Annotated in this window: 109 protein-coding genes and 5 tRNA genes (2 of these 114 only partly in view); 7 read left to right on the top strand and 107 right to left on the bottom strand. The window is 40.1% G+C overall.

Annotated elements, in window-relative coordinates; all coding sequences use genetic code 11:
- Positions 1-232, top strand: the final stretch of a protein-coding gene (locus tag EO125_RS00355) for a sodium/glutamate symporter (protein WP_127147137.1). It extends 1,013 nt beyond the left edge of the window; 232 of the gene's 1,245 nt are visible here — the last part of the coding sequence; its start codon lies off the left edge, out of view; the stop codon is at positions 230-232.
- Between the two features lie 261 nt (positions 233-493).
- Here the strand turns inward: EO125_RS00355 and rsmA are convergent, their stop codons facing one another.
- From rsmA to EO125_RS00495, 27 genes are all read right to left on the bottom strand, one after another.
- Complete coding sequence (gene rsmA / locus EO125_RS00360) at positions 494-1,357, bottom strand: 16S rRNA (adenine(1518)-N(6)/adenine(1519)-N(6))-dimethyltransferase RsmA (RefSeq protein WP_127147138.1); 864 nt, start codon at positions 1,355-1,357, stop codon at positions 494-496.
- An 8-nt stretch (positions 1,358-1,365) separates the two neighbouring features.
- The gene (gene rnmV / locus EO125_RS00365; protein WP_127147139.1) at positions 1,366-1,905 is read right to left on the bottom strand and encodes a ribonuclease M5; all 540 of its coding nucleotides are present in this window, start codon (positions 1,903-1,905) and stop codon (positions 1,366-1,368) included.
- Positions 1,906-2,316: 411 nt separating this feature from the next.
- A complete protein-coding gene (locus EO125_RS00370) occupies positions 2,317-2,967 on the bottom strand; it encodes a G5 and 3D domain-containing protein (protein ID WP_127147140.1) in 651 nt (216 codons plus the stop codon).
- Between the two features lie 624 nt (positions 2,968-3,591).
- Positions 3,592-5,712, bottom strand: a complete 2,121-nt coding sequence (gene ppk1 / locus EO125_RS00375; protein ID WP_127147141.1) for a polyphosphate kinase 1 — start codon at positions 5,710-5,712, stop codon at positions 3,592-3,594.
- 10 nt (positions 5,713-5,722) lie between these two features.
- Positions 5,723-7,285: a Ppx/GppA phosphatase family protein gene (locus EO125_RS00380; RefSeq protein WP_127147142.1), complete on the bottom strand. Its 1,563-nt coding sequence runs from the start codon at positions 7,283-7,285 to the stop codon at positions 5,723-5,725.
- A 69-nt stretch (positions 7,286-7,354) separates the two neighbouring features.
- Positions 7,355-8,122: a TatD family hydrolase gene (locus EO125_RS00385; RefSeq protein ID WP_127147143.1), complete on the bottom strand. Its 768-nt coding sequence runs from the start codon at positions 8,120-8,122 to the stop codon at positions 7,355-7,357.
- Positions 8,122-10,071, bottom strand: coding sequence for a methionine--tRNA ligase (metG, locus tag EO125_RS00390; RefSeq protein WP_127147144.1), 1,950 nt, complete (start codon positions 10,069-10,071; stop codon positions 8,122-8,124). The genes EO125_RS00385 and metG overlap by 1 nt, the downstream gene beginning before the upstream one ends.
- Positions 10,064-10,930, bottom strand: a complete 867-nt coding sequence (gene rsmI, locus EO125_RS00395) for a 16S rRNA (cytidine(1402)-2'-O)-methyltransferase (RefSeq protein WP_127147145.1) — start codon at positions 10,928-10,930, stop codon at positions 10,064-10,066. Before rsmI ends, metG begins: the two co-directional genes overlap by 8 nt.
- Complete coding sequence (locus EO125_RS00400; RefSeq protein WP_127147146.1) at positions 10,923-11,642, bottom strand: tRNA1(Val) (adenine(37)-N6)-methyltransferase; 720 nt, start codon at positions 11,640-11,642, stop codon at positions 10,923-10,925. Before EO125_RS00400 ends, rsmI begins: the two co-directional genes overlap by 8 nt.
- Entirely contained in the window at positions 11,632-12,477 is an 846-nt protein-coding gene (locus tag EO125_RS00405; RefSeq protein ID WP_127147147.1) for a stage 0 sporulation family protein, read from the bottom strand. The genes EO125_RS00400 and EO125_RS00405 overlap by 11 nt, the downstream gene beginning before the upstream one ends.
- Entirely contained in the window at positions 12,477-13,520 is a 1,044-nt protein-coding gene (locus EO125_RS00410) for a hypothetical protein (RefSeq protein ID WP_127147148.1), read from the bottom strand. Before EO125_RS00410 ends, EO125_RS00405 begins: the two co-directional genes overlap by 1 nt.
- A gap of 217 nt (positions 13,521-13,737) precedes the next feature.
- Positions 13,738-14,418 (bottom strand): thymidylate kinase, encoded by a 681-nt coding sequence (locus EO125_RS00415; RefSeq protein WP_127147149.1) that lies wholly within the window; start codon positions 14,416-14,418, stop codon positions 13,738-13,740.
- A 61-nt stretch (positions 14,419-14,479) separates the two neighbouring features.
- On the bottom strand, positions 14,480-16,105 hold the full coding sequence (locus EO125_RS00425; RefSeq protein ID WP_240630401.1) for an aminotransferase class I/II-fold pyridoxal phosphate-dependent enzyme: 1,626 nt from the start codon (positions 16,103-16,105) through the stop codon (positions 14,480-14,482).
- 250 nt (positions 16,106-16,355) lie between these two features.
- The gene (locus EO125_RS00430; RefSeq protein WP_127147150.1) at positions 16,356-16,553 is read right to left on the bottom strand and encodes a hypothetical protein; all 198 of its coding nucleotides are present in this window, start codon (positions 16,551-16,553) and stop codon (positions 16,356-16,358) included.
- A gap of 312 nt (positions 16,554-16,865) precedes the next feature.
- Positions 16,866-17,054 (bottom strand): hypothetical protein, encoded by a 189-nt coding sequence (locus EO125_RS00435; protein WP_126939527.1) that lies wholly within the window; start codon positions 17,052-17,054, stop codon positions 16,866-16,868.
- A 256-nt stretch (positions 17,055-17,310) separates the two neighbouring features.
- Positions 17,311-17,889, bottom strand: coding sequence for an aminoacyl-tRNA hydrolase (gene pth / locus EO125_RS00440; RefSeq protein ID WP_127147151.1), 579 nt, complete (start codon positions 17,887-17,889; stop codon positions 17,311-17,313).
- Between the two features lies 1 nt (position 17,890).
- Complete coding sequence (locus EO125_RS00445; protein WP_127147152.1) at positions 17,891-18,844, bottom strand: ribose-phosphate pyrophosphokinase; 954 nt, start codon at positions 18,842-18,844, stop codon at positions 17,891-17,893.
- A gap of 114 nt (positions 18,845-18,958) precedes the next feature.
- Positions 18,959-20,332: a bifunctional UDP-N-acetylglucosamine diphosphorylase/glucosamine-1-phosphate N-acetyltransferase GlmU gene (gene glmU / locus EO125_RS00450; RefSeq protein WP_127147153.1), complete on the bottom strand. Its 1,374-nt coding sequence runs from the start codon at positions 20,330-20,332 to the stop codon at positions 18,959-18,961.
- Between the two features lie 172 nt (positions 20,333-20,504).
- On the bottom strand, positions 20,505-21,722 hold the full coding sequence (locus tag EO125_RS00455; RefSeq protein ID WP_127147154.1) for an ATP-binding protein: 1,218 nt from the start codon (positions 21,720-21,722) through the stop codon (positions 20,505-20,507).
- Between the two features lie 377 nt (positions 21,723-22,099).
- Positions 22,100-23,422 carry an MFS transporter gene (locus EO125_RS00460; protein ID WP_127147155.1) on the bottom strand — a complete coding sequence of 441 codons (1,323 nt, stop codon included), beginning with the start codon at positions 23,420-23,422 and terminating at the stop codon, positions 22,100-22,102.
- A 224-nt stretch (positions 23,423-23,646) separates the two neighbouring features.
- Positions 23,647-24,363 (bottom strand): energy transducer TonB, encoded by a 717-nt coding sequence (locus EO125_RS00465; protein WP_127147156.1) that lies wholly within the window; start codon positions 24,361-24,363, stop codon positions 23,647-23,649.
- Between the two features lie 9 nt (positions 24,364-24,372).
- The gene (locus EO125_RS00470) at positions 24,373-24,777 is read right to left on the bottom strand and encodes a biopolymer transporter ExbD (protein ID WP_062403271.1); all 405 of its coding nucleotides are present in this window, start codon (positions 24,775-24,777) and stop codon (positions 24,373-24,375) included.
- A complete protein-coding gene (locus EO125_RS00475; protein ID WP_127147157.1) occupies positions 24,767-25,381 on the bottom strand; it encodes a MotA/TolQ/ExbB proton channel family protein in 615 nt (204 codons plus the stop codon). The genes EO125_RS00470 and EO125_RS00475 overlap by 11 nt, the downstream gene beginning before the upstream one ends.
- Positions 25,382-25,477: 96 nt before the next feature.
- Complete coding sequence (locus EO125_RS00480) at positions 25,478-26,248, bottom strand: ABC transporter ATP-binding protein (protein WP_127147158.1); 771 nt, start codon at positions 26,246-26,248, stop codon at positions 25,478-25,480.
- Positions 26,248-27,303 carry an iron ABC transporter permease gene (locus tag EO125_RS00485; protein ID WP_127147159.1) on the bottom strand — a complete coding sequence of 352 codons (1,056 nt, stop codon included), beginning with the start codon at positions 27,301-27,303 and terminating at the stop codon, positions 26,248-26,250. The genes EO125_RS00480 and EO125_RS00485 overlap by 1 nt, the downstream gene beginning before the upstream one ends.
- A complete protein-coding gene (locus EO125_RS00490) occupies positions 27,296-28,327 on the bottom strand; it encodes an ABC transporter substrate-binding protein (RefSeq protein ID WP_127147160.1) in 1,032 nt (343 codons plus the stop codon). Before EO125_RS00490 ends, EO125_RS00485 begins: the two co-directional genes overlap by 8 nt.
- A 51-nt stretch (positions 28,328-28,378) precedes the next feature.
- Positions 28,379-30,829: a TonB-dependent siderophore receptor gene (locus EO125_RS00495; protein ID WP_127147161.1), complete on the bottom strand. Its 2,451-nt coding sequence runs from the start codon at positions 30,827-30,829 to the stop codon at positions 28,379-28,381.
- A 306-nt stretch (positions 30,830-31,135) separates the two neighbouring features.
- Here EO125_RS00495 and rarD point away from each other — a divergent pair, with 306 nt between their 5' ends.
- The 3 genes from rarD to EO125_RS00510 all read left to right on the top strand — a co-directional run bounded on the left by rarD (position 31,136) and on the right by EO125_RS00510 (position 35,435).
- Positions 31,136-32,011: an EamA family transporter RarD gene (gene rarD, locus EO125_RS00500; RefSeq protein ID WP_127147162.1), complete on the top strand. Its 876-nt coding sequence runs from the start codon at positions 31,136-31,138 to the stop codon at positions 32,009-32,011.
- Between the two features lie 323 nt (positions 32,012-32,334).
- Positions 32,335-34,056, top strand: coding sequence for a DUF438 domain-containing protein (locus EO125_RS00505; protein WP_127147163.1), 1,722 nt, complete (start codon positions 32,335-32,337; stop codon positions 34,054-34,056).
- A gap of 212 nt (positions 34,057-34,268) precedes the next feature.
- Positions 34,269-35,435 carry a protein kinase gene (locus EO125_RS00510; protein ID WP_127147164.1) on the top strand — a complete coding sequence of 389 codons (1,167 nt, stop codon included), beginning with the start codon at positions 34,269-34,271 and terminating at the stop codon, positions 35,433-35,435.
- Between the two features lie 125 nt (positions 35,436-35,560).
- On the opposite strand, the gene EO125_RS00515 is transcribed toward EO125_RS00510, so the two are convergent.
- Positions 35,561-36,772 (bottom strand): pyridoxal phosphate-dependent aminotransferase, encoded by a 1,212-nt coding sequence (locus EO125_RS00515; protein WP_240630402.1) that lies wholly within the window; start codon positions 36,770-36,772, stop codon positions 35,561-35,563.
- Positions 36,741-37,250 carry an Lrp/AsnC family transcriptional regulator gene (locus EO125_RS00520; protein WP_127147165.1) on the bottom strand — a complete coding sequence of 170 codons (510 nt, stop codon included), beginning with the start codon at positions 37,248-37,250 and terminating at the stop codon, positions 36,741-36,743. Before EO125_RS00520 ends, EO125_RS00515 begins: the two co-directional genes overlap by 32 nt.
- Before the next feature lie 481 nt (positions 37,251-37,731).
- Here EO125_RS00520 and EO125_RS00525 point away from each other — a divergent pair, with 481 nt between their 5' ends.
- Positions 37,732-38,958 carry an MFS transporter gene (locus EO125_RS00525; protein WP_127147166.1) on the top strand — a complete coding sequence of 409 codons (1,227 nt, stop codon included), beginning with the start codon at positions 37,732-37,734 and terminating at the stop codon, positions 38,956-38,958.
- 76 nt (positions 38,959-39,034) lie between these two features.
- Here EO125_RS00525 and EO125_RS00530 read toward each other — a convergent pair whose 3' ends face one another.
- The 62 genes from EO125_RS00530 to EO125_RS00830 form a co-directional block, all read right to left on the bottom strand.
- Positions 39,035-39,379, bottom strand: coding sequence for a hypothetical protein (locus EO125_RS00530; RefSeq protein ID WP_127147167.1), 345 nt, complete (start codon positions 39,377-39,379; stop codon positions 39,035-39,037).
- Positions 39,380-39,467: 88 nt separating this feature from the next.
- Positions 39,468-39,556: transfer RNA gene (locus EO125_RS00535), tRNA-Leu, on the bottom strand.
- A 15-nt stretch (positions 39,557-39,571) separates the two neighbouring features.
- A tRNA-Cys gene (locus tag EO125_RS00540) sits at positions 39,572-39,646 on the bottom strand.
- A gap of 7 nt (positions 39,647-39,653) precedes the next feature.
- Positions 39,654-39,728 (bottom strand) — tRNA-Gly (locus tag EO125_RS00545).
- A 3-nt stretch (positions 39,729-39,731) separates the two neighbouring features.
- Positions 39,732-39,807 (bottom strand) — tRNA-Phe (locus EO125_RS00550).
- Positions 39,808-39,813: 6 nt separating this feature from the next.
- A tRNA-Asp gene (locus tag EO125_RS00555) sits at positions 39,814-39,889 on the bottom strand.
- A 153-nt stretch (positions 39,890-40,042) separates the two neighbouring features.
- A complete protein-coding gene (locus EO125_RS00560; protein WP_127147168.1) occupies positions 40,043-40,642 on the bottom strand; it encodes an MBL fold metallo-hydrolase in 600 nt (199 codons plus the stop codon).
- Complete coding sequence (locus tag EO125_RS00565; RefSeq protein WP_127147169.1) at positions 40,608-42,122, bottom strand: TrkH family potassium uptake protein; 1,515 nt, start codon at positions 42,120-42,122, stop codon at positions 40,608-40,610. The genes EO125_RS00560 and EO125_RS00565 overlap by 35 nt, the downstream gene beginning before the upstream one ends.
- Before the next feature lie 29 nt (positions 42,123-42,151).
- Positions 42,152-43,492, bottom strand: coding sequence for a Trk system potassium transporter TrkA (gene trkA, locus EO125_RS00570; RefSeq protein ID WP_127147170.1), 1,341 nt, complete (start codon positions 43,490-43,492; stop codon positions 42,152-42,154).
- An 11-nt stretch (positions 43,493-43,503) separates the two neighbouring features.
- Positions 43,504-44,421: a S1 RNA-binding domain-containing protein gene (locus EO125_RS00575; RefSeq protein WP_127147171.1), complete on the bottom strand. Its 918-nt coding sequence runs from the start codon at positions 44,419-44,421 to the stop codon at positions 43,504-43,506.
- Between the two features lies 1 nt (position 44,422).
- Positions 44,423-44,782, bottom strand: coding sequence for a ribosome silencing factor (gene rsfS / locus EO125_RS00580; RefSeq protein WP_127147172.1), 360 nt, complete (start codon positions 44,780-44,782; stop codon positions 44,423-44,425).
- Positions 44,783-44,791: 9 nt separating this feature from the next.
- Positions 44,792-45,883 carry an LCP family protein gene (locus tag EO125_RS00585; protein WP_127147173.1) on the bottom strand — a complete coding sequence of 364 codons (1,092 nt, stop codon included), beginning with the start codon at positions 45,881-45,883 and terminating at the stop codon, positions 44,792-44,794.
- Entirely contained in the window at positions 45,884-46,456 is a 573-nt protein-coding gene (gene yqeK, locus EO125_RS00590; RefSeq protein ID WP_127147174.1) for a bis(5'-nucleosyl)-tetraphosphatase (symmetrical) YqeK, read from the bottom strand. It lies immediately after the preceding gene.
- Positions 46,457-46,526: 70 nt separating this feature from the next.
- A complete protein-coding gene (nadD, locus tag EO125_RS00595) occupies positions 46,527-47,138 on the bottom strand; it encodes a nicotinate-nucleotide adenylyltransferase (protein ID WP_127147175.1) in 612 nt (203 codons plus the stop codon).
- Between the two features lie 129 nt (positions 47,139-47,267).
- The gene (locus EO125_RS00600) at positions 47,268-48,524 is read right to left on the bottom strand and encodes a glutamate-5-semialdehyde dehydrogenase (protein WP_127147176.1); all 1,257 of its coding nucleotides are present in this window, start codon (positions 48,522-48,524) and stop codon (positions 47,268-47,270) included.
- A 3-nt stretch (positions 48,525-48,527) separates the two neighbouring features.
- Complete coding sequence (gene proB / locus EO125_RS00605; RefSeq protein WP_127147177.1) at positions 48,528-49,655, bottom strand: glutamate 5-kinase; 1,128 nt, start codon at positions 49,653-49,655, stop codon at positions 48,528-48,530.
- 22 nt (positions 49,656-49,677) lie between these two features.
- Positions 49,678-49,965, bottom strand: coding sequence for a ribosome assembly RNA-binding protein YhbY (gene yhbY / locus EO125_RS00610; RefSeq protein WP_126938173.1), 288 nt, complete (start codon positions 49,963-49,965; stop codon positions 49,678-49,680).
- Between the two features lie 8 nt (positions 49,966-49,973).
- Positions 49,974-51,245, bottom strand: coding sequence for a GTPase ObgE (obgE, locus tag EO125_RS00615; protein ID WP_127068689.1), 1,272 nt, complete (start codon positions 51,243-51,245; stop codon positions 49,974-49,976).
- Between the two features lie 46 nt (positions 51,246-51,291).
- The gene (locus tag EO125_RS00620) at positions 51,292-52,557 is read right to left on the bottom strand and encodes a S41 family peptidase (protein WP_127147178.1); all 1,266 of its coding nucleotides are present in this window, start codon (positions 52,555-52,557) and stop codon (positions 51,292-51,294) included.
- An 8-nt stretch (positions 52,558-52,565) separates the two neighbouring features.
- Entirely contained in the window at positions 52,566-53,744 is a 1,179-nt protein-coding gene (locus EO125_RS00625) for a murein hydrolase activator EnvC (protein WP_127147293.1), read from the bottom strand.
- 5 nt (positions 53,745-53,749) lie between these two features.
- Positions 53,750-54,637, bottom strand: coding sequence for a permease-like cell division protein FtsX (gene ftsX / locus EO125_RS00630; protein WP_127147179.1), 888 nt, complete (start codon positions 54,635-54,637; stop codon positions 53,750-53,752).
- Positions 54,627-55,313 carry a cell division ATP-binding protein FtsE gene (gene ftsE / locus EO125_RS00635; protein WP_127147180.1) on the bottom strand — a complete coding sequence of 229 codons (687 nt, stop codon included), beginning with the start codon at positions 55,311-55,313 and terminating at the stop codon, positions 54,627-54,629. Before ftsE ends, ftsX begins: the two co-directional genes overlap by 11 nt.
- A gap of 15 nt (positions 55,314-55,328) precedes the next feature.
- Positions 55,329-56,261 (bottom strand): transketolase family protein, encoded by a 933-nt coding sequence (locus EO125_RS00640; protein ID WP_127147181.1) that lies wholly within the window; start codon positions 56,259-56,261, stop codon positions 55,329-55,331.
- A gap of 2 nt (positions 56,262-56,263) precedes the next feature.
- Positions 56,264-57,091: a transketolase gene (locus EO125_RS00645; protein WP_127147182.1), complete on the bottom strand. Its 828-nt coding sequence runs from the start codon at positions 57,089-57,091 to the stop codon at positions 56,264-56,266.
- 38 nt (positions 57,092-57,129) lie between these two features.
- Positions 57,130-58,221, bottom strand: a complete 1,092-nt coding sequence (csaB, locus tag EO125_RS00650) for a polysaccharide pyruvyl transferase CsaB (protein ID WP_127147183.1) — start codon at positions 58,219-58,221, stop codon at positions 57,130-57,132.
- The gene (locus tag EO125_RS00655; protein ID WP_127147184.1) at positions 58,214-60,238 is read right to left on the bottom strand and encodes a DUF5693 family protein; all 2,025 of its coding nucleotides are present in this window, start codon (positions 60,236-60,238) and stop codon (positions 58,214-58,216) included. The genes csaB and EO125_RS00655 overlap by 8 nt, the downstream gene beginning before the upstream one ends.
- An 8-nt stretch (positions 60,239-60,246) precedes the next feature.
- Complete coding sequence (locus EO125_RS00660; RefSeq protein WP_164726402.1) at positions 60,247-60,966, bottom strand: DUF2993 domain-containing protein; 720 nt, start codon at positions 60,964-60,966, stop codon at positions 60,247-60,249.
- A gap of 10 nt (positions 60,967-60,976) precedes the next feature.
- Positions 60,977-62,084 (bottom strand): peptide chain release factor 2 gene (gene prfB / locus EO125_RS00665; RefSeq protein ID WP_240630403.1). Its coding sequence is split into 2 segments (ribosomal slippage): positions 60,977-62,026 and positions 62,028-62,084, totalling 1,107 coding nucleotides; the frame shifts between segments, so codons are not numbered across the junction.
- A gap of 80 nt (positions 62,085-62,164) precedes the next feature.
- On the bottom strand, positions 62,165-64,603 hold the full coding sequence (gene secA / locus EO125_RS00670) for a preprotein translocase subunit SecA (RefSeq protein ID WP_127147186.1): 2,439 nt from the start codon (positions 64,601-64,603) through the stop codon (positions 62,165-62,167).
- A 339-nt stretch (positions 64,604-64,942) separates the two neighbouring features.
- On the bottom strand, positions 64,943-65,638 hold the full coding sequence (locus tag EO125_RS00675; RefSeq protein ID WP_127147187.1) for a TVP38/TMEM64 family protein: 696 nt from the start codon (positions 65,636-65,638) through the stop codon (positions 64,943-64,945).
- Positions 65,639-65,665: 27 nt separating this feature from the next.
- A complete protein-coding gene (locus tag EO125_RS00680; protein WP_127147188.1) occupies positions 65,666-66,895 on the bottom strand; it encodes an aspartate kinase in 1,230 nt (409 codons plus the stop codon).
- A gap of 268 nt (positions 66,896-67,163) precedes the next feature.
- The gene (locus tag EO125_RS00685) at positions 67,164-67,559 is read right to left on the bottom strand and encodes a class II SORL domain-containing protein (protein WP_009353050.1); all 396 of its coding nucleotides are present in this window, start codon (positions 67,557-67,559) and stop codon (positions 67,164-67,166) included.
- Between the two features lie 198 nt (positions 67,560-67,757).
- Positions 67,758-68,330, bottom strand: a complete 573-nt coding sequence (gene cobO / locus EO125_RS00690; protein WP_255416551.1) for a cob(I)yrinic acid a,c-diamide adenosyltransferase — start codon at positions 68,328-68,330, stop codon at positions 67,758-67,760.
- A gap of 38 nt (positions 68,331-68,368) precedes the next feature.
- A complete protein-coding gene (lepB, locus tag EO125_RS00695; RefSeq protein ID WP_127147190.1) occupies positions 68,369-68,971 on the bottom strand; it encodes a signal peptidase I in 603 nt (200 codons plus the stop codon).
- Between the two features lie 51 nt (positions 68,972-69,022).
- Positions 69,023-69,892 carry a YitT family protein gene (locus EO125_RS00700; protein ID WP_127147191.1) on the bottom strand — a complete coding sequence of 290 codons (870 nt, stop codon included), beginning with the start codon at positions 69,890-69,892 and terminating at the stop codon, positions 69,023-69,025.
- 11 nt (positions 69,893-69,903) lie between these two features.
- On the bottom strand, positions 69,904-70,326 hold the full coding sequence (locus EO125_RS00705; RefSeq protein ID WP_127147192.1) for a hypothetical protein: 423 nt from the start codon (positions 70,324-70,326) through the stop codon (positions 69,904-69,906).
- A gap of 10 nt (positions 70,327-70,336) precedes the next feature.
- Positions 70,337-71,518 (bottom strand): DUF3084 domain-containing protein, encoded by a 1,182-nt coding sequence (locus EO125_RS00710; RefSeq protein WP_127147193.1) that lies wholly within the window; start codon positions 71,516-71,518, stop codon positions 70,337-70,339.
- A gap of 174 nt (positions 71,519-71,692) precedes the next feature.
- Positions 71,693-72,784 carry an LptF/LptG family permease gene (locus EO125_RS00715; protein ID WP_127147194.1) on the bottom strand — a complete coding sequence of 364 codons (1,092 nt, stop codon included), beginning with the start codon at positions 72,782-72,784 and terminating at the stop codon, positions 71,693-71,695.
- 8 nt (positions 72,785-72,792) lie between these two features.
- Complete coding sequence (lptB, locus tag EO125_RS00720) at positions 72,793-73,512, bottom strand: LPS export ABC transporter ATP-binding protein (RefSeq protein ID WP_127147195.1); 720 nt, start codon at positions 73,510-73,512, stop codon at positions 72,793-72,795.
- A 9-nt stretch (positions 73,513-73,521) separates the two neighbouring features.
- Positions 73,522-74,256: an LptA/OstA family protein gene (locus tag EO125_RS00725; protein WP_127147196.1), complete on the bottom strand. Its 735-nt coding sequence runs from the start codon at positions 74,254-74,256 to the stop codon at positions 73,522-73,524.
- An 11-nt stretch (positions 74,257-74,267) separates the two neighbouring features.
- The gene (lptC, locus tag EO125_RS00730; RefSeq protein ID WP_127147197.1) at positions 74,268-74,798 is read right to left on the bottom strand and encodes an LPS export ABC transporter periplasmic protein LptC; all 531 of its coding nucleotides are present in this window, start codon (positions 74,796-74,798) and stop codon (positions 74,268-74,270) included.
- Positions 74,785-75,714, bottom strand: a complete 930-nt coding sequence (locus EO125_RS00735) for a lysophospholipid acyltransferase family protein (protein WP_127147198.1) — start codon at positions 75,712-75,714, stop codon at positions 74,785-74,787. Before EO125_RS00735 ends, lptC begins: the two co-directional genes overlap by 14 nt.
- Before the next feature lie 13 nt (positions 75,715-75,727).
- Entirely contained in the window at positions 75,728-76,249 is a 522-nt protein-coding gene (locus EO125_RS00740) for an HAD family hydrolase (protein WP_127147199.1), read from the bottom strand.
- Positions 76,249-77,220 (bottom strand): SIS domain-containing protein, encoded by a 972-nt coding sequence (locus EO125_RS00745; RefSeq protein ID WP_127147200.1) that lies wholly within the window; start codon positions 77,218-77,220, stop codon positions 76,249-76,251. Before EO125_RS00745 ends, EO125_RS00740 begins: the two co-directional genes overlap by 1 nt.
- A gap of 27 nt (positions 77,221-77,247) precedes the next feature.
- A complete protein-coding gene (gene kdsA / locus EO125_RS00750) occupies positions 77,248-78,066 on the bottom strand; it encodes a 3-deoxy-8-phosphooctulonate synthase (protein ID WP_127147201.1) in 819 nt (272 codons plus the stop codon).
- Positions 78,067-78,092: 26 nt separating this feature from the next.
- On the bottom strand, positions 78,093-78,824 hold the full coding sequence (gene kdsB, locus EO125_RS00755) for a 3-deoxy-manno-octulosonate cytidylyltransferase (RefSeq protein ID WP_127147202.1): 732 nt from the start codon (positions 78,822-78,824) through the stop codon (positions 78,093-78,095).
- A 1-nt stretch (position 78,825) separates the two neighbouring features.
- Positions 78,826-79,953 (bottom strand): tetraacyldisaccharide 4'-kinase, encoded by a 1,128-nt coding sequence (gene lpxK / locus EO125_RS00760; protein WP_127147203.1) that lies wholly within the window; start codon positions 79,951-79,953, stop codon positions 78,826-78,828.
- Positions 79,954-80,014: 61 nt separating this feature from the next.
- Positions 80,015-81,319 carry a 3-deoxy-D-manno-octulosonic acid transferase gene (locus tag EO125_RS00765; protein ID WP_127147204.1) on the bottom strand — a complete coding sequence of 435 codons (1,305 nt, stop codon included), beginning with the start codon at positions 81,317-81,319 and terminating at the stop codon, positions 80,015-80,017.
- 3 nt (positions 81,320-81,322) lie between these two features.
- Positions 81,323-83,050 carry an ABC transporter ATP-binding protein gene (locus EO125_RS09940; RefSeq protein ID WP_206168339.1) on the bottom strand — a complete coding sequence of 576 codons (1,728 nt, stop codon included), beginning with the start codon at positions 83,048-83,050 and terminating at the stop codon, positions 81,323-81,325.
- Positions 83,051-84,187 carry a lipid-A-disaccharide synthase gene (gene lpxB / locus EO125_RS09945; RefSeq protein ID WP_206168340.1) on the bottom strand — a complete coding sequence of 379 codons (1,137 nt, stop codon included), beginning with the start codon at positions 84,185-84,187 and terminating at the stop codon, positions 83,051-83,053. It abuts the gene before it with no gap.
- Between the two features lie 2 nt (positions 84,188-84,189).
- A complete protein-coding gene (locus EO125_RS00775) occupies positions 84,190-85,014 on the bottom strand; it encodes an LpxI family protein (RefSeq protein ID WP_127147205.1) in 825 nt (274 codons plus the stop codon).
- 143 nt (positions 85,015-85,157) lie between these two features.
- Complete coding sequence (gene lpxA, locus EO125_RS00780; protein WP_127147206.1) at positions 85,158-85,970, bottom strand: acyl-ACP--UDP-N-acetylglucosamine O-acyltransferase; 813 nt, start codon at positions 85,968-85,970, stop codon at positions 85,158-85,160.
- A gap of 26 nt (positions 85,971-85,996) precedes the next feature.
- Positions 85,997-86,431 (bottom strand): 3-hydroxyacyl-ACP dehydratase FabZ, encoded by a 435-nt coding sequence (gene fabZ / locus EO125_RS00785; RefSeq protein WP_127147207.1) that lies wholly within the window; start codon positions 86,429-86,431, stop codon positions 85,997-85,999.
- A 1-nt stretch (position 86,432) separates the two neighbouring features.
- Positions 86,433-87,263 (bottom strand): UDP-3-O-acyl-N-acetylglucosamine deacetylase, encoded by an 831-nt coding sequence (gene lpxC, locus EO125_RS00790; protein ID WP_127147208.1) that lies wholly within the window; start codon positions 87,261-87,263, stop codon positions 86,433-86,435.
- A 13-nt stretch (positions 87,264-87,276) separates the two neighbouring features.
- Complete coding sequence (locus EO125_RS00795) at positions 87,277-88,191, bottom strand: lysophospholipid acyltransferase family protein (RefSeq protein WP_240630404.1); 915 nt, start codon at positions 88,189-88,191, stop codon at positions 87,277-87,279.
- 8 nt (positions 88,192-88,199) lie between these two features.
- Entirely contained in the window at positions 88,200-89,231 is a 1,032-nt protein-coding gene (gene lpxD / locus EO125_RS00800) for a UDP-3-O-(3-hydroxymyristoyl)glucosamine N-acyltransferase (RefSeq protein WP_127147209.1), read from the bottom strand.
- Between the two features lie 29 nt (positions 89,232-89,260).
- Positions 89,261-89,710, bottom strand: coding sequence for an OmpH family outer membrane protein (locus EO125_RS00805; RefSeq protein WP_127147210.1), 450 nt, complete (start codon positions 89,708-89,710; stop codon positions 89,261-89,263).
- A gap of 12 nt (positions 89,711-89,722) precedes the next feature.
- The gene (locus EO125_RS00810; protein WP_127147211.1) at positions 89,723-90,703 is read right to left on the bottom strand and encodes a hypothetical protein; all 981 of its coding nucleotides are present in this window, start codon (positions 90,701-90,703) and stop codon (positions 89,723-89,725) included.
- Between the two features lie 12 nt (positions 90,704-90,715).
- Positions 90,716-91,195 carry an OmpH family outer membrane protein gene (locus EO125_RS00815; RefSeq protein WP_127147212.1) on the bottom strand — a complete coding sequence of 160 codons (480 nt, stop codon included), beginning with the start codon at positions 91,193-91,195 and terminating at the stop codon, positions 90,716-90,718.
- Positions 91,196-91,215: 20 nt separating this feature from the next.
- Complete coding sequence (locus EO125_RS00820) at positions 91,216-92,448, bottom strand: hypothetical protein (RefSeq protein WP_127147213.1); 1,233 nt, start codon at positions 92,446-92,448, stop codon at positions 91,216-91,218.
- Positions 92,449-92,487: 39 nt separating this feature from the next.
- On the bottom strand, positions 92,488-94,620 hold the full coding sequence (locus EO125_RS00825) for an outer membrane protein assembly factor (protein ID WP_127147214.1): 2,133 nt from the start codon (positions 94,618-94,620) through the stop codon (positions 92,488-92,490).
- A 29-nt stretch (positions 94,621-94,649) separates the two neighbouring features.
- Positions 94,650-95,150, bottom strand: a complete 501-nt coding sequence (locus tag EO125_RS00830) for a hypothetical protein (protein WP_127147215.1) — start codon at positions 95,148-95,150, stop codon at positions 94,650-94,652.
- A gap of 248 nt (positions 95,151-95,398) precedes the next feature.
- Here EO125_RS00830 and EO125_RS00835 point away from each other — a divergent pair, with 248 nt between their 5' ends.
- Entirely contained in the window at positions 95,399-95,911 is a 513-nt protein-coding gene (locus tag EO125_RS00835; RefSeq protein WP_127147216.1) for a DUF805 domain-containing protein, read from the top strand.
- A 5-nt stretch (positions 95,912-95,916) separates the two neighbouring features.
- Positions 95,917-96,486, top strand: a complete 570-nt coding sequence (locus EO125_RS00840) for an SHOCT domain-containing protein (protein ID WP_127147217.1) — start codon at positions 95,917-95,919, stop codon at positions 96,484-96,486.
- A 178-nt stretch (positions 96,487-96,664) separates the two neighbouring features.
- On the opposite strand, the gene EO125_RS00845 is transcribed toward EO125_RS00840, so the two are convergent.
- The 16 genes from EO125_RS00845 to rapZ all read right to left on the bottom strand — a co-directional run.
- Entirely contained in the window at positions 96,665-97,591 is a 927-nt protein-coding gene (locus EO125_RS00845) for a dihydroorotate dehydrogenase (RefSeq protein ID WP_127147218.1), read from the bottom strand.
- On the bottom strand, positions 97,591-98,358 hold the full coding sequence (locus EO125_RS00850; protein ID WP_127147219.1) for a dihydroorotate dehydrogenase electron transfer subunit: 768 nt from the start codon (positions 98,356-98,358) through the stop codon (positions 97,591-97,593). The genes EO125_RS00845 and EO125_RS00850 overlap by 1 nt, the downstream gene beginning before the upstream one ends.
- 6 nt (positions 98,359-98,364) lie before the next feature.
- A complete protein-coding gene (carB, locus tag EO125_RS00855; protein ID WP_370447279.1) occupies positions 98,365-101,562 on the bottom strand; it encodes a carbamoyl-phosphate synthase large subunit in 3,198 nt (1,065 codons plus the stop codon).
- A 2-nt stretch (positions 101,563-101,564) separates the two neighbouring features.
- Entirely contained in the window at positions 101,565-102,632 is a 1,068-nt protein-coding gene (carA, locus tag EO125_RS00860; RefSeq protein WP_127147221.1) for a glutamine-hydrolyzing carbamoyl-phosphate synthase small subunit, read from the bottom strand.
- On the bottom strand, positions 102,629-103,918 hold the full coding sequence (locus tag EO125_RS00865; RefSeq protein ID WP_127147222.1) for a dihydroorotase: 1,290 nt from the start codon (positions 103,916-103,918) through the stop codon (positions 102,629-102,631). The genes carA and EO125_RS00865 overlap by 4 nt, the downstream gene beginning before the upstream one ends.
- On the bottom strand, positions 103,902-104,852 hold the full coding sequence (locus EO125_RS00870) for an aspartate carbamoyltransferase catalytic subunit (RefSeq protein ID WP_127147223.1): 951 nt from the start codon (positions 104,850-104,852) through the stop codon (positions 103,902-103,904). Before EO125_RS00870 ends, EO125_RS00865 begins: the two co-directional genes overlap by 17 nt.
- 364 nt (positions 104,853-105,216) lie before the next feature.
- On the bottom strand, positions 105,217-105,729 hold the full coding sequence (locus EO125_RS00875) for a flavodoxin family protein (RefSeq protein ID WP_127147224.1): 513 nt from the start codon (positions 105,727-105,729) through the stop codon (positions 105,217-105,219).
- A 317-nt stretch (positions 105,730-106,046) separates the two neighbouring features.
- On the bottom strand, positions 106,047-107,804 hold the full coding sequence (hutW, locus tag EO125_RS00880; RefSeq protein ID WP_127147225.1) for a heme anaerobic degradation radical SAM methyltransferase ChuW/HutW: 1,758 nt from the start codon (positions 107,802-107,804) through the stop codon (positions 106,047-106,049).
- 33 nt (positions 107,805-107,837) lie between these two features.
- Positions 107,838-108,614 (bottom strand): energy transducer TonB, encoded by a 777-nt coding sequence (locus EO125_RS00885; RefSeq protein ID WP_127147226.1) that lies wholly within the window; start codon positions 108,612-108,614, stop codon positions 107,838-107,840.
- A gap of 12 nt (positions 108,615-108,626) precedes the next feature.
- Positions 108,627-109,022, bottom strand: coding sequence for a biopolymer transporter ExbD (locus tag EO125_RS00890; RefSeq protein WP_127147227.1), 396 nt, complete (start codon positions 109,020-109,022; stop codon positions 108,627-108,629).
- On the bottom strand, positions 109,009-109,644 hold the full coding sequence (locus EO125_RS00895; RefSeq protein ID WP_127147228.1) for a MotA/TolQ/ExbB proton channel family protein: 636 nt from the start codon (positions 109,642-109,644) through the stop codon (positions 109,009-109,011). The genes EO125_RS00890 and EO125_RS00895 overlap by 14 nt, the downstream gene beginning before the upstream one ends.
- An 89-nt stretch (positions 109,645-109,733) precedes the next feature.
- The gene (locus EO125_RS00900; RefSeq protein WP_164726403.1) at positions 109,734-110,735 is read right to left on the bottom strand and encodes an AraC family transcriptional regulator; all 1,002 of its coding nucleotides are present in this window, start codon (positions 110,733-110,735) and stop codon (positions 109,734-109,736) included.
- 288 nt (positions 110,736-111,023) lie between these two features.
- A complete protein-coding gene (locus tag EO125_RS00905; RefSeq protein WP_127147230.1) occupies positions 111,024-112,361 on the bottom strand; it encodes a hypothetical protein in 1,338 nt (445 codons plus the stop codon).
- Positions 112,362-112,368: 7 nt separating this feature from the next.
- The gene (gene whiA, locus EO125_RS00910; protein ID WP_127147231.1) at positions 112,369-113,322 is read right to left on the bottom strand and encodes a DNA-binding protein WhiA; all 954 of its coding nucleotides are present in this window, start codon (positions 113,320-113,322) and stop codon (positions 112,369-112,371) included.
- Positions 113,323-113,381: 59 nt separating this feature from the next.
- The gene (yvcK, locus tag EO125_RS00915; RefSeq protein ID WP_164726404.1) at positions 113,382-114,731 is read right to left on the bottom strand and encodes a gluconeogenesis factor YvcK family protein; all 1,350 of its coding nucleotides are present in this window, start codon (positions 114,729-114,731) and stop codon (positions 113,382-113,384) included.
- A gap of 38 nt (positions 114,732-114,769) precedes the next feature.
- A protein-coding gene (rapZ, locus tag EO125_RS00920) for an RNase adapter RapZ (RefSeq protein ID WP_127147232.1) crosses the window boundary here: on the bottom strand, positions 114,770-115,343 show its 3' portion. Its footprint extends 341 nt past the window's final position; 574 of the gene's 915 nt are visible here — the last part of the coding sequence; its start codon lies off the right edge, out of view; the stop codon is at positions 114,770-114,772.

The raw sequence follows: 115,343 nt of genomic DNA on the forward strand, positions 1-115,343 counted from the left end.
TGCATACTTAATCTTCTGGCTTTTCAGTCGGAACTACGATGCAGTTATGCTAGGTTCTGGTGCTATTGGTTTCGGATTAGGTGCTACACCAAACGCCTTGGTAAACATGTTGTCCTTGGCTTCTAAATACGGCCCATCTCCAAAAGCATGGTTAGTCGTATCCTTAGTAGGTGCCTTCCTCATCGACTTTACTAATGCATTCTTAATTACATTTATGGCAAAATTGATTTAAGCATATGATATAACTTAGTTCCGTCTTTGTATATACGTACAGGATAGAATAAAAGGGAATTATCCCCACTATAAAAAAGGGCTGTAACAATATGTACATGTTTACATTTTTGTTACAGCCCCTTTTACATGCAGAAACTACCAAGATCTCTTGAGATAGTCCTATCACAAGATATCTTGGTAGTTTTAAGTTATAGGCAAAATACGTTTGTTTTAATGAGGATGAAGCATTTTATGACGACTCCCTTAGGCTCTCCATTTATCATTGGTTGTCTTTGTCTAGCTCATACCAAGCATTGCCGATACAGGCAAATTCATCTAATGTAAATGTCTCTCCACGACGTGATCCATCAATGTTCGCTTTTACCAAAATAGCTTCAATGGTTTCTTTACTTAATCCAGTGGTTTTCATCGTATTACTAAATGTTTTACGACGTTGTGCAAAGCCTGCTTTCACAGCACGGAAGAAATATGCTTCACTATGGACTTTCACAGGTGGTTCACTGCGCAATGGACAACAAATCACCGCACTAGTCACCTCAGGAGCTGGTAAAAACGCCTTAGGTGGCACATCCATGACAATATATGGGTCTGTATAATATTGTACCGCCACCGATAAAGCGCCATACATTTTTGTGCCTGGTTTAGCAATCATGCGCTCTGCCACTTCTTTTTGCACCATTACCACTAATCGTTCGATAGGTAACTTAGATTCTAGCAAAGACATAATAATTGGTGTCGTAATATAGTATGGTAAGTTCGCTACTACTTTGAACGGTTTATGATCCATTAATTCTGGGATATTGACTTTTAATACGTCCCCATGAATGATGCGCACATTATCGTATGCCTCTAGGGTCGTGTCTAAGACCTCTAACAAACGTCTATCGAGCTCTACAGAGGTAACGTTAGCCCCACTTTGTGCCAACCCTTGTGTTAAGGTACCAATCCCAGGACCTACCTCTAACACTGCATCGCCTACTTCTAATTCCGCAGCCTGTACAATCTTATCCACCACAGTGCGCTTAATCAAAAAATTTTGCCCTAATTTTTTACTCATTTGAATGCCAAACCGTTTACATATATAATGTACAACCTCTGGACTTGCAATGACTGATTCTATCATGTATTCTCCTACTGTATTTCTTCTTCTGAAAGTGCTTTGAAAAATGCGTCCCGACTAATTCCATAATGGTTCAAACGGTACAAAAACTGTTTCCCATTCCCATAGCCTATACCCAGCTTAGCACCAATACGAGCCCTCATAGCAGCACTGCTAGACCCTCCACTCAAATCATGTTGTACTAAATCTTGCATCGTAAACAACTCTGATGATTCCATAGATTCTATGTGTAGCACCTCTAAAGCCTTACGGATGGATTCAGGACTTGCCTGCTCAATCCCAATATCATCATTGGCATAGGCTTCCTCTCGTGGCACAAAGGCATGCTGTGCCAACGGAAATCTTTTCGTTAAAAATCGACGAATCCGTTCACCTGCATAATCTGGATCCGTCAGAATAATGATCCCCCTCTTTTCATAAGCATCCTTAATCCGACTGAGCACAGGCTTACGCAAATTAAACCCTTCCGTAGCAATACACTCCACCTCTAAGGCTTGTTGCACCCGTTGAATATCTGATTTTCCCTCAACCACCAAGACCTGTTTTAACATAAAATCAAGCTCCTTCACAATATCGTATTTTATTATTATACCATACATCGAAACCTATGGCATGCGCTACAAAAAACTTGCAACGTGCCCATTAACATCCTCCTGAGGAACACAGTTATGAGTAGAGCATCTTGTGGCACTTTATCGTCATACATGCACATACAAAAGACCGCAATATACCTCTGAAGAAACTACCCAACCACACATAGTCAAAATTGCCAAATAACGCCGCCCTCTCCGAGACGAACGCAATTAGGCGTAGTAGTCTATGGCGTTTTACTTTTAAATTCTAAACATGCAGAAGAGCACGGCATGTTCCTGAACAAACATTACGTAGTACCGTTTGTGAAGGAATGTGCCGTGCTCTTCTATCAATATAAAGTTAAAAACAAAACGCCATAGATACATAGACTAAGAAGTGAGGATATATACGTCTACTGTTCTTCGTCCAAATTGCATGGCAGAACCATAATCTTCCAATACCACATCAATACGATTTCCCACGATGTCTCCACCTGTATCAGCTGCAATTGCCTCACCATATCCAGGTATAAATACTCGTGTTCCCAAAGGAATTACATCGGGATCCACAGCGACTACACCATGACGTGCACGCATGCCCGTTGCTGTAATGCCATCACCACCGCCATCTGTTGGCAAATAGGCCGTTGCCTCCATGGTAATGACGCTTTTCACTTGATTATAAAGCTGTGATACGCCTATATCACGTGTACCTGCTCGAATAATTTTAGGTTTCATCGGTGTAATCGTTGTACGCTGTAGCTCTTTCGTATCCACTACTTCACCATGATGATAGTGGACTTCTTCCTGCACCTCATCAAGTCCTGGTGTGCCTTCCTGTAACACTTCTTCCATTCCTTTGGGTAAGGTATCCACTCGTTCGTATTGTACCTCTACTGGTACTTCTACTTGATGTGTTTCTAATTGTTTAGTTTGGAATCCATGATTCCACATAAAGCCTGAGACTGTAACAAAGACTATTAGTAACAGTGTGAGCATAAGCACTGCTTTTTGCTTTTGCTGTAGTAATCGGTTTGTCATCTAGTACCTCCATGAGTGGTATTCTACCACAGATGGATAGATAAGGTCAAACATACGCTCTTAATCCGCATTATTAAGCTATTTGTCGGCATCCTATTTTTCTAATTCCTTGTCTACAACAATCTCACAGTCCACTATATAGAGACATAGTTACTTGAATAGTTAAATTAATTATTATGTTCAAGCATTCTCATTATAATACTTTTTTAATTATCCATAGTTTGCATGTATAACATCATATAAACTTATACACAGCTCAAAGCATGTGTATAACTATATCCACAGGGTTCATCCAGTGTGCAATGTATCTCCAAAGAAGTATACTATATTTTCAAAATCCTACTTTCTTATTGATAATGCAAAATTGATATGATACGCATTTTAGTAATACCTCATTCTTAAAACTCATAACTTGTCCACATACTTTTAAAAAAATTAGTTGCAAATTACACGAATTGTGTGATTTGCAACTAATTATATCTATTATTTTTACAGAATCATAGATATTTCTTAAATACGCTATTCATCAAATCAATGAATTCCTACTCCTTTTTTTAATTTCCAATCTTTATAGGTACATATATTAAATACCTGCTAGCAAACCTACACTATACTACAAGCTATTTACCTAGTATCATCAGTAGTTTCAGGTTCTAAAATAGGGTCCCACAGTCCTAATTCATCTATATTTTCAGCAGTATCTATATCATTAGAGTTCATAAACGAAAGTTGAGCACACACCTTATCTTCTTTAGCAATGACCTTACGATAAGACCCATCTGCACGCATGACATGGGCTTTTTGATTATCCGCTAAGTACACTTCTAAAATGTGTTGTAATTCTTTCTGTAAAGCTATATCTTCTACAGGAACCATTAACTCCACTCGATCATTTAAATTCCGTGGCATCCAATCCGCACTAGAAATATAGTAAGGGCTTTCACTGTGATTTTTAAAGTATAAAATCCGATGATGTTCTAAGAATCGCCCCACAATGGATCGCACAGTAATATTGTCACTAACGCCCTCAATACCTGGTCTTAGTGTACAAATACCACGAACGATGAGGTCAATTTTGACCCCCTTGCAGGATGCCTCATATAGCTTAGCAATGATTTCCTTATCAAGTAAAGAGTTCATCTTTGCCACAATATGCCCTTCTTTACCATGTTCTACAGCACGTATTTCGCCATCTATGAGCTCTATCAAGGAGGATCTCAATGTCAAGGGTGCCACAATAAGATGTTGCCACTGCTGTGATTCAGCATAGCCTGAGATAGTATTAAAGAATAAAGAACTATCATCCGCATAGGACTCTCGACAAGTCAATAAGCCACAGTCTGTATAATATTTAGCAGTCTTCCCATTATAATTCCCTGTAGCAAAATGCATATATCTTCGTAGTACATCCCCTTCTTTACGGACCACCATAGTAATTTTGGAATGCGTCTTAAGCCCTCTTAAGCCATAAATAACATGACAGCCCGCTTTTTCCAAACGGCGTGCCATGATAATATTATTTTCTTCATCAAAGCGGGCTTTCACTTCCATCAACACTGTCACTTGTTTGCCCAGTTCTGCTGCTTTCACCAACGCTGCTACAATAGGAGAATCCCCACTGACACGATACAAGGTTTGCTTGATAGCCAGTACATCAGGGTCTACAGCTGCTCTAGCTATAAACTCTTCCACCACAGAAAAAGAATCAAATGGATGGTGCAAGAGTCTATCTTTTTCTCGGATATAATCAAAGATAGCTGAAGTCCCCCGCTCTGTGACACAAGGTAGTTCTCGTCTTGTAAAAGCAGGATATCGCAAATGGTCGTAGCCAGGTAAATTGCAAAACTCGCCAAAAGAGGCTATGTCTAAGATTCCTTCTGCTATATAAACGGCCTCTTTTTTTGCCTGCAATCCTTGCAAAACAAATTCCAATAACTGTGGATCATAATGTTCACATACTTCCACACGTACCACTTCACCACGACGACGCCGTCGAAGAGATTTTTCAATCTCCCGCAGTAAATCTGTTGCTTCTTCTTCGATGTCTAAATCCGCATCACGTGTGACACGGAAGGTAGTAAAGGAATCAATGTGATGTCCTACGAAGAAGTCTTCACAATAATAGTTGATGACATCTTCTAACATAACAAAGTGACGATGCACATCATTCGGTACTTCAATAATCCGATTCAATACAGAGGGAATCGGTAATATAGCCATCTTTTCTTGTTCTTTATCATGAATAGGGTGAATCTTCACCACCGAGTTTAATGTTTTATTCACCAAGAATGGAAAGGGATGACTCGCATCCACAGCTAGTGGCGTAACGACTGGAAAGATATGCGTACGAAAATATTGGTATAACCAACGTAATTCACTTTCTTTTAGGTCTTTTACTTTGACAAAGTGTAGCCCTTCTTTTTGTAATCGTTTCAAAATATCATGGAAATAAGTATATTGTAAAGATACTAATTTTTTCGTAGCTTCACTGATGGCTTTTAATTGAGCCTTTGCATCCATATGGGCGGCATCGTATTTAATGATGCCACTCTGCTCTTGATGACGCAGTCCAGATACGCGAATCATAAAAAATTCATCCAAGTTAGAACTGCCAATGGTCAAAAATCGTAATTTTTCCATGAGTGGGTTACTTCTGTCAATAGATTCTTGCAAGACTCGTTGGTTGAACTTCAGCCAAGACAATTCACGGTTAAAATAATACTTTGGATTATCAAAGTCTTTCATAGTATCACTCCTAACGAACTTTCCAATGTATCACTAATTCACGTTTAAATTCTTTCTTACACTGCTTTTTTAATTTTTCGATAGCCATCTCCATCATAGAAATATGGCTTAATTCTTTCACCTCAACATGCATATCTATTTGTTTATCTGTAATATACGTTTGAAAGGAACGTATGGTACGTTCATGACTTTCTTCAAAAGCTTCTGCTAAGGCTAAGGGAAAGGACAATTTTTGTATCATCTCTCGATCCCCTTCTTTTAGTACGGAGAGATACGGAGACTGCTTAATAAATTTACTGTTGGCTCCATGAGAATAGGATGCAATAAAAGCACTGAGTAATTGTTCTCGATGAGATAATCCATAGAGGTTACTATTAATAATCATATATGCACTATGTCTTGCATGGCTGTAATAGTTAATTTGTTTTCCTAAATCATGGAGCAAAGAGGCCACTTTCAAGATTAATTTCAAGCGATCTCCCTCAGGCATTAGTTCTTTCCATTGTTTATAAATCTGTTTTGCCAATTTCGCAATATATAAGGAATGATCCACATCGTGAGGTGTGAAAGAACGCAGCACATTCAAAGTAGAGTGGGTCACAATATCATCTACAATGCCATTTTTTTGAAGACATGGTAGCCCATACTTCTCTGCTGAATAGTTGGCTCCATAATACTGAAAGAATAGCCCTTCCCGCAAGCCACAACCGCTGACAATCATAGACGATGCCCTTGTATACTCCATCAATTCTATAATAATGGCCATACCTGCTACGATGATATCAGCCCGTTCTGCAGATAACCCAGAAATCTTTTTCCGTTCCTCCCACGGTGTTTCTTTCACCCGATGAAACAAAGCCTCCATACCCGCTTTTTTTACCTTGTAATTGTGCAATTTAGGGATGGGATAATTTTTCTCCCGTTGGTCCATTTTGGCAATATTTCGGGCTGTCCCTCCAATTCCAATAAGAGGTAATTTGGCATGTTTCAACCAACTTTCACGATGCAATACCTCTTGGATATAACGCACCATAGCTTCGTATTCGGCACTTGTAAACTCATGACCCGATTTAAATTGTCCTGTCATCACAAGAGCCCCCATAGGAAGGCTAACAGATTTTTTTAATTGTCGATTTTCAATTAAGCTAATTTCTATACTAGCTCCACCAAGGTCAAACACAATAAAATCATCTAATCCTATGGTATTGACAACACCTAAAAATCCTAAGTATGCCTCTTCCTCTCCACTAATGGCACGCAAGGGAATCCCCGTCTCCGCATATACACGACGAATAAAGCTATTACCATTGGTAGCCAATCGCACAGCCGCTGTCGCAATACCTTGAATCTCTGTAACTCCCATAGCCTTTGCCATATGCGACAAGGCTTTCAAAGTTTTAATAGCCCGTTCCATGGCAGGTTTTGTCAACATTTGATGGGTCCACATGCCCTCACTGAGGCGAATGGATTCCTTCTGTTGATATACTAAACGATAACTGCCCGATTCTGTAATTTCTGAAATAACAAACCGTACTGAGTTTGATCCTAAATCTATTAATGCTACTCGTTTCATAGGTCTCCTATGTACACAGAAAGACACTTTCCGTATATGCTACTGTGAAAGTGCCTTTCTCATTCTATATTACTCAATACCAAAACAACGCTTGCCATTCTCTAAGGCAATAGCAGCTAGTTCTTCTACATCCATACCACGCAATTGAGCAATTTCTTGAGCCACAAATTGTGTTTTAGATGGATCATTGCGACGACCTCTAAATGGAGGCGGTGTCAAATAAGGGGAATCTGTTTCAATGAGCAAACGATCCAACGGAATATGTTTCGCTACCTCTTTTAGATTCGTAGATTTTGGAAATACTACCGGTCCAGCAAAGGAGATGTAATATCCCATTTTTATAAATTCTTTTGCCATCTCCAAGCTCGTGGAGAAACAATGGAAGACCCCATAATTGCCTTTTCCATGTTCTACCAACATATCTCGAATGGCACCGTGCGCATCACGATCGTGGATAATAATCGGTAAATCCACTTCTCTTGCGATGGCTAATTGACGTTTAAAAGATTCCGCCTGTACATCTCGATCGGAAAAATCATAGTAATAATCTAAACCGATTTCACCAATGGCTTTTACCTTTGGATGAGATGCCATTTGCTTGAACCATTCATAGTCTTCTTCGGTAGCATCTTTAGATTCATGTGGATGCACGCCTACCGCTGCATAGACACGGTCATACTGTTCCGCCAAAGCAATGGCAGACTCTGCCGTTTTACGGTCTACTGCTGGACACATAATATACTCTACGCCTTGGTCAAAACAGTCTTGAATCATCTGTTCCCGATCATTATCAAATCGTTCATCATTGATATGCGCATGTGTATCAAACAATCGCATTATCTCACCACGCTTCCCGGAGTTAAAGATTCAATATTTGTTACCTCTAATTGATCATCCTCATTAGAGGCTGATAAAATCATACCTTCTGACATATGACCCATAATTTTTTTAGGCGCTAAGTTTGCCAAATAAATTACTTTTTTACCAATTAAGTCTTCTGGTTTGTAAAATTGAGAGATACCACTGACTACGGTACGTGTTTCAATTCCTAAATCTAAGGTGAATAACAATAATTTTTTAGATTTTTTCACCGCTTCGCAAGTTAACACTTTTGCTACCCGTAAATCTAATTTTGCAAAATCATCGTATTCAATGGCCTCTTTAATCGGTGGAATATTGCTAGTATCTACCGCTTCCTCAGTGGATTCTTCTACAGTTTCTGGAGCCACTTCTACCATTTCAGGAATTTCAAAGCGTGGGTAGATTGGATCTCCTTTCACTACTTTTGTACCTGTTGGAAGTGCTCCAAATGTGCGCACATCATCTAGCATAGCTTGTGCAAATCCTTGTAAACCAAGTTGTTCCCAAATTTTAGGAGCTCCTGTTGGAATCACTGGATCCACTAAGACAGCGATGATACGCAAGGATTCTGCCAAATGATACATGACAGCTTCTAAGCGCTCTGCATCTCCTTCGTTAGCACCTTTTGCCAATACCCAAGGCATTGTTTCATCAATGTATTTATTCGTACGGCCAATAAACGCCCACACCGCTTTAAAGGCTTTGTTGTACTGCATATCTTCCATCAATTGTTCGTAGTCTTTTACTGTTTGCTCAGCTAGAGCAATTAAATCCTTGTCAACATCTTCTGTTGGCGCATGTTTTGTGATGATACCACCATGATATTTTTCAATCATTGCTACGGTACGATTCAACAAGTTACCTAGGTCATTGGATAAGTCTGCATTAATTTTTGTAATGAAATTAGGCAAGCTGAAATTACCATCATTGCCTAAATGTACTTCATTCACCAAGAAATAGCGCAATGCATCAGAACCGTAAGTGTCAATCAATGGAATTGGGTCGATCACATTGCCCAAAGATTTACTCATTTTTGTACCATCGACTACAAGCCAGCCGTGACCATATACTTTTTTCGACAATGGCAAGCCAAGGCTCATGAGCATAATAGGCCAAATGATGGTATGGAAACGCACAATTTCTTTACCCACTAAATGCAAATCTGCAGGCCAGTACGTTTCAAATAAATCACTATTTTCATCCAATGGGTTTAAAGCAGAAATATAGTTAATCAACGCATCAAACCATACATACATAACATGTTTTTCATCAAATGGCACTGGAATACCCCAGTTAAAGCTAGTACGAGATACTGCCAAATCTTCTAGGCCTTGTTTCACGAATTGAATCATCTCATTACGACGTGATTCTGGTTGAATAAAATCAGGATTTTCTTCAATAAATTTGAACCATTGGTCAGCGTATTTATTCATGCGGAAGAAATAACTTTCTTCTTGTACCACTTCTAATGGACGACCGCAATCAGGACATGTTTTTTCTGGACCTAATTTAGATTCCGGCCAGAATGTTTCGCATGGTACGCAGTATAAACCTTCGTAGGAAGATTTGTAAATATCTCCATTGTCGAATGCTTTTTGAAATAAATGTTGGCAATATTTGATGTGTCTTTCATCGGTAGTTCTAATGAAATCATCATGGGAGATGTTCAATTTTTCCCATAAATGTTTAAATCCGTCTACGATTTGTGTCGTATATTCTAACGGAGTAATCCCCATCGATTCTGCCATACGTTGGATTTTTTGTCCATGTTCATCAGAGCCTGTTAAGAATCGCACATCATAGCCAGCTCTGCGTTTAAAACGAGCGATTGTATCAGCAATGGACGTACAGTATGTATGCCCAATATGTAATTTCGCACTTGGATAATAAATTGGTGTCGTAATATAATACGGTTTCTTAGTCATCTGTTCTCTCCTTACTATACCATTCAATTTCATTATATACATCGCGCCGTGAAAGGCCACGTTCTTTTGCAATTTGACGAGCGGCCTCTTTTTTTGGCACCCCTTCTTCGATTAAGGCTAAGGCTGCTTCTAGTGTTGAAAGCAGTACTTCCTCCACCTTCGTTTCATCTGCCACAGTCTCCTTGCCACCCACCAAGAGGACAAATTCCCCTTTTTCTACGATTTGACTGAAATCATTTCGTAACTCTAGCAAGGTGGTTCGTGTGAAAGTCTCAAACTTTTTCGTCAGTTCACGACCTACTGTAATAGGACGATTCCCCAGCCCTTCATACAAGCTTTGGATAGTCTCTTCTATACGATGAGGTGCTTCATAGAAAATAAGAGTTCCTTCATAGGTAGCAATCCGTGATAACACCTCTTTTACATTCTGCTTTCGTTTCGGCAGAAAACCTATGAAGTGAAATTCCTTAGTGTTTTGACCCGATGCGATAAGCGCCGTTAAGCCTGCGTTCGCACCTGGTAAAGGAACAATCTGTATACCCGCATCGACGGCTTCTTTCACCAAATCTTCACCGGGATCAGAAATAGCAGGCATTCCCGCATCACTGACTAAACCGATGGATTGACCATCCAATAAACGCTGGATGAGGTCAGCCCCCTTCTCCGCTTTATTGTGTTCATGATAGGAAATCATAGGCTTCGCAATATTAAAATGTTGTAATAATACCCCTGTATGACGCGTATCTTCCGCTGCCACCACATCCACCTCTTGCAATGTGCGCACAGCGCGATAGGTCATATCCTCTAAGTTCCCAATAGGTGTGGGAATTAAAAATAATGTCCCTGTATGACTACTCATAATATGCTTGTACCTCATCTGAATAGGAACCATCTACTTCGTAAATATATAAAGGTGGTTCCACCATCATGCCTAGTTTTCCACCATATTTTAATTCTAGTAAGACCAATTTGCTCACTTTATCTTGATTACCATGAATAAAGCGCATTCGTTTTACCCTAAATTGAGTCTGTTCTATGGCACTCAGTAAGGATTCTAACCGTGGGGTTGTATAAATCATCCACAGTGTACCGCCAAATTTTAAATATCGTTGGGCTTGTACCAATCTATCTTTCATAGAATATTGTTGTTCATGTAAGGCTAATGCTACATTTTCTACCGTTGAAAGTAAGCCACTATTGGTTTCAAAATAAGGTGGATTCATGTAGATACCATCAAACTGACCATAATACAGTTTGCCAGCATCGGTCATGTAATCTAACTCCACCATGGATACTGCCTCAGCAATACCATTATGAAGAACGCTTCTCTGCGCTAGTTCGATGACACGTGGATTGCAGTCTACCCCTACTACATGATGGGCTCCACGATGGTATAGCACATGGGGAATCACGCCTGTGCCTGTACCTAATTCTAAATAGTGCTTATTGGATTTTGCCTCACCAAAATGAGCGAGTAAAATAGCATCAATGGAAAACTTAAACTCTTTTTCATCTTGAAAGAGCTGAAAGCCACTGAGTAACAAGTCCGTTGTAGTGATATTATTCTTCATCAGGTAATGCCACTTCCGACCAATGTAAGTCGATTGTACGACCTGCCTCCAATTGGACTTTCACCGTCTTTTTCATGTTATTGATTTTTAAGACTTTACCTAAACCTTCGTCGGTTACTACTTCTTTACCAATTCCTGGTGGTTCTACTGCAACAGGCGCTTGTTTTGCTTTTTGTGAATACAAGTCTCCCCCTTTTAGGTAGGAGTCATTTTCATAATTCAAACAACACATCAAGCGACCACAAATGCCAGAAATTTTCGTAGGATTTAAGCTCAAATTTTGATCTTTCGCCATACGAATCGATACAGATGCAAAATCACCTAAAAAGGTAGCGCAACATAATGGACGTCCACAAGCGCCAATTCCATTTAATATTTTTGCTTCATCACGGACCCCTACTTGTCGCAATTCAATGCGCGTACGGAATACATTGGCCAAATCTTTTACGAGCTCACGGAAGTCAATTCGACCTTCTGCAGTAAAGAAAAAGACAATTTTATTCATATCAAATGTGTATTCCACATTGATTAATTTCATTGGTAACCCACGATAAGCGATTTTTTCTAAACCAATTTCAAAAGCTTTTTCTTCTCGCTCTCTATTTTTTTCTACTTGTTTCAGATCTTTTGCCGTTGCTTTACGCGTCACTTCTTTCAGCGGTTGCACCACGCTATCTTTCGATACTTTCCGTGGTCCAATTACGACTTCCCCATATTCCAAACCACGAGAGGTTTCTACTATGACACCATCTCCCGTCGTAAGGGTTACAAACCCTGGGCCAAAGTAGTAGATTTTGCCAGCTTTTTTAAAGCGTACTCCTACTATAGTAACCACTATATATCCTCCTTCACAGCCTCACGTAAGGCTAATATAACTCCATCTATAACAAGGCCTAAGCGCACATTAAGGCGCAGTGCCTGTTCTGCTTCTAATGTAATGGGCACAATTCGTTGCAAAGATTTTGATGACCATCGTAGTAAAATCATTTGCATGCGGAATCGATACTCACTTAGTATCATCTTTTCACTCTCTGTACCATATCGCAAGGCTAGCATATCTCTTGCTAACACACGTAACCAGCTCAATATATCGAGTACCACGTCTTTTGAAAGCCCCTCAAAGGATAAAGCTAAGGTAGTAAAGAAATGACTTCTTTCTACTACGCATTCTAGTACTTCCATAGCCTTTTCTAAACTTTCAATACCACCAGCCTGCGCCCACTGACGAGCTAATGTTGGATTTCCACGGGCACTTCGCACAGCACGTCGAACATCTCCTGTATACCCCTCTTTAGTTAGGGCTTGCACCAATTCCTCTTCTGGCACTGGTTGCATACCAATAAGCATACATCGTGACACGATGGTGGGTAGTACATTGTCGATATTGGTAGTGACAATGATAAAATACATATTTCGTGGTGGTTCTTCAATCGTTTTTAGCATCGCATTCGCTAAGACAGTATTGGCTGTCTGAAAGCCTTCTACGATAACCACCCTCGGTGTATCACTAGATACATTGATATACTTTTCTAATAAGGTATACCATTGTTCCACGCTGAGCTGTGTTTTCATAGGGCGAATCCAAAAGGCTTGACCTTGATCAATATAGATTGGCAATCCTTTATCTTTGACTGCACTCTCACTTTCACCAGACTCAATGCGTTGTTGCTCTATAGTGGATAAAAAAGTTCGTCCTTCATCAGGAGAAAAAATCTGACGTCCCACTAATAGGGACCCAATGGCGATGGCCATGGATGTCGACTCTAAACCTGTTTCTCCGTAGAGCAGTAAGCTATGGGGCAAAGCAGAATCTCGGATTAATGTAGTAATTTGTTCTTTCACTTGGTGTTGACCAAGTACAGTTTCAAAAAAAGACATACACCCTCCTTTACCTCATAAGACTACCCTTTATTATAGCATGTTATGGCAATAAATACACGAATAAAAGAAGAAACACCTCATGGTTTCAGCAAAATATTTGCACTCCATGTGGTGTTTCTATTATATCTTTTTTGAACGTGTATCGTACCATAACAGACTATCCATGATACTATTCACCTAGTGAATAGGTACGACACATTTTATTAGCTAGAGTCTAGCCTTTACATATATATTGTTTTGCAATACCATACACTTCCTCATGAATGTCATCAATAGTGCGTAACTGATTGCTTTCATTCTCGCAGTGCACACGGTGCCAATCGTAGGTATTCACTAACATATCATAGGCATCATGAACCGCCGTCAAGTGAGAGGCATCCTTTTCATGTATATCCCCCGTATTGCCTCCTGTTTTACCTGTCCGTTCTGCTAACAGGGATTTTGACAAGGACAAAGGCATATCCAATAAGATGACTGCATCCGGTCTTGGCAAGCCATATAAATCGTATTCTAATTGATCCAGCCATTGTAAAAAGGTGTTTCGTTCTTTTTTATCAGTGTACTTTATCATTTGATGCACCATATTCGATGTCGTATACCGATCAGCAATGATAATGCCACCTTCTTCGTAAAAGCGTTGCCAATCTTGGCGATAGGACGCAAATCGGTCTATCGCATAGAGGGTGCTAGCCACATAGGCATTCACGGAGTTCGCCTCTTTTCCAAAGTCTCCTCGCAAATACATTTTAATTGGTTCTGCTGCTGGACTATCGTAATTAGGAAAACTAACAGACCGAACTGGATAACCTTCTGCTTGTAGTCGTTCCAATAATTTTGCCGTCTGCGTGGCCTTACCACTGCCGTCGCCACCTTCAATAATAATTAATTGTCCCATATGTATCTCCTTATGATATCGCAATTATTTTTTGTATACTCCATCAATCCACACCATGCCTCTACCTCGCTCTATCTTTACACACCAGGATGGTCTGCAGCTGGCGGTCCCAAGCCCCATTCGGCACATACCCATCACGTTGTTTCTGTTTCATATATGCTAATACTTCTTCCGTTATAGTCTCACCTACACCTAAACAAGGGATTCCCGGTGGGTAATAGGTTATGGTTTCCCCACTAATTCGCCCTAGAGCTTCTTCCAAGGGGATTGTTTCCATCTCTGCATAAAATGCTTGCCGTGGTGAAAGTGCCACTACGGGTGTCGGTAGTATTTCCATTATACTTGTATCTACATCGTTACAATCCGTGCCATATGCATCATCTAACCTATCTGTGATACTATTCTTTGTCGTATTCTTAGTACTATGTATTGCATCAAAAGACGCGTGATTACCTTGGTTAAGTAAACCTGTATTGTGTTGCTGCGCATGCTCTCTGCACCCCTGTGTGGTATCTGCCAATGTATGTCTATACACATCTGAGATACTCTGCACCGCCTCTAGTACCTGTTGTATCGATGTGTCTGTATCACCTATGGTAATCAATAATAAGACATGGTAGGCTTTCATGAGTTCCACTTCAATATGACGTGCTCGCAGCTCTCGTTCTAACTCTTGTGCCGTAAGTCCAAGGTCCTTTGCATCAATAATAATCTTAGTTTCATCCAAACTGAAAGCACCATCTATATCCTCAAGTCCAGGACAAGCAATGCCAGGAATCTCATTCAGAGCCCTTCGCAAAGTACGGGCTAACTCCAATGTGTCTTTCATGAGAGACTGTCCCTCTGTAGCCCATTGATGGCGTGCCATGTCCAAAGATGCTAAGAAGATATAATTCGGACTCGTGCTCATCAAGATTTGTTGTAATTGTTGAATACGGTCTACATCAATACGAGGCCCTTGTCCATGGAGCATTGAGGTCTGTGTTAAAGACCCTAATAATTTATGCGTGCTCTGCGCTACTAAATCAGCTCCACTAGCCAAAGCAGGTATAGGCATCCCCAAGGATGGTACTAAATGCGGTCCATGAGCTTCATCCACTAGCACTAGCATATGCCGTTCATGGGCTGCCTCTGCAATTCGTTTTACATCCACACCTATGCCATAATAATTAGGATGTACTAGCAATATAGCTTTCGCCTCTGGATGCGCATCCATCGTAGCAATAGCCTCCTCCGCTGTGACCCCTACAGGGATACCCCAGCGTGGATGAAATCGCCCTTTCATATAGATGGGTTTAGCCCCACTTAATACCAAGCTATTATGAACAGAACAGTGAGCCTCTCTAGGAATGATGATAGAGTCCCCTTCTTTCACTGCACTCATAATCATCATTTGAATCGCACCAGATGTGCCGTTAATAGAAAACCACGTGTGGTCGGCACCAAAGGCCTGTGCTGCCAGTTGTTGTGCTTCCAGCAATTCACGCTCTGGCTCATGATAATCATCAATGGCATACATTACGCCTAAATCATAGGGTAAAGCCTTTCCCATCCACTCTGTGAGTAACGCAGGCGCTCCCTGACCAATCTTGTGACCAGGCGTATGAAAAGGTACCATATGTTGTTCTTTATATTTTTCTAAAGACTCCACAAAAGGAAGTCTGTGTTGATTTATATTTTGTTTCATATATTTATTATTGATTCTTTCACAATATCATTAAGATCATAGTTCTAAATACTCTATCTAGTATTCTACCCTACTCTGTACATCCATTCAAGCAATTCTATCACGACTAACATATATCCCTATATTCTGTTCATACTGTGTATCGTTGTAAATATACCTTCTACCTTTCATTGGCATACTGCATCATAGTTCAAAATAATAAAAAAACTGCTACAATTTGTAATTTCTTACAAACTGTAACAGTTTCTGCTTATTTACTATATTCCGCAACGTATTGGGAACCCGCTTTTACGTAGTGTTCCATTGTATTTGCCACATGGTGTAAATCTTGACCAGTCAACGCACTGATGTCTTGACCGCCCGTTGCACTATTGATAATTTGTGAAATTTCGTAACCACTATATCCTAGCACAGACAAGCGGTTGGATAAACTTTTAATTAAGCTCATTGCTAACCTCCATTTGTGTAGTAATTATTTGAATTCATTTCCAAAATTGGATCCTTCTGTGGTCGGGTTGAACCACCATAGCTACTAGACTGTCATAAGAGCGTATACAGTAAGCATCTATTCCCGCACAAGTCTTACGTAGCATCAGCCTATATTGCTATGTTATGTAATATTGTAACGATAATTTTCGATATTGTCAAGTGCATTCTATAGAATCAAAAAAAATCGACCCCACAAGGAGTCGATTTTCCATACTAACTTGTAATCAAAAGCGCTTAGCTAATTAAACTCAGTAGTATTAAGAACGTACAACTATTTTTTATTTTTAGTTGCTAATGTAGCTAACATAGCTTCCTCAGTACGACGTCGTACTGCATCCACTAATGGTTTGACTTCTAAGAATTCAGCATCAGTCAAACGGAAAGTACGTCCTTTACGTTCAAATAAGGATTTTTTGCGACCTGCACCAGCCCGCTTGCCGCCCCAATTATTACCTTTCATGATAATGCCTCCCTCACAATAAGTAAAAATAAAGACGATTCACATTAAATACTAATTATACTGCTCTAAACCTAGTATATACTTTTATTTTCATAATTTCAAGATGAAAAGACATATATAGTGAATTTATTTGATTGAATTCGCATAACAATCCAAAAGTAATTCACTAGTTGATCAAAACTACCCTTATATACACGATATATGCATAATAAAAACCAAAATAGAACAAGTGCTCTATTTTGGTTTTCTCGCTCTGTTAACGAGGACGTCCTTTTTTAGGATTATATAGATTCATACCTTTATCGATACCTACTTCTACACAACCTAATACGGCTTTCACCATAGCCTTAATTCCCTTTTGCACAGTGTCCTGTTGGTCTTCTGGGAATCGCGACAATACATGGTCCACCACGGTCCACTCTGGCAAAGGACGACCTATGCCAAACCGAAAATGGGGAAACCCATCTGTTCCTAAATGGCTAATCATAGATTTTATACCATTATGTCCACCAGCACTACCATTTGGTCGAATCCGCAATTTACCGACCGGCAAATCCATGTCGTCATAAATAACATATACATCCTCAGGTGTGAGCTTATAATATCGCATCAAGGGACCTACAGACTCACCGCTGAGGTTCATAAAGGTTTGTGGCTTCACCAACAACACTTTTTCACCCTCTATGGTACAGGAGCAAATTTCTGCTTTATAATCTTCTCTCCATGGTGTATGGCTCACGCCATCCGCAATAGCATCTACCACCATGAATCCGATATTATGGCGAGTTCCCTCGTAGTCTCTGCCTGGATTTCCTAGTCCGACGATTAATTTCATCTTATTTATCGAACAAAGAGCTTACAGACTCTTCTTGAAAGATACGTAAAATCGCTTCTCCCAATAATGGAGCTACGGACAAGACTGTAATATTTGGTAAGCGACGTTCTTCAGGAATATCGATTGTATTTGTGACAATTAACTCTTTAATATTGGAGTTTGCAATACGTTCACAAGCTGGATCTGTTAACACTGCATGTGTTACACAAGCCGTTACAGATTTTGCGCCAAATTCTTGTAATGCTTTCGCGCCTTCCACAAGAGATCCCGCAGTATCTACAATATCATCGATGATGATACAATTTTTACCTTGTACATCACCAATTAAGTTCATTACTTTCGCAACGCCTGGTTGTGGGCGTTTTTTCTCAATAATCGCAATTGGTGCACCAATGCGGTCCGCTAAATCACGGGCACGTGTTACTCCACCAAGGTCTGGAGAGACAACGATGACATCTTCCATTTTCTTTTCATTAATATAATTTGCAATGATAGACGCACCCATTAAATGGTCTACTGGCACATCAAAGAAACCTTGAATCTGACCTGCATGAAGGTCTACTGTTACAAGGCGAGTAACACCAGCAGTTTGTAATAAGTCTGCCATTAATTTTGCTGTAATTGGTTCTCTACCACGAGTTTTTCTATCTTGGCGAGCATATCCATAATATGGTACAACGGCTGTGATATGACGAGCGGATGCACGTTTTAATGCATCTGCCATGATGAACAATTCAACTACATTATCATTCACTGGATAGCTAGTAGGTTGCACGATAAATACGTCTTTACCACGTACACTTTCATCAATCATGACTTGTACTTCCCCATTGTTGAAGCGTCCCACAAATGCTTCGCCTAATGGGAGGTCCAAATAATCACAGATTTCTTTGGCTAATGCTGGATTTGCATTACCTGTAAAAACTTTGAGTCGTTTACCATCTTCTAATGCCATGTCATTACTCCTCTAAAACAATTGACTTACAATTTGATGCACAAAGGCTCTCTATATATTGTACTTCATTTTCTCAATTTTGTGTAAACAATTTTATGAAATTTCCGTACATTTTTATTTTTTGAAAGTATCCTCTGTTACCCAGTTCTCTTTTACCACTTGGCGAGCCCGTCCAAATGCCAATCCACGGCTTGGTACATCCTTCGTTATGGTAGAGCCAGCTGCTACGTAACTTTCACTACCGATTGTCACAGGCGCTACTAAGTTGGAATTACAACCTACAAACACGCCATCTTCAATTGTGGTACGATGTTTCTTTTTACCATCGTAGTTGACAGTAATAGTACCACAACCGATATTCACCTTGGCCCCTACATCGCTGTCGCCAATATAGGACAAGTGCGGAAGTTTTGTACCTGTACCAACCACGCTATTTTTCACTTCTACGAAGTTACCAATTTTTACTTTATCAGAAAGCACTGTATCTGGGCGCAAATGAACAAATGGTCCAATCACTGTATCATTCTTGATTTCGCAATCATGTGCGTAAGAATCATGGATATGATTATTATCGCCTACTGTTACATTGGACAAACGTATATTAGGCCCCAAAATATTATTCGTACCCACCACGGTGTTGCCTTCTAATGTCGTATTAGGATAGATAATCGTATCTGGTCCTACTACCACTTCTGGGGCAATGTATGTGCTATGTGGGTCCACCAAGGTAACACCAGCTTCCATCAATGCTAAATTCGTGCGGTTACGCAAAATCAATTCTGCTTGTGCTAATTGTAAACGGCTATTTACCCCTAGGGATTCATCGCTGTCCATGGTCATATAAGCGCTCACCGTTTTGCCTGCTTTTACAAGGATGCTCACTACGTCTGTAATGTATAGCTCACCTTGTGCATTATCATCTGAAAGTTGCTCTAAACAAGGCCATAATTCTTTAGAGTCGAAAATGTACATGCCTGTGTTCACTTCATGCACTTTTAATTCATCGAGTTTGCCATCTTTTTCTTCTACAATGCGTTCTACGGACTTGGATTCATTACGAATGATACGGCCGTACCCATATGGATTGTCCATGTAGGCTGTTAACACTGTGGCTGCCGCCCCTGTTTCTTTGTGGTGCGCCAACAATTGTTCCAATGTTTCTTGCGTTACTAATGGAGTATCGCCGCACAACAACAAGATGAGACCTTCATGGTTGCCCAATACGGATTCTGCTTGTTGTACCGCATGACCTGTGCCTTTTTGCTCTAATTGTGTCACGTATTCCGCACGGTCACCTAAATAGGCTTTCACATCGTCACCACCAAAGCCAACGATAACTACATTGCGCTGTGCCCCCACAGATTGAGCCGCTTCTAAGACACGTTCCACCATAGCTTTACCAGCTACCTTGTGCAATACTTTCGGAAGTTTAGATTTCATGCGTGTCCCTTTACCGGCCGCTAAAATCAAACCTACTAATTCATTCATATGCATCCACCTTTATTGTTATTGAATAATAATTATATATAAATTAGCATACCATATTGTGGGAGATTTTTCGACTGTTAATTATAGTATGTATCTCCTAACATGCGATTATGATACACGCTAGGATGGTATACATTGTTCTCTCCCTATACGATTATCTACCCTTGTCATCTTACAATGGAGTGTCTAATAACCATTCTAATACATTTCTCTGTTGAATCCCATTATAACTAGCATTCTTATTAATCACATCGAAGGTTAATAGATATTTAGGATAATGGTCTTGCATTTTTTCTAGCGGCTCTAGCTCTCGCCTTAATGTGCTTGGATCTAATACACTTTGGCTTACTTGGTAATATTCGATGGTACCATGTTTTTGGGAAATAAAATCGATCTCACCTTTTTGTAAATGACCTACATAGACCTTGTACCCTCTACGTATAAGTTCTAAAAATACGATATTTTCTAGTATATGTCCTGTATCTTCGCCACGATTGGGTAGTAAGAATTGTTTTAACGCTACATCTGCTGCATAGTACTTTGCATTTAATTGCAATACTTCTTTTCCACGGACATCATATCGATTGACTTGATACATTAACAACGTATCTAGTAACAATGATATATATCGCTCAATGGTCCGACCATCTACTTTTCGACCTGCACTAATCAGCGAATTTTTAATCTTAGTAGGATTGATAAGACTCCCAATATTAGCAAACAAATATCTTACTACACTTTCCAATAATTGAGGATCTCCAATTTTACTGCGAGCAATGATATCTTTCAATACAATGGTGTTAAATATGCCTTGTAAATAATCTAAGATCATCGGCAGATTATCCCCTAATGTTAACGTGCCGGGGAAAGAACTATATTGAATATATTTTTGATACAATTCCTCTAATAATGGATGCTTATCGTTTCCATGGACTTCACAAAATTCTTTAAATGAAAGAGGTAACATATCTAGCTGCACATAACGTCCCGACAATAACGTAACCATTTCAGAAGACATAAAGTACGCATTAGATCCAGTAATGTACACCTTCACCTTATCTTTGATGTACAAACTGTCCACCACTTTTTCAAAATTAGGCACATGCTGTATTTCATCAAGAAATATATACATCTCCTGATTCGGTATAAGTCGTTCTAAAATATATTGATATAAAGTACGATACTCTTGCAAATGCTCATATTCTAAATCTTCAAAATTAATACTTATAATCTGCTCTGGCTGAACTCCTTGAGCTAACAGCTCTTCCTTATACAATTGAAAGAGCGTTGACTTACCACAACGACGGATACCAGAAACAACAATAATCGCATCCGTGTACCGATGATTACGCAGGAAATCTAAATACTGTTTTCGTTCAATTAACTTCATATGTTCCCTCCTTTGTATTATGGATTTTGCTACAAATTAACTTCAATTTTTATGTTTTATAGATTTTATAACATATTTTTGTAGTTTTTTTATTATTTTACGGAACTAGATGTAACTTTTTACTTATTTTATCATTTTTATGGAGTTTATGACAATTTTTATATAAATCAATATTATTTTATGTAATAGAATGCAGTATTTTATCACATTTTATCACTTTTATGGTTTCTATGACAAATTTAATTAAATAAATTCTATCTTTTTTATTGAATATCGTTTTATACGAAAAAGGAAAGCCCATACTTAGGCTTTCCTTCGTAACTTTCACTAGCACATTCTACTAATATCTATTCTTTTATTAGCATTGAAATATCTGTTTATGCTTTATCAGCAGCTGCATAGATTTTTTGTACCCCTCTGTTGGATAAGTAGCAAGAGAACATACAAAGAACTACACCCACTAGCAATGTGTAGAAACCCATGTCCCAGCCCCAATGGTCTACAACGAAACCAAAGAGTGTTGTTCCTAATGAACTACCCACAAGGTAACTCATAAAACCACGCAAGCCTACAGCAGATCCTAAGGCAAAGGTTGGAATAACTTCCATTGCTTGTACTGGAATCATAGATTGTGGAATGTAAATCAAACAGCCAGTAATACAAGCAAATACAGTGGCCCATAAAATACTATCAGAGTTCATATACCCAATCACACAAGCAAAGATGACCACTAAGCAATAGATTGGTAATTGCATAATGCGACCTTTGAAGTATTTATCTACTAAGTAGCCTGCCAAGATAGTAGATGGAATAGCAGCCCATTCAAACAACATGTACGCTACACTCATCTCTGTTTTCGTAAAACCTTTTACTTTCAGTAAGTATAAAGGAATCCAGGTAATCATGCCAAAGCGTACCATGTATACGAATACGTCAATTAATACCAAATACCAAGAGTTTGGATTTTTAAATACAAAGTTGTAAAACACTTGGAATGCATTCATATTCTCTGGTTTGTCCGCTGCCATTTTAGCAGATTTTTGTCCTGCCGCTTCCTCTTGGAATACTTCCTCTACAGTTGGCAATCCTTCTTCGGTTGGGCGCTTACGAACAAAATACAAGACTAATAAGACACAAATAGCGGCCAAGATAGCTGGTACTGCAAATGTACCGATTCTCCAGTGCTCTGTTCCTAAATAGCCAATCGCTACACCTACGATAGGTGCCACAATGCCACCACCTAAATTGTGGGACATATTCCAAATCGTACTAGCACGCCCCCTCTGAGATCTTGGAAACCAATAGCCTACTGTAATGATTGACGGTCCTACACCCATTCCTTGGAATAAACCTAATAAAATAACGAGTCCGATGAATAAGGAATAATGTGTGGTGAATCCCATCAATACATTTAAGATGACGCATAAAGTCAAACCGATAGCCATAAAATACTTCGGATTTGCTTTATCTGCCAACACAGACATGAACCCTTTGCTAAGTCCGTATGTAATCAGTAAACAGCTAGACAATAACCCTAATTGCGTTTTACTTAAATCTAGTTCACCAGATAAATAAGGCAATGCTAAATTAAAGTTACTGCGCACTAAGTAGTAAGCTGCATATCCAATCCATACACCAATCAGAGAATTCATTTGCAAGCGTAAAAAACGACTTTTTACCTCTTGACTAACTTGTTCCATTCTAATGCCTCCTTTACAATGTACACTATGGCATAGTATATACCTTTTTTTTATGATAGGCTAGTAGTTTATTTCTGAAAGAGCCTCATCTTTTCTTAGATATGCCTATATATCTTTCTAGTAGGAACACACAAAAGCGCCATATGGTTCTAACTACACGTATTCAGAACCATATGGCGCTATGTACTGCATCTAAGCTAATGCATAGATACATCTATTTATTTTTATAATGCAAAGCGATAGGTTCTCGTTGCATAGGCTCGAACTGGTCGTCCGTTTCTAGTGGCTGGCACAAAGGTCCATTGATACGCCACGCGCATCACGGCTTGCTCAAATTCAGGTTGTCCGCTACCTCCAATAATATCTACGGAGCTAACTGAACCATCTTTTTCTACTACCAATTGAACAACTACAGTGCCTGTTTTACCTTGGCGGAGCATTTTAGGAGGGTACGGTGCTTCTACATCACTAACTAGAGATAAACTACCAGCATCGACAATCACTCCATCATCGTTGCCGTCTACCCCGTTACCATCTCCAGTGCCTTTGCCGTCGCCATCTCCGTTACCATTTCCATTTCCATCACTAGGTTCCGTACCTTCTCCACCGCCTCCAGGATTTCCTGGAAGTGCTGATGGTGGTGCGACAATAGCTACATTTTTAGGTACTTCCGCTTTCACTTGTTCTAAAATTGCTTCTGCATCGGCTAAATTCGTAATCGGTGGTGGAATTTCACGTTTTTCAGTATGAGGCGCTGTAATAGCAGGTCCTGCACTCGGTTGTCCTGCGCTACCTTTATCCTCATGAACCAACTGCACCTCTACAATTTCATCCGATTCTGGTGTCGGAGTTTGGATATGCCCCAATACGCCTAGAAGTACTACAAGACCTATATTCGTCAGTCCGGATATCACTGCGGGTATACGCCATCGTCTATCCATAGTACCTCCTTATTTACTATCTGTCGCAATGGATACTTTAACAATACCCATTTGTTTCAATGTATCTAAGACAGTAACAAATGCGCCATATTCAGCTTTCGCATCACCACGCAAGATAACGACCATGTCATCGCCCTTCGCTTTTTCTGCTTGCAAGTACCGAATCATTTGGTCAAGCGTCACCGGTTGTGCTTCCACATAAATTTGTCCATTGCTAGTCACAGTAATTGGAATTTTACGTTGCAAGTCCACTTTCGATGCCACCGCTTGTGGTAATTGAATTGGCACAGATTTTTGTACGACCATTGTCAACATACTCATCATGAAAAATACCAATAAAAAAAAGATAATATCAATCATTGGAATAATCATGAGTTTCGGTTTAGACGTAGTCCGTAAGGATCTAAGCCGCATGGTTGTCACCTGCCAATTCCGCCATATACATAGCACTTGCATCTTCAATTTGGCTAATCAAAATATCTTGCTGTTGCACTAAGTATATATGTAAAATCAAAGCAATAATCGCCACGATCAAGCCTGTCGCTGTAGCAATCAAGGCTTCCCCTACACCGCCAGTGATGGCAAATGGTTGTCCTTCAGAAATGGATAATACACTGAAAGAACCAATCATGCCGGTTACTGTACCCAACAAACCCAACAAAGGAGCCATGGTAACGATGGATTCAATGTAGTTTAAATATTGACGTAATTTTGCAGATTCACTAATCGCTGCTGCTTCCAACAATTTTTCTTGTTGCTCTTTGTTGTTACCGCCACGAGCTGCTTCTGCAATGACATGGGTAGCCATCCCTTTGCTTGTTTCTTTTAAGGCTTGTAAGCCTTTCCAGTTGCTTTGTTGTACTAGTGGAATGATCGTTTCACGCAACGCATTCACATCATCTACCATAGAACGATAGAAACGCAAGCGCTCAACGAAAATAATCACAGCAATGAAAGAACAAAGTAACAATGGATACATTACATATCCACCCTTAATAAATAATTCAAATAATTCCATGTCATACCTCCTTATCCATGGTTCACATTCATACAGTATTTGTAACAGATCGAACTAGCTCTATCCTTACAATAGACAGCAACAAAGAGCCACTACTTACTTTACTGTTTCCGTAAAAATAATATGAATAGAATCTTCTGTCGGACCTTCTACGATGCGACTATGTACACCATATAGGTTTTGAATAAACTCTGGTGTCAGCAACTCTTTTGGCGTCCCTGTGCCAACCACTCGTCCTTTTTCTAGAGCTACTAGACGATGACAGAATTGGGATGCCAAGTTTAAATCATGAACAGCCATCAATACAGTTACGCCCGCATCACGAACGATTTCCAACATTTCCAATTGGTACTTAATATCCAAATGATTCGTTGGTTCATCCAAAATCAAACATGGGCTTTCTTGTGTTAAAACTCTAGCCAAGATTACACGTTGCTGCTCGCCCCCTGACAGGCTCAAGAAATTCCGTGTTTCCATATGGTCCATCCCCACCTGTGCTAAGGCTCGTCTAGCTATAGTATAGTCCTCTGACGAATCACCTTCAAGTAATTTTTTATGTGGCATGCGCCCCATAAGGACAATATCCATCACTGAAAAGTCAAATTGGTATTGATTATGTTGCGCCACTACCGCCATTTGTAAGGCACTTTCACGGAAGGAAAGTTCATCTAAGGATCGTCCGTTCAGCTCAATGCGCCCAGCATTGGGATGCAATGTACGATAGATACACTTTAACAGTGTACTTTTACCACTACCGTTAGGGCCTATTAGGCCGACAATTTCACGGTCTTGCACATCTAAATCTATACCTTGTAAGATTTGAGTTTGTCCAATGCCAAAGGCAACTTGTTCTACTTGTAAATTCATTAATTACCTCCGAACGCATAGGTTTGCTTAATCATTAAGTATACAAAAGCTGGCGCACCAATCACAGAAATTAAGATACCAATCGGTAATTCCGTGTGAGGAATAATCGTTCTACTCAGTGTATCTGCTACCACAAGTAATAAAGCGCCTCCTAATGCAGAGATAGGAATTAAACCTTTATGATTTGTGCCTAAGGCTTGACGTACAATATGAGGAATCAGCAACCCAACGAATCCAATAATCCCTGCTGCATATACGGCAAAGCCTATCATAATAGAACTCATCACAAGATATAATTGACGATATCTATGTAGATCTACACCTAGGGTAATGGCTACTTCATCACCTAGTAACATCAAGTTCAAAATGCGTGTTTGGAACCAGAAGAATACAATTGGCAATAGAATGACAAATAGCATAATGCCAATCAAATCCCAATTAGCCCCTGCTAGACTACCCATCATCCAGAAAGCTACGTTTTGAATCCCTTCTTTATCCTTCGCAAAATATACGATAATACTCGTAAAAGCACTGCAAACGGCGCTCAATGCCATCCCAGCTAACAACAATTTAATCGCATTAGCTCGGCCACCCATATTGGCAATAATAAGAACACCAAAGGATATGACCATAGCCCCTATGAAAGCCATAATTCCCACATATTCTTCACCAAAGGCAATGCCTACACCCATTAAAATGGCTACTGTAGCCCCTGTGGATGCTCCTGATGAAATGCCTAGAATATATGGATCTGCCAATGGATTTTTAACAATGGCTTGCATGATAACACCACTGACAGCCAGTCCCGCACCGACTAAAGCCGCCAAGATAACCCGTGGCATACGCAACATCCATACAATATCATTCAAAGCTCCTTGTCGTGGATCCTCAATGGTAATGGTATCTACAAACTTTGATGCCACTACTTGCCACAATGTATGTGCTGGAATATGGACTGTTCCTAAAAATAAAGACCATGCCATACCCGCAATCAATAGGGCTATGAGTATAATTCCTACGCCCACCACTGTGAATGTATGTGTTCGATTACTCATGAATACCTCCTGTAAAATTAGGATACAATCCGTGAATCATAAGATTCAATCCATCATGAACTCGAGTGCCTGCGCTGTATACCATAAATAATGGAACCCCATGTACTCGATGATTACGTATGGCATCCACATGTTGTAATGTAGGATTCTTATATAGATTGTCTATGAGTGCCTCTTGCCGTTCATAATCATCTTCCACTAGCACTAAAAAGATAACTGATGGATTTAAATGAATCAACTCTTCTGCATTGATTGTTTGCCCTGCCTCAGAAATGAGATGTCCTCCTATTTCCTCTAGCATATTTCCTGCTAACGTTTCCTTATCATACACACGATACTGGCGTCCCGAATTTTCCAGTATTAAAACCGTATCCTTTGTGCTCTGCGCTTCTCCATAGGCTCTTGCTTCTGCCACTGCACGTTTCGTTCGATTCACCAACGCCTGCGCTCGTTCTTGTCTATTAACAATCGCCCCTAGATCAAGAATGTATTGATATTCACCCTCTACTGTTCTCTTAGATTTTTTATAGGATGATCTCGAAATATAGCTATCAATGCCTCGTTGTGCCCAGAAATCTGTACTCTTCCAATTATTCTTCTGAAAGGTAGAATACCAGCCCACAAGCAAATCTGGTTCCCACAGTAATGTAGTTTCTACATCTGGAATTTCCATGCTTTTATAGGGAATCTTTTCGTAAGCATCACGATATTCTTCTGCTATATATTTACTATCTGGTACTCCTATAGCTGCGATCATACGATCACCTACACCTAAAGCAAGCAACGTTTCTACCGAACTTTGCCAAACGCCCATGATGCGACGTGGTTCCCCTTCATAGGTAATCACTTGATCCGTGCCTTTACTCGTTAATTGATTTACCGTACGAGGTCCTACTTCATGGGATATAACAGCACTTTCCACATAGTCAGGCATAGGAACGAACTCTTCCATACCATGCAAGTGTGCACTATACAATCCACCAAGTAGAGCCACCACAATGCCAGTTATATATATTTTCTTCATTCTTTCACCTAAATGAAAGAGCTACCAAGGTAGCTCTCTCTAGAATCATTATTAGAATTTGTATTTGGCACCAATCATCATTTGACGTGCTGGCATTGCGGAACTACCTGGATCATATCTAAAGTTACTTGACGTTTCATAAGCTTGATTTGTCAAGTTAGTTACTGCTATATAAGTAGTTAAATCTTTAGTTACATCATAGTTTAAGTTCCAATCTAGAATTAAGAATCTTCTAGCTGTAAATGCTTCAACATTAGCTCCTGTATAATAGTTAATTAATAAGCCAGATGATAATTTACCTTTTTCGTAGTTCACATTCAATGTATAATGGTTCGCTGGACGTAATTTATTAATACCTGTATTAATATCACCAGAATCATTATATCCCCAGCTTGGATCTACTACATAACCTGATTTTACTCCCCATTTGTCACTCAAATGGCTATAAGCAGCACCCACGGTCCAATATTGGTTTAATTTATGGTCTACTGTAATATTAAATGCCGTTTTCTTTTCTTTTGCATTAACTGCAGTACTTCGGAATCCTTGTTTTTGTACAGGTGCATTATTTTCGTATACAGTCCATTTCGTAAAAATAGGCATGTACGCAATAGCATTAGTCATATCAGTTAGGCTATAATTTACACCTACTGTTGTTTTTTTGTTCCATGTTTTTTGATATCCTAATGTATACACATTACCTTTTTCATCATGCAATGGTGTTTTATATTCTCCATAGGTAGAAATATAGTCTTCAGAACGCAATGGTCGTAATACTCTTGTCCAACCTGCGTATACACTACTAGTATCATCAAGTTTATACTGTACGTTAAGAGCTGGGGTTACAGCATGAGTTGCACCTTTTTGGGAAACTCCATTTTTTGTATAATTTCCATTATATACAAATCGTAATGCTGGGGTTATATCTAAGTTATCATTAACATGAATTTTATCTTGTACATATCCATACAATGAATCCCGTCGCATAGTGTATTCTTTTATATCATAATTCTCATCGGTGTCATGATAATAATAACTGGCTTTATCATAGGTTACATTCCCAATCAAATCATGTTTACCTAGGGATCTTGAAACTTGTAATTGAACACCGTATTTTTTCTCATCAGGAGGATATTTTGGTGCTGGGGCCTTACCACCTGTTTTAGCTACCCATGCCTCAAGGTCTGACATACTACCGCCAGGGAATGGAGCTAAATATTTTTTTATCCATGTTTTTAATGCCTCTTTATCTGTAGCTCCATTAGGAAAATCTGCATTAAATTGGTCTTGTATACTCGTATGTCCTGTTCCTGGTAAACTCCAAACATACTTATCTACATCTCCATACGTATGAAGTTGATGATATAAACGTATAAAGCTTTCCATATCAGCTTGACGATCAAATGTATATTTTACATCTATATCATTATTTTTGTATTGGCTAAACGAATTATATGCTAATCCATCTAAAGCAAACAAATTATGATATCCTTTATTCACTCTTCCCCATACTGTAGAGTTTGGTTTTAATCTTCCTTGGTCATCTAATGTACCTACTTCTGCTGCAAAAATGATACGATTCCAATCAGCTTCGTTCCAGTATTGTAAATTTGGTGTTGAAATAGGGTATCCGTCTTTACCTTGTTGGTGATTAATAGACACAGTTAAACGATCTGTTTCACTGAAATCTTTATCGATACGGATATTGCCGCTTCTTTCATCAAAACGAGAACCACCTAGTGTACCAGTATCACCAGTATGTCCATCACGGTATTTTGTATCATGAGACATGACACGATGTAAACCGACATAGTAGTGTAAGGAATTATCATTACCTGCACTGCCCGAGTAGGAGAAGTCATAATTGTGTTTTCCCCATGATCCAGTAGAAATATCTAGGGTAGCCTCATTAGCCTCTTCCCCTTTGCGAGTGATAATGTTGATAACACCGCCTGTTGCATCAGAACCATACACAGAAGCTCCTGGCCCTTTAATTACTTCAATCTTATCGACTGCATTAATATTAATAACCTGGTCTAAATTAACGCCAGTGGATTTAGTACCTCGACCAGTTCTAGAACCAACGCGTGCACTTGTTACATTATCTACACGACGACCGTCCACTAATATAATAACTCTTGAATCACCATTAATAGAAATACCGTTATTAAATGGATCATATCCATATTCACCACCACGGTATCCTGGGTTTTGGAATGTTACCCCTGGAATACGTTTGATGGCTTCTGTTAAATCAGAATAATGACGCTTTTCAATTTCATCACGAGTGATAACTTTCACGTCACCACCAGTACGATAGTAGGATTGTTCTGTCACTGTATTACCAAATTGGTCTTTAGAACGATCCCCTTTTACTACCTTTGTATCTAATTGATAGTTGTCTAAATGCTCATCAAATGAGGCCTGCGCCCCCCCCCCGAAAGTGGTTAAAGCTAGACATGCCAAAAGAGCAGCAGAGATGCGTTTCCCTGTTGTATTCATGAATATACCTCCATTAATAATTTCGTACGCCCATACGAATTGATACATAGATTGCTTTAATTAAATTCTACAGCAATTAGAATAATTATACTTCACCTTATCTTCATTTTGCAATTCTTTTTTCAAATATAACTTAATTTCATATTTAAATGTTTCTATATTCTATATATTTTTATTTTATAATATTTTATTCATAATGTTTACTAAAGTTCTATTAAGTTATGCCTACGATTCCCCGATTTCCACTAGAGCATTTATACGTTCTGTGGTACTATGAAGATGAAAGAACATCATCAGGAGGTATCTATGCAACAAACCAATAAAAAAGGTCTTATCACTGCTTTAAGTTGCTATTTTATTTGGGGACTTTTACCCATCTACTGGGGACTTCTCCACCATATATCAGCCTATAGCGTACTGGCACACCGCATTATATGGTCTGCCCTCTTTATGTCCTTTGTGGCTATCGGACTGAATTACAAACAATTTAAGAAAGACTGCCTGCATTTAAGACAGAATATATCCCAATTGGGTCTACTGATTCTAGCTTCTATCTTCGTATCTAGCAATTGGGGATTATACATTTGGGCCATCTCCAATAATCGCGTGATGGATACTAGCTTTGGCTATTACATCAATCCGTTACTAAATGTAGTATTAGGAGTATTGGTATTTAAAGAAAAGCTAACCTTCCCGCAGTGGTGTAGTGTGGGCTTAGCTACCATCGGTATCATCTTCATTTCACTACAAATGGGAAGCACTCCTGATTTAGCACTGGCCATTGCCTTAACCTTTGGTCTTTACGGCCTAGTGAAGAAAAAACTATTAATCCATCCTTTTACAAGCATCGCTTTTGAAGCTTGGCTCGTAGCCCCTTTAGCTCTAGCATACACGACGTATATCGACGCTAGTTCTTGGACAGCGTTTCAAAACGATTCTTATACAGCTGCACTATTCGTAATCTCTGGTCTAACCACCTCGGCACCACTCGTTTTATTTACCTATGGAGCGCGATTATTACCATTAAACCTCTTAGGATTTCTCCAATACCTATCGCCCACCATCGCTTTGCTTATTGCCATCTTCTATTTCGGTGAAAGTTTCGATACCAATAAAATGATTGCCTTTTCTTTCATTTGGGTAGCCCTTGGAATCTATACAGCATCGAATTATACTAAATAAATACAAACAGCCTGTGCATCCGATGCGCAGGCTGTTTTCATAGCATGACCTCTGTATTGTAAATAAACGCAAATACTCATCAACATTTCCTTTTTTACAAAACTTTTATAATTCTGTATCCCTAGCAACTGAAAATTATTTTTATTTACTGTATACTAAACACATAAAAGGAATCGACTCCCCTGGGAGTACGCTCCCTATACTTTATTACGCTAGACCTATGGTATCTATATTTGTAGGAATGTCTGTATTCTTTCAGCCAACACAAATGACGGTGCCATACCAATGATTATACTAATAGTAAACACAGAAAGGACTCGCACATGGATACAATGAAACAAGCTCTTGGGCTTACAGGCAATGACAGAATGGAAGTTATGATTGATATTAAAGATCGCTTTCTCGGTGGCACCTTAGATTTAGAAACAGCTCGTACGTTATTGAAAGAAAAAATCGGCACGTGCACCCCTGATGAATTTGCCTATGGTGAACAACAATTAAAAGGTTCTTACACAGACGAAGAAATCACACATCGTATGGATGATTTATTAGAATTATTCGATGGCATTTTAATCCGCGCAAATAATGAATATCCTGAGCATCATCCATTGACGGTATATCTAAATGAAATCAACGCCATGGAACAACAGTTGACGGAAATGGAAGCTTTGTTACAAGCACCTCACTTTATTCTGAATCCTTGGCTTGGTGTATATGATGCACTTACTACTTGGCGCACCCATTTAGCCCGCAAACAAAATCAATTGTACCCTGTGTTAGAGCGTTACGGTTTCGATCGTCCTACAAAAATCATGTGGACCTTCGACGATGCTGTTCGTGATGCTATCTCTGAAAGTAAACAACTCCTAGAATCTGGGAAGGAATCTGAATTTTTAGCTAAACAAGCGGACGTCATCGATATTATCCGTGACCTCAATAACAAAGAAAAAGAAGTACTCATCCCAACAGCATGGAAGTTATTACAAGACAGTGACTTCATCACTATGAGCCAAGGCGATCATGAAATTGGATTTGCTTTCATCACCCCTCCTCCATTTTATAAAGGTCGTCCTGATGCGGAACCTAAAAACCTTGGAGAGGCATCTACAAATGTGGGTCATGTAACAACACAACATAATCATGCTGATGTGGAAAATCATGAAAATACCCAATTAGGTGGTACTGGTAACCCTACCGCACTGTTACAAGAGTTAGCACAATTAGTGGGCAAGTATGGCATTAACGGAAGCCCTGAACAAACGCATGACCTAGCTGTGGGGGCGTTGACAATTGAACAAATTAAATTAATCTTCAAATTCTTACCTGTAGATATTACCTTTGTAGACGAAAATGACTTAGTTCGTTTCTATAATGATACAAAGCACCGTATCTTCCCTCGCAGTTCTAATATCATCGGTCGCATCGTACAAAACTGCCATCCAAAGAAAAGTCTACCTTTAGTACAAGAAATTATCGATTCTTTCAAAGCTGGCAGACAAGATTACGCTGAAATGTGGATTAACAAGCCTGATCTATTCATCCACATCGAATACATCGCAGTGCGCAATGAACAAGGCCAGTTCAAAGGCATTTTAGAAATGGTTCAAGATTGTACGCATATTCGTAGCTTAAGTGGTTCTCGCAAAGAACTGATTTGGGAAGGTGCTAATTCTGCGTACCATGCCGTAGACCACATCGATTACAAGCATGTACGCCAAGAGGATAGTACAACTAACTCAACTGAACAAGGTACGGCGCCAGAAAGCACACCACAACCTATCGTGCAAGATAACGTATCACAGTCTACGGTCTACGAAAACGACCTAGGTTTAACAGGAGATACAAAACTATTCCCTCTATTCGATGTAATCCCAGGTCTAAAAGATCATATGATTCATATCAATCCAAACTTTAAAATGCTTAATTCTCCACTTGCTAAATTGATGAAACACAAAGCTACTTTATCCATGGTAGCAGAACGTGGTGAGATGTCATTGGACGTTTTAATCCAATCAATCTTAGCTTTCAAACATAAAAACCAATAATATCTATTTGAGGACCATCATTGATGGTCCTCTTTTATTCTTATTTCTAATAAAATTCCATTACCTTTTCAATTTCGAGTATTTTATACACCACTTTCATATGGTCATGCATCACCCAACTCTTTCTACACAGCAAAACTACATAGAGTGCCTTTCAATATATACACAATTACAACAAATAGAGTATACTAAGTAAAAAGGAGGTGTCACACGTGCAGTATCGGCTTAAACTAAAAGATAAAGAGATTTTATACTTTCACATAGAAAAAGAATCCCATTCGTTAGGTACTACAACAGTACATGATTACATGGTGCATATTGATTCTATCTTAGATACAAAGCACCTTCCCTTAGGCTTAACTCCTACTGATACTGGCCTACATCAGTGGTTGTTAGAGCGGAAGATTCCTAAGAATCGGGCCTATGTAGATGAGTTATTACAAGCCTTGTCCGAAACGGATAATCCCTACTCCTACATCGATTTGTCCTACGGACTTTCCTTGAATGATGCCTATTGGGTTTGCCCTATCCATGAACAGGCGACATGGCAAGCAATGAATCTGTATACGAACACGTTTGACGAAATCATCGCTCGCATTGCTTTCACCGGTTATGAAAGTAAAGTCCACCATATCACCACCACCCCTGAGTATACTACGAATGGAATGCTAAAAAAGTGTTGGCACCGTATAGATTCCACAATTTATTTGTATAAGGGATCTACTCATCGGTTCGCTAATGGTGGACAAGAGGCTTTTATTGAATGTTACGCTTCACAAATTGCTGAGGCTATGGGGATTCCACATGTGCCCTATACGATTCATACCTATCACGGTGAACCTGTATCAGCGTGCCCGCTATTCACATCCGAACAGATAGGGTTCCTGCCTATGTCGAAATGCATCGACTCTATCACAACCCGTGACGACCTTAGTCGCTATCGCATCCAGTTAGAAATCGGACAACGATACGGTCTCACTGCATTTCAAGATATGATGGTATTCGACGCCTTTATTCGCAATGCAGACCGTCATTTGAATAACTTTGGCTTTCTATTCCACACTGAAAGCAACGAACTCATCGGTCCAGCCCCACTCTTTGACCACGGGAACTCCTTATTCTACAATGCCTGTGATGAGGACTACGACCATTTAGACACAGTGAACCATAATACTAGCTATTGGGGCATCTCCTACGAAGAACAAGCAAAGCGTTTTTTACAAGTTCGTCATATCCCTATGTTAGAAACCATGAAGACTTTTACTTTCGATTATGTCCCCTCTTCCATTCTAACAGAAAAAAAAGTAAGAGCCTTAGAATCCTTCTTACAGCGTAGGGCTACTCGATTCCTATCTTTCCTTAGTGAAACAATGGAATAATGATACTCAAAATAGTCCCACAATATATACCATAGAACTAACATATACTATGGAACTAACATATATGATAGAACCGCAAAAAGACAGACACAGTTTGTACCATCAAACCATGTCTGTCTTTTTGATTACTCAATTTCTTTATTTTTAATTTTTTCCAAGAATATCTCGATTCGTTTTACCGCTTCTTTAATATTCTGCAAGGAGTTAGAATAAGCTACGCGAACGAATCCTTCTCCACAGTCGCCAAAGGCATTACCAGGAACAACGGCAATACGTTGATCATACAGAAGTTTTTCACAAAACTCTTCTGATGTCATGCCTGTGCTCGTAATGGACGGGAATACATAGAATGCCCCTTCTGGCTCGAATGTATGAAGTCCCATACGATTGAAAGCACTTACCAATAAGCGACGACGCATATCATACTCTTCACGCATGTATTGAATATCTTTGTCTCCGTTTTTTAAAGCCTCAATAGCCGCATATTGAGACATGGACGGAGCACTCATAATACCATATTGATGCATCTTCGTCATCTGTGCAATAATCGGTGCTGGACCTGTAGCAAATCCAAGGCGCCACCCTGTCATGGCAAAGGCTTTGGAAAATCCATTGATTAAGATTGTCCGCTCTTGCATACCTGGTATAGATGCAATAGATACATGTGGTTCATCACCATAGGTAAGTTCACTGTATAACTCATCGGACAAAATAAATAAATCATGTTTAATCACAACTTCTGCAATGGCTTCCAAGTGCTCACGGCGTAATACCGCCCCTGTTGGATTATTAGGGAACGGTAATACTAACAGCTTCGTCTTTTCTGTCACAGCCGCTTCAATCGCCTCTGGAGTCAAACGAAACTCATCTTCTTCTTTCGTGATGATCTGCACTGGTTTGGCGTTACACAATTCAGCCAATGGCGTGTAACACACAAAGCTCGGCACAGGAATCAACACTTCATCCCCTGGGTTGAGTAAGGTACGACAGGTTAAGTCAATGGCCTCTGAGCCACCTACGGTGACAATCACTTCTGTAGCTGGGTCATAAGACACATGATACTTTCGTTCTAACCACTTAGAAATTTCTTCCCGTAATTCCATAAAACCACGATTAGGAGAATACCAAGTTTTCCCCTTTTCTAATGTGTTAATCCCTTCTTCACGTATATGATAGGGCGTAGCAAAATCTGGTTCACCAATACTGAGGGAAATCACATTATCTAATTCGTTAGCAATTTCAAAAAAACGACGAATCCCCGATGGTTTCACAGCTTTGATTTCAGAATTTAAATAGTTGTCATAATTAATCATCGAATACATTTCTCCGATCTTCACGAACTCCACCCGTGTGGAACACAATATTGTTATCTTTATAACGTGTTAAGATAAAGTTTGTTGTAGTGGAAAGCACCGAATTTAATGTAGATAGACGGCGAGATACGAATAACGCAATATCACGCATGCTAGCTCCTTCCACGATAACCGTTAAATCATAGCTACCAGACATAAGGTATACACCTTGTACTTCTGGAAATTCCATAATTCGTTCTGCCACTTTATCAAAGCCTTGATCGGGAGCAGGAGTCACGCCTAATTGGATAAGAGCAGTAGATTTGTTTTGGTCTACTTGTTCCCAATCAATGACTGCTTGGTACCGTTTAATAATACCAGACTCCTCGAAGGCTTGAATACGACTTGCCACATGTGCTTCTTCACTATTGAGCATAATAGCGAGGTCGGCGGCCGACATGGAGGCGTCCTCATCTAATAAACGTAATAAACGATGATCCAATGTGTCTAATTGTACTGTCATAAGGGAGACTCCTTTCTTATGATTCACATCTATGTCTTATAAACTATCGCATTGTACATATATGCTCAATGCTTATCTTTTTATTATAGTCAGTTTCTCTGAAAGTAGCAATATATTATGTTACACCTACACAATGTAATCGCAAGATAGTCTGCTCAAAACAAATCTATACTGATGATCCAACTAGAGATACAACATATCCCCTCATATTAATATCTCTTTTATACCAGTTTCTAACTTCATGGATGGTCATACTCTAAAAAAATTTTATATCCTCTCTTTCCTTTCCCTCTCTCCTGAAGTGTACGAAATTATTTTATATGATACGCTCATATCCCTATTCTTACCTAGTTGTTTCTCCTGTTTACCTATCCGTACATTGTTAACTTAGTTAACTTCTATCGAAAATATTTATATAACCTTTACAAGATTTGCAATTAGGTATATTCTATAAAACGTATTACAAAAGGAGGAGTTATTCATGAATGCCCAATCGATACAAAATCAAGAAGAAACACTTTTTAATTCTGGGTTCATTAGTATTACCATCATTAATTTTATTGTCTTTTTAGTGTACTACTGCTTTGTAGTCATCACAGCAAGCTATGCTACGAAAGAACTTCATTCTACCGTTGCGGAAGCAGGATTCGCTACCGGTATCTATATTATTGGTACCTTATTCGCTCGTCTTATCATGGGACAACGCTTAGAACTGATCGGCCGTAAAGAGGTACTTCGGTACGGAGCTATTTTTTATTTCCTCACTACCCTTGCGTATCTCATCGCCAAAGATATTCTAATCTTGGATGCAGTCCGTTTCCTAAACGGTTTTGCTTACGGTACTGTATCCACCGCAGCCAATGCCGTAGTCACTGCTTACATTCCGAAATCGAAAGATGGAGAAGGTATCAATTATTATGGTCTCAGCACTAGCTTAGCAGCGGCTATTGGTCCTTTCATTGGCATGATTTTATTACCTGCCGTTGGGTTTACGTGGATTATTTATTTAGCCGTCCTATTATCTATCGGTGTTGCCATCGCTTGTTTACGATTCCCTGTACAAAATTTAGTACTATCCTCTAGGGAAGTAGCTTCTATGACATCTTGGTCTATGAAGAATTTCATTGAACCACGTGTATCCTTCATCGCCTTTCTTGGATTCCTAATGGGCTTAGCCTATTCTAGCGTACTCGGTTTCCTTTCTATCTTCACCCATGAAATCGGTCTCATTACAGCAGGAGCCTTCTTCTTTGTGGTCTATGCCCTTGTGATTACCGTAACCCGTCCTATTGCAGGTCGTATCTTCGATGAACGCGGTGAAAATGCTGTCATGTACCCTAGCTATGTATGTTTAACGATTGGTCTTTTACTCATCGCTTATAGCTTCAATGCAGCGTTACTACTTATCGCCGGAGCCTTTGTAGGCTTAGGTTATGGTACCTTTATGTCTAACGGACAAGCTATTTGCTTGAAAGCTGTAGAACCTGCCAAAATTGGGGTGGCCCTTTCCACCTATTTTATTGGTCTAGATCTTGGATTAGGCGTCGGACCTTATACATTAGGAATCTTACATGGCTTACTATCCTACAGCGGAATCTATATGGTATCTGCCATCATTCCAGTTATCGTATTGATACTTTATGCCATCTACTATAAACCTGTAAAAAAAGAAGAGATTTACGAAGAAGAAATTCCTCAGCATCAATAAGCCTATAGATATAAAAAAGTGCCCTATACCTTATGCTATGACATACATATGCATATCGGTATAGGGCACTTTAATATTATCCTTTTCTTACAAATATACGAATTTTATTCGTCCTATCAATCAAATTAGTATCATTACACCAAAATTTTAAAGTATCATAGCCAATATATGTATCTACATAAACTGTCCTCTCATTACTATAGATGATGGTTCCTAACTCATCATAACAGTTTACGATAAACGCTAAATTACAATTAAATTTTCCATTCATGATTTCAAGTAAAATATAAAAGAATTGTGTACTCCCTTTATTGACTTCTTGTATTCCATAGGACTGTACATTAATTTGAAAAAACTGAAATGTTTTTTCATTAATTTCAATAGCATTATATAATCGATCAACATCATTAACTGTATTCATAGTCCCTCCCTAAGCACACTCATTATATGATACTTACATTATAGTCCATTTACACATAAAAAAATAGACCAACCGAAGTTGGTCTAAATGGTGCCGAGGACCGGAATCGAACCGGTACGGTTATCTCTAACCGACGGATTTTAAGTCCGTTGCGTCTGCCTGTTCCGCCACCCCGGCATGGGTGGAATGTTGTGGAGGCGGCACCCAGAATCGAACTGGGGAATAAAGGTTTTGCAGACCTCTGCCTTACCGCTTGGCTATGCCGCCAAAAAAGTGGAGCGGAAAACGAGATTCGAACTCGCGACCCCCGCCTTGGCAAGGCGGTGCTCTACCGCTGAGCTATTTCCGCGAATGGTGCCTCAGGGCAGAATCGAACTGCCGACACACGGATTTTCAGTCCGTTGCTCTACCGACTGAGCTACCGAGGCAAGTAGTGGCGACCCCGATCGGATTTGAACCGACGATCTTCGCCGTGACAGGGCGACATGTTAACCGCTACACCACGGGGCCAATTGACTACTTTGTTAGTATACCCTATTTCATTTCTTTCGTCAACTATTTTTTATATTTTTTTATAAAGAGTTTGTATTTCTGTGAAATCTTATCTAGGACTTACGCAATAACCTCAATAACAGCCTTGTTCTTGATACTATTTTCTCTAACTCAAGGTGCTAGTAAATATGGATTCGTTACTAATTCATGTCCCAATGTAGTACTCGTACCATGACCAGGGTATACCACATAGGCTGGATTGAATGTTTTTATTTTTTCTAATGTTGCTTTCATAGCCACAGGATTTCCATTATAGGTATTTACTTTGCCTACGGTACCCTTAAACAATGTATCTCCTGTAAACAAAATATGTTGATACCCAATACATACACTACCTGCACTATGCCCAGGTACCTCCCATACATGTAAAGAAAAAGGTCCTATCTGTAAAGGTCCCTCTCCTAGCGCAATATATGGCGAAGTAAATCGTTCTTTGTATCCCGATGGCATACGCCGTTTCACCCGTAGTAATTCATCATCCATAGGATGCATATATACGGGAATATGATAATGCTCTACCAACGCATCGACGGCACAGATATGGTCTGCATGTCCATGTGTCAGTATAATACCCACGGGCTTCGCCTCCTCTATTTCTCTCATAATGCGGTGCCCGTGAAAGCCTGGATCGATAATAAGGGCGTATCCATTTTCTTTCAGTATATAGCAATTCGTTTTATATAAACCTTGAGGTGTTCTTACGATGTCCATCTAATCGTTCATACCTTTTCCCCTTCTTGGCAAAATATCCACGCCAAAATCCCGGATGCAGTAATACAAGCAATGTAAACAGTTCTAACCGTCCTAGCAGCATATCAATGATACAAACAACTTTAGCCAATGGAGACAAAATGGTTAATGTTTCCGTTGGTCCTAACGTGCCAAAGGCAAGACCAACATTCCCTAAGGTACCAGTCACAATACCTAGTACATCGCCAATAGGAAGACCTGTAGTAGATATCACCACAGAGGAAATACCAAAGATTAGAAGATAAAAAAAGAAAAACTGTTGCGTCATATGTAACCACTTAGTAGGTAGAACATGTCCATTTAATCGCACCATTTGTACCATATCTGGATGGATAGCTTTACGCAAGTGTAGGATACTACTTTTTGCTAAGATAATAATTCGAATAATCTTTATACCACCTGTGGTGGATCCACTGCATCCCCCAAAGAATGTCCCCATGAATAGCACCATCTGTGCTAAGCTAGGCCATTGATTATAATCCACAATGGCAAAACCCGTTCCTGTTTGCATAGATACTAATGTAAATAAGGAATTTTGAATATGAGATATATCCAAGCCCCCCGCTTCCCAGCTGAGCGCTACCAACACTAATACTGATCCAATACAGAGGGTCATCAAATACATACGATATTCAAAATCCCGCCAAATTTCTTGTATCCCCTTTTGCCAAACAGATTGATACACTGCAAAGTTTCCTCCTGCTAGCACCATAAATACCAATAATATGATACATACAATAGGTGCATCTGCATAAGCAAAGGCCCCTCCCGTCATGGGGGCCAATCCCCCAGTGGCAACGGTAGCAAATGTTAGATTAATCGCTTTAAAATAATCTACTCCTGCCAACCACAGCAATGATGAACAGACTATAGTAAATACCATATAGGTGCGCAACAAATTCCCCGCAATGGAACGAATTCTAGGTAATACAATGCCAGGTCTTGGTACAGAGGCTTCCGCTTCAAAAAAATGAGCTGCATCAGCCCCCAAATTACGAAGGAACGCTAAGACTAAGACAATCATTCCCATGCCACCAATCCAATTCGTAAGGCCTCGCCATAAAATGAAAGTTCTCGGCAATGAACTGACATCATCAATCATAGTTGCTCCCGTTGTCGTAATCCCTGATACAGCTTCAAAGAGGGCATCTACAAAGCTTGTAAAGACACCACTAAAGTAAAAGGGCAAGGCTGAAAATATAGCTGCAAATAACCAGCTTGAACTGACCACCAAGAAACCATCTCGCAAGCTATAGGAGTCTGTATCTGTTCCATAATAATACAATACGCCACCTAATACACCAGACAGCGCGCTGGCTACAAGGAATGAATAGTATCCTATACCTTCATCTAAGAGACCAAAGAAAAAAGGAACTAATATGAAGAGGGCTAGTGTAATCAATACTTGCCCCACTACTCGCATAATATTTTGAATGCGCATGAAATCCTCCTTTCTTTCATCTTACTTCCTTATCCGCTTACATAGGTAAGGAGTTTATTAACATATTCTGGCAATGTAAAGATAACAATGTGGTCACCTTCCACTAATTGCGTATCCCCTTTTGGCACAATTGTACGATTATCTCGCACCACAGCACCCACTAAAGATTTACCAGGGAATTTTAAATCTTTTAAATATTGATTCATTAAATTTGAACGATTGGTAATACTAATCTCAATAGCTTCTGCTTTGGAACCTTCAAAGGTGAAGATATTAATTAAATTTTCTCCTTCTCGGATGAGTCTCAAAATTTGACCTGATGTTAATAATCGTGGGGAGAACACCACATCGATACCTACTTGTTCCATTAAGGTGATATATTCTAAGCGACCTACACGGACAAAGGTCTTTGGTACACCTAAATGTTTCGCTAACAGTGCTACCAATAGATTCAGCTTGTCATCATCTGTTAAGCAAATGATCACATCGTTGTCACTAATCTCTTCTGCTTGTAATAAGTCGATATCTGTGCCATCTCCATGTATGACAATGGAGCGACTCACTAGGGCAGCCAGTTGTTCACAACGATCTAAATCTTTTTCAATAACCTTCACATCATATCCATCAGCTTCTAATAGTAAGGTAAGATTCCGCCCTATAAGACCTGCACCAATGATAACGACCCGTTGTGTAGGACGACTTACTTCATTCAACCAGACTTCTACCTGATCGATGCTTTCCTTCGCCCCTAGAAAGAATACATTATCTAGGTATTCCAAGGTACTTTCACCATGAGGAATAATCATTTCACCACCACGCATAATCCCCACTACGAGCACATTAGGGGGTAGTTCCAATTTTCGCAAAGGGATTCCAGTGACATTTAGATTGTTCCGAATCTTAAATTCCACCAACCGAACCGCACCACTGGCAAAGTCTTCTACATCTAAGGCCGCTGGTGTTTTTAAAACTTTGTAAATTTCTTGGGCCGTTACCATTTCTGGGTTGATGAATAAATCGATACCCAATCGTTCACGAATGGAAGCATTAGTACCACTATCATATTCGTTATCCCGCACCCTTGCAATAGTTTTTGGAATCCCTGCCGCCTTGCCTAGCATACAAGCCAGCATATTGACCTCATCAGAATCCGTTACGGCAATAAGCATACCCATATCTGCAATGCCAATTTCTTGTAACAGGGAAATACTGCTGCCATTACCTTGTACTAAGTTCACATCTAAGCTATTTTCTAAATTTTTAATGCGATCTCCGTTTTTTTCAATGACATACACATCATGTTGGTCTTGCGCTAATCGCTGCGCCAAGGAGTAGCCTACTTTACCAGCACCTACTACCACAATTTTCATGACATATCCCCCTATTTGGATTCCTCTACTGTTGTAGATTCTTCATCCGTTGCTACTAATATAGTTTGTCCTTTATCTGTTAATAAGGTCCACCCATCTTCTTGCACAATGAGCCCTTCTTTCATCAGATGTCCTAAGGCACGTTTGAAAGCGGCCTTGCTAATGTTGAATTTATCTTTAATGATAGGTGCCGATGTACTATCACCATAAGGCATACGTCCATGACGACTACCAAGATAGGTCATAATATTGGCACCATCCGTAGCCAATGCCTCTTCTTTGACAGGACGCATAGAAATATTGATACGTCCATCATCACGTTTAAAAGTAATGCGACCTTCAATGAGTTCTCCCACTTTGAGGGAACGCGTCATTTCACTGCGATGCATGAAAGCAATCCATCGCTCAGGGGTAATCAAAAAGGCGCCTTCGCTAGTCATATTGTAAATAGCGCCTTTTACCATGCCACCAATCTTAGCATCGGTAGCCGGTTTTGAGGCGCGACGCATGGCATCATCCACATCCATGGACACGGCTAAACGACCAGATTTATCACTATAGAGGCGAACCCACACTTTTTCACCATTTTGAGGGCGCCCACGCATCTCAGCATGAGGCATAAAAATCCCCCGTTCAGTTCCCACCTCTACGAAACAGCCAAAATTTGTTGTATTGATGACCTCAACATAACCAATTTGACCTTCCTTCATAGCTGGTAAACGCATACTTGCTGTCAATCGACCTTTGGGATCTTTGTAGAGAAATACAGTCACTTCATCACCAATCGCAACATCACTAGTTTGTTGGTCTTTATGCAATAAAATATCGTCATTTGTATTCCCTGTTTGACCATCTAAGAAAGCCCCTTGTTCACTTTGACGCAATACCTTTAGCGTAGCAATGGTATTTTCTGATAAGCTACTAGCCATATTAGACTCCTTCAAAGGATTCTCGTGGCGCATCCTTCCACAATTCTTCTAAGCCATAGAAGAGGCGGTATTCACCTGTAAATACATGGGCAATGACATCACCAAAATCAAGTAAGATCCAATCTCCTTCACGATATCCTTCACGATGTAATACAGTCATACCTTGTTCTGCCCCTGCATCTTCAATGGCATCCGCTACACTTTGTGCATGTTTCACATTATTGGCTGTAACCACCAAAAAATAATCGCTTAACATAGTAAGACCTTCCATATCCATAATGGAAATGTCTTCACCTTTTTTATCATAGCCAGCTTGCGCTAAGATGTTTACGGTTCCTAAAATATCTTGTTTCTGTTTCATTCTAACTCCTTATCTTGTTGTAGGGCTTCCCGGTTCTGCTTTCTCCTTCGTTCCCTCTGTTTCTTTATCCTTCGATTGTTTTCCAGATTCTTTAGTAGCGTCCGTAGAACCATCTTTTGGTGTATCTCCAATCACAGGAATTACTTCTGCATCACTTGGAATATCTCCTACCGTTATACCTACTAATTGTTGTAACTCTACTGTTTCTACATTCCAGTAGTCCACATGATCTATCGTTTCTGGTGAACCTGGTAAAATATACCAACGCACTTTATCTTTCGGGAACTCAATCACTTTCGTCACAAAGCGAACTCCATCCCAAGTACTCACATTGGTACTAATATGGCTCCATTGTCGCCATACTCGAAAAGCCGTTCCCAAACTGACATGATTACGTTCTCGCTCCATCATAGATTTTAGTAATCGCTCTTGATGCATAGTCCGTGCTAGTGTATCCCCTTCATCATTGAGGAAACGCATATATCCAAAGGCTGTATTATCCGTCAAATCTTGATACCCTTGATGAAGATTGATGTCCACTTCACCAGAAGCTGCATCTCGATGTACCATCGATTGTTCCACATATAAGCTTGGCGTGCCAAAAATGTTCATCATAGATCGGAAACTATCTTGATCCACCACCGCATAATAAGGGATGACGATATGGAACATATCCTCCACTACGGCTTTCGTCAATTCAATCCCACCTTGTGCATAGATATCATTAATCCGTTGGGGCGTATCATTATGACGATTCATAATTTTACTATTACTTGGTATACCAATAATCTGCATCGTTTTAGCATCTAAATTGAAAGCTACTACATACAGTGCATCTGCTTGTTGTGGTTGACTTTTATCAACGCCAACAACCAACATATAGGAGGTCTTAATAGAGCTCATATCAATAGGCGTTGTATTTGTCACAACTGGCAACGGATGCGATTCTTGGCCAGTAGCGGGCTGTGATACAGAACTTACTACACTGCGTATGCCCCATACTGCCACCCCTACAATTGCTATAAGGAGGATGATAGCGCCTATAATTCGTCCCCAACGCAGTCCATTTCGACGTGGTTTGCGTCGTATCTTTTGATCCATTTATACATCCAACCTTTCTAACAACACACTATTTCTACCTCGAATCGTATCTACATGTATGCTTAATCCCTGATCTAGCAAATGACGTATCGTTCCATCATAAGCGAGAACAACAGCAGCATTCAAATCTTGAAATGCCAACGTCCGTAATTCTTCCACTCCTGGAAAGTTGCGATTCGGCTCAATATAATCGGCTAAAAAAATAATCTTATCCAATACACTCATGTGGGTACTGCCTAATGTATGAACACGAATAGCTTCACAAATCGATTCATCTTGGATATGCAACTCTAATTTCGCATAAGCAGCGCCTGCTGGTCCATGCAATAAGGCTCCATTACTAAGCATTTCCTTATCCACTGGTATTTGCGCTTGTTGCACCATATCTTGCATGGTTTCTAAGGAACATTCTTTCATAGCATCATGCAATAGTGCTGCCATTTCTGCTTGATCTACCCGCGCCCCATAGTGGTTTGCTAATCGTTTTGCCATATCCACCACACCTAATGTGTGGGCGAATCGTTTTGGTGAAAGCCGACCTTTCACAATATGTTGTAATGTTTCTATTGTCATTGTATCCTTCACTAGCCTATACCTTTCTATGGCGTACTACAACATTGACTTCATCTCTACGGATGGCAAGTCACGTGTTGTATATCTTATGTTCCTTAATATATTGATACACCGTTCTCGGTAACATATATCGAGTGGACAAGCCATGGCGCAATCGATGACGCAATTCCGTAGCAGATAGCTTCATTTCCGGCACTTCTAATATATGAATACGACTCCCTCGCTGTCCAAACCATTCGATACTTTCACCAATGTCGTTAGTAGCACCAGGACGAATAGCTCCAATGAACTGGCACATATCTAAGAGTTCTTCTATATATTTCCAAGTTGGCAAATTCTGAATCGTATCTGTGCCAGCAATGAAGAAAAATTCCGTAGATGGTCCATACACATCATGAAAATATCGCAATGTATCAATGGTATAGGATTTTCCTTCTCGCTGCATCTCCACATCAGAAACCACAAAATTCGGGTTATCCAACACCGCTGCCCGCACCATTTCTAACCGATATTTTGACTCAATCACATCTGTTTCCTTGTGTGGGGGCTCCTTAGCAGGTACAAAAATTACACGATTCAAGTCAAATGCTTCTGAGGCCATTTCTGCAATCATCAAATGCCCTAAATGGACAGGATTAAAGGTGCCTCCCAAAATACCAATTCTCTTTTTCTTATCTGCCATGTAACCACGCCCCTATACACACTAGTGATACCACGCCTAGTATGGTTAATACGATGCCATAAGACTTCCATTCATAAGCCCCTTTGGGTGACTTCATATACTGAAAGTAAGCCTTTAGATATGTAAGTTTCATCGTACCTGTCCATGACCAAAGACGAAATATTTATAACTAGTCAACGCATCTAACCCCATAGGTCCTCGGGCATGGAGTTTTTGTGTACTAATGCCGATCTCAGCCCCTAAGCCAAATTCAAAGCCATCTGTAAAACGTGTAGATGCATTCACATAGACTGTGGACGCATCCACTAAGTTCATAAATCGTTCTGCCTTTGTTGGGTCTTCTGTAATAATCATTTCAGAATGTTTCGTACCAAATGTATTGATATGAGCAATGGCATCATCAATAGAAGATACTACTTTAAAGTTCACAACATAGTCATTATATTCCGTAGACCAATTATCTTCAGTGGCAGGTTGCACTTGAGGAGATAAGCTTTGAATCTGTGTATCTCCATAGATGGCAACGCCTTTTTCTTCTAACATAGATACAATCTTAGGGCCTAAATCTTGTAGTCTGCCTTCATGTAACAGAATCGTTTCCATGGCATTACATACAGATGGCCGTGACAGTTTTGCATTTTCCAATACCTGTAATGCCATCGTTTCATCTGCAGTAGCATCCACATAGCCATGGACAACACCGCTCCCTGTTTCTATAACAGGAATTTTACTATTGTTGACCACAAATTGAATCAATCCTGCTCCACCACGTGGAATCATTACATCAATCCATTTACGTTGTGCTAAGAATTCGCCTACAGCTTCACGTTCTAAAATAGATACGAGTTGAACCAGCTCTTTAGGGGCACCACAACGCTCTAAGGAACCTTGCATAATCTGTACCATCGTCTCACTTGTGTGGTATGCCTCTTTACCCCCCCGAAGAATAATTGCATTGCCTGTCTTAATGGCTAAGGCAGCTGCATCTACTGTCACATTAGGGCGAGCTTCATAAATCATGCCAATAACACCGATAGGGATTTGGCGCTTTTCAATACGCAAACCATTGTCTAAGGTTCTACTTTCTAACACAGTACCAATGGGGTCATGCAAATGAGCCACTTGGCGAACACCCTCACAAATACCTTGGATGCGTTCCTTCGTTAGACGAAGACGATCCATCATCACAGATGGAACTCCATTCTCTTTAGCTTGGGAACAATCCATAGTATTCGCGTCTAAAATTGCAGGGAGTGCCGTTTCTAAATCACAAGCAATCTGTTCCAAAATACGATTCTTATCTTCTGTACTCAATACTTGCCCCGTCATAGAAGCTGACCGAGCTGCTTTGCCTAAACTTTCAAAATATGCAGTATATGGATTCATAATTTACTCCTGTCGTAAGACAACTAAGTTGTCTCGATGCACCACCACATGATAAGTATCACGAACACCTAGTATACTCGGAATATCCTGTGATTTATGACCTTTAATCTTTAATAAATCGGATAGATTAAAGTTCACAATACCGCGGGCAATTTCTTCTCCATCGTGAACGATAGATATGGTGTCTCCTTCTTCAAATTGTCCTTCACCAGATAGAATACCTACTGGCAAAATACTAGAGCCATTGGTGAGTAAGGCGTCACGACATCCTTTATCTACATGAATGGTACCTTGTAAACGTGTGCCAAATGCCATCCATCGCTTTTTAATTTGCGGTACATCCCCTTGTGGCCAGAAATGTGTGCCTCGTTCTTCACCATTCATAATCGCTTTAATACTATCTGGATGATCACCAGAAGCAATAACCATATGAACACCAGAGTTCGTCGCAATATGAGCCGCTTGAATCTTCGTATACATACCACCTGTGCCCAAGGAAGAACCTGCACCGCCAGAAATTTCATAAATGTACGGTGTAAGAGCCTCTACCTCATGGATTAAGGTAGCTGTTGGATCCGTCGATGGATTTGCTGTATACAAACCTTCGATATCGGAAAGAATAATCAATACATCTGCATCGATGATGCTGGCAATATTGGCAGATAATGTATCATTGTCACCGATTTTAAATTCATCGATAGCCACCACATCATTTTCATTGATAATAGGAATAACACCTAATCCAATGAGGGCCGTCAATGTATTCCGTAAATTAAGATAATGACTACGTTTCACCGTATCTTCACGGGTCACAAGAATTTGTCCTACCGTATGTCCATATTCAGCAAATAGCTTCTCATACATATGTAGCAAGATGCCTTGTCCCACAGAAGCAGCCGCTTGCTTTAAGGCAATGTCATCGGGTCTAGATGTAAACCCCAATGAGGGAAGACCTGCGGCAGTAGCCCCAGAAGAAACTAAAATCATTTCTTTCCCTGCATTGGCTAAATTACAAATTTGACGGACTAACACTTCCATTTTATCAATGTTAATGCGTCCATTTGCATGCGTTAATGAGCTTGTTCCTACTTTAACAATCACTCGTTTCGCCTGTCGTAACTCTTCTCTCATCGCTTCACCTCATGTGGATTGATTATCTTGGCAACTCAATTTTTGGATCTTTTGCTTTTTTGTACAACACACCATTGTGTCCGATGATTTGTACTAACTCTGCTCCTAACATATCCGCTAGGTCTGGCAAAATTTCTTTTGGATCTTCCAAGCAGTTGTTTAACACTTTTACTTTAATTAATTCACGTTTTGTAATGGCAGCTCGTGCGCTATCGATAACAGGATTTTCCAATCCCCCTTTACCAATCATCACCACTGCTGGCATAGTGCTTGCTAAGGCACGTAAATATCGTTTTTGTTTACCTGTCATTCTATCTCCTAATCATGGAAAGTAAATCGTTGGTCACCGATGACTACTTCATCGCCATCTTGAATGCCACGTTTTTTTAATTCCGCATCTAAATCCATGTAACGCCAAATCTTTTGGAATCTTCGCAATGCTTGTTCATCATCAAGGTTCGTCATTGCCACCAATTTCTCAATACGAGAGCCGCTGATAATATAGGATGCATCATCGCCACGAGTAATGACGAAGTCAGTATCAGGTTTTGCTTCATAGTATACAGTATCATCCACCACTTCTGGTTCTGGCACGTAATTTTCAACATAGTACCACGCCCGTTCTACTAGTGCTGGCAACCCTTCTCCAGTCAATGCATTGACCGCAAATACTTCATAGTCTTGATCTGCAAAGTATTTTGTGACTCTTGGCAACGTTTCTTCATCTTGTAACAAGTCTGTTTTGTTCAATACGATTAATTGTTTTTTCTTGCTTAATTTTTCGCTATATTTAGCTAACTCTTCGTTAATTTTATGAAAGTCTTCAATAGGGTCACGACCTTCTAATCCAGATACATCCAATACATGGAGCAAAATATTACTACGTTCTACATGCCGCAAGAAGGAATGTCCTAAACCAATGCCTTCACTAGCGCCTTCAATCAAACCTGGAATATCTGCCATGACAAAACTTTTACCTGGTGCTACAGAGACTACCCCTAATACTGGAGTTAATGTAGTAAAATGGTAGGCAGCCACTTCTGGTTTTGCAGAAGACACTTTGCGGATGATAGAAGATTTACCCACACTTGGGTAGCCCAATAATCCCACATCAGCTAATACTTTTAATTCTAGATTTAACCAACGTTCTTCACCAGGTTCCCCTTTTTCAGCAAAGGTTGGTACACGATTAGCACTTGTTTGAAAGCGTGCGTTACCACGGCCACCTCGACCACCTTTGGCAACCATGTAGGTTTGTCCATCTTCCACTAAGTCCGCCATTAATTTACCCGACTCTTCATCTGTTACCGTCGTTCCCAAAGGAACAGAGACAATTAAATTTTCAGCACCACGACCATGCTTGTTGGCACTCTGTCCAGCACCGCCTGTGTCGCCTTTAAATTGACGTTTATATCTAAAATCAACCAATGTATTGATATTTCTGTCAGCTTTTAAAATGATGTCAGCACCTTTACCGCCATCTCCACCATTCGGTCCCCCTTGTGGTACATATTTTTCTCGACGGAAACTACTCATACCGTTACCGCCATCTCCCGCTTTCACTAATATACGGGCACGATCTATAAACATATTTTTTTCCTCTAGCCCTATAGATAGAGCGGCCGAAGCCGCTATATCATAGAGTTTTTACAATTTCAATAGCACGTTCCATTTGTACATCCTCTTCAGGATTTGTTTTGGACGGCTCCACAACTTCATCTGGTTCAATACCAATACCATCGATGACTCTATCATTTGGTGTATGATAGCGAGCGATAGTAATCTTTAACCCTTCTCCGTCAAGACCTTGTACTACGCTCTGCACAGTACCTTTGCCATAACTTTTGGTGCCTACAATGGTACCTGATTTTGTATCTTGCACAGCACCAGCAATAATTTCTGATGCACTTGCAGAATTACCATTAATCAACACAACTAATGGAATGAGAGGATACTCTCCTCTAGACATATAGGCTGTTGTTTTACCTCGTCTCGTTTGTACCGTCACAATCGGTCCTTTCGGCACCAAATACTGTCCTATACCATGAGCTGTAGTAATTAAGCCCCCTGGATTATCACGCAAGTCTAAGACTAACCGTTTCATTCCTTTAGATTGAAGTTCCTCATATGCTTTCGTAAATTCATCTACTGTTTTTTCAGCAAATTGTGTGACCCGAATATAGCCAACCTCATCTGTTAGCATTTGTCCTTTAACAGTAGGCATCACAATCGTCTTCCGTTCAATGGAAAATTCTTCTTCTTCTCCATTGCGAAGAATACGAAGTACTACAAAAGTGCCTTCTTCACCTCGAATGTGATTCGCTACATCTTCTTTTTCGATATCAGACACAGGTGTGCCATCAATGGCAAGAATTTGATCTCCCTTTTGAAGACCTGCTGCTTCCGCTGGCTGTCCTTCCATGGTAGCGCCAACTTTTAATATCTTACCGTCTGAAAAATCCAATAATAAACCAATACCACTATAGGTAGAGGACGTATGCATTTCCAACTCTTTCATATCATCCTTGTCCAAATAGACAGTATGTTTATCATGAGTGCCTTTTACTAAGCCTTTCAACATATTCACAAAGAGTTCTTCTTTGGCTGGTGGATCCATGGCCCATTGGGTAGTGATAAAGTAGGTGTACCCAAATTTAGCAATTCCCAACGGAGACCCTGAGATATACCAAAAGAAAGCGGTTAAGCCTATTAAAAAGGTAAGTATCCAAGTCAATGCGATAAGCAAATAATATTTAATGAGATCTTTAATGCTCTCATGTTCAAGGTCATCTTCTATGCTGATAATATTCCCTGCCTCATCTTTTGTAATGACTTCATATCTTACGCCTAACAAGTAGGTCTTAGCTTTATGCCAAATAGATGTTTTTTTCTTTTCTTCCATAGTCTCCTCTATAAGTATCCCATCGGATCTGTTGGTTCACCATTAATACGCACCTCAAAATGAAGGTGTGGACCTGTAGAACCACCGGTATTACCTGAGTAGGAAACTACTTGACCTTTCGATACAGTTTGACCTGGGCTTACGGCTACATCACTATTATGAGCATACAAGGTAGACATACCATTACCGTGATCAATGATGACAGTATATCCATATCCACTGATCCAACCAGCTTCTACGACAACGCCACCATCTGCAGCATGCACGGGTGTACCTTCATCCACCCCAAAATCGGTGCCCGCATGTAAACGACGTGTACCATAAATAGGGTGAATCCGCCAACCAAAGTTAGATGTGATAGGAGCCACAACTGGTGCTGCCAATTGTCCAGTACCTTGCACCCATGTAGCACCACCTCCGCCACCTCCTTGGCTAGCAGCTGCTGCCGCTGCAGCCGCACGTTCTGCAGCCCGTTGTTGCAACATCGCTGTAATACTTGCGGAGGACGCCATTAACTCATTATAAGCACGCTCTGCTGTATCTCGGTCATTCATAGCCCGTTCTAAGACAGCTTGACGTTCTGCTTTTTTCTGGTTGATTAAGTTCTGCTTTTCTTGTGCTACTTTTTCTAGTTCTAATACTTTAGCACGATCTTCCTCTAGCTTAGCTTTTTTACTAGCAATTTCTTCACGCTCTACTTTGATGGTGTTGATTAAATCCATGTCAGATTGCAAAATACGCTTCAACATTTCCATACGGTTTGCAAAATCGCTAAAGTCTTTGGATCCAACCACCACATCCAAGTAGCTTAAACGACCATTGATATAAATATCTCTGACCCGTTTGTAGAATACTTTTTCACGAGACTGCAAGCGATCTTGTGCTGCTTTCAATTCCGCCTCTGTTTTTGTAATATCTTGATCTAGCTGAATCCGCTCTGCTTGTATTTGTTTTAACTCCGCAGTAGCAGTATCTAATTCAATCTGTATCGCATGTAACTGTTCATATACGGTACCAATCGTTTTTTCTGCTTCCGACTTTTTATTCGCCTCATTTGTCATTTGTTGTTGAATATTTGACAACTGATTCGTTAAGTCTTCATCTTGTGCCTGATACCAGTACGGTGTAGCTATCATGATAGAACCGCATAGTAAACTAGCTACTAGTGTTACTGTTTTTTTCTTCATCATTCCTACACTTTCATATATTGTTTTAAAGAAATGGTACTACCAATAGCACCTACAATGACACCTATCCCAACTAATCCTGCGGATAATTGATAGATAAATGGCATCATTGGTACCAATGGCATGAAAGCAAAGTTTGCAATCACTTCCATCGTAATATAGCGGTAAAATTGCCAAGTAGCAACACCTGCAATGGCACCACCAATAGCGCCTAAGAACATACCTTCTAATACAAAAGGCCAACGGATAAACCAGTTCGTGGCACCTACATATTTCATAATTCCAATTTCTTTACGACGGGCAAACACAGTCAACCGAATCGTATTGGAAATGATAAATAAGGTAGCCCCCGCTAGGAAACCGATGAGCACAATACCGCCGATACGAATAATTTTTGTAACTTCAAAAATTTGCTCAATCACATCTTGTCCATAATGGGCACTTTCAACTTCAGGATATTTAGATACTATTTCTGCTGTAGATTTTACTTGATCCGGTGTATTGAAAGTCAACACATAGGACGTTGGCAATGGATTATGTCCATCTAGGGAGTCTACTAATTGTTGTTGCTCCCCTAAGCGCTCTTTAAAGCGTTTCATAGCTTCATCTTTTGTGACAAATTCAATATCTTTCAGCTCTGGTAATGCCTTTAATTTTTTGCCTAATTCCATTACTTGCGGTGTTGTTAAATTGTCCTTCAAATAGATACTAATTTGTACTTGGCTCTCTAAATGGGATGCCAAATTGTTAAGGTTCACGACACCACAAGCAAACACGCCCAAGATAAACAAAGACAATGTGACCGTGGAAATGGATGCTAAGGACATCAATCCATTACGACGCATGGATTTAATGGCTTCTTTTATATAATACTTAAAGGTTCTAATTTTCATGGAATGCGGCCCCTCTCATTTGATCACTCACAACACGACCGCCTTCTAAGGCAATCACTCGTTTGTTCAGATAGGACACCATATCCATATCATGTGTTACCATCACTACGGTTGTCCCGGAGTTATTGATGGCTTTGAAAAGGTCGGAAATATCGCGGCTTGTTTGCGGATCCAAGTTACCTGTCGGTTCGTCCGCAATTAATACCAATGGTTTATTCACAATGGCTCTAGCAATCGCTACCCGTTGTTGTTCTCCCCCGCTCAAATCCTGCGGTAAATCATTGGCTTTGTCGCTCAATCCCACCAATTCCAACACATTTAATACTTTTTCCTTAATTACTTTTGGTTTTTCCTCGATAACTTCTAAGGCGAAAGCAATGTTTTCAAATACTGTTTTTGATGGTAATAATCGGAAATCTTGGAATACAATACCTAACTTTCTACGCAAGTACGGTACTTTACTAGATTTGATACGTGTTACATCAACATCATTTACCATAACCGTTCCAGAATCTGGCTTTACTTCATGTGAAAGTAATTTAATAAATGTTGATTTACCTGCTCCAGAATGTCCACAGACTAATACGAATTCTCCTTTTTCAATATGAATCGATACATCCTCTAAAGCAACAGACCCATTGTCGTATACTTTATGGACATTTCTAAATTCTATCATTCTATCATTCCCTTCCTATTTTCGCGCCATACCTCGTTTGGTAGCAGCCACAATATCAGCTGCTGTTAAACCATATTTTGCCATCAATTCTTTTGGCGTACCAGACTCACCAAAGGTATCATTAACACCGACAAATTCCATTGGTACTGGGCATTCCTTGACTACCACTTCTGCTACAGCACTGCCTAAACCACCGATGACATTATGTTCTTCAGCTGTGATCAATACACCTGTTTCTTTCGCTGCTGTTACAATCGATTCTGCGTCAATTGGCTTGATGGACGCCATGTTGATAACACGTACAGAAATGCCTTCTCCTTCTAACGTAGCTGCTGCTTCTACAGCTGGTCCTACTAAGGCACCACAAGCAATAATGGTAGCATCCTTACCATCACGTAATTGTTGCGATTTACCTGGTGTAAATGTGTATCCTTCTGAAGTCACATCTTCTACACCAGCACGACCTAAACGCACATACACTGGACCATGATACTCCGCTGCCCAAGTAATCACAGCTTCTGTTTCTGCTGCATCTGCTGGTACCACAACTGTCATATTAGGCAATGTACGCATACAAGAAATATCTTCTAAACTTTGGTGTGTCGCACCGTCTTCGCCGACAGTGATACCTGCGTGAGTAGCACATACTTTTACATTTAATCTTGGATAACATACGGCATTGCGCACTTGTTCAAAGGCACGGCCTGTAGCAAACATAGCAAAGGAAGATACAAATGGTACTTTTCCTGCTGCTGCTAAGCCAGCACCTACAGAAATCAAGTTTTGCTCTGCAATCCCTACATTAAAGAATCGTTCAGGATATACTTTTTTAAATTCATCAGTTTTTGTAGATTTTGATAAATCTGCATCTAATACAACAACATCTTTATGAGTGGCACCCACTTTAACTAAGGCTGTACCATATGCTTCACGAGTCGCTTTTCCCATGATTACACCTCCAACAATTCCGCTACAAATTGATCACATTCTTCTTGAGATGGCGCTTTACCATGCCAGCCTGCTTGGCCTTCCATAGCTTGTACACCTTTCCCTTTGACAGTATTCATAATCACCATAGTCGGTTTATCTGTAGTTGCTTTTGCTTCTGTTACCGCTGCATGTAAGGCATCTAAATCATGACCATCTACGACAATCACATGCCAACCGAAAGCTTTGAATTTTTCATCAATTGGCAATGGACTCATAACTTTTGTGATATCACCGTCGATTTGTAATCCATTAAAATCTACAAAGGCTGTTAAGTTGGACAATTTGTAATGCGCCGCAAACATCGCTGCTTCCCATACTTGTCCTTCTTCTAGTTCGCCATCTCCTAGTACAGAGTACACACGGTAAGAGGCTCCATCGATTTTACCTGCCAATGCCATGCCGCAAGCTGCTGAAATACCTTGTCCTAAGGAACCAGTAGACATATCTACTCCTGGAATGTATTTCATATCTGGATGACCTTGCAAGATATGGTTAATTTTGCGCAAGTTTAGTAACTCTTCTGTCGGGAAGAACCCTTTTTCTGCTAATGTAGCATATAGAGCTGGTGCAGCATGTCCTTTAGATAAGACAAAACGATCGCGATTTGGATCTTTCGGCTCATTTGGATTTACATTCATTTCTTGAAAGTACAACAAGCTCATCACATCAGCAATGGACAAAGATCCTCCTGGATGACCAGATTTTGCTGCTGTGACCGCTTTCACGATGTTTACACGAATCGCTTTTGCTTTTTCTTGTATCAATTGTTTTTGTTCAAGTGTTAACATACTATACCCTCCCGTGTTATACACAATTCTAAGGTAAATTATTTATCATGCAGCATGCCAATGGCAATGCGGGCATTCTCTAAGGCATTTCTTCGTAGTTCATGGATGTTTTCTAACACTGTTTCTGTGAAAGTGCCTCGTTCCAAAGTCTCTACTGTACGTGCTACTATAGGTTCTACTTCTAATGTATGTAAATCACCTACTGGCACTTCACCAATCATATGAAGAAAGTTTAAAATTTTAGGGTCATAGGAGATCCCTAAGCAAGGCGTTTCCATTAAAGCGCTAAACACTAATGCATGGAGGCGCACACCTATCATAACATCTACAGAACCGCTGAGCGCCAATAACTCCGTCGTACTATACGCATCAGCTAAGACCGCGGACTTGGTTCTCATCAGTTTAGCAATGGTTTCTGCCTCCATCGTATCTTCCCGATGTTGCATGGGAATGAACACGATCTGTGCATCCTTTGTGGTCTGGATTTCGTCGAGAGCCTTCGCCAATGTACTTTGGTATTCTGTACAATCCTTCCAAGACCGCACAGATACCCCTACAATCGGTCTATCCGCAGTCACTCCATAGTATTCTAGCATCTTACGCCCCATTGTGGTATCCACTGGATGCATACCAAGTACCGCATCAGCGGTCACTGTAATCGGTACGTCGTGAATACCTAGTGAAAGTAGCTCTTCTTTTGAGGCATGGTCCCGTACGGTTATCTGGGACACTTGATTTAAGACACGCCCCACCGTGGTACGGGCCAAGGATTTATGCAAAGGTCCAATGCCTTGGGCATAAATCATCACTCGTTTTCCCAAAGTATTCGCTAACGCAATAATACTCAAGTAATAATACAAACTACGAGCACTTGTCACATCCTGTAACAAACTGCCACCGCCACTGATAAGCATATCACTAGAATGTACCGCTTGGTATATCTTCCACATATCAAAGCGACCAATGGCTTTCACCTTATGCGTTTCCATAGTTTCCTGCGGATTCCCAGAGATAACAGTAATCTCAGCCTGTGGTTCTAGTTCTAACAATGCTTGCAAAATAGAACTCAATAGTGCTTCATCTCCAGCATTACCAAATCCATAATAGCCGGAAATGAGGATCTTACACATGGCTTTCACCTCGTCCTTGGAACCAACGAATACCATAGCCGATGAAACGTACCGCTATAATCGCCACTAAGCCGATGACGATACCTAATAGCAATCCATCATAACCACGAGCAATGGACATATACACTGGCGTGCGCAAGTGGCAGAATGTTTCTACCATGGACGCGATACCGATGACAGCTCCTACGGATAAAGCAAAGTGTAATACCATCGGAATCCTACGTCCTACCGCATAGGCTGCCAACATAAATGCGGGATGGCCGATTAAAAATTCTTTTTCACGAGGTCGAGCATACATAGTATTTTCTAAAAATCTACGTAAGGCCAGTTCCCAAGACGGCACTGGTACACCTGCCGTATGGCCACTACGTCCTACAAAGACATAGGCTACCACCGCTAAGGCTCCCACGATTAATAAACTATAAACTTTAATATCAATTTGCACAAATTCTGTAATGAAAGATTTTATATCCTTCACCGAAGAAATAGTTCTTCCTTTCCAAATTGGAAACCGTTGTAAATAGGCAATAGCAGTCAATACTACTGGCGCCACAAAGGTTAATTTTACACCATGGAATAAAGCAAATTCCATAAAGAACTGTGTGCTCCCTAACATAGCCGCAATGCTAATGCCACCAATAGCTGCAATCAAGGCTGCCACAATCAGATATACCACAGATTCTATGGTACTTCTCCACGGAGACAAACCTGTATGATTACGTTTCGACCAACAATCAAAGATCATCGTCATGGCCAAAACTGGAGCAGATATAGCTGCTACCAATGCCCATGCCGACATAATTTTTGTACCTGTAGTCATCATATAGATAGCTACAGAAAGAATGCTACCTACTGCAAATAGGCCTAATAGGTACGGTTTGCGTAAACGTACAAATTGTCCAAATGTTAATGTAGCCAAGCTAATAACACCAGTCATCGTTAACAATCGCAACCAAGTATTCGGAGAGTACACTGGGTACATAGAGGCTTTCCCAGTAGTAAATCCACGAGCTTGTAATTTATCTGTCACTTGTTTCGCTACAAATAAAGTCGTTTCTAAAGCTGTCCTATTATCTACGCCTTGTTCATATAATGGGAACAAATTATAGCGGATATTTCGTTCAATGTCACTGATGTAGAACCATTGTACTAACTCAGCAGGTGTTAATTTGCGCACTTCTTCTTTCGATACCGTGTACAATCTGCCTACTTTATAGTGGTTCGCATTAGCCATTTCTAAGAATCCAGCTTGTGGGAAGTATTGCAATTGATTAACTGCTTCAATCCCCACTACTGGGATATGACGCGCTTCCAACTGTTCTAAGGTGCGATCCACATGCAATGGATAGCCTAAGGCTTCTTTACCTACAAAGACCATACCCGTCACACCGGAGATGCCATCTATGCGTGTAAACACATGATCTACATCTTCCACGGTCACTCCTTTATAGTTCGTTGGACGTACAATGACGTGGAATCCTAGGTTCGCCACTTCTTGAGCTTGTAGCTTAGAGATCCCCAAGTTCATATCTTTTAAAGAATCACTTGGCAATGCTAATCCTAAAATAGGACCTAAAGATGTTTGCAATATAGTGACTTTATCCTTGCCTAGGCGGCGTAGTAAATCTTCCTGTACCTCTTGAAAGTAGGCTTCTTTGCCCGGAACCAGCCCTACATAGGTAATACCAGGCTGTACGCCTGCGACTTGCAATTGCTCTAAATCATTGGAGCTATACATATAAATATGACCTGCATCTTTTTCTTTTTGCAGAGTTCTATCATAAATCGCTAAGGCCGTAATACCAGATTCTTTAGCCGCTGCCACAGCCTCCGGCAAGGAACGTTTCTCATAGGCATTGGCACGAAGTAATCCATCATAGTCAATGATGTTTTCAATCTGCTCCTGCTGTGCCTCAATATGATGTCGTTCTTTCACCAATACAAGACCACTCACAATGCCCACACCTAGAAAGGCCAATAAAATCCATGTGTAAATAGATATTGTCTTTAATTTCATAAGCCCTCCTATTGTGCAACAGGATGCACGAATACATGAATCTCTTCACGTCCAGTTTCTACACGATCCAGTTGAACAGGAATCGGGAACTTTCCAAAATCATAGAGAGGAATTGATTTCACCACACCACTAGATAAACGGTTTAAACTAGCGCCACCAATGGACAGCTTTTCTGTAGCAAACTGCAAGGTGTTGCCTTCAATTTCCAATCGACCTTGGATGGTTACCTTACCAGAAAGGAAGCCACCTACATCGATACGACCACTCATGACAACGCCACGACCAGAAATCTCCACAGTTTCAATGGATAACCCTTTTGCACTGGAACTGGATAAATGTTGTTCAATATATCGTTTTAAATCATCTTGATGGATAATCCCTTCAATATGACCTTGTCCAAAGCTAGTGAAGTGCAATCGTTGATCTACGAATAATTCCATCGGAGAGATTCGAATATCTCGTAAGTCAAAAGCCAATCGTTGTACTTTTAATTTCCCTAAGGCAACACCATCTACATATCCTCGAAAGGAGTCGATGTCTCCCATGGCTAATTTGAACCCAGGAGATGACTCGATGCGCATAGACTGTGTTTCTGGATGCAAGGCACTTTCTAATCTTGATTCTACTTCATGACTCACAAGAATAGGTAACAAAAAGGATGATCCTCCGATGACGATACCCCCTAGTATCAAGATAAATAGTATTGTTTTTAAAAAGAAATTTCTCACGGTCACTCCATTATATTGTTAAATTTGCTTCTTTCTTCAAGAATCCTTCCATAAATTGATCTAAGTTGCCATCCATGACAGCTTGCACATTACCTGTTTCCACGCTAGTACGATGATCTTTTACCATATTGTACGGATGGAATACATAGGATCGAATTTGGCTACCCCATTCAATGGCTTGATAGGTACCACCTAATTGTTCCTTCAGTTCAGCTTGCTTTTCTAATTCTAGTTCAAATAATTTAGCTCGCAATAATTTTAAACATTGTTCTCTATTTTGAATCTGTGAACGCTCACTTTGACACTGTACAACAATGCCTGTTGGGGTATGTGTCATACGCACAGCAGAGTCCGTTTTGTTGATGTGCTGTCCGCCCGCACCGCTGGCACGATACGTATCCACTTGTACATCTTTCATATCTAGATTGATTTCTACGGTCTCATCAATTTCCGGCATCACATCGACGGCACAGAATGATGTATGACGACGTGCGGCAGAATCAAAAGGAGAAATACGAACTAAACGATGCACGCCTTTTTCAGATTTCATATACCCAAAAGCATTTTCCCCTTTGATGAGGAAGGTTGCACTTTTAATGCCTGCTTCATCGCCTACTTGTTCATCCATGAGAGAAATACTGTATCCTTGTTTTTCCGCCCAACGCAAGTACATCCGAATCAGCATAGAACACCAATCTTGTGCCTCTGTTCCACCGGCACCAGCATGGAACGTAAGGATAGCATTGTTCTTATCGTATTCACCACTTAATAAAAGCAATACTTCTCGGTGCTCTACTTCATGGGTCAATGCATCTACCATAGCTGTTAATTCTTTTTCCATGGACACATCATCTTCGTCCATTGCCATTTCTAGCATCAGCTTCGTTTCTTCAATATCTGTGACAAGTTGTTTATATCCTTCTACGGCATCTTTTAATTGTGTAGCCTCTTGGGAAATATCACGTGCTGCATCTGGGTCATTCCAAAAATCAGGGTCACTCATTTTTATATCTAATGTCAATATGCGTTCTTCTTTTTGAGCGATGTTAAAGTGAATCCCTCATTCCAAAAATACGCTCCTCTAAATTGTCAATGGGACCTTTTAAGTCTTCTAACAATTTATTCACCTCTTTCTTTCATTCTATACAACAAATGGCCGCACAGGAGATATATCACCTCGCTGCGTGGCCATGAAAGTCTAGTCTACGTTTTGTGGTTCCAACACGTCTTCATGGTGGGTCTTAGCATCAGCTAGATGATCAACCGGTTCTTCTTCTGCTATTGTTTCCACATTAATTTGGATGCGGTATAAATACATAATTGTTTCATCCGTAATAGCTTCTTTCATACTTTCGAACATGTCATAGGCCTCGAATTTGTATTCTACTAATGGATTTTTTTGTCCATATGCACGTAGGCCAATCCCTTCTTTTAACATATCCATGGCATCCAAATGTTCCATCCATTTGCTATCTACCACTTTAAGCATGATTGCTTTCTCAAGCTCACGCATATTGGCTTCTCCAAATAAGGATTCACGTTTTTCATATTCTTTGTGGGCAATGTCAATTAAATGCTCTTGCAATTCTGCACGACCATATTCTTCCATTTGCTCCACTGTTAACATACCTGGTTCTAAGAAGTAAATTTCTAAGTGTTTTAGTAAGCCTTCATAGTTCCATTCTTCTGGATATAATTTTTCATCTGCATATTGATTCATAGAATTGATAATCAAGTTGTCAACCATATGCAAGATCGTTTCACGTAAAGATTGGTTATTCAAGATCAAACGACGTTGTCCGTATAAAACTTCCCGTTGTTGATTCATAACATCATCATATTCCAAGATATACTTACGAATATTAAAGTTATGATTTTCTACTTTTTTCTGTGCTCGTTCGATGGATTTAGTAATCAAAGAATGCTCGATTGGCTCGTCTTCTTCCATACCTAATTTATCCATCATACCAGCAATATTATCTGCGCCGAAAATGCGCATTAAATCATCTTCCAAAGATAAGAAGAATTGAGAGGAACCATTGTCCCCTTGACGACCAGAACGACCGCGCAACTGATTGTCGATACGACGACTTTCATGTCGCTCAGTACCTAAAATGTGTAAACCGCCTAATTCAGCTACACCTTCTCCTAAGGAGATATCTGTACCACGACCCGCCATATTCGTAGCAATTGTTACCATGCCATACTGACCTGCATTCGCAACAATTTCTGCTTCTTTTTCATGATGTTTCGCATTCAATACATTGTGAGGTACGCCAGCTTTTGTCAACATATCACTTAGCATTTCAGATTGCGTAATAGATGTAGTACCCACCAAGATTGGCTGCCCGGTTTTATGACGTTCCACTACATCTCGTACAACAGCACGGTATTTAGCATTTTTTGTTTTAAAGATTAAATCTGGCATATCCACACGTGCTAATACTTTATTTGGTGGAATTTCATATACTTCCAAACCGTAAATATTGTTAAATTCTTGTTCTTCTGTTTTCGCTGTACCCGTCATACCAGACAATTTCTCATACATACGAAAATAGTTTTGGAATGTGATGGATGCCAATGTTTGACTTTCACGTTCAACACGTAGGCCTTCTTTTGCCTCAATGGCTTGGTGTAAACCATCGGAATAGCGACGACCGAACATTAAACGACCAGTAAATTCGTCAACGATAACCACTTCGCCATCTTTTACGACATAATCCTTATCTCGTTCCATCATGGCGTACGCACGAAGGGAGGCACTTAACAAGTGATTCAATTCTAAGTTAGAAGAATCATACAAGTTTTCGATGTGTAACATTTTTTCAACTTTTGCAATCCCCTCTTCTGTAGGAGCTATGGTTTTTTGTTTTTCATCGATGGTGTAATCTTCGTCTTTCACCAAGTGTGGTACCACTTTTGCCAATTCATAATAGCGTTCTGTAGATCGTTCCCCAGGACCAGAAATAATCAATGGCGTACGTGCCTCATCAATTAAAATGGAGTCCACTTCATCGACGATAGCATAGTTCAACGGACGTTGCACCATTTGGTCTGCATGAACAACCATGTTATCACGCAAATAGTCAAAGCCGAACTCATTATTTGTACCGTATGTAATATCTGCGCCATAGGATTGTTTTCGTTGATCATAATCTAAGCCTGCTACAATTAAGCCTGTAGACATGCCAAGGAAGTTATATAAACGACCCATCCACTCGCTGTCACGTTTCGCCAAGTAATCGTTGACTGTTACAACGTGCACCCCTTTACCCGATAGGGCGTTCAAATATACCGGCAAGGTAGCCACTAATGTTTTACCTTCACCAGTGCGCATTTCTGCGATATTACCACGGTGCAATACTATACCACCAATCATTTGCACGTCGAAGTGACGCATACCCAATACACGTTTGGATGCCTCACGAACCACAGCAAATGCTTCTGGTAAAATATCATCTAATGTTTCACCATTTGCCAACCTTGCTTTGAACTCTTCTGTCTTTGCACGCAAAGATGTATCGCTCAAGGATAGTAATGATGGCTCTAATCCATTAATCTCTTCAACAATGGATCGAATCCGTTTAATTTCTTTTGCATTTTTATTGCCTAATAGTTTTTGTATAAAACCTAACAACTATCTCAACTCCTTATATGTGGAAAGTTTCAATTAAAGACTATGTATCTAGATTATTATAGCCTACTAGCAAGTAATAGTCAAAAAGAAGTGGGATTTTGACAACTATTTATTGATATTAACTTATATATCGATGCTATATGCCATTTTATCGTAGAATTGCATTCACAATACTGGCTACTTACTACACAAAAAGAGGACCGTTGATTAAACACGTTCAACGTTCCTCTTTATATGTTTATTCGTGTATTAAGACCATAGAGTGTCCTAATAGATGTCTTACTGCCTCAGACAGTGAGATGCACCAATCCTATAGACAGTTGGAGGCATCATACAATATTACCTCTGTTTCGCCCACCGTTGGTATCCTTTCCACAGTAGGAAATAGATAACCGACGCAATGAGTATCACCACGGTTAAGCGGCCTAAGTTATCTTGTAATAGTACCGCATCATGTCCGACGATGACTTCTAATGCTGTGGATGGAAACTTACCAATTAAGTTGGCAATGATATAATCTCGCAAGGAAATTTGGCTAATGGCTCCTAAAGCTGTGATAATTCCACTTGGAAAATATGGAATAGATCTAGCAAAGAGCATCATCACCAATCCATTTTTTCCGCTAAAGTCATCCACTTTTAGCAAAAACTCGCTTTTTTCTATGACTTTATGCGCCGTGTCCCGCAAAATGTAGCGCATAATCATAAAGCTCAATACAACGCCCACCGTTTCTGCTAGCCAGGAGATGATAATCCCTGGCACCACGCCAAATAGCAAGCCATTAGCTGTAGAAAAGAAGATAGATGGTAAAAATCCCAATGCATTGATGAGCACATCGAGGACAAAACTAATCACCATTGCCCACGGACCATAGGATTGTAATACCTCTGCCATGCGTTGTACATCACCAGAAAGGATTAATTCCCACATGTCATCATAGAAACCAGGAACAAGGACGTACACTAGAACTCCTAGTATCACCAATCCGCCCAACAACCCTAGTTGTATATATCGTTCCTTTTTCTTGTCATTCATTCCCATACCTTCTTTTCTAATCGTTACTTAACCTCTACCGTCTAATACTAATTTATCGTGGATCGCACGAACCGCCGTTTTAATGTATTCTTCTCCGATAAGACAGGAAATACTGATTTCAGAAGTACTGATAATCTCGATATTTACGCCTTCATCGGATAAGATGCCAAACATTTTCGCTGCCACACCTGGTTGTCCAAGCATGCCTGCACCAATGATGGATACTTTCGCCATATTTTCGTTGATCACGCACTCTTCGATAGACATGGATTGACCAAGTTCTTCAAGCACTTGTTTCGCCAAGTTCACGTCATCACGTGTGATAGTGAACACGATATCTGTTCGTTTATCATCTGTAGTCCGGATACTTTGTACAATCATGTCTACGTCGATACTCTTATTTGCCAATGCTTGGAACACTTGATGTGCCACACCTGGAATATTTTCCACCCCTACAAGACTAACTTTTGCTACATTTGTATCATCTGCAACGCCTGTAATAGCGTATTGATTTGCTTTCATTGTATACTCCTCTCGAATTATCGTGCCTTCTTCATCACTGAAAGTAGATCGTACATGAATTGGCACCCCATACCGATGTCCCATTTCGACTGCTCTTGGTTGCATAACACCTGCCCCTAAGCGCGCCATTTCTAGCATTTCACCATAGGTGATTTCTTTCAATTTAACAGCCCCTGGTGCTACCCGTGGGTCTGTGGAGTATACCCCATCTACATCTGTAAATATTTCGCATACATCGGCTTTCATAGCCCCCGCTAATGCGACTGCTGTTGTGTCAGAACCACCACGACCTAATGTAGTAATGTCCCCAGCTTCCGTCATACCTTGGAAACCCGCCACAACCACAATATTGCCCGCTTCTAACGCATCTAGCACACGTTTCGGTTCAATATCTAAAATGCGCGCTTTACCAAATGTATCGCTGGTAGCAATACCTGCTTGCTCACCTGTCATAGACACCGCTGCATGACCTTTCGCTTGGAACGCCAGTGCCATCAATGCAATCGTCACTTGCTCACCCGTAGAAAGAAGACGATCCATTTCACGACCATATGGCATAGATGTGACTTCTTTCGCCAAGCTCACCAAGTCATCTGTTGTATCGCCCATGGCAGAAACAACAACCACAATTCGATCATCTGGTTGTTTATCGCGCAACACGCGATTGACAATGTTAAATATTTTTTCAGGCGTCGCTACAGAGCTGCCACCAAATTTTTTCACAATTAATGCCACTGCAATCCCTCATTTATAAGATACAAAGTATAAAATAATATCTATATTAATCTACCATACTACGCTAGTAAAGTAAAGGATTTTTGTAGTATTTTACTATTTTTATTATACATATGTCCTGTTACAGTAGATAAACAGTATACCCATTCTCTATGATATGCAACAGTTTCCCCCTATATCTCAACCGTGGCACACAACAAAGGACTGCCTCCCCTAAAGGGTCAACAGTCCTTATCATAATCAATTCAGTTAGATGTCTAATATAGGATTAGCCTTCTACAACGATATCTTTTTCAGATTCCCACAAGCCGTGGATGTTGCAGTAAGAAGTTGCAATCAAACGACCAGATTTTTTGAAAGATGCTGTAACAACGCCAGCTGCTTCTGCATGTACAGGACCTTCGTTAGCACCTGTAGGAGCTTCACCATGTACGTTGAACTCAAGACGAGCTACTTCGTATGGAAGTTGTGTACCTTCTTCTACATAGTACAATTTGATCCAAGAAATGTGATGTTCTACAGTGTTAGGGTGAGCAATTTCTTTACCCACTTCTAATTCGATGACTACGCGTTCGCCAGCTTTTACAGTATCAGGTGCTGTAATCACTGGAACGTGTTTTTCTGTTGCAAATTCAGCTGTTTTTACATAATTTGTGATAGCCATAGGTATAACCCCCTTGAATTAATATCATATCCAAACATGGAAACCTTTCCATGTAAAGCACTAAATTAGTACACTATTATTGTACTTGTTTTTCTTCACTTACGCAAGAAGTATTTTTAAGATTTTCGATGTGGTTTTGGCATAGGTCTTCTATTTTCTGCAACATCTAGTAGTCAAACACCTACTTCATCACCTAAGTTAAAACTCTATACCACGCTTTGCCTTAATCCCCTGTTGGTACGCATGTTTGATAACTTTCATTTCCGTTACCGTATGCGCTAGTTCAATAATCTCTGGGCGTGCGTTACGACCTGTTAAGATCATGTCTAAGTTTTCAGGTTTTGTCTTGAGCAAGTTCACTACTGTCTCTACATCCACTAACCCATAATGAATGGCGTAATTGATTTCATCGAGGATAATCAAATCCCATTGACCAGACTTCACTTCGTGTTCCACCATGGCCCACGCTTCTTTTGCTGCTTGTTGATGTTCTTTCATTTTTTCTTCTGATTCTTCTTGCTTATGAAAGATGAACCCTTTTCCCATGGACCGAATCTCTACAGTTGGTAATAATGCAATGCCTGCTAATTCACCATAATTAGCACCACTTTTAATAAATTGTAAAATAAGCACCTTTCTACCACATCCTGCTGAACGCAGTGCTACACCTAAGGCTGCTGTTGTCTTGCCTTTACCATCTCCCGTATTGACTAAGATTAAACCTTCACTCATCTGTCTCTCCACCTTTCTTTGGATATATGGAAATCCCATGCCAAGGCACAGGATTCCAAAATTATATTAGATTATGATTAGAATGGATTACGTATATGGTACGCTAGTTTACCAAGTACATGGTCCACTGGTACAAATCCAATGAAACGGCTATCGGAAGAATGATTCCGATTGTCCCCCATGACAAATACATGTCCTTCGGGAACAGTAATTGGTAAGGAGCGTTCAAATTTCATCGTCTCTTTTTTAGTATACGGCTCATTTAGCTTGGTACCATTTCTCCACACATGCCCTTCTTTAAATTCTAATGTATCACCAGGGCGACCAATCACTCGCTTTACCCATACATCATGACCTTGCAAGGATGGTACTACCACACTGGCATAATTTAGTAAAGGTTCCATCACATCATCTTTCCAAGAACGTTCTCGTTGCACGCGACTATCAATGATAACGATGTCTTCATAATTTGGTATATCTCGCATCACATGAGACCATTTGCTAATTAATAGAAAATCCCCATTATGCAACGTATCCTCCATTGATTCGCCGGATACTCTCGTAGGTTGTACTATAAATATGTGCGTTAACATGGCTACGATGAGTGCCACTACAATAGCTTGCAACCACTCACGAGCTTCTTTCAAAATTTGACTGCCTATGGCTGTATCTTTTTCCATAGATCCTCCTTTTCTAAAGATACGCAATGATACGTATCACCTAATCAACGATTAATGGATTGATTTTTTACCAAATTGACCACCAAATACATCATGTACATCATTGATGGTGATAAAAGCATTTTCATCCACTTCGTAAATAATATCTTTCAATTTCGTTATTTCAAGGCGTGTCACCACGCAGTAAATAATACGTTTTGGAGTTTTCGTATACGCCCCTTCTCCATAGAGTAAGGTGACACCACGGCCTAAACGATGCATCACCACATCAGCTACTTCTTCTGATTTATCGGTAATGACCATAACACCTTTCGATTCTTCTACGCCGGTAATGACTAAGTCCATCATTTTATAGGCTACGAAATAAGCGATCAAGGAGTACATAGCACTATTCCAATCGTACACAAATCCCGCTGCTCCTAAAATAAAGAAGTTTAGGAACATAACGATTTCACCTACGGAAAAGGAACTCTTTTTATCAAAAATGATAGCTACAATTTCCGATCCATCTAAGGACCCACCGTTTCGTATAATAATGCCTACTCCAAGCCCTAGAATAATACCGCCGAAGACTGCGGCTAACAATGGGTCATGCACAATAGGCGGTATGTGATGCATGAAAGCAGAAAATACAGAAATGCACGCAATGGCGAATAGGGTAGATATGGTAAAACTTTTACCAATTTGCATATACCCTACATACAAAAATGGCAGATTAATCAACATAACTAGAATACTAAAGGATATATTTGATAATTTACTCGCCATTAAGGCAATACCTACGACGCCACCATCGATGAGGTAGTTCGGCACTAGAAATACATCTAGTCCATAGGTATAAATAGCTGCACCAATAATCATCATAATATATCGCATAGCTATGTCCATCAGTCTTCGTTTTCTGCTTTTGTGTTCTTTCATCCTTCGGATACTCACTCCTTATTTGCTAATAACCAACGTTCCCCAATAATCCATGCTGTAATATCGTCTACGGGCACGGGAGGGTATAACATGCCTTTTGGCACTAATTTTCGCCACCCTGTGGGTGGATGCACTTCAAAATAACGGCGCCTCGCCTCTTCTGTAGTATGCTTTTCATTGACAAAGGTAAATGCCTTTCCTTGCTCTTCTGCTAGATTTTTTACAATGGTCCCTACCGCTTTATGATTGGTTCCATTCCCACAGACTAGAACAGATACCCCCGCATACATCCTTAACAGAGATTGCAATTCACGCATTACAGAATCAGTAGGCACAATATCCATCATCACTAATTGCGCTGTTTTCGTAAGAATCGCAACGCCTGTTTTATCACGACCTGGGTCAACCGCCAATACATAAGCTTCCAATGCCATCATCTACTCCTTACTCATTTAGGGGAATGACACGTAACATAATTTGTACAGGTCCACTGGTGAAAGTATCTTCTCGCGTGACAGCCTCTAATCGAACAGGGCCACGTTGATTTTCGACTTTTCGTATCGTAGTAAACAACTCATTGCCGGGTAGGGATCCTACTTCACCCGTAATTGGGTCCGGTAAGATACCGTGTTTTTTCGCTTCCCCATTGACTTCTTTTAAGAATGCCAACACTTGGTCTTGCGCACTCTTACCTCCATCGATAACGGATGACCAAAGGACTATATCCTTTTTGAAAATCATATCATGCGGGTACGCATGAATTTCTGCTAGTGCTGGTTCTCCATAAATAATATTGGCAGCTGCTGTGACCCGAATCATCAATGGCTTATCGGTAGCAGCTACAACTTTCGCCACTTCATTCAAATTATCTCGGCTCACATAGATAACTGTTTTTTCCTCTTCCATTTGGAATCGATTTAAAATAAGTCGATTCGTATCTTTCAAGAAACTAGTTAAGGCCGCCATACTTTCCACTTCCCCTAAGCCTGGTCGAATCACTGCTTGGGCTAAGACTTCTCCATTACGGAATACTACGTTCCCTTCACGAACATGATTGATACCATCCTCTAATTGTTTCGTAGTCAATTGTAAGTCTTGTACATGGCTCTCTAGTTGAGTCCGTACGTCTTCTAAACGACCTACTTCAGCATTAGACTCCACTAACTTATGCTCAGCTTCTGCATAGGCATCTTGGATAGACACCAATTGGTCCCCCATACTTGCCAAAGCACTACGTGTTTCTTCTAGTTCTTGTTCCGTTGCTTGCACATCACTTTGCACCTTTTGTAGTTGTTTATTTTTTTGATTTAATTCTTCATTACTTTGTTGTAATTCTTTCGTTTTTTGATCGATATCTGATGAAAGTCGAGCCATCTCTGCTTTCAGTTTATCCATACCAAATAAAGCAGTACGCACATTGTTTGAGGCAATGCTAAGTACCCCTAAAGTGGCAGCGGAAATTAAAATACCCGTTACTATGGTCACAATAATAGAAGTATGCTTAGGGCGTAACCCAAACAAACTCATGCGACGTTTTCCTACTTTTGTGCCTATTTTATCACCTAAAAATGCAATTAATCCCCCCATAATGGTAATAATGAGGAGAATCCGTAGTCCCACTAACATAGCCGTATACCTCAATAATAAATACTAGTCCTATATCTTTACTTAGTATATCAAAATCCCTAGTACTCTACAATGGTTATCCAAGAAAAGGTCTCAATATACTTCGCTTAATACAGTGATAAAAGAGTAGCACTACCTACTCGATTAGTAATGCTACCCCCTATACTACCTTATTTATTTAGATACTCTCCAGTTTAAATATAAACCAGCTATGACCCCCAATGTATTTGGAATCCATGCCGCTAACAACGGTGGTATCGCCCCTCCTTTACCTAAGGCGCCTGACAATGTCATAACCCCATAATAGATAAAGATAACTAGCACTGAGATACCGAATCCAATAGACGAACTAGACCGTTGTTTTTGCAACCCTAATGGTGCGCCTACTAAAGCGAAAATAAAACTTGCCACAGGAATGGTAAAGCGTTGATACATTTCCATTTGCCATTCTGTAATCTTACCACCCGTAGCTTCCATCGCTTTGATTTGCTGTCTAATCTCTTTGATAGTCATCTCTTCTGGTTTGCGTTGGGATCGACTAATTTTATCTGGGTCTTGTGTTATTGGCAATACTTGTTCTTCAAACTTTAATGTACGATCAATGCCTTCACCAGATGCATTGATATCGTAAATAGTACCGTCATGCATTATCCAGTATTGACCATTCCAATTTGCTGTTTTAGCACGTTCAATTTGTGTCACTTCCCCATCTGTAAATTGTTGCACTGTAATATCGGACAGTAGTTTAGTAGAACTGTCGTATTTTCCTGCATACATTAAAGTGTTAATTTTCTTGTCGGCCAATGTTTTTAACACAATATGTTCTTGCGTTTGTGGCGTCGCACGTTTCATAATTTCCTCGCGGATAATCGTTTGATACGCATGATTTGATGCTGGAACTACATACTCATTGAACACAATAGAACAAAGAGAAATTAAAAAAGCTGTAATGTACACTGGCGTTGCTAAGCGCAAGAAATTTTGACCACCTGCACGCATGACAATAATCTCACTGCTACCACTTAATCGACCAAATGTCATCAAAGACCCTAATAGGACAGACATAGGGAACGTCAATATGACGATATTTGGCAATGCCAGTAGAAACGCTCTGGTCACGGACCACAAACTAGCTCCGTATTCTGTAATGTACTGAGCAATCCGAAATAGAGTACCGGTACCAATAAATATACTGGTAAAGGCAAAAATCCCAAACAGAAATGGACCTATGAAAGCTTTTAATATATATTTATCTAAAATTCTCATACCCACTCCTACATTCGGAAATCATCACCTAAATAAAACTTACGAGCCACATCGCTCGTAGCCACTTCATCAGCGGTACCTTCTAATAATATAGTCCCACTATTTAAGATGTACGCCTTATCCACAATTCCTAAAGTTTCACGCACATTATGGTCTGTAATGAGTACACCAATGCCACGATCTTTCAAATGGCGAATTATGGATTGAATATCTGCGACTGCAATAGGATCAACCCCTGCAAAAGGCTCATCCAACAATATAAATTTAGGATTTAACGCAATAGCTCTAGCAATTTCTACACGACGTCGCTCACCACCAGACAACTGAATGCCCAAGCGGTCACGCACGTGGGTGATATGAAATTCTTCTAACAACGATTCCATTGTATCCTTCTGTTCTGCTTTAGAAAGATTGGTGGTTTCTAACATGGCTAAGATATTATCTTCTACTGTTAAATTACGAAAAATAGATGCCTCTTGTGGCAAATATCCAATACCATAAGCAGAGCGTTTATACATCGGCATGTGAGTCACATCCACATCACCAATAGAGATTGTTCCTGATGTCGGTTTTTCTACACCTACAATCATGTAAAAGGTAGTTGTCTTACCGGCTCCATTTGGACCTAACAATCCTACAATTTCGCCTTCTTCAACACGGACACTAACTTTATCCACTACATTTCTTGATTTGTAGGTTTTCACTAAATCCTTTGTTTGAATAAACATAAACTCTCCTTACTTTGGAGTAATGATTAATGTGCTACGCCCACCAAGCGTTTCTGCGCTATTATCACTAAGTTCTATCTTTAACTCTGGGGCTTCTAAGACATTCCCATTTTGCACAGCTCTAGCATTACCTTTTAAATAAGCAACTCCATCATTTTGATTTGGTGTTTGCGTGTACACCGCCTCATCTGCTGTAGCATTGACGTTACGACTGGCACTAGATAAAGTTACATTCCCTTTAGCTGTTGCAGATATTTGATTGGTATACGCCGTAATATGTTGACCTGTCAACACATTATCTGCCATCACTAATTGTCCATGTCCAATAATCTCGCCATATCCACTTTCTGTATTATAATTTACTTGATCACCAAACAATTGACGATCATCTTTTTGTAGATGTACATTACCTGTGGCATCAAATTGGTTATTATGCAAGACATGTACTTCTCCAGCTGCCATGGACATATTGTTGCCAATCATACTCACGCCACCTGTCAAAAATCCTTCTTCACCTTTTGTATTATACCAACCAGAGGCTCCTGTCATAGTTTTATCATCTTTTGTAATAACCACACTGCCTTTGGCTTCTGCACGACCGCTGATACCATCATATGTTAACTGATCAGCAGTAATCATTATATTCCCATTGCCAGCAAGATTGGTATCTGTTGATGTTGCCCATACTGGGATCATCATAACACCACCCATAAGCGCTGCCATGAGTAAACGTTGTAGTTTCATGAATTTCCTTCCTACTTGCGAATCAACTTAGCATGACCTTTTGCAGTCACTTGTTGCAAAATCATATCCCCTTCCAATGCATCACCTTCTAGTGTAGTATCTGCATCAGTATAGGTAAACTTAGAAGTAGATTTAAATACTTGTTCCTTACTAGTATATTCTAATCCATCTGTACGGAGACTAGCTCCCGTACTGGAGGTAGCCTCAATACCACCAGATAAAGTAATTTGCCCATGATCTTTAGATACCAGGCCTTTAGGCGCTTTTACGGTGAGTATGGTTCCCTCTTTATGAAAGGTGCCTGTCACATTTTCTAAGGTAATGACTTTCGTCGTTTGATCAAGACTAATTTTTTCAGCTTTTACTGACCAAATCAGTTGTCCATTTTTTTCTTCTTTCAGTTCCGTACCATTAAAGCTAATGGAATTACCCGATGGTCCTGTGGATGTCGTATCGGTACCACCATATAGGAAGTATCCAAAACCTAAGAGAATTAAAATGCCCACTACAATCGCGAGGAGAAGTTTTTTATTGTTCTTCATGCACAGCCTCCCTCACTTGTAGTTTATGTTCAATATCTGTGATTTCATGAATTTTTGTATTCCAACGATGTTGGAACCACAACCATTCATCAGGATGTTCTTTAATAAAAGCTTCTGTTATCTTAACAGTTTCTTCCGTAAGACGGAACATATCTTTTTCCACATCACCAGTATCTTTATAATGCAGTGCTGGCAAGATATGGACAATGTGACCATTCTCTTTACGAGATGCAAAGACTGGCACTACAGGAGCTTTGAACTTTTTCGCAAAGGATGCGGGACCCGTCACCGCTGATGAATCTTGTCCTAAAAACATCACTGGCACCCCTGTATACCATCCATCTTGATCTGCTAAGAAACCCAATAATTTTTTCGCTTTCATTGCTTGTGCAGCGCCTCTCATTTCAGAACCACCACGAGCGAATACTTCTAATCCCACCATTTCTCGGTATTCATTCAGCAATCTTGTGAATTGAGCATTCGGTTGTTTTTTTACAATCGTTGTGGACGGATACCCATGAGCTGCCAAGGCTGCGCCCATCCATTCCCAATTACCTACATGGGCCGTCAATATGACAACACCTTTATCTTCTGCCATGGCTGCATCTAGGTGCTCTAACCCACGCATTTCAATATGTTCTTTAATGAACTCAGGTGTCAAATTAGGCATATATAGTATTTCCATCACAGAACGTCCCAAGTTTTGAAAGAGTCGACCTAATATGGCATCTGCTTCTTTTTCATCTATGGAAAGGCCAATCATTAGATTATGTAATCCTCGTTTGACCTGTTTTTTACCTACTAATCTATATAAAGGTCCTAGAGTTGCTCCAATGGATAAAATTGTAGAATAGGGTAATGTACAAACTAATTTACTAATCGTTTTTAAGGCTGTATATTGCCATTCTCCCGCCATGAAAGCCTCCTTTCTACTGACCTACTTGGTAGGATTCTTCACTGTATGAGCGTACCGCATCCTCCCAAAGTCCTTCTTGTTTTAAAATATACTCAACTGCTTCACGCACAGCTCCTTCTCCGCCCTTTGCTTGACAAATGTAGTGAGCTACTTGTTTTACTTCTGGTACACCATCTTGTGGTGTCATAGCTAATCCCACCTTAGACATAATGCCTAAATCATTGAGATCATCGCCTATATAGGCTATTTCATGAGCCTCTAACTCCAATGTATGTAAGAGTTCCTGTAATCCTGCACTCTTATTATGACTCCCCATTTGCACATGAGAAATCTGTAATTCTTTTGCTCTTCGCTCTACCATAGGAGAGGTACGACCCGTAATAATCGCTGTTTGTAATCCCATCCTGCGTGCTAAGGCTAACCCCAATCCATCTTTGGCATGGAATGCTTTGATTTCTTCTCCACTAGATGTATAGGTAATCTCACCTTTCGTAAGAACACCATCTACATCTAATACTAAACAACGTATCGCCATTACACAATGCCTCGTCGCAACAAATCAGTAATATGCACTAACCCAAGGCTTGTTCCATCTTGACCAACTACTGGTAATACTGTAATCGGCCGAGGTTGATTTTTCTCCATCATATGAAGCGCTTCTGCTGCCAACTTATCCTTTGTAATCGTACGTGGTGATTTGGTCATCATATCTTCCACAGACCATACTAGGAAATTACATCCAGAATCTAAACCGCGGCGAATATCTCCATCTGTTACAAGACCAATTAACTTGCCTTCTTCATCTACTACATTAGCTGCTCCCAGTCCTTTATTAGTCATCACAAATAAAGCATCTTGTACGGTAGCCCCTTTATGAATAATAGGATTGTCGTTTCCACTATGCATAATGTTTTCTACGGTTAGCAATAATTTGCGACCTAAGGAACCACCTGGATGGAATACAGCAAAATTTTCTGGCGTAAATTTATGTTGATCTAATAAGCACACTGCCAAGGCATCACCTAAAGCTAATGCAGCCGTGGTACTGCTTGTGGGTGCTAATCCTAATGGGCACGCTTCCTTATCTACGCATACCACCAAGACTACATCCGAGTTTTTTCCCAATGTAGAACTGGGATTGCCCACTACTGAAATTAATTTAGCACCAATGCGACGTAAGGAAGGCAATAAGCTAATGACTTCACTAGTTTCTCCACTATTTGAGAATGCTAGTACTACATCATCAGATGTAACCATACCTAAATCGCCATGAACTCCTTCACCAGGGTGTAAAAACAATGCAGGTGTACCGGTACTCGCCAATGTAGCCGAAATTTTTCGTGCAATATGTCCAGATTTTCCCATACCTGTACAGACCACCCGTCCTTTAGAGGATAAAATTAACTCTACTGCCCTTTCAAAACGATGGTCTAATGTTTCAATTAAGTCTAACACTGCTTTTGATTCTTCTTGGAGCACCTGTGATGCCCGTTCAAGTATCTTCATAGTTCACCTGCATCCTTTACATCTGTACTATTTTTTTACGATTTTGTCGATAGCCACTAAATCAGTTAATAATTCTTCTAAGGAATCTAAATATAACATATTTGGTCCATCTGAAAGTGCTTCTTCAGGGTTATCATGCACTTCAAAGAATAGTCCATCTACACCACTCGCAACAGCACCACGCGCCAAGTTAGCCACAAACTCACGTTGACCAGAAGACGCTGTGCCTGCCCCACCTGGTAGTTGTACGGAATGTGTCGCATCAAAGATTACTGGATACTCGAAAGAACGCATGATTGGGAAGGATCTCATGTCTACCACTAAGTTGTTATAGCCAAAGCTAAAACCGCGCTCTGTGAGTATCAAGTTTTGATTACCAGATTCTTCCATTTTTTTCAACACATTACTCATATCTTTCGGAGCCATGAATTGGCCTTTTTTCACATTCACGCATTTTCCAGTCGCTGCTGCTCCATATACCAAGTCAGTTTGACGGCATAAGAAGGCTGGAATTTGAAGAATATCCAACACTTCTGCAGCTGGTTCAATTTGAGTAATATCGTGGATATCACTTACCACTGGTACTTGTAACTCTTCTTTGATGGCTTTCAAAATTTCTAAACCTTCTACGAGGCCAGGACCACGGAAGGAAGAATAGCTGGAGCGATTGGCTTTATCAAAAGATGCTTTGAATACATAAGGAATGCCAACTTTTTCACAAATTGCTTTGGCACGACGACCAATCTCTAATGTGCGTTCATAGCCCTCTATTACGCAAGGGCCTGCTAATAAAAATAAGCCTTTGCCTCCACCAAGTGTGAGGTTGCCTACTTGTACTGTTTTCATACTATCTCCTCTCTAAACGAAATCGTTTATACTTCTAATTGGTGAAATATTTCATTCACTCGTTCTAAATCTTCTGGGGTATCTACTCCCACAAAACGTTGATCTGTAGTAATCACTCGAATGGTATATCCATTTTCTAAAGCTCGTAACTGTTCTAAGGATTCAGTTAATTCTGCTGGTGTTGGTTCCATCTTAGCATATGTTAATAGGAACTGGCGATTATATCCATACATACCTACATGCTTGAGTGGAGGAACCACAAATGCATGTCTAGGGTAAGGAATTAAGGATCGGGAAAAATACATGGCATTCCCTAGTCGATTCACGATGACTTTCACAGCACTAGGCTCATTGTATTCTTCTTCTAATAAGGGACAGCCTACGGTTCCCATTTGTAGAGTTGGGTCTTCTTTGAATTGACGTGCCAATGCATCGATAAGGGACGCATCAATGAGTGGCTCATCACCTTGCACATTAATAATCACATCAATATCTGTTCTTGCAGATGCCACTTCTGCTAAGCGGTCAGTGCCCGTCAAATGGTCAGCTCTTGTCATTATCACCTGTCCACCAAATTGGGTAACAGCATCATACACTCGTTCATCATCAGTAGCCACGATGACCTCATGAATTTCCGTAGCTTTCGACACTTGCTCATAGACCCGTTGAATCATTGGTTTGTTACCAATCATCGCTAAGGGTTTACCCGGTAATCGTGTAGATCCATAGCGCGCTGGAATAATACAAGCTATACGCATATTATTTCCCCTTTGCTATTTGCAACACATAGGATTTAAAATCGTCTTCACCTTTGGTAAATTCGATACCAATCACTAATACATAGACAGGAATCTTCAAATCTTTAATCGCACGTACTTGAGATAATTTCACTGCATCTTTTTCCGTTGTAATAATACCTTGAATCCCTGTTTTAAAACAATATTGCCATAGTTTCACAACATCTTCTTCACTATAATCATGATGGTCACCAAAACTCATCATATCCTGTACCGTGAATCCGTAACTTTTTAAATTAGAAATGAAAGAGCTAGGTTGTCCGATACCACTAATCGCTAATAAAGGAGTCCCATCATAGTCACTAATATCATGAATCGGGCCATTATGGCTCCATTCTTCCAAGGTTTGAAAACCCAGTGTTTGATGAATGGTTTCTGCTACAGGAACAAAAGGTGCTAAAGACTGAATCTCTTCACGGAGTGCTTCTAATTGTTCCAGATCTACTTGATTCGTTTTCGTTAACACAATATAGGTAGCTCGCTTTAAATTTGTCAAAGGTTCTCGTAGCAACCCTCTTGGCAACACCGCACCATAGCCAAATGGATGGCTGGCATCAATCAATACAATATCTGCATCACGGCCCAAAGCTCGATGTTGAAAGCCATCATCTAAAACAAGCACATCGGATTGCATATCGTCTACGGCAATCTTAGCTGACTCTACTCGTTTAGAGCCAATAATAACATTTACATTCGGTAATGTTTTAGCTAATAACCAAGCTTCATCACCGCTGATAAAAGAAGACACATCTACCGACCCTTGTCTAGATACGACGATGGATTTTTTATTATTGTCCGCTTTGTATCCACGACTCAAGACACTCACTGTATGTTGGTCTGCATCCAATACCTCACACACGTAGCGCACCATCGGCGTTTTACCTGTACCACCAACTGTAATATTGCCTATACTAATGACTGGCACTGGCATGTGTAACACTCTATGTGGATGATTATACCGTTCATTACGATATTCCACGACTCTTTCATAGACCTTACTAGCCTTTTCTAAACCACCACGAAGAGCATCCCCCAAAGAGCCTTGCATCTGTCCGCTGATGATATGTTTAAAGAGTTGTTCTCCTTTCATGAGTAAACCTCCTCCGCATCCCTCTAGTATAGCCTAGGCTATTAAAACATAAATGAACCGATTATGGAACAATGTGAAAGCGTTCAAAGAGACATCGTAATTCTTCCGTATTGCGCTGTGTAGCACCACGATTTTCACTAACCACTTCCAAACAATGACGACTCATTTCTTCTCGCATAACTTCATTCGCACACAAAGTTTGCAATATTTCTAATAACTCCCTTTCATCATGTACCATTGTACAAGCTCCTCGGGAACTCAATAAACTATAGATTTCTTTAAAGTTAAACATATGCGGTCCCACAATAATCGGCTTGCCATGAGCAGCTGGTTCCAAGATATTATGTCCTCCCGTTTTGACCAAGGATCCTCCAACAAAGATAATATCCCCTAAACTATACAGACGACCTAACTCACCAATAGTATCTAAAATCACCACTGGAATTTTTTCGTGTACAGGTTCTGTCATCGTGCTACGGCAAATCGCTTTCAGCCCATATTTTTGAGACAATGCTTTTACATCATCGCCCCGCATAATTTCTCTAGGTGCTATGAGCAATCGTGCATTAGGATAGGCTTCTAAAATTTCTTTGAAAGCTCGAAATAGTTTATCTTCTTCCCCTTTGTGCGTGCTGCCTGCCACAATAATGGGGTGATTATGACCAAAGCCAAACTCATGTTGTAGTTGTTCTTTTTCTTCATCTGTAACCGTTGCGTAAGTTTGATCGTACTTAGTATTTCCTGTGACAGTCACTTCTTTCACATTCGCTCCTAGTACAGAAATATATTCTGCATCTAATTTCGATTGCATACAGAATCGATCGATAGATCCTAACATATCATGCATGAACGATTTAATATGCATATATCGTGACATAGATCGATCACTAATACGACCATTGACCATCATGACTGGAATTTTTTCATCTTTCGCTATACGAAGGAAATTTGGCCAAATTTCTGTTTCTACCAGCAAAATAGCGATAGGTTTGATAATATTCAAAATTCGTCGTGTCAAAAAAGGTAAATCCAAAGGAAAGAAAATAATTCCTTCTGCTTCTGGTATGATACGTCGCGCCATAGCGTGACCCGTAGCAGTAACTACAGATACAACTACCACTGCCTCGGGAAAACTGCGCTTAATATCTTTCACCAAAGGGCTCGTCGCTACAATTTCTCCTACAGACGCTGCATGAAGCCATATGGCACGCTTGCCTTCTATTTTTTTCATCAATGTGCTCGGCATAAATCCCGCACTTTGTTTTATACGCTCATAGAATCCCTCTTCAAAGGCTAACCGGTAGAGAATAACCGGTATCAAGCCAATCCAATAGATAATGAGAAGTATATTATATATCCAGTACATAGTTTATCCTTTTCCGGTAAATTGAACAGAATATAAATGACTGTACAAGCCATTCAACGCTAATAATTCATCATGTGTGCCTTCTTCTACAACACAGCCTTGTTGCAAGACCACAATATAATCGGCATGTTTAATAGTACTCAATCTATGAGCAATCACTAAAGCCGTTCTATTTTTCATTAATCGTTCTAATGCTTCTTGTACAATTTTTTCACTTTCAGTATCTAAGGCTGATGTAGCTTCATCAAGGATTAAAATACTAGGATTTTTCAAGATAGCTCGTGCAATGGCGATGCGTTGACGCTGACCACCAGACAAGGAATTACCACGTTCTCCTACTATCGTATCAAACCCATTTGGTAATTTTTCAATAAACTCATAGGCATTCGCTGCTTTAGCGGCATCAATAATTTCTTGCTCCGAAGCATCTAATCGTCCATACAAAATATTTTCACGTACAGATGCATTGAATAGCATTGTATCCTGTGGCACAAGACCAATATTCTCTCGTAAAGACGTAAATGTTACATCACGCACATCTACACCATCAATGCGAATAGCCCCACCTGTCACATCATAGAAACGTGGCAACAGATTGGCTATCGTTGACTTACCCGCTCCAGAAGGACCTACAATCGCCACTGTTTGCCCTTGTTTTACCGTTAAATTCACTCCTTTTAAGGCCAAATTATCCTCATCATAAGCAAATTGTACATTATCGAATTGCACATCTCCTTGTACGTTCGTTAATGTTTTTGCCGTCAGTGATTCTTTCACATACGGTTCTGTTTCTAAAATATCAATGACACGATCTCCTGCTGCCATCGCTTTTTGTAAATTACCATAAACTTGAGTCAGACGTTTTACAGGATTTGATAGATTGATGGCGTAAATCAAAAATGCAATCAAGGATCCAGCTGTAATATAACCTTGTACTACAGAATATCCTCCATACCATAAAATAATCACTACGGCAATGGCCGCTGCAAATTCCACCATAGGTCCCATCACAGCTGTTAGTTTTGTAGCCTTCATTGCCGCATCAAAGTTATTTTGGTTCTCTTGTTCAAAGCGCTTAAATTCATATGTCTCACGTGCAAAAGAACGAATGATGCGCACACTGGAGATAACTTCTTGTAAAAAGGCCGTAATATCTGCTGTTCTACCTTGTACTTCATGTCCTGCAGAACGTAATTTTTTACCAAAAATATTCGTAAGTCCTAACACAACTGGAACAATAATTAGAGTTAATAAAGATAATTTCCAATCCAAGTAAAACATGAATATTAAAGAGCCTAATAATGTAACACCTTCTGTCATAAAGGAAATTAGGTTATCTACAATTGCTTGTTGTAAGGCCCCTACATCACTCGTTACATTACTCATGATAACCCCTGTTTTACGACGGTCAAAATAAGCTTGATCTAACTTTTGTAAATGCTTAAACAAGGTTTCTCGGATATCAATGACCACACGCTGACCCACATAAGCCATTGTGTAATTTTGTCCGTATGTTGCAAATCCACGAATTAAAAAAATTATCAAAATAGCTATAACAATAAGTGTTAATAATCCTAAATCTTTATCTTGCAATACACCATCCACTACATTTCGGATTAGCCATGGTACTACTAAATAACCCATGGCAGCGGCAATCATACAAAACATCCCCAAGATGAGTCGCTTCCTATATGGCATGACAAACGCCAATAGTTGTTTATAACGATTCATTTATGCCTCCTTCATTGCTACTGATGCAATGACATCAGCTACACGCTGCACCGCTCCTGGTGCCCCTAATTCTACTTTCACTTGTGCTAAATCAGCTTTCATCTGCGTATATACCGCACCATCATCTAAGATATTAGCTAGTTCTCGTTCTACATTTTCTGGCGTTACATCCCCCTGTAATAACTCAGGAATAATACGTCGTTTTGCCATAATATTAGGCAGGCCAATATGGTCAATTTTCACCAACAACTTACCAATTCCATACGTAATAGATGCTACCTTATAAATTAACACCGTAGGTACATTCATTAATGCCGTTTCCAAGGTCGCTGTTCCAGAGGCAGCAATACATGCGGTACAAATCTGCATTAAATCATAGTTATAACCTTCTGTAATAGTTACTGGCACAGAATAGCTTTGTAAAATTCGATCAATATCTTCTCTTGGTATGGTATGAGCTCTCGGCAAGAAAAATTTTAAATCTTGGTGATTCTCATATAACCGTTCAGCCGCTGCTAACATGGTTGGTAGCAAGCCTTCTACTTCTTGTTTACGGCTACCTGGCATCAACAGAATATTACGATTTGTTGCCTCTGCACCAAAATGAGTAAGAGCTGCTTCCATAGACATGGTAGGATGTACAATATCTATTAAAGGATTTCCTACAAATTCCACATCTACACCAAATTCACGGTATGCCTCTGCTTCAAAAGGGAAAATAGAAGCTACTTTTGTCACCGTTTTAGCAATATCCTTTCCTCTTCCTTTATTCCAAGCCCAGATAGTAGGGGCAATGTAGTACACCACTGGTATATGCAATTCTTTTGCCACCTTAGCTAACTTCATGTTAAATCCTGGATAGTCGATACACACCAACACATCTGGCTTTTCTCGTAACATAGCTTCTTTTAAGAAACTGCGAAGTTTAAAAAAGGTAGGTAAATGTTTTACTATTTCAACAATACCGATGAATCCGAGTTGTTGAATATCATAGATAATATCCACACCAGCTTCTTTCATCAAGTCTCCGCCCATACCAAATAGCTGTGCTTCTGGATATTTATCCAATAAAGCTTTCGCCACACTAGCACCATGCGTATCTCCTGATGCTTCACCAGCAGAAAACATAATCTTCATCTTTACTCCTCATCCAGTCCTTCTACGGCACAGATTACGATACCTAATTCATTTGCTTTTCGCAACACTGCTTCTTGTTCCACAAAAATCGTCCGCTTTGCTTCCATAGCTAAGACCTTGCAGTTACTGCTAATCATAGATTCTAATGTCTTCATACCTACCGCTGGGACATCAAACCGTACATCCTGGTTAGGTTTTGCCGTTTTTACTACCACAGCTCCTTCACGACCCAAGGCACCGCCTCGTTTGATACACTCATCAGTTCCTTCAATGGCTTCAATGGCCATCGCCGCTTGTTCTTTTACCACTACGGTTTGACCAATATCAAGAGCCCCCATTTGTTTGGCTAAAGCAAAGCCAAACTCAATATCTAGTTGCTCCGCCTCTGTTGGTTGACGATTCGTCATCACCCCTACCGGCGGCATAAGAGATCTCATGTATTTGGTTTGATCCGCTACCGCTAGACCTTCTTTTTCTAATTCTTCTACGATGGCCAACATAATGGTATCATCTTTACGATTGCGCAAACGATTCAATAATTTGATGGTACGCATATCTGGTATGGTTGTTATTTTTTTATAGAGATGTTCCTTTGTTACCTTACCTAACATCGTCACATCTGTGACGCCCTCTTTGAGGAATGTTTTAATCACTGTATCTGATTTAAAGACGCTGATTTGGTAGTATGCATCGGCCTCTGCTTGTAATTCTGGAGCACCATCTGTCACAACAGATATAACCACAACTTCATAGCCTTCATGTTGGGCCGCTCGCATAAATTCAACTGGCAGATTACCAATTCCTGCAATCAATCCTACTTTTGCCATAACGCCTCCCACTAAGTTTTAATTATAAAAATTCTAATTTATATTATATCACATAAAGGGCACAAATGGCATGAAACTTCGCAACAAAAAATACATGACAAAAGCATATAATGTATGCTTTCACCATGTATTCTAATGCCATATTAATCTCTGCGTACGCGCATGATACCACGATCTGCATTGCGCAAGAAGCGTAGCATATGTTCAATCTCCACAGAGGATGTTAGGTTCAATTCCATTTCTTCAATGGCTTTCGATAAACTAAACCCACTGCGATAAATAATACGAAATGCTTTCTTCAATTCACGGCGCACTTCTTCAGATACACCAGCACGAGCTAGCCCTACAGAGTTTAGTCCAATCACATGCGCAGGTTGTCCATCCGCAATGACATACGGTGGGATATCTTGTACAACTTTCGCCATACCACCAACCATAGCATTACGACCAATTTTTACAAATTGATGGACCCCTGCTATGCCTCCAATGACAACGCGATCTTCTACGATTACATGACCTGCAAGACCTGCGCAGTTACTCATAATCACATTATTGCCAACGATACAGTTGTGAGCCACATGGGTACATGCTTGGAACAAACAATTATTTCCGATGCGGGTTTCTTCCCCTTCACCAGTAGCACGGCTGATGGTTACAAATTCGCGAACCACCGTATTATCGCCAATAACGCAATAACTTTTTTCACCTTTAAATTTTAAATCTTGCGGTTCTAAACCGATGGCACAACCTGGGAATAATTCATTATTTTTACCGATTGTCGTCCATCCACCAATGACTACATTGGCTCCGATTTTAGTCCCATCTCCAATTTCAACATGTTCTCCAATGACTGCACCAGGACCAATAATAACATTCTGACCAATCTTTGCATCTGGATGTATGACTGCAGTACTATGAATTTCAGATGTTGCATTTTCCATGCCAACTACGATCATCTGTGTCACTCCTTACATTTTGATAATTATTCTGGTTTTACTAAGGCGAACATGTACTCACCACTTGCCACCAATTTATCTCCTACATAGGCACGACCTTCTACTTTACCCATACGGCCTTTAATTTTCACCACATCAGCCTCCATGCGAACTTGGTCACCTGGTTTCACTGGGTGACGGAATCGCACTTTATCAATACCTGTAAACATTGGTGTTAGACCACGATTTTCTTCTGGGTACAAAAGAGCGATACCACCCACTTGTGCAATCGCTTCTGTAATCAACACTCCCGGCATCACAGGGTTACCTGGGAAGTGTCCCATAAAATGTGGCTCATTGAAAGTACAATTTTTTATACCAACAGCCCGTTTCATTGGTTCCATTTCAACAATGCGATCTACTAATAAAAACGGATAACGGTGTGGTAGAATCTCCATAATTTCTTCAACTGTGAGAATCATGTTATACCTCCTCTTGCATTTCTTTTACAATTTCTCGACTTAATCTAGAGTTTAAATTGTGGCTTGATTTTACAGCAATAATATGGCCTTTTAGATGACCCACCAAAAATAAATCCCCTAAGATATCTAAAATTTTATGACGCACTAATTCATCTGGAAAATTAAGTTCCGATAAACATGTTGTTTCATCATAAACAATAACATTCTCGATAGAACCACCTTGCGCCAAACCCATAGCTTGCAATTGCTCGATTTCTTTCGTGAAACCAATGGTTCTAGCTGGTGCAATTTCTGTGGCAAACACATCAGGATTAATTTCATAATCCGCATGTTGCGTACCTAACATGGGATGACTATTGATACTTGTAAAAGTCACTCGGAATCCATCATAAGGACGAATGATGATAAACTTATCTTCTTCATAGATGCCATGAGATTGTTTCACAGTATACACACGGCGCTCTACCTCTTGTTCTACAATGCCTGCCTCTTTGATAAGCTGTACAAATGTGGCTGAGCCACCATCTGCTATCGGAGGTTCTGGTGAGTTCAACTCGATGATACAGTTATCAATTGCCATACCATAGAAAGCTGCTAAAATATGTTCTACCGTAAATACTTTTGCATCTCCATCTTCTAAAGTGGTAGCGCGCATTGTGTTCGTAACATTACGAATATCTGCTTTTACAGAAGGAGTACCTGGTAAATCTGTGCGGACAAAGGTAATCCCTGTATTTGGATCACTAGGTAAGATACGCATTTTCACAGGTAAACCACTGTGCAATCCATCTCCTTCATAGCTAATGGCTTTACTAATTGTTTGTTGTTTCATAAGGACCTCCTTTCTACAATTTTTGATTCATTACATCTGGTGGTACTTCTATAGTATCACCATAAAAACGACGTGTCCATTTCCAACGATTATGGAGCCAGAACCAATCTTCTGGATATCGTCTAATATAATCTTCTAACCATTCATTGAGCATTGTCAATGTAACAGCAATATCACGTTTACGGTCCTCTGTTTTTTCTGCATATACAGGCGGATGTACGGTAATTTCATGTTTTTCAGTATATTCATTAAAACGAATGGTAGTCGGAATAATTGGTACATCTTGCATGCGAGCCATCGCTGCGGGTCCCACAGGGGTCAAGGTTTCGTAGCCGAAAAATGGTACTAACTGACCTTTATCTCCTGGATCTTGGTCCATAATAAGACCAATGAATGAACCTTGTTGTAATTCTTTTACCATTTCACGAACACCTGTTTTATAGGTTACGTGTTGTTTCATAAGCTCACGGTATTCATTGATAAATTTGTCCGCATCACCTTGTTGTTGCATGGCTACTGAAATCAAAGGATAGCCTTCCGATGCTAAAATGCCTCCTAGTAATTCCCAGTTTCCACTATGGAGAGCGATAATAATAGCACCTTTGCCATCTTCTTTGGCAGATTCCAGATATTCACGACCTTCCATAGTGAACATCTCTTTATACTTACCGTCTTTAATTTCAGGATACCGAAGCACATCTACAATCATACGCCCAAATCTTGTGACACTCGCTTTTGCAATTCGCTTTGCCTCTACAGGATCATCTGTAATGCGACAAAACAAGATTTGTCCTATGGCCAATCGTTTTCGATTGCTTGGTGTGAAGAGCCATCCTAATTGTCCTAATAGGTACCCAATGCCATATTGCAATCGATATGGCAAGGCACATAGGATAGCACTGAATAGTTTCATACAGGTATATAACATAGGTACACCTATTTATCTTCTAATTTAGCTTGCAATGCAGCCACTTCTTTTTCTAATGCTTTCAGCTGTTTTACCATATCTGGTAGTCGACTTTCATAAGCCGCTAGCTTAAGCCATTCTTTATGTGGTCGCATAGGGAAGCCCGCATATAGTCCATTGGACGGCACATTACCTGTGATACCCGTTTTACCAGCAAAGGTAACATTGTCACCAATCGTAATATGCCCCGTACAACCAGTTTGACCCGCAAAGATAACATGGTTACCACATTTTGTACTGCCAGCAATACCGACTTGGGCAATTAAGAAACAATCCTCACCAATTTCCACATTATGACCTAAATGAACTAAGTTGTCTATTTTTGTACCACGGCGCACCAATGTTGAACCCATGGTTGCATTGTCGATACAGGAGCAAGCCCCTACTTCCACATCATCTTCTAGGATAACATTACCGACTTGTGGAATATGTGTATGTTTACCATTCTCAGTGGCAAAGCCAAAACCTTCTCCACCTACAACAGCATTCGCACGTAACACAACTCGTTTTCCTAAAATACAGTTCTCATGCACAATGGAACTTGCATAGATTGTGGTCCCTTCACCGATACGTACATTATGTCCAATATACACATAGGCATGTAATGTTACATTATCACCAATGATAGCATTATCGTAAATCACACAATAGGGTCCAATTTTTACATTCTTCCCAATTGTTACATTCTTGCCAATAATGGCTGTTTCATGAATCCCCTCTGGAAATACCACAGGAGGATGGAATACTTCTAACAGTTTAGCAAAGGCTGCTTTTGCATTGACCACAATGATTTGCGGGATATTACATTCTTCAATTTTCGTTTCCACCAACAAAGCCCCTGCTTTGCTATCTTTAGCAAACTCTCTATAATCACCGATGGCAAAACTAATTGCATGTTCTGCCCCTTGATCTAAACTGCGAGCCTCTTCAATATTAATAGAGCCATCACCACATACGGTACCCTCAACCAAGTTCGCTAGGTCTTCTACTGAAAACTTCACTATGAAGCCTCCTTACTTTTACTCTCTTATTATTTACTAGTTTCTGCAGAAGAAGTACCTTCATTCATCTTTTTAAGTACATCTTCTGTAATATCAATACCACCAGTTACAATAGCTTGGTCATTTGCTACTACAGTCAATTCTTTTTCTTTCGCTACCGCTTGGATATTAGATTCCACGTAAGCTTTAAACTCTTTACCCTTCGCTTGACCAAAAATTTGTAGTTCCTGTTGTGCATTCATTTGTGTTTGGTGAAATTGGTCTTCTGTTTGTGTACCTTGCACTTCGGCTAAACGATCAGTCACTTCTTTTTGTTTAGCTTCCATTTCTTTATTAATGTCTTTTGCTTTTTGGCTTTCTTGCACCAACTTTTCAGTATTTACCACACCTACTTTATCAGTGGTGCCACAGCCAGCAACCAATCCTAATGCACATACCATCATAGCTCCTGTAGCCATACGTTTCCACATTGATTTCATCACTTTACTCCTTTATTGTCCATACGATTGAATGATTTCATCTGTCAAATCCATGCCTGTACGATCCGTAATATGGTCCACCAACACTAGATCTAGTTGTTTTGCTCTCGCCAGAACTCCTGCGCGAACTCGAATATCTTCTAAAATCGCATCATGCAAGGCTTGCACTTCATCTCGTTTTTGTGCCAACCGCTGTTCCCATTCTGCATCCCACAATGTGGTACCATCATGACGAACTTTTGCTAGCACCGCTTGCTGAGAGTCCACTAGACCTTTCACGGAATGGTCCCTCTGGGCACTTAAAGCATTAGCCTGTTCTGTAGCATAGGCACTTAGCTTTTCTTGTGCCTCTGCATGCGCTGGTGCCATAGCTTCCGCCACTTTCGATTCGATGTCTTTCCATTTGTCGGAGCCGCTCAAACCATGACTACGCTGTGCCAACAATTCTGATAAACGTTGTTCTTTTTCACGTTTTTCGGTGTCCCAACGCTGACGTTGCATATCATCAATCGCGTTTACATTCATTTTAGTTGTTAACCATAATTGTAAATTCACAATTTCTATATCTGCTTCACTAGGTTCTACTGTATAGCTTTTACGATATTGTTCAATCAATGCCCGTTGCTTAGCAGCCAACTCTTGATTTAACTCAGCTTCACGCAAGGCAATCTTAGTTTGTAACTCACGATTCAAACTTTCTGTTACATTTGACTCTAACTGTTTCAAACGTTCTTCAGATTTATTTACCTCAGCACCTAACTTAGACTTGAGAAGTTCATCCTCTCTATCCCGTTGTGCCTCTAATCGCAACAATTCTTTTTTTTGCTCATCATAACTGTGAAAGTTTGGATGTCGTTCCACTACATCTTGTAAGCGTACAACCCCAATTCGTGGCGCCTCTATTGCCTTCGAGTGTTGGTGTCCATAATATCCACCAATACCCACGGCACATACTAGCATACCTATGAAAGCGAAGATAGGTCCTTTTTCCATTTGGATGTTACCTTATTTAGTTTCCGCTAATTTTTTGCTCACTTGTTCTGTAATATCAGTACCACCAAACAACACAGATTCACGGCTCAATACAACGCTAAGACCTTTGCCATCTGCTACAGTTTTAGATGCTTCATCTACACGTTTTTTAAGATTCTCTTGAATTGTTTGTTGTTTATCTTGCAATTTTTGACGAAGTTCATCAGATAATTTTGCCTTACCTGCTTCATCTAAATTAGCGGATTTTTCATTAAATTCTTTTTGCAATTCTTCGTTATACGCTGCATATTCTTGCTGTGCATCTTGCACTAAGTTTGGATTGCTTTCCACAATTCGTTGCATGTCGATGACACCAATGTTACTAATTGCATTAGAACCACCATGTCCTGCCATCTGTGTATACGCCAAAGCGCCCACACTGATAACAAAAAGAACGCCTACAATGATGGACACTGTTTTTACATTCTTTTTATTGTTCAATAAACGCATCATAGTGTATCTACCTTCTTTCTTTATATTCGTCCTATTAGGCGCAACCATCGATCATGGTCACCCCATACATATTCTAATCGTAAATATTCATGTACATCGTAGGAAATAGCAAATTCATTGGCTTTCCCCGTCATATCTCTTTCATACCTTGCATTCCATCGGTTTCCAATATGTTGTTGCACAATTCCATACTGGTGATGATTAGGCAATCCATATTGATAGCCTATCTTTGTATCTTTCGTGAATTGATACCCATAAGATGGCTTAAAGGACCATTCCAAACGATTCGGCAAAAACTCTGTTTCTACATACCAATCATGAGCTCCATCATGAATCCCCGTATACAATCGTAATCCTACAGAATCTACACCACGACCCATATCCAAATATCCTTCCCCTCGGAGAATATATTTAGAGGAATCTACATAAATTTGCAAGATCGTCTCTGACCCCACTTTCAAGGTAGGCGTCATAGTCACACCAAATTGTGTAACACTACGACTTTTATTGAGTTCATCTTGTATCTCTTTTTCTATCATCATTTGATGACGTCTTACAAAAGCAACGGGTAAGCCTTCTAATTGACGCAGTTTTTTTTCGTAGTACTGACGCATCGAATAAAAGAACATGCTCGGTAATGTATTAGATTGAACCGTCACCACCGTACGACTTATGCTGTTTCCATTAGGAACCAAGTACACCGTCGCCTTTGCTGTATCATCTCCTACCACATCAGTTTGTGGAGTAAATTCTGGAAGAGAACCTTCTAGATCACTTCGTACCGCCTTTTGTACCAATGGTGTAATCCAATCTAGGGACTCCAATGATGCTCCTAAAAGCATTTGCTCTAATCGTGGTTTTATATTCCCTAAATCTGCATCTATCAACGAGCGTCCATAAGGAGATATATTGCCATAATTCACAGTAGTTTCCAAAGATTGTATTACTTTTCCATAAGGCTCTAAGATAAGATGAATATATAAATTGTCATCCACATCCATAGTTATAGCTTTCACCGTGTATCCATAGAGGATTCGATCCACCACATCCATGGTTGCTTTTTCATAGGCCGGAAGAGACTTTCTAATTTGAAAATCCTCTTTCCCTTGGTACATGTAGGCAGCCGCACCTTGAATGCTGGCGACCATTCGCGACTCCAAAGTTCTTGGAATCGATCCCGTTGTACTGTGCAGGTCCACATGCACAGACTGAACAGGAGCACCATAGACAGAGGGAATCCCTAATGTTGCCATCAGAAGAGCCCCTCCTATCCATTTTTGTATCCTCATCAATTAGAATTGTCCACCAAAGCTGAAGTGGAATTTCTTTTGCTTTTTACTAATACCATAGTCGATACGTACTGGACCAATTGGTGTTGTCACACGCACGCCGGCACCGACGGAAGCATTGAATGTTTTAGAATGAGAGAACCAAGGTACATTTGGTGCATCCCAAGCATCACCTAAGTCAGTGAACAGGGCGCCACTTACTTTATTCCAAATTGGGAAGCGATATTCCGCTGTGAAATTGTACATTTTTTTACCACGGTATTGATCATCCTCATAAGCACGAAGAGAATCAGAACCACCAATTGTATATAATTGGCTATATGGTAAATCACCAACAGCCCAACCGATACGACCACGGAACGCCAATACTTGTTTATTGCCTACTTTTTTATACGTTCTAGCTTCGCCAGTAAATTTATAAAAGTTAAAGTTACCTCCTAAGCCATGACCACCCCATTGTAATGTACTAGATAAACGTTTACCACGACTTGGCTCATACACATTATCACGGGAGTCAAACACCTTTTGCCAACTCACACTATTTGTGGTGCCAAAGTTATGTTTAATATATCCCATACTAGCAAATTTATAAGGACCGTTATTCCAACGTCTACCTTGTGCAGTATCCGTGTCATAGCGGAATCCGCTAGAATCTTTATCATCCCAAATATATGTATCTTTACGATGTTCTAATGTTACATAATCACGAGTAAATTCACCAGTCTGACGACCTAAGGAAATATTGAATCCATTGGACTTCCGATCATATGTGGCCACAGATTGTCCTTTTTCATTGTAATCTGTATATTCATTCAATTGGTTATAGTATGTAACGCCAAGGGATGTACCTTTGTTATCAATCCAAGGGCGTAAGTAGGATACGGAGTAATTTTTATATCCAGCCGTACCACCGAACTCCCAGTGAACTTTAATCTTATCACCTGTACCTCGAAGATTATCTTCCCCTACTTCTACGATACCTACAAATCCGTCAGCACCAGAGTAGCCAGCACCTAGCGTGATAGTACCCGTTTTATGTTCTAATACATCTACTTCAATGTTTACGGTTTCTTCTGTGGATCCTTGTGTTAAACGTACGTTTACATCATCAAAAAAACCTAAGTTATATACTTTTTCTACAGAACGACGCACCAAGAATTTGTTAAATGGTTGACCCACTTTCTGGTTAAATTCACGAGTAATCACTCGATTTTTCGTTTTCTTATTGCCATGTGGTGTAATACGTTCTACAATACCTTCTACGATGGAGATATGTAACACCCCATTATCATCTACCGCAACGTCTTTAACATGAGCTAGAATATAGCCATCACGTTGATATGCCGCATTGACGCCTTGTATTTTTTCACCTACTGCAATGGTATTTAATACTGCATTCGTTTCAACACCTAGATATTGTACTAGTACATCTGTATTATATACCGTACTACCTTCTACAGATACACTTTTTACCACAGGATTTAATGTTACATGGTACGCTACTTTCACACCTTCAGGCACTTCTGTGAATACTGGTGTAATTTCTGAAAGAACTCCAGAGCCACCTAAGTTTGCGATTTCTTTTGAAATGCCTTCTATAGTAACAGCATCACCAATTTTGCCTTGCAACAAGGATAGGAATGCTGGCTGATTGGCTGCATCAAGACCTTCAATAGAGATATGTGTAATTGTTTTACCTACATATTTTTGTAATTCTTCTTCGGTTAAAGATGTGAAATAACGAGCTTGTACTTGAGGAATCGCTGTTTCCACACCAGCTGCTTGTGCTTCTTCTAATTTATCACCACCAGCTTTTGTGATGATTTTAACTTCTTTATCATTCGTAGCCAAGGAAGAATTATCTACGCGTTTACGTTGTTCTTCTATGGCATCACGTTGTGCCGCTTCTGATAAACCTTCACGAGCTGCCGCGATGGCTGCTTCTGTTGTTGCATCACCAGCAGCTACTGTTTCTTGGCGTGTAGTATTTTGCTTTCCTAAGTCCGCCATGGACAATTTAGCAATTGTTTTGCCACTTTCCGTTGTCGTAGCATTGTCAGCAAATACGGGAGTTGCACTGATTGCTGCTAGGACAGCAAAAGTTAAAAATTTCTTATAAGATAGGTTTCCCTTCATATATGTTCCTCCTTAGAATATAAAAGGTGCTAATCTCGCAAAATACGTCCACCAGCTTGCACTGCATGTAACATGTCTTTTGAACTAATAGAGGGCTCTGGTGTTGCCTCCACAGTTGGTCTCGTAGTCACTACATGATTCTGTTCTATCACGGTTTCCACTACATTCGTTTCTGCTTGTTCTACAGGTGGTGATTCTTTTACAACCACTGGAGTACTGACCTTACTTGGTTGTACTTCCACCTGTGTGTCAATGACAGGAGTATGCGCGGTATTCCCTGTTTCATGTTGTGATAGCCACCAATGTGTTGCCCCTATGATCCCCACTAGTGCGAATACTACTACGGCTCGTTGTGCATAGGATACAATGGAAGGTTTCCCTTCATTCATTTGCTTCATCTCTGCTTGTGCCAAGAAGAGATGAAAGTTTCCTTTCACACTTCCTTTTGTAGCATAAGACTTTGCCGCTGCATCCAACCAAGCACGAACCATGCGAATGCGTTTTTCCATAGGTGTTGTTACAGGTTCCATACGTTTCTCCTTTCATAGCTATATAATCGTAGTTAGAAAGAAAAAAGTGAACCAACTTTTTACTATCTTTACTATTATACCAATGAACCGCTATTTTGCCTATTTTTTTCTACTAAGTTTCTATGATAGTACCCTACTTTTTTAAAATTTTAATGAAACATCTCTTTCAATACCATCCCATTCCAACATAGTTCGCCAGATATCTCAATCTATGCTATACTTATTCATAGCATGTAAGGAGGTTCCTTATGGACATACTAATTAATGTGGGGATTTCATTTCTTGTGGGCTTACTCTCTCTAATTCTTATACTCAAGATTGAACCTCATAGCCAAGGTGTGTTTAAAACATCTGGTCGTATCAATCGCTTTCAATTTATTATAAGCATATTATTTTTATCTGCTACCATGCATATCTTTAACATGTTTATCCAGCAACTGTTATATGTAGTGGTCATTTTACCAGCCTATTTTGCCATCAAAGCGTTAGCCTACACAGGTTATATCATATTGTTACCTTTCTACTACACCTTATATATCCGCCGTCTCAATGACATTGGATTGCCTGGTCGCTTTATCGGTATCTTAATGGGCATATATATGGTATGTACAAATCTATACATACCATTAAAAAATATATACATCTTACATCTTATTATCATCTATATCCTTCATGGATTCTTAGCCTGTTTCCCTGGTTCTACCGGAAACAACTGCTACGGTTCTCCTACACATTGGCCAAGTAAAAGCAAGAAAGGATAGTCACTATGGGATTCTTCGATTGGTTCACTCGGACCCCAGACCATATCATCAGTTACGCACCTGGTGGTCATACATTGCAAGTTAACATTACCTACAATACAGAAACAGGTCTCTTCACCTATCGCGGTCGCTATGGTACACGGGCGAAGTTTTATGACAAAGATATCGATCATATCGACAACAAAGAGGTAAGTCGCACCCATCGAGTCTTACTCATTCAAGGTCAGGATACTTGTCTCGCCACCCTCGATATTCTTACTAACTTAGTCAATGAAAATTTACAAGCTTGGATTGAATCTCGTGGCACTGTAGCTTACGATTACGATCAACAGCAACGAGGCTTATGGGTTAACACGGCTGCTGTGAAAGCTGCCATCGATGCAGGTCCTCCCGTGAAAACTGCTACCATTGAAGTGGTGGACACCTCAGAGAAGGCTACCAATACATCTAATGTAGTCCCAGTCCTGGATGATCCTATCCTTCGTATCAAACAACTAAAAGAGCTTCTAGACCTAGGAGCCATAACCGACGAAGAATTTCAACAGAAAAAAGAAGAATTGCTCAATCAAATCTAAACACTAAAAGGACTGTTTCCAGTAGCTCTTTCACTGGAACAGTCCTTTTCTGTATTGTATTCAAAGTTCTCCTCTTTAGGTCTTTCCCTATGTTGATATATTTCCTACTAACCACTCTGATTTAGATGTATCGCTGACACTCTAAACCTATAATTGGAAATATTCATTTTTCTCTTAATTAAGGCATGATAATGCCACCAACTAAGTTCGATACATGTTCGATATGTTGGCTTTCACAGTATGCGCTCATTTCACTAGCGATGATGCCAATAGCTCGTGGATCTACCATCGTTGCCGTCCCCACAGACACGATGTCAGCTCCTACTAGCATAAATTCTAAGGCATCTTCACCAGTCATGATACCGCCTCCCCCCATGATTGGGATTTCAATAGCTTGTGCCACTTGATGTGTTAAGCGCAATGCCACTGGTTTCACAGCGGGACCAGATAAACCACCATAGATATTCCCCAATAATGGTTTACGAGTCCGTAGATCTACAGACATCCCTAATAGGGTATTAATCATACTAATACCATCTGCACCTGCCGCTTCTACAGCACGAGCAATCTCTACAATGTCTGTGACATTCGGTGATAATTTCATAATCACTGGCAAATCTGTATGTGCTTTTACCGCTTTACATACAGCAGCCGCACTGTCCGCCTGTACACCAAATGCCATACCACCACATTTTACATTAGGACAACTAATGTTGACCTCTAAGGCTGCTACACCTTCGACAGTCAATGTTTTTGCCATATATTCATACTCTTCCAGTGTATTACCAGAGATATTGGCAAAAATTGGCACATCATATTGTTTTAAATTTGGCAATATATCTGCTACAAATGCTTCTGCTCCAGGATTTTCTAATCCAATACAGTTCAACACCCCAGATGGTGTTTCAGCGATACGTACACCAGCATTACCAGGTCGAGCGGTAGGTGTTAAACCTTTTACAGAAATCGCGCCTACCTCTGTATTGAGGTCTAAGTAACCATCGTATTCCAATCCGAACCCAAAGGTGCCCGATGCTGCTACGATAGGATTTTTCATGGAGATACCACAGAACTCCACTGCTAATTTAGGATCTACAGTAGCCATTAGTAAAACACCTCCTCAGCAGGGAATACAGGGCCATCTTTACATACTTTATACCGTGTACCACTTTTACCTTGACAAGCACAGCCTACGCAACCGCCAGTACCACAACCCATGCGTTCCTCTAAAGACACTTGGCAAGGCACTTCCATTTGTTGCGCTACAGCAGCCACACCTTTCATCATCGGTGTAGGACCACATGTCAAAACTGCATCAAACTGTTCTTCTTTCATTAGTGTTTCCATCACCGTCGTAGGATATCCTTTGGTTCCCAATGAGCCGTCATCTGTAGTGATATGAACGGTCACTGGGCTATCTTTGAACAAGTCTGCCCAGAAAGATTCGCTTGCATTGCGGAATCCTAATATCACATGCACCTCTTGGCCTGGTTGTAACCGATCAGCGATACATAACATGGGCGCAATTCCAACACCACCACCTACGAGTAACATGCGGTCTGCAGTGGTAAACGCTTGACCTAATGGTCCCAAGCAATCTAAGGTATCCCCCTCTTTTAGTTTGGTCATTAGTTCAGTGCCCTTACCTACCACACGATACAATAAGTCGATAGTGCCTGCTTTCGCATCAAATCCTGCATAGCTGATAGGTCGGCGCAACAAGGGAGCTGTGCCCCCTGTAACACGAACATTACAAAACTGTCCTAGTTGTGCCTCTTTTGCTTGTTTTGGTGCATATACGGACATTCTCCATACATCACTGCCTATTTGGGTGTTATGAATCACTCGACCCATTTCTACATATCCACTCATGTATGATTACTCCATTTCATAATCTTGAACAGCATCTACTGTAATTGCATCGCCTGCGGTAGCTCGACTAGCTACAACATGTAAGACTTCACGAGCTGTATCCAAGGATGTTAAGCATGGTACGCCCATTTCTACAGCCAAACGACGCAATTGGAATCCTTCACGCTCTGGTTTTTTACCATAGGTTAATGTATTCAACATCAAGTCCACCTTACCTTCACGAATGAAGTCAGCACAGTTTGGATTACCTTCAGAAATTTTATTTACTATAGTGCAATCCACGTCATGTTCTGTGAAGTAACGGCCTGTACCACCAGTAGCCATAATATGGTATCCCAGATCGATAAAGCCTTTTGCTAAACGAGCTGCTTCTTCTTTATCACGGTCTGCTACAGTCATCAGAATATTACCTTTGTCTGGAATACGCATGTTTGCACCGTGGATGGCTTTGAATAAAGCATCCGCATAGGTGCGACCAATACCCATTACTTCCCCAGTGGATTTCATTTCTGGTCCTAGGGCAATTTCTACTAAGCCCATTTTAGAGAAGGAGAATACTGGTGCTTTCACCGCCACATGTGGACGAGCTGGCACTAATCCCGTTGGCAATCCCAAGCTTTCCAAGGTTTCTCCTAAGGCAATCCGTGTCGCATATTCTACCATGTTGATACCTGTTACTTTACTAATGAAAGGCACCGTACGGCTAGAACGTGGATTTACTTCGATAACATGAAGTTCTCCATTTACCACAATATATTGAATATTTAATACACCTTTTACATTAAGTCCTATGGCAATACGGCGTGTATAGTCTACGATTTGTTCTGTCAACTCTTCCGTCAAATGTTGGGCTGGATATACGGCGATAGAGTCACCAGAGTGTACCCCTGCTCGTTCAACTTGTTCCATGATACCAGGGATACATACATCGATACCATCAGAGATGGCATCCACTTCTACTTCCATACCTACCATGTAACGGTCGATTAACACTGGATGATCTTTCGATGCCACTACGGCTTCTTTCATATAACGATCTAATTCTTGGTCATTATATACTATTTCCATCGCACGACCACCTAGTACATAGGACGGGCGAACAATCAATGGATATTGCAAGCGTTTTGCCGCTTCTAAAGCTTCTTCATCGCTAGTCACCAAAGCTCCCACTGGACGTGGAATTTCCAATTTTGCCAACAATTCATCAAAGCGTTCACGGTCTTCTGCCATATCAATGCTGTCCACAGATGTACCTAGAATGTTTACACCTCGTGCAGCCAACGGTCCTGCTAAGTTAATGGCTGTTTGTCCACCGAACTGAGCGATAACCCCTACTGGGTTCTCCTTGCGGATAATTTCCATCACATCATCTACTGTCAACGGTTCAAAGTACAAGCTATCAGATGTATCAAAATCTGTACTTACTGTCTCTGGGTTATTGTTAATAATGATGGATTTCATACCCGCTTTACGCAATGCCCAAGAGGAATGAACCGAGCAATAATCGAATTCTACCCCTTGTCCGATACGAATAGGGCCAGAACCAAGAACGATCACACTATTTTCACCACGTGGTACTACTTCATCTTCCTTCGCATAAGCACTGTAGTAGTATGGTGTGTGCGCTTCAAATTCAGCGGCACAGGTATCTACATATTTATAGGTTGGATGAATATTCCATTCATTGCGTTTTGCCAACACTTCTTCAGCACTACAATTTGCATATCTAGCAATGACTTGGTCTGGGAAAGAGTAACGCTTCGCAGTGTTTAAATTTGCTTCTGTTACACCATTAGTAGCCAAATCTTTTTCCACCATCACGATATTTTTGATTTTATTGATGAAGAAAGAGTTTATTTTTGTTATGTAACAAATTTTTTCTACACTAATGCCCACACGAAGAGCTTGAGCAATAACATACAAACGTTCATCATCCACTAATTGCAATCGTTCAATCAATTGCTCTGGTGTTTCATGGGCAATCTTTTTCAATTCAATATGGTCTAAACCAATCTCTAGAGAACGGATAGCTTTTAACAGAGACCCTTCCAAGGTTCTGTCGATAGCCATAACTTCGCCAGTGGCTTTCATTTGCGTTCCCAACGTACGGTCCGCCAAATTAAATTTTTCAAATGGCCAACGAGGAAATTTTGTTACCACATAGTCCAAGGATGGTTCAAAGCACGCTTTAGTTTCCCCTGTAACGGCATTTGTAATTTCATCTAAGGTCATACCGATGGCAACCTTCGCTGCTACCTTAGCAATTGGGTAGCCTGTCGCTTTGGAAGCCAATGCCGAGGAACGAGAGACACGAGGGTTTACTTCAATAACATAGTATTGATTACTGTATGGGTCCAAGGCATATTGCACATTACAGCCACCTTCAATTTCAAGATAACGAATGATATCGACAGAGGCAGTACGCAACATTTGGTATTGTATATCATTCAATGTTTGCGATGGTGCCACTACCACCGAATCACCTGTATGTACCCCTACTGGGTCAATATTTTCCATATTACATACAATGATACAGTTATCTGCGCGGTCACGCATTACTTCGTACTCTACTTCTTTCCAACCAGCTACGGATCGTTCTACAAGAATTTGATGGATCGGACTAAGCTTGATGCCACGAAGGGCAATCATGTACATTTCTTCTTCGTTATGAGCAATACCGCCACCTGTACCACCTAATGTATAGGCAGGACGGATGATGATAGGGTATCCGATACGATTAGCAAATTCTACCGCTTCTGCCACATCACTGAAAATATCAGATTCTGGCACAGGTTGGTTGATACGTTTCATCGCCTCTTTAAACAATTCACGGTCTTCCGCTTGCTTGATAGCCTCTAATGTAGTTCCTAAGAGTTTTACATCATACTCTTTTAAAACTCCTGCCTCTGACAATTCCACCGCCATATTGAGGCCAACTTGTCCACCTAAGGTAGCCAACACACCATATGGGCGTTCTTTACGAATAATCTCTGTCACAAACTCCAAAGAAATCGGCTCAATATAAACACGGTCCGCAATATCACGGTCTGTCATGATGGTAGCCGGATTGGAGTTCACTAATACAACTTCATAACCTTCTTCACGAAGAGATTGACAAGCCTGTGTGCCTGCATAATCAAACTCAGCTGCCTGCCCGATAATAATTGGACCAGAACCAATTACAAGAACTTTTTTCTTTTCCATCATTAACCTCTTCTCATCAATGTTTTAAAACGTTCAAACAAATACACATTATCAGTCGGCCCCGGAGATGCTTCTGGGTGATATTGTACCGACATAATCGGCAATTCATTATGCACTAATCCTTCTACAGTACCATCATTCACACTGCGATGGGATACGCGCAATCCAGAACCTTCTAGGCTCGCTTCATCAACTGCATACCCATGATTTTGAGAGGTAATATGAACACGATTCGTATCTAAATCCTTTACTGGATGGTTAGATCCACGATGACCAAAACGTAACTTATACGTTTCACCACCAAATGCACGAGCAATCAATTGATGTCCCATGCAAATGCCAAAAATAGGTTTTTGGCCTACTAATTTTTTTATTTCTTCAACAATTTCAGGTACGTCTTTCGGGTCTCCCGGTCCATTAGACAAGAAGATTCCGTCAGGATTGCAAGCCATCACTGTTTCAGCTTTTGTATAAGCTGGGAAAATTGTCAATCGACACCCTTCATTTTCCAAGGATTGAAGAATATTTTCTTTCACACCAAAATCGTATACAGCTACATGAAACTCTGCTGTATCTTGACCACGGCGACCTTCCCATTTTGTAGTAACACGCATAATATGATCTGTCGCTAATGGTTGTGCTAATAAAGCATCGATTTTCTCTTGTGGTGTATCTGTTGGGCAAATAACCCCTTTCATTACGCCATGGCTGCGGATAGCACGTGTAATTGCACGTGTATCCACATTGTATAAGCATGGAATTCCATGGCTTCTCATATATTCCTCAAATGTTCCCTCATTTTGCCAATTACTAGGGAATGTACACAATTCTCCTACAATCATTGCCTTGCAATAGGGCTTAGAAGATTGATCTACCTCACGTGTGACACCATAATTGCCTACTAATGGGTACGTTAAAGTAATAATTTGATCTGCATATGACGGATCTGTTAAAATCTCTTGATATCCTGTCATCCCTGTATTAAACACTACTTCGCCAACGATTGGCATGCCCCCCAGCAATGTGCCCTCAAAGATAGTTCCATTTTCTAATACCAGTTTTCCTGTCACCCGATTACAACCCCGTCTTTCATTACAATTTGTCCATCTACTACTGTTAATTTTGCTCTACCAGTGACTGTCATACCATCAAATGGGCATGATTTACCACGAGTGTAGAATTTGTTTCTATCTACAGTCCATGTTTCGTCTAAGGAAAGCACTGAAATATCTGCAGGTTTACCTACTTCTAGCACGCCACCGTCTACTCCAATTAATTGAGCTGGTTTTGTACTCATCAAATTGATGATTTCATCAATTGTGAGGATACCTGTTTTTAATACATGTGTAACTACTGCCGCAAAGGATGTTTCCAATCCTGTAAAACCATTCGCTGCACAGCAGAATTCTACGTCTTTTTCTTCATACGCATGTGGTGCATGGTCCGTAATTATGGCATCAATCGTGCCATCTTGCAACGCTTCTAACAACGCTTGACGATGATCTTCAGAACGAATTGGCGGAGCCATTTTGAAATCTGCATTGTAATCTCGCAAATATTCGTCTGTGAAAGCCAAATGTTGACTTGTTACTTCACATGTTACTTTTACACCTTTTGCTTTTGCACGACGTACTTGATCCACAGCTTCTTTTGTACTCACATGTGCAATATGAATATGCCCTCCAGTCATTTCTGCTAGCATAATATCACGAGCTACTGCTAGATCTTCTGCCACAGCTGGACGACCTTTTACACCCATTTCATAGGAAACGATACCTTCATGCATATGACCTTCGCAAGTTAAACTACATTCTTCGGCATGGTCCACAACCATTTTTCCAAACATGGATGAATATTCTAGAGCACGACGCATGAAAGCTGCACTTTCTACATAATGTCCGTCATCGGAGAAACCTACTACACCAGCTTCTGCCATATCACCCATTTCTGCAAGTTCCTTTCCTTGCAAGCCTTTGGACACAGCACCCATAAAATCTACTTTTACAACCCCTGTCAATTCGGCTTGTTTACGCAATCCACGTACTAATGGAGCATTATCTACAACAGGGTTTGTATTTGCCATAGTTACAACACGTGTAAATCCACCTGCTGCTGCCGCTTGCGTACCACTGTGAAAGTCTTCTTTTGCTTCTTGACCTGGTTCACGTAAATGCGTGTGAATATCAATCAAACCTGGTGCCACGATTAAGCCTGTTGCATCATACACTTCTGCTTGGTCAGCTTGTAAGTTTTGTCCAATCGCCGCAATTACACCATTTTCTACAAGAATATCTGCTACTTCATGTTGTCCTTTTGCCGGGTTAACTACCGTACCATTTTTAATCAGCAAGCTCACTACCGTCACCTCCGATAATTGTTAAGTATAAAATCGCCATACGGATGGCTACACCATTACGTACCTGTTCTTGAATAGCAGATGCATCACCATACGCTACATCTGGAGAAATTTCAAGACCACGATTCATTGGGCCTGGATGCAATATTAATACATCATCTTTTGCATTTTCTAAGACAGATTTATTAATACCAAAGATACGTGCATATTCACGATTACTTGGATATAACGCGGAGTGAATCCGTTCTAATTGAATACGCAATACGTTTACTACATCTGCATCTTTCACAGCTTCACGTACATCATGATGAACTGTAACACCCAGTTTTTCTAGTTCTGGATATACTAACGTACGTGGGCCAGCTAGATGTACATCAGCACCCATTGTTTTTAACCCGTAAATATTGGAGCGCGCTACACGGCTATGCATAATGTCGCCTATGATAACTACTTTTAAACCTTCTAATGTAGGTTTATGTTCTAAGATAGAATACATATCTAACAAAGCTTGTGTTGGATGTTCATGGGCACCATCACCAGCATTGATAATAATGGGATCTACGCATTTTGTAGCATATAAAGGAGCTCCTTCTTCACCAGAGCGCATTACGATGGCATCTGTTCCCATGTAAGACATAGTTAATAATGTGTCACGGAAACTTTCTCCTTTTGCCATAGAGCTACCGCTCTTGGAAATGTTGATAACATCAGCTCCTAAATATTTACCTGCTAACTCAAAGGAACTTCTTGTACGCGTGCTATTCTCCATAAATAAGTTAATAATAGATTTACCTTTTAATAATGGATGTTTCTTATTGTCCGATAAAACAATTTTTTTCATTTTTTTAGCTACACGTAAAATGAGTTCAATTTCTTCTTTTGACCGACCTTGCAGTCCTAATAGGTGCTTACCTTTTAAGCTGATTTCTCCCATCATAGCCTCCTTTATAGTACTTCTATACACGCAAAAAGACCTCTTGCCGTAAGGCAAGAGGTCGCATAGTTATAGTGATTCTATTAGTGTATACCTATAGATATATAATTCTCCTACTACGTTCCCTTACTAGCCTCACAGGACTAATTTAAAAGGTTAAATGTGCGCTCTTCGGTCTCTCGTACCGATTCGTTAAGCTTATAAGTATTATAAAGCAAGAGTACTTAAACGTCAAGATATTTCTGTATGTTTTATACTATCTATAGGAACACTATCAAGCAGTCATCAAGTGAAAAAGACTGCCATTTCTGACAGTCTCCTTCGGAGTGTTATTGTATTGCAATCTATTACATAGATAGAAAACTTATAGTTTAGCAATCACTTCTTCAACAAATGCTTTCGCATTAGCCAAATCATTTTCATCTGGATGAGATGCTGCTTGTGCATGACGGGCATCACGTTCAGCGCTCTTACCATGGCTATGTCCTTCTGGGAACATTTTGTACATCATTTCGATTACTTTTGGATCCACTTTGCCTTGGCATTTGAAATAACCTACTGGTGTTTGACCATTTGGTAACAATTTTGCAGCTGCTTCTACAGTTTCTTGCGCATGAGGAGATACTGGTGGAACCCCCAATGTACAGAATAAAGCTACTTTTTCATTTTTGATTTCTTTAAGTACTGCTTGTGCCGCTTTATCAGCATTACCTTGGTCCGCCCAGAAACCCATAAATACTACATCATAAGATGACAAATCAGCTGGAACTTCTTTCACAGATACACATGGTGTACCAGCAGGCAAAGCACTTGCCATAGCTTCTGCTACTAATTTTGTATTGCCTGTACGGCTTGAATAAACTACGATTGCTTTCATTCATTTTCCACACTTCTAAGAAGTGCGCTCCTTTTACATAACATATAAATACTATAAATAGTATACCATTATTTTGTATATAACACTGTAGCCCAAGGCACAATGTTCATATATCAGATATACATCCGCAGGCATTGCCTGCGGATACTGCACTCTCATTACAGAAGTGATTTTAAACGTACTATAGTATGATGCAGCCTACCAACTTTGACCTGGTATACCTGATTCCACTCTATGAGTGGCTATAGAACTATTACAGGAAACTATATTGTTTGGTTTGGTAAGGTGTGTAGGAGTTCACCTGTAATAGATACTACCTAAATATTTTTCTTAAATGGACTATGTCCTACTGTGCCATGAGCACGTGTAGTTTCAACATCCCCTGGATGACCTTTTGGGATACCCACTGGATGCCCGCCTGCTCCATGTGGATGCTTAGGTACGCTTGCTGGGTGTCCTCCCATTGGTACTCCTTCTGGATGACCTTTTGGAATACCCGCTGGATGTCCGCCCGCACCATGTGGATGCTTAGGCACACCTGCTGGATGTCCTCCCATTGGTACTCCTTCTGGATGTCCTTTTGGAATACCCGCTGGATGTCCGCCTGCTCCATGTGGATGCTTAGATACACCTTCAGGATGACCACCTACATGAGGATGATCTTTTGGTTTTCCACCGTGGTTTTGAGCTGCGATATTTTCATGTAATAACGTGCTCTCACCTGTTAAGATATATTGAACGCATTCAATAACGGTTTGTGTAATATTGACATGCCAGAATCCACCAGCAGTTGTTAAGCGATATAGTACGCCGTTATATTCCATCAAACCACGAGTTACCCAAGTATCAAGCAACCAGCGCAAGTCCTCTAATTTTGAATCCATTTCGATTAAAGCGTCTAGGTTCAAAACACCTCGTTCCAAGGAACTGATTACATAATTAGAGAACTCTTGTAGTTCAGATTGTTTCATAAGAACCATAAATGGCTTTTTACCTTCTTCTACAAGGGCTTCGTATGGTGGTAATACACGGTGCAGCATTGTCATATATCCACCTAAATTACCACCGGCACCACAACCAAATGGATACATTGGGTATCCAGCTTTCGCCATAGTATTATACATAGAACGTTCACGTGGTGCACGGCTCCAATGGGCTGCACTTAAACGAGTGAAATCACGTTTCATCAAGTATTTTACAGCTGCTTCATACATTAAAGCTTGTTCTTTAGTGGTAGCTGCTGGGCTTACTTTACCCCTTTCAATTAAGCTTTGTAAATCACTGTTTTCAAAGACATTTAATTGATACAAATCCATACCATCTGCTGCTGATTGTTCAAGAAGTTTTAAATCTTCCATCCACACATCCATCGTTTGATCTGGCAAACCATAGATTAAGTCTACAATCACAGAACATTGTTGGTACGCTTTTAATTGCTCTAATCGAGACAATACCGTATCTTGATCATCTAAACGTCCCAATTGACGACGTACATGAGTATGGAAAGATTGTACCCCTAGGGACATACGGTTTACACCATGGCTCATCCATACATCCATTTTTTCAGGCACCAAGTCATGAATACGACCTTCTAATGTCAACTCATAGTCATTGGCCAACGGGAAATATTCTTGAATGGCAAACAACATGCGTTTTGCATTATTAGCTGATAAGGATGTTGGCGTACCACCACCAATAAAAATAGTGTGAATCAAACCATCACGGAATCTTGGTTGATCGGCAGCCATTTGCATTTCTTTCAACAACATATCTACATATTTATCTTCCGCATCTTGGTTCGTAGCATGTTGATAGAATCCGCAGTAAGTACATTTAGTTTGGCAGAATGGGATATGAATATATGCCGTTTGCATTTGCCCTGGAACAGGCGGTTGTTGCATTAATTCATTCCATACGCGCTGTGCTTCATCCTTTTCTAAAGGACGACCACTTAAACCAGCATGTACCGCACGTTTGCTTGTAAAGGCATGCGTCAACGGCGTTGCCGTATCAAAACCAAGTTGAATATTACGTTGTTCCTCCGACATGGAGTCAAATAAAGTTTTTAAATCCATAATTCCTCCTGAATTATATGGTGCGCCTTCGCACTATTCCTCATTTAATGTATAGTAAACAGTAAATGAGTTTGATACTGTTGTACCACTGCCATTTGGATAATTGCCTATACCATAGACAACATCTTGGGTATGGCTATTTAAGATGCCTGGACCACCGCCCGCTGAAACGGACACTATATTACCACTAGCATCAATAGTTACACTTACACTTACGCTTCCTTGTAAATTCCGTTTAATCGCCATTGCAGGATATGTGCCTTGTGCTTGGGCTTGTACAGTAGCCACAAATCCTGCCCAGTCAAACGGTGCATTACCTGATGTAGTACCTACACCATCTCCATTTCCACCACCGCTACCAGAGCCAGAACCGCCACCGCTACCAGAGCCATTGCCATCTCCATCGCCTGTTCCATTACCAGTACCATTACCGCCACCAGAGCCACCACCTATACCTTGATTCGTAGATGTACCATCAGCAGTTCCTGTTGTCGATGTTGTAGGAGATGTAGGAAGATTTAAGGCGTCTTCTGCAGGGATTTGTGTAGAAATACTTTGTTGAGCTGCTTGCACTTTAGCTTGTACTACTTCTTGCGACAATGGTTTCGGGAAAGAAACACCCCCACCACCTCCACCGCCACCAGCGGATGCTTTCAAATCATCAGAAATAGACATATCAATTTCAAAAGCATTTTCAGTTTGTTTATGCTCTACCACGGATACCAACGCAAGACCTAACACAACAGCTAGGAGAATGTGGATCACAATGGAGATTATGTAGGATTTTTTCCAGGAAATATATTGTTCCATGTGTCATCCTTTCTAGCTAGCAGCAATTGAGAACTTCTTAACCCCAATCGTTTTTAGCATATCCATAATGGCAACCACGAATCCATGTTGCGTATTTTTATCGGCTTGTAATAGTACCGCTGTATTTGGATTTTCTCCTACTTTGCTAGTAATGTAGTTACGAGCTTCATCGATACTATATGGTTTAGAGTCAATCAAAATGTGACCTTCTTTATCCAATGTTAAAATCACAGGACTTTGTTTGACTTGTGTCGCTGCTTGTGCTTGCGGTAATTGTACACCCAAGGACTTTTGTGCCACCGTTTCAATACTGTTCATCATGAAGAAAACCAGCAAGAAGAAAATGATATCAATCATTGGCACAATCATGAACTCAGGTTTCATTTTTAATCGACTATTTTGAAACATGAGAATCACTCCATTGTTCTTTCATACCATTTAATAACACTACAGATAAAGTTTCTGTATCATTGATAATTGCATCCATACGATGACTGAAGTATGTGTACACACAGAATGATAAGATAGCCACTAATAAACCAGTTGCTGTGGCAATCAAGGCTTCACCAACACCACCAGAAATAGCAGATGCTCCAGAGCCACTATCAAGGATACTGAATGTACCAATCATACCAGAGACTGTACCTAACAACCCTAACAATGGAGAAATTGTTACGATAGCACTTAAGTAGTCCAAATGAATTTTTAAATGAGATGCTTCAATCATCATTTGTTCAGAAAAAGCATTTTTCATACTTGTTTCATTCTTGGAGTATGTTAAGCCTGCATTCAAAATACGACCAGTTGCCGTTTGGTTTGCTGCACATAACTCTTTTGCTTTCGCCCAATCATTCTCTTTTACTGCGTAATATACATCATGACTAAATTCCTTTAGCAATGCAGTATTAGCTTTGAAATACGTGTATCGTTCAATGCCAATAGCAATAACAATAATTGATAAAATTACCAATGGATACATTACTAATCCACCGCTGTTAAATAAATGTACAATGTATAAAAGGCTGTCCATGTTGTTACCTCCCCTAAAATATGATAATTTTTATCAGCTTAAATCTATCATATCAGATTTAATAATTTCAATTCTACTCTAAAAAGTTTCTATTCAACCCATTCCGACATTTTGTTTTTCTTCCTATATTCACTAGGCTTATATCCTGTAATAACCCGAAATGCTTCAGCAAACTTACTAGCATTTTCATAGCCATATCGGTTAGCTATATTGAGAATACTATCATCTGTACTTCTTAAGTCCTTTGCTGCCTCCTTTATCCGCATATGCTTAATATATTGGTGAATGCTGCTACCATAAATCCCTTTGAAACACTTTTTCAATGCAGTTGGTGCTAATCCATATTTTTTTGCCAATTCTTCAATAGTCGGTTTTTGATGTAAATTTTTCACCAAAAATTCGTGCATACGTTTTACACTATCCACATGTCTTTTTTCAAAATATGGCATGCAACAATCATAATCTCCAGTTATAGTGCTTAACATTAATATGATTTCCATACATTTGAGCTGAAACACATTTGGCAGTATTTCCTCTGGTATATCATATAAACTTTTAAAAATATCACTTAACCTAGATTCCCTCCGACATACAAAGCCAAATTCAAAATCACGACAAAAACGATTACATATGTCGCGAAGATCAATCCGATCATGACCTACAAACTTATTCACCATCTCTTGCGCTTTAGGAATATAAATGGATAAATTGATACCTTTATAGTAAGCGGTAGGAAACTTTGTGGAATGCACATAACTAGGAGATTCTTTCCACCCTACGGAAATATCATTTTCATCCATATATAATACTTTCCCATTATCAAAAGCACACTCAATACGACCTTCTCTACAATAATGGATTTCAAACATACCTTCCAAAGGTTTTGCACGGTGACGAATTTCTTTCATAGTCACCTCTTGGAAAGTTAATTCTACCCCACCAAACACAGGATAACTATGCATCTTTGCCTTCCCATGAGGTGTGTTCATCTCATAAATAGTGCCATGTTCTACATCAGTGGCAGACAACATATCTAAATCCATCACTTTAGGTTTAAACTTTTCCATCCTATGTATACTATTTTGACTCATGTTCCTCCTTTTAAAAAAGCCCATTTGCCGTTTCACAAGACTAACAAACGGGCTTCTTTGCCGAACTACATTACCTACTGTAATCTGAGTATCATTACTATTATTTATTATATGAATAGTTGGCAATGATTGTCAATATATAATTTATCTAACTGGATTATTTTAATTTGTATGAAGTCAATTCAATTTGCATATTTTCCCTTAACTACATAGATATTTTTTTATATTTAATATTTTTAATCGCTTTATTTGAAAGTGTCTTTTTGGATTGTTTTTTCTTAATTCCGATTATTTTCCCAAAATCCTATTGACTAGATTCGTTACATACTCTGATGATTTTCGATCATTTTTTAACTCTTTTGCAACTTGAGGAATCAACAAAAACCTCACTGGTAAATTCGACGCTCCTGGTGACATATATTCTAATAGTAAATCTTCTGGTTTATCAAATACATCTAGCAGCTGTGTGTCATAAATAGTTTGATGCCCCAAGTACGGACCTTTTAGAGGCACATCATAGGTATGTGCACCTTTAGATGATGTAATCCTGAATGTACCGCTGAACGCACCTCCTAATGGGTTAATATACAAGGCATACGGTGTTTTCCCTTCTGTATGCAACACATATACATTAGAAACACCATAATTCCCTTTATTTCTTACCACTTTGTCATTTGTCGTTTCATCAACACCGCTAATGAAAGCATCTTCTCGGTCATTGGCAATTTCAAAGCTTGCAGGACCTGCATCGCTATTGAATGTTGGCTCCACCTCATGGAATCGACGCATCCCTTCATAAGTGCCTCGCAACTCTACATCATCCATAGGATGAATTGGTAACAACGGCAAACCATAGGTAACTGTTGACTTAGGTTCCATCACCGCCACAGAAGCATAGACTGGTTCCGAAGTTGAAAGATCGACGATACCGCTAAATAAATCATCTTGCTTCAACAAAACTTTTTCCAACTCAGTGAAAATAGATCGTACTTCCCCAGGGCGTAATACAAATTCCTTCGCATTGGTCTCTTGTGATACTAAAGAAATAATTCGTGATGTGGTATCTTTTTTGATTTCTTCTTCCACATACTTTAACTTTATTTTTCGAGATTGAACAAGCCTCTCTTTTTGTTGTTTAATGTCTTTTCTCATCACCTTAGATCGAATGGGAATGTTGACTCCTTCTTGTGCCCAAGTTCCCAAATCTAATTCTGCCGTATGTATTTCTTTTTTAGAAAGTTCTCGTCCCACTTTAAAATAGTCTGGACTTGGTTTGGCATAGATAGCTCGTTCAATCTCTACAAATGCTGGTGCATTCCCCTTATTTTCCAATAAAATACCTACTTTCATAGGTTCTGTTCGTTCATTCACATGGTAAAAGTAAATACGACTTTTTCCGTGTAATGTACCTGCTGCAACAATCCCAGGCTCTTTTACATATTCAGGACTATCGGACAATAATAATGTATCTATCTCTTTTACAGTTTTCACTGCTAGGGGCGTAAATGTATAGTCATCAATATTGACAGTTTTGGGTGCTTGCCCATAGTTAGTACCTAGACCTAATAAGGCTAATACACTACCTAGTAACCACTGTTTCCATGTCATTCTGTTCATTAATTTCATAGTTCCTCTATTCTATCGTAAGGCCATCTGGCTCCCACTGTAAGGCGATGGCTTCTAATTTACGCAAACGATGTCCAATACCAGATTTTGTCAATTCTCGTTTATATTTTGTTTCATAGGCATCTACTAATTCTTGCAAACTGCCATCTGGAAATTCTTGGCGCAACATGGCCGCCTCATAAAGACGAACTGGTAGCGAATCAAGTCCTTGATGCTTATCAATAATACGAATGGCATCTAATTGTCGCACTGCTGCATTCACCGTTTTCTGTAGATTTGCAGTTTCACAGTTTACTTGACGATTTATGGTATTACGTACATCTTTCATGATGCGCACATTTTCAAAATTCATCAATGCCGATTGAGCTCCCATGATTTGTAAACAGGACGTCACCGCATCGCCTTCTTTTAAATACACTACAAATTCTTCTTTCCGCTCTACCTTTCGAGCATTGAGGCGAAACATTTTTAATACCCGAATAATCTGATCAGCAAAATTTTCTTTCGTTGTCATAAACTCTAAATGGTAATCACTTTGTGGTTTATTTACGGAACCGCAACCAAGAAAGGCCCCTCTCAAAAAGGCTCGTCTAGACTCCATATCTTTTAGCCATGCATCAGGAATCATGGCATCTACAGGCCATAAATGTAAATCCTCTAAGGCAAGACGGCTCGGATCTGATGGTTCTACCGTCAACGTGTACATGTTCTTTTTGCGTAGGTTTAGCCCTTTACGCACTAGTACAGAGGTAGGCAAATCATACTGTTCTTTAATAATTCCTAGCACCCGTCTAGCTACGGCATTATTGGCCGTCACCAAACGAACCCCTACGCGTCCTTGCATGCCTAGCAAGATAGACCCTCCCATCCGTAATAAACAAGAGGCCTCTACCTTGGATGCCCACGCATCTTCTGTTTTAAATTGGCACAATTCATTTTTTACATCTTCTGCAAATGACATAGCCTCTCCTTTACTATTTCTACTAGAAAGTAGAGCCTCTAGAGGCTCTACTTTCATAGTTAATGATCTTCTCGTTGTAAGTAATATTCTAAAATATGTGGTTCAATATCTGTCTGTAAAGCATAGACAACATCCATGACCACTTTCGCTAACCGTTCAGAATTATGAACTGCTTTATCTTGGCTATCTACTAGATTTGCTCGAATTGTACGAACCCCCATCGATTGCAACACGTCCATATCTACGTCTACTGGTTCTTGACCAGCTTGTTTGTAATGTTCTAATGTGGTATCTTGGATGCGATTATCATTCACAAGAACCGTATCAATAATCCCTACCTCACTGTGGGCTTCAATGGCTTTCACATGGTCAGATACAGTATACCCATCTGTTTCACCTGGCTGCGTCATCACATTGCAAATATAAATCTTAGCCGCTTTAGAATTAGCAATGTGATCTGCTACCTTATCAATCAATAGGTTTGGCATTACCGAAGTATATAAACTGCCGGGGCCTAAAATAATGGCATCGGCTTCATCAATGGCTTGTAAGGCCGCTCCTACAGGAGATGGTCGATGAGGTTCCGTATAGACCTTCGCAATTGGCTTACCCCCATTAGGGATATTACTTTCCCCTTCTACGATAGTGCCATCCGTCAATTTTGCAATCAGTTTGATTTCTTCTGTAGATGATGGAATAACACGTCCTCGAACTCGCAAAATCTTGCTAGAGGCTTCTAGGGCTTGTTCCACATCATCTTTCAGCACTTGAGTCATAGCTGTTAAGAACAAATTTCCAAAACTATGTCCAGATAATTCTGCTCCTTTAGTAAATCGATACTGAAAGAGTTCTTCCATAAGGCCTTCTTTTTCCGCTAATGCTACTAAACAGTTGCGTAAATCTCCAGGAGCAATCATTTGAAAGTCTTCCCGCAAACGCCCAGAAGAACCTCCATCGTCTGCTACTGTGACGATAGCCGTTAAATTCGTGGTTTTACTTTTTAGCCCCCGCAATAGCATAGACAATCCTGTGCCACCACCGATAACTACGATTTTTGGTCCTTGTCCTAAACGAATTTTTTCAAAAATATAATCACTCACACCATCTTCTGTATTCGGCAAAATCGCATTCACAATGGTCTGAATGAGCTTACGTATTCCCCACAACATAGCTACTATACCCGCCACAATACCTGCTAAACCAAGACTGGCTATGACCGTATAGTTATAGGATCCTGTGAGATGGAATAAAAATTCTAAGAAAATATCTTCAAAGTTGCTAATCCACTGGTAGTTCATCATCATAAGGACACCTACTACCAGCCAAATCGTGCCTAAAGAAAATAGGAATAGCCACCGCTTAATATTAATGCCTGGCGCAAACCAGCGCATCCAATTATTATGTTTCATAGGCTTGAGAGACGAAGAAATCGTCCCACTCCTTTCTTTTATAGGTCTAATTGAGAACGTGGATTCACATCTTCTTCTACATGATTACGCATCATATCACGATGTTCCACGGAAACATTACAGCCTTTTTCTTTCAAATGTGTATACAACGCCTCTGCCATTGCTACGCTACGATGCATACCGCCTGTACAGCCTACAGCTACCACAAATTGGCTTTTTCCCTCTTGTTCATAGTTTGGCACAAGGAAATCCAGTGTCGTAAAGAAATGCTTTTTAAATTCATCCGTTACTTCAAAGGAGTGAATGTAATCTTTCACCACTGGTACACGTCCCGATTTATGACGATATTCAGGAATGTAATACGGGTTCGGTAAGAATCGTACATCCCATACCATATCCGCATCAGTAGGCATGCCAAATTTAAAACCAAAACTTACCACTGTAATCGCCATGCCATCAGTTTGTTCTTTCACATGGCTAAAGGTACGGCGCATAAACGATTTTAAGGCAGATGTTTTCATATTTGTGGTATCAATAATATGATCTGCTTTGCTGCGTACATCCGCTAATAAGGTCCGTTCTTGTGAAAGCCCCGTACTAATACGTCCTGAT

Origin of the sequence: Veillonella sp. VA139, from assembly GCF_003992005.1 — a bacterium.
Classification (GTDB): domain Bacteria; phylum Bacillota; class Negativicutes; order Veillonellales; family Veillonellaceae; genus F0422.

What these genes read in the sequence shown, in the direction of transcription:
- EO125_RS00905 (WP_127147230.1), bottom strand. Translation starts at nt 112,361, where the DNA reads ATGAAATTAATGAACAGAATGACATGGAAACAGTGGTTACTAGGTAGT.
- EO125_RS00430 (WP_127147150.1), bottom strand. Translation starts at nt 16,553, where the DNA reads ATGAGCTTAATTAAAAGTTTATCCAACCGCTTGTCTGTGCTAGGATAT.
- rarD (WP_127147162.1), top strand. Translation starts at nt 31,136, where the DNA reads ATGCAACAAACCAATAAAAAAGGTCTTATCACTGCTTTAAGTTGCTAT.
- EO125_RS00490 (WP_127147160.1), bottom strand. Translation starts at nt 28,327, where the DNA reads ATGAAGAAAATATATATAACTGGCATTGTGGTGGCTCTACTTGGTGGA.
- EO125_RS00715 (WP_127147194.1), bottom strand. Translation starts at nt 72,784, where the DNA reads ATGAGAATTTTAGATAAATATATATTAAAAGCTTTCATAGGTCCATTT.
- glmU (WP_127147153.1), bottom strand. Translation starts at nt 20,332, where the DNA reads ATGAATGAATTAGTAGGTTTGATTTTAGCGGCCGGTAAAGGGACACGC.
- EO125_RS00460 (WP_127147155.1), bottom strand. Translation starts at nt 23,422, where the DNA reads ATGGAACAAGTTAGTCAAGAGGTAAAAAGTCGTTTTTTACGCTTGCAA.
- EO125_RS00840 (WP_127147217.1), top strand. Translation starts at nt 95,917, where the DNA reads ATGGGATTCTTCGATTGGTTCACTCGGACCCCAGACCATATCATCAGT.
- EO125_RS00565 (WP_127147169.1), bottom strand. Translation starts at nt 42,122, where the DNA reads ATGCGCATTCAAAATATTATGCGAGTAGTGGGGCAAGTATTGATTACA.
- EO125_RS00700 (WP_127147191.1), bottom strand. Translation starts at nt 69,892, where the DNA reads ATGAAAGAACACAAAAGCAGAAAACGAAGACTGATGGACATAGCTATG.
- EO125_RS00585 (WP_127147173.1), bottom strand. Translation starts at nt 45,883, where the DNA reads ATGGATCAAAAGATACGACGCAAACCACGTCGAAATGGACTGCGTTGG.
- kdsA (WP_127147201.1), bottom strand. Translation starts at nt 78,066, where the DNA reads ATGAAAACAGTACAAGTAGGCAACCTCACACTTGGTGGAGGCAAAGGC.
- pth (WP_127147151.1), bottom strand. Translation starts at nt 17,889, where the DNA reads ATGAAATTAATCGTCGGACTAGGAAATCCAGGCAGAGACTACGAGGGA.
- EO125_RS00455 (WP_127147154.1), bottom strand. Translation starts at nt 21,722, where the DNA reads ATGAAGTTAATTGAACGAAAACAGTATTTAGATTTCCTGCGTAATCAT.
- EO125_RS00825 (WP_127147214.1), bottom strand. Translation starts at nt 94,620, where the DNA reads ATGAAGGGAAACCTATCTTATAAGAAATTTTTAACTTTTGCTGTCCTA.
- csaB (WP_127147183.1), bottom strand. Translation starts at nt 58,221, where the DNA reads ATGTGTAAGATCCTCATTTCCGGCTATTATGGATTTGGTAATGCTGGA.
- EO125_RS00885 (WP_127147226.1), bottom strand. Translation starts at nt 108,614, where the DNA reads ATGGAACAATATATTTCCTGGAAAAAATCCTACATAATCTCCATTGTG.
- lptC (WP_127147197.1), bottom strand. Translation starts at nt 74,798, where the DNA reads ATGAAGAACAATAAAAAACTTCTCCTCGCGATTGTAGTGGGCATTTTA.
- EO125_RS00525 (WP_127147166.1), top strand. Translation starts at nt 37,732, where the DNA reads ATGAATGCCCAATCGATACAAAATCAAGAAGAAACACTTTTTAATTCT.
- obgE (WP_127068689.1), bottom strand. Translation starts at nt 51,245, where the DNA reads ATGTTTATAGATCGTGCCCGTATATTAGTGAAAGCGGGAGATGGCGGT.
- EO125_RS00675 (WP_127147187.1), bottom strand. Translation starts at nt 65,638, where the DNA reads ATGAATGACAAGAAAAAGGAACGATATATACAACTAGGGTTGTTGGGC.
- EO125_RS00385 (WP_127147143.1), bottom strand. Translation starts at nt 8,122, where the DNA reads ATGCGATTGTTTGATACACATGCGCATATCAATGATGAACGATTTGAT.
- EO125_RS00845 (WP_127147218.1), bottom strand. Translation starts at nt 97,591, where the DNA reads ATGGCTACTGTAGATCCTAAATTAGCAGTGGAGTTCTGTGGTATCTCC.
- EO125_RS00620 (WP_127147178.1), bottom strand. Translation starts at nt 52,557, where the DNA reads ATGGAAGAAAAGAAAAAAACATCTATTTGGCATAAAGCTAAGACCTAC.
- EO125_RS00820 (WP_127147213.1), bottom strand. Translation starts at nt 92,448, where the DNA reads ATGGCAACATTAGGGATTCCCTCTGTCTATGGTGCTCCTGTTCAGTCT.
- EO125_RS00795 (WP_240630404.1), bottom strand. Translation starts at nt 88,191, where the DNA reads ATGTTATATACCTGTATGAAACTATTCAGTGCTATCCTATGTGCCTTG.
- lepB (WP_127147190.1), bottom strand. Translation starts at nt 68,971, where the DNA reads ATGGAAAAAGATACAGCCATAGGCAGTCAAATTTTGAAAGAAGCTCGT.
- EO125_RS00600 (WP_127147176.1), bottom strand. Translation starts at nt 48,524, where the DNA reads ATGAATCCATATACTGCATATTTTGAAAGTTTAGGCAAAGCAGCTCGG.
- EO125_RS00875 (WP_127147224.1), bottom strand. Translation starts at nt 105,729, where the DNA reads ATGAAAGCAATCGTAGTTTATTCAAGCCGTACAGGCAATACAAAATTA.
- ftsE (WP_127147180.1), bottom strand. Translation starts at nt 55,313, where the DNA reads ATGATAGAATTTAGAAATGTCCATAAAGTATACGACAATGGGTCTGTT.
- EO125_RS00495 (WP_127147161.1), bottom strand. Translation starts at nt 30,829, where the DNA reads ATGAATACAACAGGGAAACGCATCTCTGCTGCTCTTTTGGCATGTCTA.
- EO125_RS00485 (WP_127147159.1), bottom strand. Translation starts at nt 27,303, where the DNA reads ATGAGTAATCGAACACATACATTCACAGTGGTGGGCGTAGGAATTATA.
- EO125_RS00475 (WP_127147157.1), bottom strand. Translation starts at nt 25,381, where the DNA reads ATGGAATTATTTGAATTATTTATTAAGGGTGGATATGTAATGTATCCA.
- EO125_RS00560 (WP_127147168.1), bottom strand. Translation starts at nt 40,642, where the DNA reads ATGGACATCGTAAGAACACCTCAAGGTTTATATAAAACGAATTGCTAT.
- EO125_RS00415 (WP_127147149.1), bottom strand. Translation starts at nt 14,418, where the DNA reads ATGGGACAATTAATTATTATTGAAGGTGGCGACGGCAGTGGTAAGGCC.
- lpxC (WP_127147208.1), bottom strand. Translation starts at nt 87,263, where the DNA reads ATGAAACAACAAACAATTAGTAAAGCCATTAGCTATGAAGGAGATGGA.
- EO125_RS00745 (WP_127147200.1), bottom strand. Translation starts at nt 77,220, where the DNA reads ATGAAGATACTTGAACGGGCATCACAGGTGCTCCAAGAAGAATCAAAA.
- rnmV (WP_127147139.1), bottom strand. Translation starts at nt 1,905, where the DNA reads ATGTTAAAACAGGTCTTGGTGGTTGAGGGAAAATCAGATATTCAACGG.
- lpxA (WP_127147206.1), bottom strand. Translation starts at nt 85,970, where the DNA reads ATGATCGTAGTTGGCATGGAAAATGCAACATCTGAAATTCATAGTACT.
- fabZ (WP_127147207.1), bottom strand. Translation starts at nt 86,431, where the DNA reads ATGATTCTCACAGTTGAAGAAATTATGGAGATTCTACCACACCGTTAT.
- rsmA (WP_127147138.1), bottom strand. Translation starts at nt 1,357, where the DNA reads ATGATAGAATCAGTCATTGCAAGTCCAGAGGTTGTACATTATATATGT.
- EO125_RS00505 (WP_127147163.1), top strand. Translation starts at nt 32,335, where the DNA reads ATGGATACAATGAAACAAGCTCTTGGGCTTACAGGCAATGACAGAATG.
- trkA (WP_127147170.1), bottom strand. Translation starts at nt 43,492, where the DNA reads ATGAAAATTGTGGTAGTAGGTGCTGGTAAAGTAGGCTACTCCTTGGCG.
- EO125_RS00810 (WP_127147211.1), bottom strand. Translation starts at nt 90,703, where the DNA reads ATGGAAAAAGGACCTATCTTCGCTTTCATAGGTATGCTAGTATGTGCC.
- EO125_RS00425 (WP_240630401.1), bottom strand. Translation starts at nt 16,105, where the DNA reads ATGAAACAAAATATAAATCAACACAGACTTCCTTTTGTGGAGTCTTTA.
- nadD (WP_127147175.1), bottom strand. Translation starts at nt 47,138, where the DNA reads ATGGCAGATAAGAAAAAGAGAATTGGTATTTTGGGAGGCACCTTTAAT.
- EO125_RS00735 (WP_127147198.1), bottom strand. Translation starts at nt 75,714, where the DNA reads ATGGCGGGAGAATGGCAATATACAGCCTTAAAAACGATTAGTAAATTA.
- EO125_RS00575 (WP_127147171.1), bottom strand. Translation starts at nt 44,421, where the DNA reads ATGGCTAGTAGCTTATCAGAAAATACCATTGCTACGCTAAAGGTATTG.
- EO125_RS00530 (WP_127147167.1), bottom strand. Translation starts at nt 39,379, where the DNA reads ATGAATACAGTTAATGATGTTGATCGATTATATAATGCTATTGAAATT.
- EO125_RS00815 (WP_127147212.1), bottom strand. Translation starts at nt 91,195, where the DNA reads ATGATGCGTTTATTGAACAATAAAAAGAATGTAAAAACAGTGTCCATC.
- carB (WP_370447279.1), bottom strand. Translation starts at nt 101,562, where the DNA reads ATGGAAAAGAAAAAAGTTCTTGTAATTGGTTCTGGTCCAATTATTATC.
- EO125_RS00705 (WP_127147192.1), bottom strand. Translation starts at nt 70,326, where the DNA reads ATGGCATTGGAAGCTTATGTATTGGCGGTTGACCCAGGTCGTGATAAA.
- EO125_RS00895 (WP_127147228.1), bottom strand. Translation starts at nt 109,644, where the DNA reads ATGGACAGCCTTTTATACATTGTACATTTATTTAACAGCGGTGGATTA.
- EO125_RS00765 (WP_127147204.1), bottom strand. Translation starts at nt 81,319, where the DNA reads ATGTACTGGATATATAATATACTTCTCATTATCTATTGGATTGGCTTG.
- lpxK (WP_127147203.1), bottom strand. Translation starts at nt 79,953, where the DNA reads ATGAAAGGAGAACAACTCTTTAAACATATCATCAGCGGACAGATGCAA.
- hutW (WP_127147225.1), bottom strand. Translation starts at nt 107,804, where the DNA reads ATGGATTTAAAAACTTTATTTGACTCCATGTCGGAGGAACAACGTAAT.
- EO125_RS00740 (WP_127147199.1), bottom strand. Translation starts at nt 76,249, where the DNA reads ATGGCGATACGTTGTTTAGTATTAGATGTAGATGGTGTTCTTACGAAA.
- EO125_RS00465 (WP_127147156.1), bottom strand. Translation starts at nt 24,363, where the DNA reads ATGGATAGACGATGGCGTATACCCGCAGTGATATCCGGACTGACGAAT.
- EO125_RS00645 (WP_127147182.1), bottom strand. Translation starts at nt 57,091, where the DNA reads ATGTTAACACTTGAACAAAAACAATTGATACAAGAAAAAGCAAAAGCG.
- EO125_RS00435 (WP_126939527.1), bottom strand. Translation starts at nt 17,054, where the DNA reads ATGAAAGGTAATAATTGGGGCGGCAAGCGGGCTGGTGCAGGTCGCAAA.
- lpxB (WP_206168340.1), bottom strand. Translation starts at nt 84,187, where the DNA reads ATGAAGATTATGTTTTCTGCTGGTGAAGCATCAGGAGATACGCATGGT.
- EO125_RS00370 (WP_127147140.1), bottom strand. Translation starts at nt 2,967, where the DNA reads ATGACAAACCGATTACTACAGCAAAAGCAAAAAGCAGTGCTTATGCTC.
- EO125_RS00625 (WP_127147293.1), bottom strand. Translation starts at nt 53,744, where the DNA reads ATGAAGAAAAAAACAGTAACACTAGTAGCTAGTTTACTATGCGGTTCT.
- EO125_RS00640 (WP_127147181.1), bottom strand. Translation starts at nt 56,261, where the DNA reads ATGGGAAAAGCGACTCGTGAAGCATATGGTACAGCCTTAGTTAAAGTG.
- EO125_RS09940 (WP_206168339.1), bottom strand. Translation starts at nt 83,050, where the DNA reads ATGAATCGTTATAAACAACTATTGGCGTTTGTCATGCCATATAGGAAG.
- ftsX (WP_127147179.1), bottom strand. Translation starts at nt 54,637, where the DNA reads ATGAAAATTAGAACCTTTAAGTATTATATAAAAGAAGCCATTAAATCC.
- EO125_RS00400 (WP_127147146.1), bottom strand. Translation starts at nt 11,642, where the DNA reads ATGAAGAATAATATCACTACAACGGACTTGTTACTCAGTGGCTTTCAG.
- yvcK (WP_164726404.1), bottom strand. Translation starts at nt 114,731, where the DNA reads ATGAAACATAATAATTGGATGCGCTGGTTTGCGCCAGGCATTAATATT.
- lptB (WP_127147195.1), bottom strand. Translation starts at nt 73,512, where the DNA reads ATGTTTATTCAAACAAAGGATTTAGTGAAAACCTACAAATCAAGAAAT.
- EO125_RS00710 (WP_127147193.1), bottom strand. Translation starts at nt 71,518, where the DNA reads ATGTTAGTGGGACTACGGATTCTCCTCATTATTACCATTATGGGGGGA.
- yqeK (WP_127147174.1), bottom strand. Translation starts at nt 46,456, where the DNA reads ATGACAATAGAAACATTACAACATATTGTGAAAGGTCGGCTTTCACCA.
- EO125_RS00445 (WP_127147152.1), bottom strand. Translation starts at nt 18,844, where the DNA reads ATGGCATTAGAAGATGGTAAACGACTCAAAGTTTTTACAGGTAATGCA.
- EO125_RS00775 (WP_127147205.1), bottom strand. Translation starts at nt 85,014, where the DNA reads ATGGCAAAAGTAGGATTGATTGCAGGAATTGGTAATCTGCCAGTTGAA.
- EO125_RS00655 (WP_127147184.1), bottom strand. Translation starts at nt 60,238, where the DNA reads ATGAAATTAAAGACAATATCTATTTACACATGGATTTTATTGGCCTTT.
- yhbY (WP_126938173.1), bottom strand. Translation starts at nt 49,965, where the DNA reads ATGACAGGTAAACAAAAACGATATTTACGTGCCTTAGCAAGCACTATG.
- ppk1 (WP_127147141.1), bottom strand. Translation starts at nt 5,712, where the DNA reads ATGAAAGACTTTGATAATCCAAAGTATTATTTTAACCGTGAATTGTCT.
- whiA (WP_127147231.1), bottom strand. Translation starts at nt 113,322, where the DNA reads ATGTCATTTGCAGAAGATGTAAAAAATGAATTGTGCCAATTTAAAACA.
- EO125_RS00850 (WP_127147219.1), bottom strand. Translation starts at nt 98,358, where the DNA reads ATGAGTGGATATGTAGAAATGGGTCGAGTGATTCATAACACCCAAATA.
- kdsB (WP_127147202.1), bottom strand. Translation starts at nt 78,824, where the DNA reads ATGCGTATAGCTTGTATTATTCCAGCGCGCTATGGATCTACACGATTA.
- EO125_RS00830 (WP_127147215.1), bottom strand. Translation starts at nt 95,150, where the DNA reads ATGGAACCTGTAACAACACCTATGGAAAAACGCATTCGCATGGTTCGT.
- EO125_RS00900 (WP_164726403.1), bottom strand. Translation starts at nt 110,735, where the DNA reads ATGAGTCAAAATAGTATACATAGGATGGAAAAGTTTAAACCTAAAGTG.
- EO125_RS00470 (WP_062403271.1), bottom strand. Translation starts at nt 24,777, where the DNA reads ATGCGGCTTAGATCCTTACGGACTACGTCTAAACCGAAACTCATGATT.
- EO125_RS00520 (WP_127147165.1), bottom strand. Translation starts at nt 37,250, where the DNA reads ATGACAGTACAATTAGACACATTGGATCATCGTTTATTACGTTTATTA.
- EO125_RS00685 (WP_009353050.1), bottom strand. Translation starts at nt 67,559, where the DNA reads ATGGCTATCACAAATTATGTAAAAACAGCTGAATTTGCAACAGAAAAA.
- rsmI (WP_127147145.1), bottom strand. Translation starts at nt 10,930, where the DNA reads ATGAGTAGTCATACAGGGACATTATTTTTAATTCCCACACCTATTGGG.
- EO125_RS00410 (WP_127147148.1), bottom strand. Translation starts at nt 13,520, where the DNA reads ATGTCTTTTTTTGAAACTGTACTTGGTCAACACCAAGTGAAAGAACAA.
- proB (WP_127147177.1), bottom strand. Translation starts at nt 49,655, where the DNA reads ATGAGAGAAGAGTTACGACAGGCGAAACGAGTGATTGTTAAAGTAGGA.
- EO125_RS00835 (WP_127147216.1), top strand. Translation starts at nt 95,399, where the DNA reads ATGGACATACTAATTAATGTGGGGATTTCATTTCTTGTGGGCTTACTC.
- cobO (WP_255416551.1), bottom strand. Translation starts at nt 68,330, where the DNA reads ATGGGATTTCCATATATCCAAAGAAAGGTGGAGAGACAGATGAGTGAA.
- EO125_RS00870 (WP_127147223.1), bottom strand. Translation starts at nt 104,852, where the DNA reads ATGGGAGAAATCAGCTTAAAAGGTAAGCACCTATTAGGACTGCAAGGT.
- EO125_RS00480 (WP_127147158.1), bottom strand. Translation starts at nt 26,248, where the DNA reads ATGAATTTACAAGTAGAACAAGTTGCCTTTGGCATTGGACAAACTCAA.
- EO125_RS00380 (WP_127147142.1), bottom strand. Translation starts at nt 7,285, where the DNA reads ATGAAACGAGTAGCATTAATAGATTTAGGATCAAACTCAGTACGGTTT.
- rsfS (WP_127147172.1), bottom strand. Translation starts at nt 44,782, where the DNA reads ATGAAACAGAAACAAGATATTTTAGGAACCGTAAACATCTTAGCGCAA.
- metG (WP_127147144.1), bottom strand. Translation starts at nt 10,071, where the DNA reads ATGACTAAGAAACCGTATTATATTACGACACCAATTTATTATCCAAGT.
- EO125_RS00805 (WP_127147210.1), bottom strand. Translation starts at nt 89,710, where the DNA reads ATGAAATCAATGTGGAAACGTATGGCTACAGGAGCTATGATGGTATGT.
- EO125_RS00890 (WP_127147227.1), bottom strand. Translation starts at nt 109,022, where the DNA reads ATGTTTCAAAATAGTCGATTAAAAATGAAACCTGAGTTCATGATTGTG.
- EO125_RS00725 (WP_127147196.1), bottom strand. Translation starts at nt 74,256, where the DNA reads ATGAAACTACAACGTTTACTCATGGCAGCGCTTATGGGTGGTGTTATG.